This window comes from Ornithinibacillus xuwenensis, from assembly GCF_039614845.1.
Taxonomy (GTDB): Bacteria; Bacillota; Bacilli; order Bacillales; family Amphibacillaceae; genus Ornithinibacillus; species Ornithinibacillus xuwenensis.
Genome location: NZ_JBDIML010000001.1, coordinates 341,376 through 456,718, shown reverse-complemented (window position 1 = coordinate 456,718; position 115,343 = coordinate 341,376). Strand labels below are relative to the sequence as shown.

Below are 115,343 nucleotides of genomic sequence, written 5' to 3'. Positions count from 1 at the left end.
AAAACAAAGATAGAAGATAGTACGTATCTATATGATATAGCACGATGTAAGAGCTTATAACTGCCGAAAGAGTGATTAAAACTGTTCGTATTATTTTTGAATCTATCGTTATATTATGTTCTGTGTCGCATTTTCTACAGTTCACGGTGTTTCTATTCCTAAATGACTTCCATTCTGATTTATAAATTCCCATCCAATTTAATTTTGTATGGCACTTCTCGCACTTTTGCAATTTATTGCCCCCTCTTATATTACTTTTCTTCACCTTTCTTCCCATTCTTTACAATTTGTACAAGGTTATCTTAGTTTAAAGTAATTTATTACTAAGCCTTTATCCAATTTATCCTTATTTTTGAAGTAATTGATAAAATGACAGCATTAGTAATGCGAAATAACTGAAATAATTAAATCTAACATCTACATCTCCCTTTTTATACTTCATAAAAAGAAATGCCTTACGTTATTTTTCCTTCTCTGCATTCGTCGATTTATTAAGTCATATTAATATAACTAATTGTCAATAATCGCTTTATTTTTTGTATCCATTTGATACACAACATCACCATTTGTTAGAAAGATAATAAAATCCTCATCCTCCATCACCACTTCAAAAGAATAGGCTATATCTTTATCATTTATCATTTGAAACATCTTTGTTTGATTATCATATTCAAAAACATTACATTCATTATATCGAACATCGCCTATGTATATTGCTCTTATCATCTATCATACACCTCGAACATTTTCTAAAAATTCTTCTAAATTTGGAGATTGATTATACTTAATTGCAGCTTGTTTATCTTTTTTAATAATTGCTTTTGTTAGATCAATATGATTTAGACTCGCAATAGCTACTGCGTAATGTATAACATCAACTAATTCTTTTTCCAAAGAAGTATTCCCTGTATTAACCTTACGTCCTTCTAATTGGTTTAGTACCTCTGCTACTTCGCCAATCTCTTCTACTAGTTTCATAAACAAAGCAGATGAAGTGCGTCCTTCTTTGTATTTAAGAGCTAGGTAGCTCTGTAATTCATGAAATGATAATTGTTTTGTATCGTCTTTTCCTTGTATCAATTTAACGCCTTCCTTTAATTTAATGTTCTTCCATCATAAAGATCTCATAAGTTAACCTATCTGATTGTCTATGGATTTTTAGAATGTATTTTGCGTTTTAGATAAATACCTAACAATAACAGAATTATACTATAAATGGTGAAACCAACTATTATTAGTATTGCTTCACTTGTATAACTAATCGATTCATACCCACTATGGTTATTAATATGATATTCCTCCCCTTTGTAGGTGAACCATAATATCGTAGAAATAAAAACATACAAAACCATTAGGAACGCTGAATTTATATAAGCGATTATTCTGTTCTCTGAAGAGACTGATAATAATGTATATAAAAAAAGTCCACCATATACAAGCATAAAAATAATTATTTCATAAAACCTTATTCCTAGTTCCAACTCACTAACTCTCCCACTTATAAAAAAATCCTGCTTAATTACTACAATATAGTAAAGAATCAATGTTAACGAAATATCCCAACCAATCTTAATGAAAAATAAGAGCATCAATTTGACGATTTCTTGTCTAACTCTTTCACGCAATAGTTGAATTACAGTTATTAAATTCTCTTTCTCAAAATTTCGTCAACTAACCAGAATATAAGTGAGGCTATTATGGTTACTATAACAAGAAATAAACTTTCAAATAAGAAAGATATCACTAACCCAGTGACTAAACCAAATATACTATGAATAAGTAATGCCTTCGCATTTCTTTGCTTTCCGTTCAAATTTTTTGTTAGATAATCAGATAGAAAAGATACAGGTACTCCAATTAGAAGTACAAATGGAAAAGCACCTGTTAGAAAAAGTCCAATAGCTAAAAAGCTTGACTCTTTTGTTATCGCAAGAAGAGTAAGAAATATTCCAATTAACAAAGTGGTTAAAACAAACCCTAGAGTTTTCCTTAAAAATATCAAAATATCCCCCCGTAAAAAAAATCCTACTCCCGTTACTTCAATTACTGTTATCTTAATAGTAGCATAATAATTCTAAAAATAATCTGTATTTTGGAATAGAAAAAGACAACCAAATTTGAACTGCAACCCAATTGTTCCATCACGATTCTGCAATCATTTGGTTCACCACCTCTTTAACACAATATTCCCCAGCCATAAATAGAATCTTTCATTTAAAAAGAGATTATCTATAGACGACCTGCTTGTTTCACTATTGCACCCATAATTTCGATAACAACAACTATCTGATTTTTAAAATGATTTTCCCTTTAGCCCTTCCTGACTCCACATATTCCATCGCTTTTTGAGCGTCCTCAAAAGGGAAAATTCTATCAATGATCGGTTTGATTTTACCAGTCTCAATAAAGTTTGCGATTATACGCAATTGCTCCCCACTTGGCTTCATAAACAAAAATGAATATAAAACATTATGCTTTTTTTCGAGCGTAGTAAGTTTATGACTTGCTACTGAAAACAACAACCTTTTAAAAAAACTGGAACCATATTCTTTACCAAACCGAGCATTCGGTAATCCTGAAACAGAAACAATTTTCCCTCCGCTATTTAATACTTCGAATGATTTTTCAAGGATCTCTCCTCCGAGTGTATCAAATACAGCATCATAGTTTTCCAGTATTTCTTCAAATTTTTCTGTCTTGTAATTGATAATTTCATCAGCACCTAGAGACTTTACTAAATTTGTACTAGCTTCACTTCCAGTTGTTGCAACAGTGGCGCCCATTATTTTTGCAAGTTGAATAGCAAAGGTGCCGACACCACCAGCTCCAGCATGAATCAATATCTTTTGTCCTTTTTGTAATTTTAATATGTCATTTATGGCTTGATAAGAGGTTAACCCAACTAGCGGGATTGATGCTGCTTCTTCAAAGCTCAAATTTTTAGGTTTTAAGGCGATGTCATCTTCATGGATGGAGATATATTCCGCAAACGTGCCGATTTTACTCTTACGGGGACGTGCATATATTTCGTCACCAGCTTTAAAACGTGTCACATTTGCGCCAACCTTTACAACGACTCCTGAAAAGTCATTCCCCAGAATAAGAGGCATATTATAGTTAACTAACAATTTCACTTTTCCATCGCGTATTTTAAAGTCAACAGGATTGATACTAGCTGCATGAATTTCTGCGAGCACCTCATTTTCTCCAATTTCGGGTGTGGACACTTCTGCCAAGCTCATTGGTACTTTCCCGTATCTATCAATTACCATTGCTCTCATAGTCTTTTCCTCCAAGTTATTGTGTTTAAATTCCATCATTCCCATAAAAGTTCTGCATGAACGTATCAATATCCGACACAAGCGTTCTTAATAATCCTAATTCTGTACGTACATTAATATAATAAAAATTCTTTGTCCCCTCTTTACGCATTAAAATGACACCCGCATCTCGTAATACCTTTAAATGATGAGACACAGCAGGTCGAGAAAGATGTGTTTTTTCAGTAATTTCACCCACACGTAATCCTGTTTGACAATCTGTACCCATTAGGACTAAAAGAATGGATTGACGTGTTTCATCACCAATCGCCAAAAGGACTTTTTGACAATCAATAAAATCCTTTTTGAGCCTATTTAGTTGATCCTGCTTATTCATTCTGTAAATACCTCCAATGATTAGTTTAATGGTTTAAGTTGATAAACCATATGTTTGAATACAACAATATACTAAAGTTATGTTAGCTACAATATTGAGAAAGAGAATCGAGACGAATCACTTCTTAGAAATAGAATACCAATTAGCTTTAGGATTTTAGGAACTTAAGATAGATACAAAGTTTGAAGATTAACAGTACAATATAACAAAATTCTATTTACTAACCTGCCATAGTTGTTTTAAAAAAGACCGCCACAACGCTCATTTTTTTAACTTTTGCACCCGTTCGTATTATAAGGTTAACCAGAATTTACTGGTTGACCTTATTTTATATGGTTTTATCATTTACATTGTAGCCGGGTAGAACGACTGCACCCGTGGGATTAGATCCCGACAACTAAACTGTTCGCCCCCTACTTGTAGAAACATGATTGAGGCTGGTTGGGAAAAGGATCGCGTATAACAAGCGAAACTGTGATACTACAAGAAGGATTAGGAGTACCGGCAATCACTATTTAGGAGGAGATAATCAATGAATCCAGTAGTAGGTCTGGATGTAGCTAAAGGAGAAAGTCAGATTCAAGGTTTCCTAGATAAGGAAAAGCCTTAGAAAACTAGTTTTAAAGTACCACATACCTTGGAAAGTTTAGATAAATTGATTCACTTTTTAATCGAAATTGAAAATGATACTGGGGTACGACCTCCTGTGTACTAGAATCGACAGGGCATTACCACACCAGATGTTCAATATTTAGAGAAAAAAGGATATTATCTTCGTTAATCCACTTACTTCTTACAAGGCAAAGAGTTCTAGTTTACGAAAAGTTAAGACAGACGTAATTGACGCAAGACACCTCTGCTAGCTGTACTACAAGGAAGAGCTTGACCCAAAGAAGAAGCGTGGAATACTACTATTAAATTTGCGTAATCTTACAAGACAACATGAAAGTATTACTGGTTTATATGTTTCTTTAGTTACGCTGTTAAACTATCCAACATCAAAGGATGTTTTGGAGACAGATGAAGACATTCTAGATAGAAGCATCCATGAATACTGTCCAAGAGGTTCGCTGGAATGGGCAACTTCAAAAGCTGATAAGTTAACAGAAGCAGCACTTCGTGATCCTTTTCAGGAAACTCTATATCAAAGTCATATATTAAGCATTGAAATGTATATCAAAATGTTGCTTGAGTACCAAAAGCACCTATCTAAACTTGAGAATCAAATAGATTCTTTGGCACAATAAATTGAAGAATGTAAGATTATCCAATCTATCCCTAGTATCGGTGAAAAGATCGCGCCAACGATTATTTCAGAAATTGGTGAGAGTGATTTATTTGATAACCCTAAAAAACTAGTTGCGTTTGCCGGCATGGATCCCAGAGTCTATGAATCTGGTCGATTTAAAGGAACCGTGAATCGAATTACCAAAAGAGGAGCTAGCCGATTAAGACATGCGTTATATATGGCGGTTCGCTGCGCAATCCGTGATTCTCGGAAACAGAAAACAACGGATGAAATCATTCCCCGTAACAGGAAGTTACGAGCCTTTTATGGTAAAAAGCGAGATGAAGAAAAACCTTATAAAGTAGCCATAATAGCATGTGCTAACAAGTTATTACATTGGATTTACGCATTATTGAAAAGCAACAATACCTTTCAAGATATTGCTTAATGAACAAGCTAACCAAATACCCCAAAACCTCATAGTTTAAGATTACAGGAGGGTTATTTAGCATGCGCAAATTTAGTATATCATAAGCTATTTTATATTTTCAGAGTAAAATGGATAGACTTCACAAAATCTATTCTTTTTGTTTAACATCAACCACTAATTGCATATCTAGTTTGAATTTCTCAGTATTACCATTCCATTCTACTGTCACTTCGACCTCAGTATTTTCGGTCACTTTTGCATTCGTTGGATTTGCTTTATCACTATCTTTTAGAGTTCCATTTTCCTCTAATGTTGCACCACTTCTACTAAAGCTTCCAACACTAACAACACTATAAGAAATTTCTCCAACAGAGTTAACGTCATCACCCTTATATTCAAGCACAAAATCCTGAGTCTCATAGTCATCACTAGTTTGAGTGACTTTTAAATTAGCTATCCAATTTGTTGAATTTCCAGAAAAAGTAAAAGTTTTGGAGTCGTTTACACAAGCTGTTAACAACAGTAATAAAAATGCCAATAACACTATTATCTTTCGGTACAAATTATCCCCTCCATTATAAATTTATTATCAACTTCATCTACAACTTTACTGCTCGGGCATTTGAAGTACATTGGATTACAAAAGATCATTTTGCAGTATAACTTTATCAGAATCTACGCAATTTATTAAGAGAAGGGAGCTTATATATGAAAACAAAACTAATAATTGTATCTGTACTCTGCTTAGCTAACTTCTTCACAGTTCATTTAGTTAGCACAAAAGCATCTGAATTAGCATCACAAGAATTACCTGACTTTAAGAATTCCAGTAAGGAAAAAAACCAAATATATGGTTATTTTATCCTTGAGCTTTACCATAAAGAAATTATGGCCGCAATTAAAGAACATTATAATGATGATAAGATTAGTGGATATACAACCCCTAAACAGCCCCACCATGATATGATATCAATATCAATGCTTCATAATAATGACAATAAGGAGTTGCAAAAATATTCTTATGCTTTAAAAATAAAGTTATTACCTATTTATAGTAATGGAACAATCTTGGGAGAAGACACTATCTATTTTGCAGTAGAACCATTTCGGCTAACAATGAAAAATATACCTAAAGATTATCCCACAATTGAGTTAATTAGTTATGAACATAGTAATCCTTCTAGTAAGAACAAATGATTAATAAGGACACTAAATGTGTTCTTTTTTTTGTTAAAAATTTTTCTTCATCTTATGTAATATTCAGTAACTCAATACTAACATAATATTCCTACAACCATGTCCAATAATTTAATAACTTTCACCTATAAGGACATCGTTGTAATGTTCCGTAAATAAAAAAGATTGTGCTTTCTCAAGAATAGTATCTACTTTCCTAATTTCTCAAGTTATCTTTTTCATGCATTTATATTTAATAGAAAAAGACCGCCAAATTGACGATCTTCTAGTAAAAATTTTGCATCTTCAATACCATAAATTATCTTTAAGATTTAAGGAACTCTTTTTCAGGTATTTGACCTTTAGTTGACCACCTGGCCTTTAAGCAACAGTACAATATAATTATACCATTGAGATATATTTTTCTATTTCTTCATTGCCTTATTGACTTTTTCATTGACCGATTCTTGATAGAGATCCGCGTAAGTTTTTGAATCTCCAATCAGCTCGTCACAGAAAGCAGCAACGTCTGTTCCGGTGACTTCAAGCACATCTTTCCCTGCAGCTGAGGATTCTTCAAAAAAGCTGAGAACTTCCGAAAGTAGTCCGAAATCTTCGCTTAGCTCTATTGGTCCGACCTTGAAGAGATATTTTTGGATCTCTTTATAGACAATTTCATAATCCTGCGGAAGTGCTTTAACACGCGAAACATGGGCTCTCCATTCTTTTTTTCCTTCGATAATTTTTTTAATACTCATTTCAACCCTCCTAATTTTCTTTCTACGTTCTTATTGAGTTGTTCACGCCATTTGTCTCGATAATTCTTTGTGCCTTCATCACCAACAAGCGCTGCGCAAAAGCCTTTAATATCATCACCAAGTACTTCCTCGACGCTCTGACCGTCAGCTGCTGTAACCTCAAGCAGTTCCAGTGCGCTTTCTAGAATCGGCATTAGATTTCTACCGGTGAAATCTCCGTACATCCAGAGATTGCTTGTAATTTCTTTCCAAGCAGTTTGATAATCAGCTGGCAAAACTTTTGCTCGTACTTCAAAACCCTTCATTTCTTTTGTCATGTCGCTGCCAGTTATTTTTTCTAAAAAGTTCATTGTATTATCCTCCTTATTAACATATATATGTCAATTTGATTAATATTAAACAAATTTCCACTTTCTCTGGTATTCTTAACCTAACTGGCGTTTAAACGCTTTACCGGCAATCAAGTAAGCAATAACCATAATTCCCAAACACCATGCAAGCGCAGTCCAGATTCCATTAACCACAGTCCCTTCGTACAAGAGGCCACGAATCGAATTCACGATTGAAGTCACGGGCTGATTCTCAGCGAACACACGAACAACCTTAGGCATGGTTTCAGTAGGAACAAAGGCTGAGCTAATGAAAGGAAGAAAAATTAGCGGGTACGAATATGCTGTTGCTCCTTCCATAGAATTTGCTGACAATCCAGGGATGACTGCTAGCCATGTCAACGCCAGTGTAAACAATCCAAGTATCCCAACTACCGCCAGCCAATCCATGATACCTGCATTAGGTCGGAATCCCATTAAGAATGCGGCGAGGAAAACCACTGCAACTGTAAGTGCATTCGAAACCAGTGAGGTTAACACATGCGCCCACAATACTGACGAGCGTTTGATAGGCATAGTGATTAAACGAGCCATCAGTCCACTTTTTACATCCGTAAATAACCTCAAGGAAGTGTATGCAACGCCAGATGCGATCGTGATGAGTAAAATACCTGGCAACAAATAGTTGACATAATTATCCGTACCAGTTTCTATCGCACCTCCAAACACATAAACAAACAACAACATCATCATTATCGGTGTAATCGCCACTGTTATTATCGTATCCGGACTACGCATGATATTACGCATTAATCGTCCTAATAATACGCCTGTTTTACCTTTCATTTATTTCTCCTCCTTTTTCCCGACGATTTCGAGAAATATTTCTTCCAATGTCGGCTGCTTCTCGACGTATTCCACTTTTGTTGGCGGGAACATCTCCTTGAGTTCGGTAAGGCTACCGCTCGTGATAATTTTTCCACCATGTAGGATAGCAATACGATCGGCAAGCTGTTCTGCTTCTTCTAGATACTGGGTCGTCAGCAAAATAGTTGTTCCACCGCCTGCTAGCTCCTTGACAGTATCCCAAACTTCAATCCGCGCTTCAGGGTCAAGCCCAGTTGTTGGTTCGTCGAGAAAAATGACTGCTGGAGTTCCAATCAAGCTCATGGCGATGTCTAACCTACGCTTCATTCCCCCAGAATACTTGTCAGCCCGGAGGTTTGCTGCATCGTTCAGGTTAAATCTAGAGAGCAAACTGTCAGTAACTTGAGTGGGATTGGAAACTCCTCGCAGCTTAGCAATCATCATCAGATTTTCCCTACCCGTTTGCATTCCATCTAAAGCTGCAAACTGTCCAGTCAGGCTTATGCTTTGGCGAACTTTTTCCGGTTGACGTTGAACATCATAGCCGCAAATACTTACTGCTCCATTATCTGGTTTTAACAGAGTTGAAAGAATATTGACCGCTGTAGTTTTGCCTGCTCCGTTTGACCCCAGTAGTGCGAAAATTTCACCACGCTGCACATCAAAATCCACCCCTTTCAACACTTGTTTGTCTTTAAAGGATTTTATTAACCCTTTTACCGAAATCACTGTATCTCTCATATTTTTTTCCTCCTTATTAGTAGCGCAACAAGGGCGCATTGTAGAACCAAATTTTTTTGCTTTGTTTTATAACGGAGTAAATAGTGTTTTTTCAAATAAAGCTAAGAAATAAATGGTCAATCGTACTCTGCGTTTCTCATCTATAACACACTACTTGGCATTACCGATATTCAGTATTACTTACTACCGTTTTAAAATATAACTGAATAGACAAGGTGAGAATTCTCATTAGTAGCCAGCTATTCAGTCGGAATGATTATTAAATTTAAATAAATTAATGTCATTAAGGCATTTTAACTAAACTTCAATATCAGGGCAATAGGTTCTATGGGGTTTGTTCTGCAAAGAAACTATATTAACCCTGCTACTTCCATTTACTTTATGGCGTTTAAGCTTCACCAACAGCTATTATTCACGGCCAATCGTATCGTTTAACTTCTCGCGATATTTATCTTTCCAAGTCTTCGCATCCTTCACTAGTTCTTCACAAAAAGAGGCTACATCTTCACCTGTTAGTTCAGTGACTTTCTTGCCTGATGCTGCACCTTCTTCAAATAAATCAAGAATAGCACCAAAGATACGACTTATATCCTTCCAGTCGGTGAGGCCACCAGCAGTCCACATATATTTTTGAATAGCTTTATAGGCGTTATGATACTCACGTGGAAGTCCCTTCGCACGAGCCTCCATTGCCTTCCATTCTCGCTTATCATCCAGACTTCCGATGATTTTTTCAATAAAATTCATTTTAACTTCTCCTTTTGATTTCTTTAGTTTTAAGTTCGTTCATTTTGCTTGAGATGAAATTCCATTTTACCCAAAATAGTTCAAGTTGCTTTTGACCAGCTTCGTTAAGCGTGTAAAATTTTCTCGGAGGTCCCACTGTGGATCGTTTCTTCTCGATGTTCACCAGATTGTTTTTTTCAAGCCGCATGGTTATCGTATAAACTGTACCTTCAACTACATCAGTAAAACCAAGTTCTCGCAGATGCTGTGTGATTTCATAACCGTAAGTTTCTCCACGACTGATGATCTCCAGTACACACCCCTCGAGTACACCTTTAAGCATTTCTGTGATATTTTCCAAATTTATCACCCATCTGTATTTGATTATTTTTTAGTACTCTGTATCACTGGTATTAAGTAATACTGATTACTACTATATAGTAACGCTTAGTACTGTTGCTGTCAACCATTAATTATAAATTAAATTGTTTTGGTTTTGGATAGGTACATGGTTGGTAGTGTACCTTCATTTTCATCATCGTAATTATTTATTACTAACTTTTAATCGAGAAGATGCTACTGAATAAAAATTCAATGGGTAAAAAAAAGAGTAAATAAAGAGATAATTCAAATATTACATTGAAATCATTGGATCTATTACTTTGCTTTATTATTTGTATCCATCTAATACAAAACATCACCATTTCAATAGAAAAGCAATTTATTTATTATTTATCTTTTGAAACACTTTTGTATGTTTGTCAATCTAATCATCTACCTCCCTCTCAAACATTAACATCTTATCTATGTTGAGCCACTAAATAAGCACCAATAAGTTTATACAATAAGTCTATAATTCCCTCTATATACCCTGTGTGTAGTTAACAATATTTACGAACTGCTTGCCTTAAACGATGTTCTGTTATTTTCCAATGTGATGTGTTCCATACAACTTGTTGGTTATTTATGAGGAGAATTTGAGGTGATTTGTGAGGAATTTTTGTATCTCTTGCAATCTCATTGGATAATCTTCTGCTTTCAATAACTTTTACCATAAAGCAATCCATTTTATCTTCCCCACCCTGTTGAAAAGTCTGTACGTGCTTAAAGGCTCTAGCACTAATCATGCATGATGTACTATGCTTAAAGACTAATATTGGAGAATCCGTCGAATCTTCCAAAAGAACATTCCATTCTTCAAGTGTTACCATTTCATTAATAGGCTTCATGTGTAATTCCCTCCTAAAGTATAATAAGTCAGAACTTCTTTACTGGTGATTACGTTTGTCTAAAATGGAACCTATGATTAATCCTAATACAATTCCTATTGAAATACTTATGGCTACTTGATTAATAGCCACCCCTATGCTAGTACCAATCCCAACACCGAGGACAATTCCAAGTCCACGAAATCCTGAATTTCTCATATTAAAGTTCCTCCTCTAATGTTATAGTTATCCATAAAAACTAAAACAACAAACTGAGTTATATAAAATACATACGACTTTATACAAGTTAAGTTTCATAATTTCCTTCATTACGATTTAGTAATACTTATAAACATACCACTTCTGAAATACATTAAATTCTCTAATAACAGAACTAATCATTATTATGGAATTACTTATCCTAACGAAGAATTATTGATATATTTTATTCTTTTTTTAGGTGGATGTTTTTTCAAAATCAGTTGGTTTTTCATTCGGTTCTATGAATTTTCTCCAATTCTCACCATTTAGCGAAAGAAAACAGCATATGTAATAAATCCCAGTATTACGATAAGAATAATTACACCTGTAACCTTCCAACCTAATCCGCCTACTAAGTCAACTAGGTTTCCATTTCCACCTCTATTGAACGAATCAATCAAATTACCAGCTGGGTTGCCTTTCCATTGCTGTTGTCTTAACATTTCTCTTCTTTCTTCAGGTGTTTCTCTGTCTGTATCCATTTTGTTAACTAGTGCAGCCTAATGTATTAAGAGAAATAATGTACTTTTTTATAATGTGCTTTTCTCCCCAAAAGTAATTTTCATGTTAGGAGCGTAAATTAAAGAGGAATCCATGTTAAATACTTGTGAAAAAAGCAGTTCTGCCTCAAATTGCACATGTGCTTCCTTAGAAGAGATTCCACGTTGTATCATATTTTCAATAAAAAGATCTTTATCTCCTGGTATTCCACCTACTCCTTCTTCTTTTAACGAGTAATATAATTTTTGCTTATCCAGTTGGCTCTTTTCCGGATGAAGGAAATTAACCTTATCACTGACCCTACATTCTATGTTCTTTACGCCCAATTCTGATAAATATTGAGGAACTTTTACACCAATATTTCCATCTCTTCCAGTATTATTTGTACGCTCTTCGAATAATTTCTGTAGAACACCAAGTGGAACAATTTGTGATTGTTTACATGTTTCTAACTCATAAGAGGCCATACCCGAAATCCAATGTGGTTCAAAGCAAATAATTTTTCCATTGTTTACGATAGAATTTACCATTCTTTGAAGCATTTCTTTTGGTTCTGACAAATGCAGTAAGAAAGCGTGACAAACAGCTATGTCGTACTTATTCTCCAATTCTATCTGATTAGTATCTGCAACCAGAAATTCAGTTTCATATGGTAAATTAAGAAAATATTCTTTGGCCTTATTAATAAGTTTTTGCCCTTTATCTATGCCTGTATATTTCGATCCTTTTGGTAAAAGAGGTAATAATTTAAGTCCTAAATACCCAAATCCACAACCAAAATCAATAATATGTACTGGTTTAGAAACCTTCCAGACGGTATTTACTAAAAACTCTAAGTAGTCGTCATTATAGTATAAATCTCTCGTTCTTTTGAGGTATTCCAATTGATTATCCCAATAATACTCCTCCATTTAATTTCACCCTCTCTTTCTATTTAAAGAACAAATTCAAATAAACTTTTCAATCCTATTCTGTGAATCTAGCCCCAACATCTATTTCAATACTAACATAATTTTCCAAAAACATTTAAACTATTATTATAAAGAAAAAGGCGTTCAAATAATGATCGCCTTGCCAACTGTTGCACCCAATAGTTCAATATCAGGTATATGTTAATTTATTGAGATTCGATTTTATTCAAAGCCTCTGCTTGACTCATAAAAGATTCCATATTAGGACTTATTGTAATATCTAATCCTAATCCAACTTCACGAAGTGTTTCCCGTAAGTTCTCAAAGTTCTTCTTATCCACTTCCGTTAAGTCCGCAAAACTATATAATTCATCATTAGGATATCGTTCTAAATTAAAATATAAATGTTCAAGAATCTCCTTATCGCTTGTAGAAAGAGTTCCTAACTGCTTTCCTGTAGTCATTCCAAGCCAAATGCCGTTTAGTACATCGTCTAATTCTGTTGTAACCAAGTTAGGTTCAGACCAATTATTATCCATCTGATTAGCAATTAATCCTTCCAATTCTACTAAATTACTTTGGACTTCTGTAACAAGAACTTGCTCCTTTACGAAATTCATCTTTATAATTCCCCAAACAACAATTGCGAAGAGTAATATATTTAAACCGATAGAAATTCTAAAAAGTAATTTCCTTCTTTCACTCAAGTAAACTCCACCTTTATATAAATAGATTACTATGAAAATCTGCCAGAGTATTTATTTTTTATGCCTCGTTAGCACTAGATATTAATATGTTAATACTGTATGTAATTCCTTTTCTTCATCTTCATCCGATAGTATTTTAATCTTTACTACGAATAATCCTTTTTCATTTTACGAATATAGGCAATTTGCCCAATATGGTAAGCATTATGTGTAGCGGTGTTTCCTATTAATGCCCACCACTCAGCTTTAACTGGAAAACCATTAACACTTGATTCGAGTTTCCTTTCTGTAATCAAATCTTGCCAACGTAAAAGTATCTTTAGTAACTCTTCTTTAAGTTCTGCAATATTTTGATCTTCTGATGGAAGAAAACTGTCTGCATTATCTTCTATAGATTTTACGGCGTTAACGTTAGATTTTTCATACCTTAATTGCCATACTTTATTCCAATAAATAAGATGTTGAACAATTTCTGTGATACTATGACTCGCACCATCTGGTTTCCATTTAGCCTCTTTATCGGAGATCCCCTCAACTGATTCTTGAAAGGATACATACCAACTCCGGTCATTTGCATTTGCTAGTAACTGGTCTAACAACACTGTTTTTGCATGAATTATTTTAACCCCTTCTCCCTTTTTAAAAATTCTCTTGTAACTTGTGGTAATATTTCAATAAGAATCTATATGACTACATTCACATAATCTAAATACTCTTCCTTTCATTTCACTTGTTAAGGAAATGATTACCTTATTTTTACTATTGCACACACATAGATTCAATTCTTAATAATACTAAACTTGATTAATCTCTCCGACTCCCCACCCCATTATATAGTCAATATGATACCTTCAGCGCTCTTATATTTCATTGAGTGATTTTCTTGTAGGTAATACACAACGTTCATCAAGGGTAGCACAATCGTATATTGTTCTTAACCCTGTTCAATAAGGTAATTTATTTCTATTTGCATAGGGTCCTCACAAATATTTGAATATGAAAATCTCACTTCTCCAATAAATTATCTCCCAGTTATCGCCCTCTCCTTGTATACTTGACTATCAGATCAAGCTGCTATATATACTGTGAATAAATACAATACAGACTTTTTTCAAACGTAATATTTCTAAAAATTCATTTTCCTAATTGAACTTTGGGAAGAAATATAAAAAGTACTCTGAGATGTAATTTAAAATACTTTATAATTCTTCCTCCTGAATGATTACCCAATACTTATATGCTTGATCATACAACAATGTAAGGATAACCTCCTGTTCCACCTCATAAGGAACACTATTTTCATCCGTTATTATCTCATTTACAAAAGTGACTGGAACAAGTAATTTTTCCGTATAATCAGGACCTGGTTCATACAGCATTTTTTCAAAATTGATTTTTACGTCTAATGATTCTCCTCCTGTTATCTCCGTGACTGACATTTTCTTATTGTACTTATCTTTTAATTGTTTAGATACATTAGTCAATAAATCACGATCTCTATTGATAAGGGTGAAAAGTCTTTGTTTGGCAAATGTATGAATAATATCACTAATTAAAACTTTAAAACTATCTTCTAAAACAGGAATGTTAGCAGTAATGTCATATACTTCTATTCCTGCTTCTACAGTATAAACCTTACTTTTTGTTTCTCCCCAATAAAAATATCTCTCCCCTTGTATAGTTGTTCCAACTGGCAATTCACCGAAATTAAGTTGATCGGATACACTTTGGGGTTGGTCTTCTCCATTGATGGTAATCGAAGTATCGGTGATGTCGGTCACAAGTGTTACAGGTACCTTTTCAACTGATTCAGTTTTTCCCGAATCTTCAGTTCCTATCCCTTGTTCTGTTCGATCTGGCTTCACGAAAAAGTTGGATATGAAAAAATACATGGTTATTCCAAAAAAGAAAATAATAAAAAATAAGTGAATTTTTTTCATTGCAAGTCACCTCCCCAATTGTACGTTTGCAATAAATAACTATGATTTTAAAAATTCAACTTCACTTCCATCTCTTAATTCCCAAAATCCTAAAGTAATGAAATATAGACCACCTAAAATTGAAGCAATTGTAAGTATAAAGACTACATTTCTCATCTCCATATTCCCCTTTACGTTTTTTTTCCTACATATTTTATAACTATTAATAACGCAATATTAAAATAATTATTATTAGAGGAAAACTATTTAGCTGTCTTATTCCTCTTGCTGCATTAAAGTAGTTATAATTCCTGGGATGATCTTGCTTTGCCTTTATTAAAAATGTCAATTAAATTTTATACGGTTAACCATTTTTATACCGCCTAATAACATCTTTACTATTAATTCATTTTTCATAAAATTGCCCGATTAATTTCTGCTGACTTAATACTAACATAATTTTCCAATAAATATTATAAAACTACTTGTATAAGAGAAAAAGCTATTCAATTAATGAACTGCACCCAATTGTTAGACACAAAAACAATTTAAGGTGCAGTTCTATTAATGATAGCCTTGAGTATTGCACATGTTGTGGTAGGTAGTTACTTTTTCTATTCTTTTATAAATTCATAGGACATGTCTTTATGTAATTTATTGATTATATTTTTGTAATGACTTACTTTATCCGTATTACTCATTTCAAAATCATAATCGCTAATTACCGCTGAATACTCGCTGAATTCTTTATCGCTTTCTTCAACTGTAAATTCTATTGTTAAATTTTCATTTTCATTTTCAAAATGAATTGCAAGTTTATCATCATTTAACTCATATGTTCCTTCTCCATCGTTAATAGAACTAGTTTCTACTTTTCCGTCTGAAAATTCTAATGTCATTATGGAGTGATATTGATCAGGATTGCTATCAGGTCCCCCACGTGTAGAAAGATTGAAAGTTTTACCAGACAATTCATCGTTATTACAAGCTGTTAATAAAAGTACTAATACAAATAATAGAAAAATTAATCGCTTCTTCATGTTGATAACCCCTTTTCATAGTGGATATAACATTATATACGAGTGAGGGCAGTTAAAAGTTTCATTGAATGAATATTAAGTTATAAGTTTACTGTACACTACCTTCGAATAACGATCATTTTTCAATAAATGCTAGTATTGATTTTCTAAATTATTACATCACGTCAACCAACTATGATGACCTTGTTTAGCTATCGTATCTTCTCTGGGACACTTCTAAATTCACGGGAGGCGCTCATTTAAGACGATTCTCCAATGATTCTATTGCCAATTTAAGTGCTGTTATGCGATGCTCATTTAATGTTTTTTGAGAACTTCCTTCTTTTGCCTTTGCTAGCTGTTTTTCGATAGATGGAATTACACATTGCAGAACTTCTGTTGTAGTTAAAATAACATCCTGGCCATAGGAGAACTCCTCTCCATTCCATGTACCTTTGAGACTTTCTAAACCAACTTTAACAGCATTTTTTCTCTTTTCGACAAGGGTGGTATTGGAACCTTTCGCTGTCATACTATTAACAGCATTGGTAAGTTTATTGAAAGTAGATTCCAAGGATTTAATAGACATATCTTTAATTTCCTGGCTAATGCGCTCCAAATAGGTACCCCTCTTTCTTTTTAGTATTTCGTATTGGGACCACAAGATTTCAAAAACAGAAAAACGAAGTTATTTAACTTATCTACTTGGTAAGTTTGATAGCTTCTAATTCAGTATTAACACATTTTTTTGACTCAATTCTATTTAACCAGTTATAAAATAATGCGTTAAATACATCGGTTTGTTCAATTTGTAGGTTGTGACCGGCCATATCAAGTACTGCAAAAGTTGCCCTCGCGTAATCTTCATTAGCCTCCACGAATCATATGTTTCTCCCCCAAGATAGTTTATTCAACTCTTCTGCCCAGTTAGCACAACAACTCTATACATTAATATTAAAATATTCCAAACAATCACCCCAAAAATAAAGACCATCAATTTGATGATCCCTTGCTTTACTCTTCCACTCGTTAATTCAATAAGAATTGAACTTCTATTAGCTAGTTTAATTAAAAAGTAACTCGCTGTTGTTTGTAACCTTAAAGATTAATTCATTGAACTGTTTAATAGTAAGACCAGGATTTTCTTGCCCGGTTTCTTCTGAATACATTCCTTTCCGAATCAACTCAAGTTCATTTTTAAGAGTCTTTAAGTACTCCTTTTCTGATTCATCAATTTCACCATCTTCACCAAAACCAGGAATTCCCCTATGAATGAAATAATTAGTTTCTGTTCGTATCTCATTATTTAGTAAATTGTTTCCTGTTTCCAATATAAGACCAGTACGTTCAACACGCTTTTCAATCTGGTAAAGAATCTCTGTAAGACCCTCTTCTTTTTTTTTTGTTTCAGGCGTTAATGATAAAACAGTATCTACGGATGAGATTGACAGGTCTAATTCATGATAAAAATGATTTAAAAATAATTCATATTGCTTATTTGATTCTTTCTTTTCTTGGAATAAAAGTATCCCCATTATCACAACCAGTATAACTGATATTAACAAAATATAATTTTTTATTTTCACCATAGTATTTTGGCTCATTATATCCCTCTATTTTCATAATACATGTAGTGCTGCTGAAGTAACGCATCCGTTACTTATTTTATTCTATGTTCTTCCCTAAAAGCCTTTTTGACTCTTTCTATTTGGTCGAGATGTCCACGTATATGTTCGACTCGAAAGTCCAATAAATCTTTGAATGTAAATCTTGCACCATCTTGATAGACTGCAACTCGCTTAAGCTGTTCAGTTGTTAAATTATGGATAATAGGTAGCATGCTAAAACGAAGCATTTTAAAAAGTAGAAGATATTGTTCACGGTCTAATTGTTCATATATCAAAGAACTTGCCCAAGCATCTTGGTCAGGTGCAGGTAATAGTGGTTCAGGCTCTGACAAAACTTTTTTCATTCTATGATTTGCAACCAATTCTGAATCTGTTATATGAATAATGATCTGGTGTATACTCCATTTATCCTTGCCTGGTTTGAATCTAAGCTCTTCCTCAGACAAATCTCTAATAGAATTTTCTATCATCGTATATCCTCGACTGTATTCTTCAATTAACTCCTCCATTTTTGTTTCCTCCTTAGCAGGGAACTGAATAATTATTCAATATCATTTTTATCAAGGATCTAATATCGTTTTTTCATAACCTCGGTAATTCATTTTGGTTTTCTTCAATGAGGCTCACTCTCTTCTAACGAATAACCCCTTGAGGAATACTAAGTACTATTAATCTATTAATGTAATATCCTAATATATCTTAAAAACAGAAGTTTTATATTTTTTCTATATTTTTTGCTAGGAAAACGTAATAATAGCTAATTAAAAATAATACTTCTAGTAAGAATAAAGCACCCATTAAAGTAGTTACTAACATTGGAATAAAATTAAAGACAGCGCTCATACCTGCCAGAATAAATAACAACAACATAATGTTTACTAGATTGTATAACGGCTTTGTATCCGTTTGACCAGTTAGACTGTCCATCATCTGGAAAATAATAATATATACCATAAACATACCCGCAACAATAAACACAACCCCAACCAAAACTATAATTGTCTCGATCGTAGTTGACATATCCATTGTTAACGGTGAATTATCTGTAATACTCAACAAGAAAAAGATAATGCTATGAGCAATCATGGTAATGACATACGGTTTTACCTTCAATATTCTTTGATTAGTTCTCCCCAATTCGTTTACCCCAAAAAATATCGATACATATCCTATAATATTCGTTATGTAATAAATCGCTCCAATATCCCAAAAACTAAAATTTGTATTGAAGAAAACAAAGATTAAACCAACGAAAATATTTATCATAAATAACTGGCCTCCTTTATAGCTGCTATTTAAAACTAGAATTGGTAAACACTCTGTTCAACTAAACTAACTTGCCTGTTTGCACACTATCAACCTCGATACTAACAAAATATTCCATAAACTTTTTTTGGAATATGAATTGAAAAGATGGCGATTTATATGATGGCCTCGTAAAACTAAGGCATGATTCTGGAACTATGCTTTTTATTTTTTGATGCTTGTAACTACAAAAGTTATACCTTTTTCCAGACAGTCACTGTCTATATTTGAAGCATCAACTCCACCACCACCACCTTCTACAGTATCCCCTTCAAGGAGGTTTCCATGGTCTGGTATTTTAACTCCATATAGATCATTTTCTGTATATGCAGTAGTACCCTTTGGCCAAATGGGTACCTTAGTTTTATTTAAATCATCTTTGATAGTGCTCCTAATATACAAGCATTTGGTTTCATTATCGTATATAAGAACACCTTTAAGTTCTGCTTCCATACCTTCGCCTTCATTATCATGAGTCAAAACGATTGGATCTCCATCGGATATTTTAAATTTCTCATTCCTCTCAGATCCACTACACCCGTTTATTACAAGTAAACAAATAATTATAACCATACTACCAATTTGTCGATTCACTTTATGCACCCCATTTCATTGTACCGATGGCGGAACACAAGATAAACATCAGTCTTACAATACATTATACTGCCACCTTAGAACCAAAATTTCTTATTTAACAGTTGCACCCCCTAATTCTGTTAAAGAATTTAGATAGTCTCGGGGAGTGTTGGTTGAATTTATCTCATTATCTTTGACTGATTTTGACATCTTCTGAAAAGAATATTCCACTGGTTCCTGAGTAATTTTTTGAAGTGTATTTTTATTTCTCTCTACTAATTAACCTCTAAACATACTTTGTTTATAATTCGATAAAATACTTGATTCGGTTTCTATTTTATAAGCATATAACAATTTAATAATAACATAATATTCCAAATATAATTTCAGGAATTTCCCCACAAGAAAAGGCGATCTTCTTGAATCACCTTCTCAAACTTTCTCAGCAATAATTTCCATACTGTTACCTTTTTTGCTTCGACTGCTCGACTAGGAAAATCTCTTCCTAAAAAGCGTTTTATTTGTAAGAGTTTACTTAGACATAATCTCCTATTTCTATATTAGTTAAAGACAAAAGCTCTCCATCATTTTTGTTATTACAGTACAGTCAGTTAAATAAACTTTACACAGATATGCTATATCATCTCGGGCGCCAAAATCTGTAAATGGACAATCAACTAAAAGGTGTCCTTTTGAATTAATTCTGCCTACAATAGTTTAATAACGGAATCCTTTAGCTTTCCTGAAAAAACCCACCTCTTGAATAATTCAAGCGTTCTACTAGAAATAGAGAAGGATTTTCATAACTATTAATATTTATAAATATCCTTTAACGGGCTGTATCCTGGATTGAAAGTAAATGGAATGAAGGTTCCAAAAACACCTATTCCTTCAATTAGTGTCCTACGACCTTCTTCATCTTCAAGGGTAATGCCCATCTTATTTATCAGAATGTAATCGTCTGTACTTCTATGTACAACTTTTTCCTGCGAATTATTATTGACACAGTTGTCTCCAATACACTCTATATCATACTTTTCCACTAACCATTTATTAAAAGTCTCTGGAGAAGGTTTTGATAATAATAAGGTTAGAAAAAGTAAAATAATTAACGCGGAGGTAAAGATTTTAATTCTTTTTTTCATAGATGCCCTCCTTGGATTTGATGAAATAATTAATCATTGCATGTGTACAATGCTATTCAATAATTCTATTAAAAACTCTCACACCCCCCCCTAAGGTTAATAGGGTATTATCTTCCCTACTTGAAGTAATACTCCCGTTTTAGTCATTTGGAACCAACAATTATCCTAAGTGATTATGAAACCACCAAGAAATAAGAATCATACTCACTATTCCCCATGCTGTGGTACTCACTATCCACCAAATTATGGATTTAGCTTTTGTTGAACTTCCCTCTTCTTTCATATTTGCTGTTATAGAAGCGAGCTTTCTTTCCATACCTTTTTTCACAGAAGTGAGAACAACAAATCCGATTATTATAAAACCAATAGTTATCCAGAGTAATAAGTCCACCTTAGATACCTCCCTTTATTTATGAATTACTTTTCTTTCTATTATATTAATTCAATTATCCTGCCTCATCAGGACACTATCTTTTTCAATATTAACATAATATTCCAGGGAAGAATTTTAGCCAAAATAAAAGACAATCCGACTTAAAGAACTTAAGCATTCGTTTGTTGAATAATTTCTCCAAATTATCTACTTACCTAATATTGATTGAATATGATTCCAATTGCTTTATTAGTTTAGAAAAGTCATCGTATGCTATCCAGTCCTTTTTAAGTTTATATTTACGTCCGTTTTCTAAGTGAAGAAAAACTTCCTTTCCTAAAATTTCACACTTTCTGATTTCACTGTATTTAACCTTCTTTTTATGCAACATACCTAAACCTTGGAGGTGTATGGTAAGTTTATCATTTGTTAAGGTTAAATAAGTTAGATTTTTTCTTGTTAAAAATGATATTCCTAATAAGATAAAACATATTCCCGAGAAAAGATAAGTTGAAGAATAATAATTAATAGCCCCCCAAAATTGTACTGCCGCAAATATAAATGCTACTACCGCAATTATTTTCCAGACTGTTTTGTCTGCTATTTTTATTTCCATCCTTATCCTCCCTTTGTACTTAAACTAAACTGCCGTTAGCCAAAGTCCAAAATTATCAAAATATTCAACTATATTTTACCATAAGAAGTCACGATTACTACGATTACTAGTTAATCAAAAACACCAGAATACTAATCCGAGTTACTGTTAATTCCATCTTCCTCTAGTGCAAAAAAGGATACGAATCTCAATAGATCGTATCCCTAAATGCTATTTAATAACTTAAATAATATCTTAAATAAAATTGTAAGTTGCACAAAATTCTACTCTAAAATACCTACAGTTGGAATAAACGGATTTAATATTCCTTCAGGACTTGATAGTCTAAACATACCATTTATATAATCGAGCTTCATATTTTCTGCAAAGAATACTGCCTGAACTTCCGTGATCAAAGTGGGAAATTGCTCATTTTCCACATCGATATGCCTATTCTCCCTTTCACTGATAAGCGAAAAGGTTGGTAGCCCACTAACAGCACAGCCCATTCCTTTTGTATCATATCGAAGTAATATATAGGTGTGGTTAGCTTGGTTTATTTTGTTAATCTTCTCTAGTGCGGATTCCGTTATTGAAAGTTTCATGCTGTCTCTCCTCAATTGTTATTTTTTGTTAAATTGTTTTTTAAGTATTTTTTCCATCATGCTAGGAAAAAGTTGATACAGCTTACTACCAAATTCCATCCACCAAGGCATATTAATTTCACGCTTATTGGTAAACAAATGGCTGGTAATTTTGGTTGCGACCTGTATTGGATCTAACATGTAGGCTTCGACATTTTTTCGATAATTTCCCTCTGGATCAGCATGGGAAAAGAAATTGGTTCGTACTGGTCCTAGATTCACGGTCGTGACTTGAATATTATGGTTAGCTACCTCTTGGCGCAGAGCATTGGTAAATCCGATTATTGCATGCTTGGTAGAGGCATACACTGCAGACTTTGGTGTCGCAATTTTTCCAGCTTGTGAGGCGATGTTAACTATATGTCCCTCTCCCTTTTCAATCAAATGCGGGAGAATAAGCTTTGTTACCCGAATTACGGCCAGTACATTTAATTGAAACATGAGCTGAACTTCCTCAACCGAGGTTTCCTTCACAAAATTAAATACACCAGAACCCGCATTATTTACCAAACCATGAATGTGCTGGTGATCATCTAGAATTCTATGAATTACCTCATCAACCTCATGATCATTTGTAAGATCAACCTTATAATAATGGCTGTCAATCTGATAGGCTTCTTTAAGCTGCTTTTGTAATTGTCGTAACTTATCGATCGATCTAGCAAGCATTATCGGTATTCCACCATTTGCTGCAATTTGCTTTACTAGCATCTCACCGATACCACTTGATGCTCCTGTTACGATTATGTTCTTTCCAGAAAGCTTATCTTGCATGATAATACAAAACCCCATCTTCTATTGTTTTAGTAACATATCCCTTGTCTTCCAAGTAATCTAATTGACCAATTGTTTCAGACATAGTCAAATCGATTTGTGTGTTGTATTGTCTTGGAAATAATTTCTCACATAACTGGTACGATGTCTGTGCGTATTCCTTTAATAAGCCCAGAACCTTATTTGCCCTACTTTCCTGTTTTTCGATGCGTAATGAAATAATTTCATCCACATCAGAAAATATCTTTCCATGTCCAGGTAACACAACTTTAATACCTAAATTAGCGCACTTCAATAAATTCGCTCGATATTGTAAAAGTGGCTTCGGCCTTTCTGTCTCATTTAGTTGTGGTGGTTCAATAATAGGATTCGGACTAATATGATGTAATAAGTGATCCCCACCAATAAACGTACCATCTTTTCTCAAGAAAGACAGATGACTTTGTGCATGCCCTTTTGTCTCTATTACTTGAAATTCAGGATGACCAGGCAAACTATCGCCTTCCTCAATTGTTTGAGTTAATTCCCCTTCTCCTGCCCATTTTAACGGCGTCCTAATCTTTTCTAGGAATGCACGGAATCGTTCTGGGACTCCATGTAAATTAAAAAAGTCATGGAAGTACTGTTCATAATATGTAAAATATTCATTATCTCTAGTCAGCCATCGATTTACATTTTCATGAGCAATTACACGTTCTGCGCGATCAAATCGATCTACTAATCCAGTATGGTCAGGATGATGATGTGTTAAAATGATTTGTTCAATATCCTGAGGACTGTAGCCAATATTCTTTAGCTGTAGAACTAGCGCTTGCCACGCTTCATCCGTTTTGACCCCTGCATCGATTAAGGATAATGTATCCCCTTTAACAACATAAACATGTACATCTCCAACTGCAAAAGGTGTTGGCACCGTAATTTGATGGATTAATTTTTCTTCTATTTTCATGTCTTTCCCCCACTCAATAAAAATGAATCATCGTTCATTCATCTTTTTTCCATTGTAACGCTAAACTATATAGAAGTCACTTATCACTTACTCTACTACCCTACATAATTACTTGAAGTTGCACTCCTAATTTGTGTATTGGTTGACTTTCCTATGAAATTTTTACAAAATCAAATTAGAGGTGAAGGACTTGACAACGAAAATCATTGCCCATCGCGGCGCAAGTAAATTAGCACCAGAAAATACAATGTATGCTTTTGAACTTGCGTATAAGCTTGGTGCAGAAGGTATCGAAACAGATGTCCAGCTTACAAAGGATAAAGTGCCCGTACTTATTCACGATGAAACATTAAAACGAACGACCAGTGGATCTGGTTATGTTAAGAATTTTACTTACGAAGAATTAAAGAAACTGGACACAGGCACTTGGTTTTCTCGTGACTTTAAAGGAGCTAAGATGGTCTCATTAGAAGAATTCCTTGTCTGGATCAAGCCTAAAGATATGTCCATTAATATTGAGTTAAAAAATAATAAGATAGACTACAAGAATCTCGAATCAATTGTTTACCATAGGCTCAAAGAGCACCGATTGCTTGAACGGACAACAATTTCTACATTTAGTACGAATAGTGTAAGAAGGCTTAAGAAATATCGAGATGAATTGGGAATTGCTTTGTTAACCTCTAAAAGGATACCCAACCTTGTTGAATATGCGCATGACCTTGGCGCAAATGCACTTCATATTAAATATCGATTGCTCCATGAGCAGATTATCCAGCAAGCTCATTCTCTAAAAATGCCAGTGCGTGTTTATACCGTAAACAAATATAAATCAATGATGAATTGCTACGCGAGAAATTGTGATGGAATTTTTACCGATGCCCCGTATAAAGCACTTACTTTCCGAAAACTATTTCATTACAAAAAAGAACTATTATAGGAGGAATTATTCATGGCAAAATTATTTTCACCAATTACCTTTAAGGATATGACATTGCAAAATAGAATCGTGATGTCACCAATGTGTATGTATTCATCGATAAACGAAGATGGTAAACTTACCCCTTTTCATATGACCCATTATATTTCACGAGCAGCTGGTAAAGTAGGTTTAATCATTCTTGAAGCAACTGCTGTACAAACAGCTGGCCGTATTTCTGCACAGGACTTAGGAATATGGAATGATGAACATACAGATGGATTATCAGATCTTGTTACACAGCTACATGCCTATGGATCAAAAGCTGGAATTCAACTCGCACATGCGGGCCGAAAAGCACAGGATGAAGAAGTAATTTATGCCCCTTCATCCCTTGCATTTAATGATTCCTATAAGCAACCATCAGAACTCGACAAAAGTGGAATTAACGAGGTTATCGAGGCCTTTAGGAAGGCTGCTAAAAGATCCAAGGATGCGAATTTTGACATGGTCGAAATTCATGCAGCACATGGTTATTTAATCAACCAATTCTTATCCCCTCTTTCCAATAAACGAACTGATGAGTATGGTGGTAACCGTGAAAATCGATTCCGATTGTTAAAGGAAATTGTCGAAGCTACCAAAAAAGAATTTACTGGTCCTATCTTTGTTCGTATTTCAGCGGATGAGTATCATGAGGACGGTAATAAGGAAGATGATTTTATCTTCTATGCAAGACAATTAAAAGAGCTTGGTATTGATTTAATTGATTGTAGTACCGGTGGTGTTGTTCCAGCAAGAATTAATCCATATCCTGGCTATCAGATTAAACACTGTGAGACGATTAAACATCAAGCAAATATTCCAACAGGTGCAGTGGGATTAATCACATCTGGAATTCAAGCAGAGGAAATCATTCAAAATAATCGTGCAGATTTAATATTTATCGGTAGATCCTTACTCAAAAATCCTTATTGGGCAAAAGAAGCAGCTGATGAATTAGGGTATCCATTAGAAGCTCCTAAACAATATGAAAGAGGATGGAAATAGGAGGCAAGCTATGGAGTTATATTTTCTCGGTACTGGGTCAGGAGTACCATCAAAAGAACGAAATGTATCCGCAATCGCACTTATGTTACTTCAGGAAGCAAATAGTGTCTGGCTATTTGATTGTGGTGAAGCAACACAGCATCAAATCTTACACACATCGATAAAACCTAGAAAGATTACAAAAATATTCATCACGCATATGCATGGAGACCATATTTTTGGGTTACCGGGATTACTAAGTTCACGATCCTTTCAAGGTGGAACAGATGAATTAACAATATACGGTCCAACTGGAGTAAAAGAATATGTTCAGACAAGTCTGAAGCTAAGTGGTACTCACCTGACATACCCCCTCTCCTTTGTTGAATTTACGGAAGGTAAAATATATGAGGATGACAAGTTCACTGTGTTCTGTAAGCAATTAGAGCATGGAATACCGAGCTATGGCTTTCGGATTGAAGAAAAAAGTAAACCAGGTGAACTGCAGGTTGATAAGTTAATGGAGATTGGAATTAAACCTGGACCAATCTATCAACAAATTAAAGAGAATGAAGTGACAATAGTAGAAGGTGAACGAGAGATTCGCCGAAAAGACTTTATAGGTCCTGATAAGAAAGGTAGAAGCATCGCTATTCTTGGTGATACCCGGGCAACTGAAGTCAACGAAGACTTTGTTCGCTCAGTTGATTTACTAGTACATGAAGCAACCTTTGACAAGGAGAAGGAAGATTTAGCCTCTGCCTATTATCATTCTACTACGGTTCAAGCAGCATCGTTAGCCAAAAATGCGGGTGTTAAACAGTTAGTATTGACACATATTTCATCGAGATATCAGAACCAAGAGACGGATAATCTTTTGACTGAAGCACAGCAAATTTATGCCAATACTGAAATTGCTAGAGATTTCTATCAAATTAGTATTCCATCCAACTAAAGGAGTGGGCTTATGGGAGCTATACATCAATTAGTACACAAACAACGAGAATTTTTCCTAAATGGAAGTACAATGGATTATCAGTTTCGAATTGAGAAGCTAAGACAATTACGTCAGATGCTAGAGAAATATGAGAAAAATATATACCGTGCCTTAAAGCAGGATTTAAATAAATCGGCATTTGATACATTCACAACAGAACTTGGATTTCTATATAACGAAATTAAACATACCGAAAAAAATCTTAAGGAGTGGATGCTGGATGTGCCTGTTGAAGCTCCTATTACACATAAAGGCACGAAAAACTTTATCCGTAAAGAACCTTATGGCGTGACATTGGTTATATCACCTTGGAATTATCCCTTACATCTAGCAATAGCACCGGCAATTGGCGCGATTGCTGCTGGAAATACGGTTGTGATAAAGCCTTCTGAATACAGTCAATCGACCTCCTCCCTCTTAGCAAAAATGGTTTCAGAAACATTCGAACCGAATTTCCTTGCTGTTGTTGAAGGCGCGAAAGAAGTCAGTGAGGAACTTTTACAACAAAAATTTGACTATATTTTCTTTACTGGAAGTACCGCAGTGGGAAAGGTTATCATGAAGGAAGCGAGTAAACATTTAACACCCGTTACACTGGAATTAGGTGGTAAAAGTCCTGTAATTGTTGACAAGGATGCAAACATACCAATCACTGCTAAGCGAATCGTATGGGGGAAATTTACCAATGCAGGTCAAACCTGTGTGGCACCTGATTATCTATACGTCCATCACAAAATAAAAGATAAACTGCTTAAGGAAATGAAAAAGCAAATCAGGAAGCTATACCGAAAGAACGCGCTTCAAAATGATAATTACGTTCGCATCATTAATGAAGGTCACTTTAATCGTCTTTCATCCTATTTAACAACCGGTAAAATTATTCAAGGCGGAAATGTCGATTATAAGCAACTTAAAATCGAACCAACCATTGTAGACAACATCTCTTGGACCGATCCAGTCATGCAGGATGAAATATTTGGACCAATCTTACCTGTTCTAACATTTCGAAGTTTAACAGAAGTTATTTCCATTTTAAAACTTCATGAGAAACCTCTCGCACTCTATTATTTTGGAGAAAAAGAGAAGAACCAACAAAGCGTGATGACAAATTTATCGTTTGGTGGCGGATGTATCAATGATACATTGTATCACCTTGCAAATCCGAATCTACCCTTTGGCGGGGTTGGGAGTAGCGGTATGGGATCGTATCATGGTAAAAGTAGCTTTGACACTTTCTCACATCACAAAAGCATCCTGAAGCAATCAACTAAGTTTGATATTCCACTACGCTATCCAGGTGGAAAGCTAGTATTTTCTATCATTAAAAAGATCCTGAAATAATAATAGGCTCAAGTTATCGCAATCCATAACTTGAGCCTATTTTTTATAGTCATCTAGAAAATCCTTTTGAAAGCTCGTTCTTGGCTGTCCCTGATCCTCTACCTTCATCTCGACAAAAGGATTTTTTCCATACTTCTCTGTTAATTCATCTATAGCTAGATATAGCTTCTCCTTTTCCGCATCTTTTTTATAGGTAAACAAATCTAACTGCTGAACGATATTTTGTTTCTCCTCGATATCTTGTACCGTGATACCAAGTAATCGAACGGGTTCTTTATTCCAATGGACTTCAAATAACTCGAAGGCTACCTTTAAAATATCTACTTTTTTCTCAATATAGTTGGAAAGCTTCTTACTTCTAGTAATGGTTTTGCGATTATGATAACGAATGGTTAGCTGAACGGAGCCCCCAGCTACTTGCTTTCGTTTCATTCGAATCTCAACATTTTCAGCTAGAGAAGATAATAAGCTTCTAATCTCTGCTTCATCTGTTGTATCTAACGGTAATGTCTCGGAACTACCAATACTCTTAAATTCATTTACTGCATCTGGATCAACCACTCTAAGATCAATACCATTTGCCCGGTTCTTAAGTCGTTCACCATTAATACCTAATAGTTGCTTTAGTTGATATTCATCAGCTAATGCGAGCTCTCCAATCGTATTTATCGAAAGTCCTTGTAGCTTTTCAGCCGTTTTACTTCCAATACCATACATTTCTCTAACAGGTAATGGCCATAGCTTTTCAGGAATGTCTCTCTTCCTTAATATCGTAATGCCCATAGGTTTTTGCATATCGGACGCCATTTTGGCTAGAAACTTATTAGGTGCAATTCCGATACTACAAGGCAAATCCAACTCTTTTTTAATTTGTTGTTGTATCTTCTCCGCCAAGCGAACTGGATGCTGGTCATTACTTACATCCGATACATCCATATAACCCTCATCAATAGAGACTGGCTCAACAAATGGTGTTATGGAATATAGGATTTTAAATATTTCTCGGGAAGCAAATCGGTATCGTTCGAAATTAGGACGCATAACGAGTAAGTCTGGACACAGTTTTCGTGCTTGCCAAATAGGCATGGTGGTCTTTACACCTTTAGCCCGTGCTTCATAGTTACTCGTAATGATTATTCCTTTACGCTCTTCAGGATTACCAGCTACCGCTAGAGGTTTTCCTTTTAGTTCTGGGTTATAGGCAATTTCTACAGAGGCATAGAAGCTATTCATATCTAAGTGGAATATTATACGCGCTTTTTTAGCATTTATCTCTGCCATGTTAGACATCCTTTGCGAACAATTGTTTCTCTATGTATTATACCACAATTAAAAACGCGCTTTACACCCTTCAAATCTAGGTTTTATACCAATATGCTCAATAATTTCAATTTAAACGGTACCCTTTCCTCCCAGTGGTATTAAGGTATTGATTCTTTCCATACCAGTAATAATTGGCTTGGCTTGTGCTATTAGCTTTTGGGTAACTTCCAATTGTAAAGACGCTTCATGTGCTTGTTGATCACTCCATACCTCAAATACATACACAGCACTCGGCTCAGACTCTGAAGTACTTACAATGTATATTTCACAATCTTTCAGATTCTGCATCGATTCCGCAGCTTCTAACAAAATGTTAACTAGCGTATTTTGTTCGCCTTCTTTAACTGAAAACTTACCGTATAATCCGAATTTCTCCATCAAAAAAACCTCCTGAATTTAAAATTTCCATCATGAGCTTTAGTGCTCATTTTCAATACTTCTCTCTTTCGTAAAACTTGTCAATTCGTGAATCCGTTTAAATCCTACCCTTTCATATAGCCTGATTGCCTGTTCATTATTCCTATTGGTTTTATATTATCAAATGTTCTGAAATAAATATACAAATAAAAATGGCTAATATCATTATTAGCCATTTTCCTAACATATCTTATATTTATTTCGCTACTTCTTTAATAATTTCTGTAACAAACTCAGAGATCTTCACTAATTCTTCTACAGGAATTCGTTCGTTTGTTGTGTGAATTTCCTCATAGCCAACAGCAAGGTTTACAGTAGGAATTCCAAATCCAGCGATAACATTAGCATCGCTTCCACCACCACTTTGCAGTAGCTTGCTTTCCCTACCAATTGCTTGTGCTGCTCTCCTCGCTACTTCTACTACTTCATCTCCAGCCTCTTGCTTATATCCAGGATACATTACTTGAACTTTTACAATCGCTTCGCCACCAAGTTCTTTAGCAGTAGTTTCAAATGCTTCCTTCATTTTCGCTACTTGTGCTTCCATTTTTTCAGGAACTAAAGAACGTGCTTCCGCTAAAATTTCAACATGGTCAACAACAATATTCGTTTGTTTTCCACCTTCAAAACGCCCAATATTCGCTGTCGTTTCTTCATCAATTCGCCCTAAAGGCATTTTAGCAATGGCTTTAGCTGCAAGCGTAATTGCGGAAACGCCTTTTTCAGGAGCAACACCTGCATGTGCAGTCTTTCCTTTGATAATGGTATATATTTTCGCTTGAGTTGGTGCTGCAACGATAATGTCACCTACTGCACCATTACTATCAATTGCATACCCAAATTTTGCATTTATTAAGGCTGGATCTAACGCTTTTGCGCCAACTAAACCAGACTCCTCACCAACCGTAATGACAAATTGAACATCACCATGCTCTATATTACTTTCCTTCAAGGTACGAACCGCTTCGAATATCGCTGCAAGACCAGCTTTATCGTCTGCTCCAAGAATAGTCGTTCCATCAGAAACAATATAGCCATCTTTAATCGAAGGCTTAATACCTTTTCCGGGCACAACTGTATCCATATGGGAGGTAAAGTAGATTGTATCTGCACTTGATTTTGTCCCTTTCAATGTACAAATTAAGTTATTTGCTCCGTGACCAGTCTTTTCTTTTGCTTGGTCCTCTACAACCTCTAATCCAAGCTCCATAAATTTTTGTTTTAATACTTGCGCGATTTCCGCTTCATAGCCTGTCTCTGAATCGACTTGAACAAGCTCCATAAATTCATTTACTACTCTGTCTTTATTAATCTCTGTCATAGCTGTACAACCTCCTGAACGAATTAAAGTGGAATATTCCCGTGCTTTTTAGCTGGGCGTTCCTCTTTTTTATGATAAAGCATCTCCAATCCCTGGATGAGCTTTATTCGTGTATCTCTTGGATCAATCACATCATCAACCATTCCTAGTTTTGCTGCGATGTATGGGTTAGCAAACTTCTCCCGATACGTATGTATTTTCTCTTGTCGGGTTAGCTCAGGATTATCACTTGCAGCAATTTCCTTCGCATAAATGATATTTGCAGCTCCTTCAGGTCCCATAACTGCAATTTCTGCATTTGGCCAAGCAAATACTAAATCGGCACCAATTGATTTACTATTAAGTGCAACATAAGCACCACCGTATGCTTTCCGGACAATAACCGTTAATTTCGGAACCGTTGCCTCTGAATATGCATATAAAATTTTTGCTCCATGTCGTATGATACCACCATGCTCCTGTTTTATGCCAGGAAAGAACCCTGTTACGTCCTCGAATGTAATAATTGGGATATTGAAGCAATCACAGAAACGAATAAACCGTGCAGCTTTATCACTAGAATCAATATCAAGTCCACCGGCAAGATGCTTCGGCTGATTACAAACAAGACCAACTGTATTTCCATTCATTCTAGCAAATCCAACCACTACATTTTTGGCAAATTCTGCATGGATTTCATAAAAACTATCTTCATCGACTACTTGGTTGATGACATGCTTTATATCATACGGACGGGTTGCATCATACGGTACAATATCCACTAACTCTGGACGGTAGTCATTATCGTCTTGATGATAATCATATTTAGATGGTTTTTCACGATTATTATTTGGTAAATAAGAAAGTAGCTTTTTCACATGGTCTAATGCTTCTTCCTCATTCTTCGCTTTAAAATGTGCATTTCCACTTTTGGTGTTGTGAATATGTGCCCCGCCAAGATCCTCTGAAGTTATTTTTTCTCCGGTAACCGTTTCAATTACTTTGGGTCCTGTTATGAACATTTGCGATGTTTTTTCTACCATGATAACAAAATCCGTAATTGCTGGCGAATAGACAGCTCCACCGGCACTTGGTCCCATAATAACTGAAATTTGTGGAATATAACCAGAATAGATGGAATTCCGGTAGAATACTTGACCATATCCATCGAGTGAAGATACCCCTTCTTGAATTCTTGCACCGCCTGAATCATTCAGCCCAATAAATGGCACACCGTTTTTGGCTGCTAAATCCATTACAGAGGCGATTTTCTTCCCGTGCATTTCACCTAATGCACCACCATACAAGGTAAAATCCTGTGCAAACAAATAAACCGGTCTCCCGTTTATTTTTCCATATCCCGTAACGACACCATCACCTGCTCCGCTTGTTCCATTCATTTCAAAATCTGTTCCACGGTTTTCAATAAAGGTATTTAGCTCAACAAAGCTCCCCTCATCGAGCAAGTATTCAATTCTTTCTCTTGCTGTTAGCTTTCCTTTAGCATGCTGTTTTTCAATTCGTTCATCTCCACCACCTAGTTCTGCCTGTCTTCTCTTATCATATAGTTCATTTATTTTATCAAACATATCCATCATGATTTCGTTCCCCCAGATTCTTCACATAGTTCTAACAGTACGCCCTGTGTAGATTTCGGATGCATGAAAGCAATCTGTGTTTGATGTGCCCCTTCCTTTGGTTCAGAATTGATAAACTGGACACCATTTTTCATAAGATGTCTAATTCGAGTATTAATATCCTCAACATCTAAGGCAATATGGTGGATGCCTTCACCCTTATTCTCAATAAATTTATGAATTGGCGAGGATTCTTCTAGCGCTTCCAACAATTCGAACCGGCTTTCTCCTATTTTAAGAAATGCAATTCGAACCCCTTCAGATTCCACTTCTTCCATCCCCTCTAATACGAGTCCCAATGTATTTGTATAAAATGGTAACGCTTGATCAATCGAACGAACCGCAATACCAATATGGGATATTTTTTTGAATGGAACTACACGTTCAGGTTGAACAAGTTGCTTAATATAGTGAGCCATTTCCTCCATAGAAGAACCACTAGTAAAAATTTTATTAACTCCTTTTTCGATTAGAAAGGGAATATCTTCTGCTGGGATAACCCCACCACCAATAACTGGGATATCTGCGGCATTCTGCGCTTTTAACTCCTCGATTACTTTAGGAAAAAGCGTACGATGTGCTCCAGACAAGGAGGATAAGCCGACAATATCTACATCCTCTTGTATTGCTGCCTTGGCTATTTGTGCAGGTGATTGTCTTAAACCTGTATAAATAACCTCCATTCCATGATCTCTTAGACCCTGCGCAATTACTAACGCGCCTCTATCGTGTCCGTCTAACCCTGGTTTTGCTATTAATACACGTATATTACTCATGTCAACAATCTCCTTTCCCATCTCGTTTCTTAGATGCTACCGTACTCCCCAAATTCTTTTCGAAGAACATTACAAATTTCCCCAACAGAGGCATAGGCTTTCACTGCATGTAGTATGTGTGGCATAAGATTTTCATCCGCTTTTTTTGCTGCCCACTCGATCTGTTTGAGTGCGCTTTCAACTAAATCATTGTCTCGACTACTTCGTATGTCTTGTAAAGCTGTGATTTGTTCTCGTTCTAACTCCTCATTCACCTTTAACAGTTCAGGGTTGACTTCTTCATCAATTTTAAATTTATTTAATCCAACAATTATTTCTTCTTCTGATTCAATTCGCTTTTGTGTCTCATAGGCAGTTCGATGGATTTCTCGTTGCATATATCCTTCTTCAATTGCGGCAACCGCACCACCTAATTCCTTTATTTGCTCTAAATAAGTTTCGATTTCAGCCTCCACCTTATCGGTTAGTGATTCGATATAGTAAGAGCCCCCCAATGGATCAACTGTATCCGCAACACCACTCTCATGTGCAATTATTTGCTGAGTTCTTAATGCGATTCTAGCAGATTCCTCCGTAGGTAGCGCTAGCGCTTCGTCACGAGAATTCGTATGCAAGCTTTGGGTGCCACCTAATACTGCGGCTAAAGCCTGCATGGTAACACGAACGATATTGTTATCAGGCTGCTGTGCTGTAAGCGTTGAACCACCTGTCTGTGTGTGAAAACGTAGCTTCCAGCTCTTTGGATTCTTTGCTTGGTAATGCTCTTTCATAATTCTAGCCCAAACTCTTCTTGATGCTCTGAACTTAGCAATCTCTTCGAAGAAGTTATTATGAGCATTAAAAAAGAATGCTAGTCTTGGAGCAAAAGCATCCACATCAAGTCCCGATTCAATAGCAGCATCAACATATGCCATACCGTTTGCAATCATAAATGCCGCTTCTTGAACTGCAGTCGAACCAGCTTCTCGAATGTGATAGCCAGAAATACTAATCGTATTGAATTTAGGAAGATGCTCCTGACAATATTCAAAGATATTGGTGATAATACGCATGGATGGCTTCGGTGGGAATATATACGTTCCTCGCGCAATATACTCCTTTAAAATATCATTTTGGATAGTGCCGGTTAGCTTCTCCTTTGAGACACCTTGCTTCTCTCCAACCGCAATATACATGCATAGTAAAATAGATGCTGGTGCATTAATCGTCATAGACGTACTGACTTGATCAAGCGGAATGCTATCCAGTAACCTCTCCATGTCATGTAATGTATCAATGGCTACACCTACTTTACCTACCTCACCTTCAGACATAACATCATCAGAGTCGTATCCAATTTGTGTTGGAAGATCGAATGCTACAGATAAACCCGTTTGCCCTTGATCAAGTAAATAACGAAATCGTTTATTCGTTTCTGTTGCAGAGCCAAAACCAGCATATTGGCGCATTGTCCAATATTTGCTACGGTACATTGTAGGCTGGATTCCTCGAGTATATGGATATTCCCCTGGAAATCCTAATTTATCTAGATAACTGTCTTCTTTGTCTGGGTAATACAAACGATCTATATCAATTTCAGAGCTATTTTGAAATAATTCCTTCCGTTCAGGAAAGCGCTTTAAATTTTTTTCAATCGAATCTTTCCATTTCTTTTCAACATCTTTCTGATAGCTGTTCATCATTATTCCCCCATTCTATAAAAGGTGAATCCTATCATAACTTACAATAAGGTGAATATTAAGAAATTTAACCCTAAAAAAATTATCCATAATTTTATACTTGTCCTAATCCCATTTTAACGTTAAAATACAAATTAGCACATGGGATGTAAGGAGGACTGTAATAATGTCTGCAAAGCAAAATAACAAACCTGTTCCAAGACGAAAATCAAAACGTGAAAAACGAATGAAAGCAGCCATATATGTCATGATTTTTGCGATGGTTGTCTCTACCATAACATATGGATTATCTCTTTTTATTAATTTTTAATAGTTAATGTGAGAAGACTGAATTACAAATCTGTAATCTCAGTCTTTTTTATGCTTTGCTCTGGAACGTTTTAATAAGCTAACATCACTTTTTTTATATTGCTTCTTAATCAATAAGTAATTTTCAATTTCATGTAATAATCGAAATAAATTTGCTCTGGTTTCAAATTCTTCAGGTGTTTTGGGTAATTCTTCTTTATTGAATTCTTCTCGTAAATTCTTTAGTTGTTCTAAAAATACAATCGCAGTATTTCCAGGATGAACATTTTCTGCTAACCCTTCAAAATAGCTAGCAATTTTAATGGCAAGATCATCTCGATTTGGAAGCTTTGTAACAAGTGGAAGCATCTTACGGAATAGCTCCAATTGTTTATAGCGCATTTTATAATAATCATAATATGTATGCTCTGACCTTAGCATGTGGTTTTCCCGATCAAGCTCTACTAAGCTAATTGCTTCCTGTAATATCGCTTCAGACTCTCTTAATTCCTTTCCATCCCAAACCGTATTCTTATCGCGTATATATAATGCAATTTCAAGTAATATCATTCTGAAATTATTTTCTATTTTCTTTTGGCTCTGCTTCAATTTATGTTCATAGCCAGGCATATATAAATTAACAATTAATCCTGTACCAATCCCAACTAGAATCAAAATAAATTGCTGAACCAGCAAATCTGTAGTAATACTTCCAGATGTATATAAATTCAATATGATAACAGAACTTGTAGTTATACCTGGTGTAACCCTTAATAAAACTGTAATCGGAATGAAAACAACTAGCATGAGTCCTAAGACAATTGGGTTAAACCCGATTAGTTCAAAAAATGCTAGTGAAAATAAGCTTCCAATTACACATGCCAATAATCTTTGCCAAGCACTTAAGATAGATTGCTTTCGTGAAGGCTTAATAGTCAGGATAGTTAAAATTCCAGCTGATGTGAAATTGGTAAGCCCTAGCAATTGGGCAATTACGATAGCAATTGGTGTTCCGATAGCAGTCTTAATAGTTCGATACCCAATTTTCACTTGTGTTTCTCCTTCTGCTGTTCGAAAATCAGTTAATAAAGTTCTTGTTATGAAAGTGAAAATAAGGCTGACCCAATAGTAGAGACAGCCTTATTCATTTCAACTTATACTTCTTCACAATGCTTTTCGAAGATTTCTTGTAACTTGCCCATAACTTCCATAGCACTATGACCTTCAATGTCATGACGTTCTAACATCGTAACAATTTTACCATCCTTCAAAAATGCAAAAGATGGGGAAGAAGGTGCAAAGCCTTCAAAGTAAGTGCGTGCTTTTTCTGTAGCTTCACGATCTTGTCCAGCAAACACTGTTACAAGATGGTCCGGGCGCTTATCGTAGTGTATGGAATTTGCTGCAGCTGGACGTGCTACACCTCCTGCACATCCACAAGTAGAGTTAACCATAACTAACGTTGTACCCTCTCGTGTTAATGCATTATCTACATCCTCTGGAGTCTTTAGCTCCTCGTACCCTGCTTCTCTTATATCTTTACGTGCTGCATCGACAATATCATTCATAAATAGATTAAAATCCATCTAAACCACCCCTTATGCTAAGTATCTAACCTAACATCTAGGTTATCAATTTTACTCATAAAATTCAATTCAAAAAACTGTTAATAAACTTTTACCGTATTTTCATTCATTCCTTCTAATGTTTCTTTAACATAAGATAGGAATTGACCACAAATTAAACCATCAAGAATACGGTGGTCTAGTGATAAGCAAAGATTTACCATATCACGTGCCGCAAACATATTATCAATAATGACTGGTCGCTTAACAATAGACTCTACTTGTAATATAGCAGCCTGTGGATAATTGATTACGCCCATTGATTGAACCGATCCAAATGAACCAGTATTATTTACGGTAAACGTTCCACCTTGCATATCATCTGCAGTCAGTTTATTATTTCTAGCTTTTTGGGCAAGCTCATGTATTTCTCTTGCAATTCCCTTAATACTCTTCTCATCTGCATTCTTAATAACCGGAACAAATAGCTCTTGATCCTTTGCAACTGCTATTGATAAATTAATGTCCTTACGCTGAACAATCTTATCTCCAGCCCACATGCTGTTAAGCTGCGGGAATTTCTTTAATCCTTGTGCAACAGCCTTTACAAAGAATGCAAAGTATGTAAGGTTATAACCTTCATTTTGTTTAAATTCATTTTTTAGTTTATTTCGATACGAAACTAAATTAGTAACATCCACTTCAACCGTCATCCAAGCATGCGGTATTTCTGTTTTGGATCGCACCATATTTTGTGCAATAACTTTACGAACTCCTGTAACCGGAATTTCAATATCTCCAGCCTGTGAAGTCGGTGTAGGTGAAGTTTGTGCGCTCGGTTTCGAACTAGTAGGTTCTGTCGCATTCTGTTCCATTTGATTTTCAGGTTCGTTATTTGTAGTCGGAATTTGACCGCTAGCAATAATTTTTTCAATATCCTTACGTGTGATTCTTCCTCCACGTCCTGTACCGGTTACTTGTTCTAGCGATATATCGTTTTCCTGTGCTAGTCGCATAACGGCTGGCGAATAACGTTTTTTCATACTTTGGTCACCAGAATCTGAATTGCTCTTACCAGAAGTTGTTGTTGTCTCTGTTTTCTCGGGAACAGGATTTGCTCCAGTACTACTAGCTTCTGTTTCGATATAACAAATCAGCTCTCCAACTGCAACGGTATCTCCTTCTTGTACAACTAATTCTTTAATTGTACCTGTGAAGGAAGAAGGAACTTCAGCATTAACCTTATCTGTCATTACTTCTGCAATCGGGTCATATTTATTAACTTGATCGCCTTCCTTTACAAGCCAAGAACTAATTGTTCCTTCCGTCACACTTTCGCCAAGCTGTGGCATTGTAATTTTTTCTGTCGCCATTTAACTATCCCTCCTGTCCATTAAAATTCAGCTAATTCACGAATTGCTTTTTCTATTTTATCCGGATTCATCATAAAGAACTTTTCCATCGTTGGTGCGTAAGGCATTGCAGGCACGTCAGGTCCAGCCAGCCTTTGGATCGGTGCATCTAAATCAAACAGGCAATTCTCTGCTATAATTGCTGAAACCTCACCGATAATACTTCCTTCTTTATTATCTTCGGTAACTAGCAATACTTTACCTGTTTTTTTAGCAGCCTCGATTATTGCTTCTTTATCTAACGGATATACGGTACGAAGGTCTAAAATATGTGCATCAATTCCCTCTTCCGCTAATTTTTCTGCAGCTTGAAGGGCAAAGTGAACACAGAGCCCATACGTAATAACCGTAACGTCAGAGCCTTCACGCTTTACATCAGCTTTCCCGATTGGAAGTACATAATCATCTTCCGGCACATCTCCCTTTAGAAGACGGTATGCTCGCTTATGCTCAAAAAATAGTACTGGATCATTATCTCTTATCGCAGCTTTTAACAAACCTTTTGCGTCATAAGGAGTAGAAGGCATCACAATTTTAAGTCCAGGCTGATTTGCAAATACCGCTTCTACAGATTGAGAATGATATAAAGCGCCATGAACACCGCCACCATAAGGTGCTCTGATTGTTATTGGACAGTTCCAATCATTATTAGAACGATAGCGAATTTTTGCAGCCTCAGATATTATTTGGTTAACTGCTGGCATGATAAAATCAGCAAACTGCATTTCAGCAACTGGTCTCATACCATACATTGCTGCACCAATTCCAACACCGGCGATTGCAGATTCAGCAAGTGGGGTATCAAGAACACGATATTCACCGAACTCATCGTACAATCCATCTGTAGCCCTAAATACACCGCCTTTTTTACCAACATCTTCCCCTAAGACGAATACTTTTTCATCACGTTGCATTTCTTCTCGTAACGCAGATGTGATAGCTTGTATATATGACATTACTGGCATTCTAATCCCTCCCTACTCTTCGTAAACATACTTCAATGCAGACTCCGCTTCAGCGTATGGTGCATTCTCTGCATAGTCAGTTGCCTCATTTACAATTGTATTAATTTCATTATTCATTTCTGTTTCTAGTTCTTCTGTTAGGATTCCTAAATCCTTTAGATAAGTTGCGAATGTAAAGATAGAATCTAGCTTTTTCGCCTCATCGACTTCATCACGTTTACGATATGCACGATCATCATCATCACTAGAATGGGCGGTTAAACGATAGGATACAGCTTCAATTAATGTTGGTCCTTCTCCGTTTATTGCACGCTCACGAGCTTCTTTTACCGCTTTGTAAATTTCTAGTGGATCATTACCATCAATCGTGTAACCAGGCATACCATATCCAAGCGCTCTGTCTGAAACCTTTTGGTTACCTAATTGCTTTTCTACCGGTACAGAAATGGCATATTTATTGTTCTCTACCATTGTTATCACTGGTAATTTATGTACACCAGCAAAATTTAGACCCTCATGAAAATCTCCCTGGTTTGATGAACCTTCACCAAGTGTCACAAACGATACAAAATTTTTCTTTTCCATTTTAGCTGCAAGTGCTACTCCAACAGCGTGTGGAACTTGCGTCGTTACTGGTGAAGAGCCTGTTAGAATTCGGTTCTTCTTTTGACCAAAGTGACTCGGCATTTGTCTTCCACCAGAATTCGGATCCTCAGCTTTTGCAAATGCAGACAGCATTAATTCCTTTGCTGTCATTCCAAAGGCTAATACTACTCCCATATCTCGATAATAAGGTGCTACATAATCTTCTGTTCTATTTAACGCAAATGAAGCTCCTACCTGTGCCGCCTCTTGACCCTGGCAAGAAATAACAAACGGTATCTTTCCAGCACGGTTTAACAGCCACATTCTTTCATCAAGTTTTCTAGCAAGAAGCATTGTTTTATACATTTCCAGTACTTGTTCATTGGATAGTCCTAGTGCCTCATGACGATTTGTTGACATCATTAGTCCCTCCCTTTTCTTTTTCAATAACAATCTTTAACCATGTATTTGTAAGCCTTCCACTGCAAGTGCAGCTTCACCCATAATTTCAGATAATGTTGGATGCGGATGGATAGTATGAGCAATTTCCCATGGAGTAGCATCTAGTACCTTAGCTAACCCTGCCTCTGAAATCATATCCGTAACATGAGGTCCGACCATATGTACTCCCAGTAAATCTTCGTTTGCTTTATTCATAATGATTTTGACGAACCCATCACTCTCACCATATACAAGTGCTTTCCCAATTGCCTTGAATGGGAATTTTCCTACTTTTATATCGTAGCCTTGTTCCTTGGCTTGCTGTTCAGTTAAACCGACACTAGCTGCTTCTGGATCCGAATAGATACATGCAGGAATATTATCATAATTAATCGGAGCAGGGGTGTTACCTGCCATATGCTCGACAGCAATAATACCCTCATGGGAGGCAACATGAGCTAATTGCATCCCACCAATTACATCACCAATCGCATAGATGTGAGTTTCTTTTGTCTGATAATATTCAGTGGTTTTAATAACACCATTCTCAACGACAATATCTGTATTTTCTAGACCGATATTAGTCGTATTGGCTTTTCGACCTACAGAAACAAGAATCTTCTCAGTAGAAAACGACTGATTTTCTCCTTTAATTTCCGCCTCAATTGACACACCATTATCCTTTACTAGTGTGTCAGCAAGAACTTTTGCACCTTTCACAAAGGTTACCCCTTTACGCTTAAGCTGCTTTTCAACTTCTTTTGCGACTTCTTCATCTTCTGTCGGCAAAATTCTGTCTAAGTATTCCACAACCGTTACATCTACACCGAAATCTGCTAACATTGAAGCCCACTCAATACCAATTACTCCACCACCGATAATAAGTATTGATTTTGGTAATTGTTCCATTTGTAATGCTTCATCCGAGCTAATAACAAATGTACCATCAATATCCAAACCAGGTAACGATCTAGGAGCTGACCCAGTAGCAATTAAGACATATTTCGGAACGATCATCGTGTTTTCATCACCATTTGCATATTCAATTGAAATCGTTCCAGGTAGTGGAGAAAAAATACTCGGCCCTAAAATTCTTCCATAGCCATTATAAACGTCAATTTTCCCCTTTTTCATTAGTCCAGTTACACCTTTGTGTAATGTACTAACAATATCTGTCTTGCGTTGCTGTACTTTACTAAAATCTAATGTCACATCACTTGTCTGAACGCCATACTCACCAGCGCTTTTAGTTTGTCTAAATACTTCTGCACTTCGTAGTAAAGATTTAGATGGAATACATCCTCTGTGAAGACATGTACCACCTAATTCACCTTTTTCCACTACTGCTACCTTCATACCAAGTTGGGAAGCTCGAATAGCCGCAACATACCCTCCGGTTCCACCACCGAGTATTACTAAATCATATTCTTGAGCCATAACTTTCTCCCCTCTATCTTCTACTTAATGTATGCAGACCATTTTGTAAAAATTGTCCTCTTGATTTTTTCATTGATTCAATTCGCTCTTCTGCCATTCTATCAGCTGCCAAATAAGATGGTATATTATCCCGCTTCGAGATTTCAAATACTCTTACAAGACTATCATAAATACCTTCTACTTTTTTCATTGCTCTTGATTGATTATAGCCATTTAGTTCATCGGCAACATTGATTACACCACCAGCGTTAATGACGTAATCTGGTGCATAAACGATTCCTTTTTCAAATAATATATCACCATGCTCTGTTGTTTTTAATTGATTGTTTGCTGATCCCGCAACAACCTTTGCCTTAATACGAGAAACTGTATCATCGTTAATCGTTGCACCGAGTGCACATGGTGCATATATATCACACTCAACATCATATATATCATTTGGATCAACTGCTTTAGCATCAAAAGCTTCAACAGCACGATTAACTGCTGCTTTATTAATATCAGTCACAATTAACTTTGCACCTTCTTCATGGAGGTATTCACAAAGTTTATAGGCTACATTACCGATACCTTGAACTGCAATTGTTTTACCTTCTAATGAATCGTCACCATACGCTTCTAGCGCAGCTGCCTTCATTCCTTTATATACTCCGTAAGCTGTAACAGGAGATGGATTACCAGAAGAACCGAATTCAGGTGAGATACCAGTCACATAATCTGTTTCCATGTGAATTAAATCCATATCTTCAACAGTTGTTCCAACATCCTCAGCTGTTATGTATCTACCATTTAAACTTTGAATATATCTACCAAATGTACGAAACATTTCCGGGTTCTTATCTTTTCTCGGATCCCCAATAATAACTGTTTTTCCACCACCAAGATTTAATCCTGCTGCAGCGTTTTTATAGGTCATACCTTTCGCAAGTCTCATTGCATCGATAATTGCTTCTTCCTCAGAATCATACGTCCACATTCTAGTTCCTCCAAGAGCTGGCCCCAATGTGGTGTCATGAATAGCAATTACTGCTTTTAATCCAGAATTTTTATCTTGACAAAACACAAGCTGCTCGTAATCATATGCTTCCATACCTTTAAATATTTCCATGTCTTATTCCTCCTCAATAATAAAAATCCCTATTATAATAAACCCTCACTAAATCAGCATGAGCTATTAATAAATGGAAACCTCTTTGTTTATTTTTGACGCAAATTAACCTGCTAAATATAAATGATATTTTACACTACATTTTCTATTATAATACAAAATAGTGCTCAATTGAAAATGTAAGCGCTTTATTTATGATTCATAAAAAAATATTTTTTAAATATTAAAAAATATTGGGGTTAATTCTATATCTCAAATGTCGAATAAAAGAGTCTCCTTTTCTATCATACGTTAACATTTAAATTATGGCAAATCAAAAATTTTATCTATTTTTTAACTTTTGATATACTAATAAAAGTTACAAATAAAGGAGAAAGTCATGATTAGAATAGTAGCTGCACTAACACTATTTATACCAGGTATTATAGCGGCAATTGGTATAAAACTGATGAGGGATACCTTATTCGATGAATTCCACCCCATTTTCCTGCACGCTAGTGTCCAATTTATATTTGGCTTAATATTGTTTATTGGTGGTCTAGTCTTTTTGGGAGGTTTTATTATTCATCGAGATCGTAAACGTCATGTATAAAAAAAGCATCATAATAATTAATCAATCCTTTTAGGAGATTTATGGGAGTGGATCGTATGAAAGTAGCAAAATTTGGGGGTAGCTCTGTTGCAAATGCTACACAGATCAAAAAGGTCTGTGACATTATTCGAACTGATTTGGACAGAAAGTTTGTTGTCGTTTCCGCTCCAGGTAAACGATTTAAAGATGACATTAAAATGACCGACCTCCTCATTAATCTAGGTGAGGCATATTTATCAGAAACCGACTATGAATCAACACTGATACATATCGAAAAGCGTTTTGCAGAAATTATTCAGGATTTAACATTACCGATGTCACTCCTTGAAGATATTCGCCAAACAATCTTAAAGGCACTTCATAGTGATGTACCAGATAACATGAAAATGGATGCACTTAAATCTATAGGAGAAGATAGCTCTGCAAAAATAGTAAGTGCATATCTAACAGAAACTGACCTTACTTCCCATTATGTGAATCCGAAAGATGCCGGTATTATCGTGTCTGACGAACCAGGCAATGCGCAGATATTACCCGAGAGCTTTGAAAAGCTCTATTTGCTAAGGGAAAGAGAAGGGATCATTGTAATCCCCGGCTTTTTTGGTTATACAATTGATAATAAACTAGTTACATTCTCACGAGGTGGTTCGGATATAACAGGTTCTATTATTGCTGCAGGGGTAAAAGCAGCGCTATACGAAAACTTTACCGATGTTGATTCGGTATATACTGTAAACCCAACGATTGTAGACCAACCAAAAGAAATCAAAACATTGACTTATAAAGAAATGCGTGAATTATCCTATGCTGGTTTTTCAGTATTTCATGATGAAGCGTTAATACCAGCTTTCAAACAAGGCATTCCAGTAGCTATAAAGAACACAAATAACCCCCACCTCCCTGGCACCTTTGTTATAGCAAAAAAGGAAGATAAGGATAAATGCGTTGTCGGTATTGCCAGTGATTCTGGCTTTAGTACCTTATACGTTAGTAAATATTTAATGAACCGAGAATTAGGCTTTGGTCGTAAACTACTAGAGATACTTGAAGATGAATCTATTTCATTCGAACACGCTCCATCTGGTATTGATGATTTATCGGTCATCATTCGTGAAAGACAGTTCACGCCTGCAAAAGAGGCAAAGGTTATTGAACGCATAAAAAATGAATTACATCCAGATACCGTTTCACTTCAACATGGACTAGCCTTAATTATGATCGTTGGTGAGGGAATGATGAATACAATCGGTATCGCTCAAAAAGCCAGCACTGCCTTGACTTCTGCAAATGTGAATATCAAGATGATTAACCAAGGATCCTCAGATGTTTCCATGATGTTTGGAATTGATGCAGATGACTTAAAACCTGCAATCCGCTCCTTATATCAGGTATTTTTTGAAGAACAACAGAATTAAACACATAAAAAAATTACTGTACCTGCATACAGTAATTTTTTTATGTATTAGCTTGCTTTATGATCTAATCGTAATCGATCCGCTACCATCGCAATAAATTCTGAGTTTGTCGGTTTTGCTTTTGAGATACTAACGGTATAACCAAATAATGCCGAAATAGACTCAATATTACCACGGCTCCATGCTACTTCTATAGCATGTCGAATTGCTCGTTCTACACGAGAAGATGTTGTATTAAATTTCTTCGCAATATCAGGATATAATACCTTAGTGATGGAGCCTAATAGCTCTATGTCATTATATACCATTGTAATCGCTTCTCTTAGGTACATGTAGCCCTTAATATGTGCTGGTACACCAATTTCATGAATAATATTCGTAATACTTGCTTCTAAGTCCTTTTTCTTTCTTTCTTTTTTAATACCTGTATTTGTACTATTGGATAGAACCATGTGGCCATTTACTTGGCGAACCTGATCTGCCAAATGCTCTAAATCAAATGGTTTTAAAATAAAATATGATGCCCCTAAATCTACAGCTTTTTTCATTACTTCTTCTTGGCCAAAAGCAGTAAGCATAATTACATTCGGATCATTATTCGATTTTCCTTTTTCGCGTAGCATATTTAACACAGCTAATCCATCGACATGTGGCATAATTATATCCAAGATTAATACGTCTGGTTTCTTCTCTTCAACTAAGGTAAGACAGTCTTTACCATTATAAGCAGTTCCAACAACCTCGATATCAGGTTGGTCCTCAAAAAATTCTTCCATTAAATTGATTAAGTCTCTGTTGTCATCCACTAAACATACTGATATTTTATCCACTTGCATGTTCCTCCTTTAATGTTCTGCTAAATGTCCACTCTATGTATTCGACAAAAGAATAAAATATCCTTCTTCACATTTAAAAAACTTTGTATTTTTTTATAATTCCTTTAATTTGCTTTGTTTTACTTTTGATTTCGTTATGATTCGATATATTATGACAATATATTTTTCGGTTTGTCGAAAAATATTTAATGCAACCTGTCGTTATTGGTAAACTTAAGAGTTCTGTACTGTGAAAAGTATTCAATCTTGGATTTATAATGGCTACATAGTTGAAAAGGAGAACCTGTGAAATTACAGGTTCTCCCAACATATACTAGCTAGCTTTGTCTTGTTTATCCTCATAAATATCAACCCCAGCATCTTGGAGCATCCATTCAATATGGACCCCATATCCGCTTGTTGGATCATTTACAAATACATGTGTTACTGCTCCGATAACTTTGTTATCCTGTATAATTGGACTTCCGCTCATCCCCTGTACAATTCCACCTGTTGCTTCTAAAAGCTCAGGATCTGTAATCTGTATTACCATCCCTTTTGTGGCAGGAGATTTCTGTGGAACGCTACTCACAATCTCCACATCAAATTCCTCTACTTTTTCACCATCGATAACCGTTAGAATCTTAGCAGGTCCTTCTTTTACCTCATGGGATAAAGCAATCGGCATTGGCTTGTCATACTTCCCATTTTTAATCGAACCATCTAGTTCACCAAAAATCCCAAATGGACTATTCTTGGTGATCGTACCGATCTTGTTTTCTTTGATGGAAAACTTAGCTTGCTTCTCACCTGGAGTTCCATTATTTCCTTTTTGGATCGATGTTACGGTGGATTTTACGATTGTTCCATTGTGTATTTCAATAGGCTTCTTCGTATCCATATCAGAAATAACGTGTCCTAATGCTCCATATTTCTTACTATTGGGTTCATAGAAGGTCATGGTTCCAATTCCGGCTGCTGAGTCGCGGATATATAATCCGATCCGATATTCATTATCCTTTTTATCTAATACAGGTTGAAGTTGAGTTGTAAAGGTTTCCTTGCCACGTTTAACCTTTACATTCAATGCTTTAGAATCCTTTCCTGCTGCTTCTACAATTGGCTTGACGTCCTTCATTTCCTCAATTTCTTGTCCGTCGATTTCCATAATGACGTCACCAACTTTGATGTTGGCGTCCTCTCCTGGTGAAAGCGTACCAGATTCTCCATTTACAAGATGATGCCCAACTACTAATACACCTAATGTCTGTAATTGAACACCAATTGATTGACCTCCAGGTATTACTTTTACATCCTTTAATACATTGACGTCAACTTTTTTTATAGGTAATCCAGCTAAAGAATAAATAAGCTCTTGTTCACCAGGCTCGTTCACATGGAAACTCGAAGCGTCAACAGATTCTCTACTATTACTAGCTGCTGCTTCAACATGTACTGCTTTTCCAAGATTCGGAACCTCCATGGGAAATTGATTTTGAAAGGTAGTAATGTTATTGGGAATGGTAAAATAATTTTGTATTGGGGGCGTAAAAGGAACAATTAACAATGCGAGAAGAAGTACAACTCCAGTTACGATTCGAATTTTATCTTTATATTTCACGAATGTCCACTCTCCTTGTTCCTAAACCCATACCATATTTTATATCTGTATTTCTAATGTGACCTTTAATGATGTTTTTTAAACTGGGAAAAGTTAAGAAAAGATGTGTAACATTTCCTTTTAGAATAATGTATAAATAAAAAAACCAGATACAATAAGTATCTGGCACGAAGAAAGGATTAATTCATAATCGATATCTTTTTAAAGTTTTGAGCTAATTCCAGGAGCTCTTTCGCATGTTCTTTTGCTGTATCTGTAAGCTTCGTACCTGTTATCATTCTGCTTAGCTCACTTATCTGCTCATGCTCTGTTAAATCCGTTACTTGTGTTGCTGTGCGACTACCTACTTCCATTTTTTCGATAAGCATATGCGTATCTGCCATTGCAGCCACTTGAGGTAAATGTGTAATACATAGCACTTGTGATTCATTTGAAATTTGATATATCTTCTCAGCTATTGCTTGTGCAACACGTCCGCTTACGCCGGTATCCACTTCATCGAAAATGACACTCGTTACACCTTGATGCTTTGCAAATAATTTCTTAAGCACCAGCATTATTCTGGATAACTCTCCACCAGAAGCAACTTTACTAATTTCTTTAAGTGGCTCACCTTTATTCGTGGAAATTAAAAATCGAATGTGGTCAAAGCCATTTTTATAGAGCTCTACACTATTTTCCGAAGAATCCGGTTTAAATTGAATGGAAAATGACGCTTTTTCCAAGTATAAATCCTTTAATTCTACATGAACCTCTGAAATTAATGAATCTGCTGCTTTCTTTCGTAGATCATGTAATTGTTTTGCTTCGAGGAATGCATCTTGACGGACATCATCTATTTCATTTTCTAACTTTTGAAGATGAGATTCCTTGTTCTTAATTTGCTCAATTTCTTCTTCAATCGTTCCCATATAGTCGAGCATCTCTGCAACAGTTGACCCGTATTTCTTTTTTAATCGGCTAATCTCTGCAAGTCTTCCTTCGATTTCATTCAGCCTGTTAGGATCATACTCTAGAGACTCAATATAATTACTTAATTCAAATGTCAGGTCTTCTAGCATATAGTAATGATTCGATAGTTCTTCTGACTTCTTTAATATAAATTCATCTAATTGACTATTCTCCTCTAATGCACTTTGACCAATATTTAACCACTCTAAGCCTTTTTGTTCACCATACAAAGCATTATAGGCATTCATGATAGCGGTATAGATTTTTTCATAGTTCATTAATTGGTTGCGCTCTTTTTCTAATACTATATCTTCATCAGGTTCTAGATTTGCTTTCTCCAATTCAGTTAATTGAAATTCAAGCAGGTCCAGTCGCTGTGCCATTTCTTGTTCATTTTCATTTAACTCTTTGTATCGTTTTTGAAGCGTTTGTAGCTGATTATATAATATTGAATATTCTTCTTTTACTTGCATGATTTCATCACGATTATACAAATCTAAAAGCTCAATGTGATTTTCTGGGACCATTAAGGATTGTGTTTCATGTTGACTATGAATATCAATCAGTGTTTTTCCGAACTCTCTCAGAATAGCAAGAGTAACTAATTTTCCGTTTATACGACAGATACTTTTACCAGATGCCGTAATAACTCGATTTAATACTACTTCATTATCTTGAATGTCTACTCCAAATTGTTTTCCAACACTATAAATTGGGTGTGAGCTAGAATCGATTAAAAACAATCCTTCGATTTCTGCTTTTTCTTCTCCATGTCTAACAAATTCCACAGATGCTCGTCCACCCGCAAGTAATTGAATTGCATCGATAATAATTGATTTACCTGCGCCTGTTTCACCTGATAATACGGTTAGACCATCATTAAAGGTAATCGCAATTTGATCAATGATAGCAAAATTTCGAATTGATAATTCGGTTAACATTTCCTCACCCCATTTTATCTACAGCATATTTAGAAAACGATCTTTTATTGTAGTTGTGTCCGCCTCAGTTCGGCAAATAATTAAACACGTATCATCCCCACAAATAGTTCCCATAATCTCTGTCCAATCCAAATTATCAATTAAGACTCCTACTGCATGTGCATTTCCAGGTAGTGTTTTTAACACAATAAAATGACTGGTATGATCTATTTTTACAAATGCATCCATAATTAAGCGTTTTAATTTGTCATGTGGATTAAATCGTTGATCAGCAGGTAGGCTATATTTATATCTCCCTCCTGTTGAAGGCACCTTAACTAGGTGTAATTCTTTAATATCTCTTGAAACAGTTGCTTGCGTAACGTTATACCCTAGATTTTTCAAACGGTCAACGAGATCATCCTGTGTATCGATTTCATTCTCTGTTATTAATTCCCTGATTTTTATATGTCGTTGTATTTTACTCATACTACACCCCCAAATTAAATAGAAAGGACTACATTTCTGTAGCCCTGAACTCATGTATTTTGTGCAGATTTTAATTCTGAATGAGCTTTATCGACTACATCTTCGGGACATAAATCCTCAATGGATAGCCCATCCTCTTGTTTTTTCCAGCCTAAATGAGCTAAGAATTCCACATTTCCATCTCCACCCGTAATTGGAGAGAATGTTAGACCATATAGTTCATATCCCTCATCTAACGCAAAAGAGAGAATATTTTTTAATACTTCCACGTGTACCTTCTTATCTCTTACAATACCCTTTTTCCCAACCTGTTCACGTCCAGCTTCAAATTGTGGTTTTATCAGGGCGATTGTATCTCCACCAGAGACTAATAGTTTCTTTAGAACTGGCAATATTAATTTTAATGATATGAAGGATACGTCAATAGTCGCAAAGGTTGGAAGACCCTTTGTTAGCATTTCAGCTGTTACATAGCGAAAATTCGTCCGTTCCATTACCTCAACACGAGGGTCACTTCGCAATTTCCAATCTAATTGATTATAACCAACATCTATAGCATAACATTGTTTTGCCCCTGATTGTAAGGCGCAGTCCGTAAATCCTCCAGTTGAAGAACCTATATCCATCATAATTTTATCACGAACATCGACAGAAAACACTTTCAAAGCTTTTTCAAGCTTTAGGCCTCCTCGCCCAACATATGGGAGAAGTTTCCCTTTAATCATTAACGGAATATCTTCATCAACCTTCATACCAGGCTTATCCAGCCTTTCATGCTCCGAGTAAACCAAACCGGCCATTACTGCTCGTTTGGCTTTTTCTCTTGTCTCTATAAGATTTCGCTCTACAAGTAATATATCAAGACGTATTTTGCTCATGTTCTTAAATCCTTTTCTTTTGCAAGTTTTAATGATCTCGTTGGCTAAAATAATCTGTTAATTCAGCCAGTCTGGATGTATCTGCATTTGCTTGCTTTAATAAATCTTTCGCTTGATCGGTATAACGATTTCTCATTTCAATTGCACCATCAAGTCCTAATAATTTTGGATAAGTACTTTTATTATTTGTCTCATCACTTCCAACCGCTTTACCTAGTTTTTCTTGATCACCTGTGACATCTAAAATATCATCTTGGACCTGAAAGATTAAGCCTAAATAATGTGCAAATTTTTGCAGATGTTTTATTTGGTCATCGGTTGCATTCCCTAAAAACGCACCAGCTGTTACAGCAAATTTTAATAATTCTCCTGTCTTTAACAGATGGATCTTTTCCAGTTGTTCTAAATTAACAGCTTTATTCTCCGCTTCCATATCCAATATCTGCCCTGCAACCATCCCAGTAGGGCCACTTGCACGGGTAAGCAGTTGTATCATATACAATTTTTCTTTATCTGTTAAATGTTGGTCGTTAGTAATTAATTCAAAACTGTAGGTTAATAGAGCATCACCAGCCAAAATAGCTGTTGCTTCATCGAAAGCTTTATGATTGGTTAAAAGACCGCGTCGATAATCATCATCATCCATTGCTGGAAGATCATCATGAATTAATGAATACGTATGAATCATTTCTAGAGCGATTGCTGTATGGAGCGTCTTCTCAATCTGTGAAGCGTATGCTTCATAGCTTGCTAACAATAATATCGGACGAAGTCTTTTTCCTCCAGCCTCTAACGAATAAAGCATTGATTTTTTTAAACGTTCAGGAATATCGATTTGGTGAAAGTGTTTCGTTAATTCTTCTTGAATCATCTTTTGATTGGATTCGATGTAATTTCTTAATAGTACTTTCACTACTTTTCATCCTCCTGTATATCAAAAGGAACGAGTTCTCCCTGTTCATTCATAATTTGCACCATTTTATCTTGAATATGACTGAGCTTATCATTGCATAATTTAGAGAGTAGCATTCCATCCTGATAGTATGAAATTGCTTTTTCCAGTGGAACGTCGCCTTCTTCTAATTTTTCAATAATTTTCTCAAGTTGTTCCATCGCTTCTTCAAAGCTTAATTCCTTGATGTTATCCATTTTGTACCTCCTTTACACCCTTTACTTCACAATTTAAAATGCCATCGGTTAAATTAATCTGAATATAATCGTTCTTTTTCACTTGTTTGCTCGATTTAATGATATCGCCAGTCGACGTGTATGGTACAGCAAATCCCCGTTTCATGATTTCCAGCGGATTTAGAAGGGTAAGTTTTTCCATTGACCTTCGCAGCTGTATAGACTGTCGATCAACAATTTGATTGATTGCTTGATTGTTTTGTTTAACAAGCTTATTCAATAACTTAGTGGCGTGATCTAGCTGCTTTTTAGGATGTTGCGTGAGAAGTCTTGTATAATGATTGGAGAAACGTTCTGTTTTATGCTGGACTGCTACTTGAACGGAACGATCTAACCGTTCACGATGTTTATCCAGCTCTTGCTCCTTCTGCCTAATTAGTTGCTCCGGATATCGAAATGCATATGATTGCACCATCCGACTAAGTGTATTTTTCTGATGTCGTATGGATACAGATATCATACTTGTTAAAGACTGCTTCATTTTTGCAATCTTTTCTTGTAGCTCGTATTGAGAAGGAACCGCAATCTCAGCTGCACCTGTTGGCGTAGGGGCCCTAAAATCGGCAACATAATCACTGATGGTTACATCTGTTTCATGACCTACAGCAGAAATAATCGGAATGGCTGATTTAAATATTGCTTCTGCAACTTTTTCTTCATTAAAACTCCATAACTCCTCTATCGATCCGCCACCTCTACCAACAATTAAAACATCAAACAAACCTAATTCATTTGCTTTCAGAATTGCGGTTGCGATCGAATCCGTAGCATTTATCCCTTGGACTAATACAGGTAAAACAGTTGCTTTTACAACTGGATAACGTCGTTTTATCGTGGTAATAATATCTCTAACTGCAGCACCCGTTGGTGATGTGATGATTCCGATATGCTCAGGGAATCGTGGAATTTGTTTTTTATATTGCTCATCAAAATATCCTTGTTTTCTTAGCTTTTCCTTTAGTTGTTCAAACGCTAAGTATAATGAACCTACACCGTCTGGTTCCATTTGTTGTATGTATAGCTGGTACTGACCATGAGCTTCAAACACACTGATTTCCCCACGTATTAATACCTTCATTCCATCTTCTGGTCTAAACTTTAAAAAACGATTATTTCCTGCAAACATAACCGCATTAATACGTGATTGATCATCTTTTATTGTAAGGTACATATGACCTCTACTGTGAAGCTTAAAATTAGAAATTTCACCCTTTAACCAAATGTTACGCAGGTGGGGGTCGGTATCAATCTTACGCTTCATATATTTGGTAAGAGCTGTTACCGTTAAATATTTTTCACTCATTTCATCAAACCCTTAGCTGCCTTAATTGTATTATGTAATAGCATAGTAATCGTCATTGGTCCTACTCCACGAGGAACAGGTGTAATATAGGATGCTTTCTCTAGAGCACTTTCAAAATCCACATCACCAGTCAATGTTCCATCATCTAGCCGGTTAATACCAACATCAATAACCACTGTGCCTTCTTTCATATAATCTTTATCAATAATATTCGGCTTTCCAATTGCTACAATAAGAATATCTGCAAGCCTTGTGACGGACTTTAAGTCCTTTGTACGAGAATGACAGTATGTTACAGTAGCATTCTCATTTAATAACAATTGACCCACAGGTTTACCAACGATATTGCTGCGGCCAATGATAACTGCATGCTTTCCAGAAATCTCAATTCCTGTTTCTGCTAGCATCGTAATAATTCCGTATGGGGTACACGGTAGAAAGGTATCTTGACCAGTCATCATCTTACCAATATTTATAGGATGAAAACCATCAACATCTTTCGATGGATGAATCGCCTCTATGATATGTTGATCATTAATATGGTCTGGTAGTGGAAGCTGTACAAGGATACCATGTACGGCATCATTTTGATTTAATTTATGTATGACTTCCAATAGCTCATCTGTGTCAATCGTATCCGGAAGCTCTATAATTTCAGAGCTAATTCCAACCTCTTCTGAAGCTCTCTTCTTTCCATTTACATAAGATCTTGATGCTGGATTATTTCCTACAAGAATTACGGTCAAATGAGGAACAATATTGTTCCCAAGTAATTGTGTCACATCTTTTTTCATTCTTTCTTTTAGTTGCGTAGACAATTCCTTCCCATTAATAATCCCAGCTGCCATATATACCTCTTCCCCCTTATTTTCTATTTAATTATTTTTGATAACACACCATTTACAAATTTCCCTGATTTTTCATCTCCGTAACGATTTGAAAGCTCTACTGCTTCGTTAATAGAAACATTTGTCGGGATATCAGTAAGGTGTTTAATCTCAAAGACCGCAATACGTAGAATGGTTTTCTCCACAGAAGGAAGTCGATTAAATGTCCAATTTTCTAGATTTGCTGATATCTCCTCATCAATTGACTGTTTATGTTCAACAACTCCGTGGACAAGAATATGAAGAAATTCATCCTTCTCTTCTTCCTCTAACCTTTCTTGTATAACTAAATCAGTATCTTCTTCTATCATATCTAATTGAAATAGGATTTGAAATGCTTTTTCTCTTGCTGCATGTCGTTTCATATGCACTACTCCTTTAATAATCTCTTCCAAATCATAACATGATTACTGTTTGAACGCCACAAACACCATACTCTTTCTCAAATCATATGAAAGAAAGGTCAAAGGATATGCTGAACATATCCTTTGACCTTACAACAATTATTCTGTAGCTTCTTCTGTATTTTCTTTTTCCATTTGTACGCCGACCACATGAACGTTAACCTCTGCAATTTCAAGAGATGTCATATTTTTAAGCGTTTGTCGAATATTTGCTTGAATCTTTTGTGCAACTTCAGGTATTGATACACCAAATTTTAATACGACAAATAGATCTATAAGAATACCTTCATCTGTTAGTTCAACTTTTACACCTTTGCTATGCGATTTCTTACCGAATTTTTCAACTACGCCAGTAGCAAAATTCCCTCGCATAGTGGATAGTCCATCTACTTCAGACGCTGCAATTCCAGCAATTACTTCGATAACCTCAGGGGCAATTTCTACCTTCCCTAGTCCTGAGTTATCACTAACGTTCACTAACGATTGATCCGCCATTTTTTCACTCCTTTATGGTTATACCATTATCTTACCTGTTAATCATTCACTGGTTCAACAATAGGATTCTCTTCCAAGAAATTCGTATTAAAATCACCAGAAACAAATACTTCATGATCCATGATTAAACGATGGAACGGAATTGTTGTATGTACGCCTTCAACAAGAAACTCATCAAGTGCACGTTTCATCCGTAAAACTGCTTCCTCTCGTGTAGAACCATAAGTAATTAGTTTGGCAATCATGGAGTCATAATATGGAGGTATCGAATATCCTGGATAAGCAGCGGAATCCACACGAACACCTAATCCACCAGGAGGTAAATACATTTTAATCTTCCCTGGAGATGGCATGAAATTCTTAAATGGATGCTCTGCATTAATACGGCATTCAATAGCCCACCCATTAAATGTAACTTCCTCTTGCTTAACCGAGAGGACCTCACCATTTGCAACCTTAATCTGTTCTTTGATTAAGTCAATTCCCGTAACCATTTCCGTTACTGGATGTTCCACTTGAATTCGTGTATTCATTTCCATAAAATAAAAGTCTTTTGTCTTTCTGTCAAAAATAAATTCTATTGTTCCAGCACCTACATAATTAACTGCCTGTGCAGCCTTTACAGCTGCTCCTCCCATTTTAGCACGAATTTCTTCATTTAGTGCAGGAGAAGGTGTTTCTTCAATCAATTTTTGTAAACGGCGTTGAATGCTGCAATCTCTTTCCCCTAGATGAACCACATTTCCATGCGTATCAGCGATTACTTGAATCTCGACATGGCGAAAATCTTCAATAAATTTTTCGATGTATACTCCAGGGTTACCAAACGCTGTTTCTGCTTCCTTTTGCGTGATGCGAATCCCTTTTATAAGATCATCTTCTGTTCGAGCGACACGAATTCCCTTACCACCGCCACCAGCAGTAGCTTTAATGATAACTGGGTAACCAATCGTATTGGCTATTTCCATTGCCTGCTCTTCACTTTCAATAATACCGTCAGAACCAGGTACAATTGGAACATTTGCTTCTCGCATGGTTTCACGAGCAACATCCTTAATTCCCATCTTTTGAATTGCCTCTGGAGTTGGACCTACAAATGTTATATTGCATGCTTTACAAATTTCCGCGAAATCAGCATTTTCAGCTAAAAATCCGTAACCTGGATGGATAGCATCTACTTCGGTTGATGTTGCAACACTCATGATGTTCGTAAAATTCAAATAGCTATCTTTACTAGAATTTGGTCCGATACAATATGCTTCATCCGCCAACTGAACATGTAGTGACTCCTTGTCCGCTTCTGAGTATACTGCAACAGTTTCAATCCCCATTTCTTTACATGCGCGAATAATGCGGACAGCTATTTCTCCTCTGTTGGCAACTAGCAATTTCTTAATCATCTTAGCACGTCCCCTTATTTTGTTTTTACTCTAAATAACGGTTGTCCATATTCTACTAGTTCCCCGTTTTCAACTAAAATTTCAACAATCTCACCTGATACTTCCGCTTCAATTTCATTGAATAACTTCATTGCTTCTACGATACAAACAACTGAATCCTTCGAAACAGAACTACCTTTTGATACAAATGGATCACTTTCCGGATTTGGGGAACTATAAAACGTTCCTACCATTGGAGATGTGATTTCAAAATCGAACTCAACATTGCTTTCTTGTTTAGTTTCTGCCGATTTTTCTACAGCAACTTCTTCTTTTGATTCCTGAACAGGAGGTTGGACAGGTGAAGTAGTTGTTACTTCTTTCGGTATATTAACACTAGGAGTCGCTTGAACAGCTACGCTCTCCGATAATTTCTTCATGGATACTTTGGTACCATTTGTTTCGTAAGTGAACTCATTAATGGATGATTGATCTACTAATTTAATTATTTCACGTATTTCTTGTACTTTTAACATGATTAAGCACTCCCTTACCCTAGTTTTTAATATTAGGTACTAATAACTCCTCTTAGTATTTTACGATAAATACAAGCGAAACTTCAACACATAACTTCAAGAAATGAATTTCCCCATACAAATTAAAGCGTTTTCATCACCGTAATTATAACAATCTGACATAGAAATTGCGAGGAAAACAAAAAACATCAAGCCATTAGACTTGATGCTAAAACAATCATCAGCTTTCTGTTGTAGGTTGGAAGCTAACATCAACTACAATTTCGCCGAACTCATCTCGAACTAATTGCATAATGTTTAGAGTCTCTGTTTTTGATAGCTCGTCTACTATCACATTAACATGTACCGTATCACCATCATGACGAACTAACACATCCTGATATTCAGCAGAGGCTAAAATACTTTCTTCTAAAAATGTCTCTTTTGTAGAAACCTCATCTATTTTATCCATTTGCTCCATGGCATCTTTTATCTCTTCAGCTGATGCTGTACTGGAAGCCACAATAGCGTTTAGTCTATCTTTCTTCTTACTTCGTTCATCTTGTAACTCCATCCGTAAGGTAGCAAATACCTCATCACCGCCTTGTGTTACATCAACATTCCCTTCTGCTTCTCCATCCGTCGTTTCACCTGAAGTTTGCTCTGTTTCGTCATCCCCTAGATTTCCGTATGCAAAGTCATTCGGATCTGATGTCATATAATATACACTCAACACAATCATTAGGCTTAGCATTGTTAATAACCATACAGTTTGTTTTTTTAACATTATTTCATCCTCCTTAGTTTTTAGGCATTACAGAGACTCTATGTGTTGGAACATCAAGCACTCTTGACACAGCTTCCACTACCCATTGTTTGACTGTGGCTTTTTCAACACCTTGCGCCACCACGAACACACCTCTAACTTCTGGTTTCTTCGTTTGAACTAAAAGCGGTGTTTCTTGATCGCCTTGTCTTACGATGACGGTTTGTGTTTCCTCCGTATTTTCTTCGATTTGTCTTGTTCCACCGTTTTGGTCAGTTTCTTCTGTGTTTTGCTGTCCCTTGATTAGATTCTTTTCAAATACTTTTACTTTCGTAGAATCTAAATTGACCATAACCTCTACCTCTGAAACGCCATTAATCTTCTCTAACATATCTTCTAATTGCTTCTTATAGCTATCTTCTAACTCACTAACATCGGATGTCGTTGTGGATTCTTGGGAACTAACTTCCTCGGACTTAGATTCCAATTCCATTCTTGGTAATTCTTGTCCCAAATCCTCCTGGGATGAGGTAGAAAATATGTTTCCAACTAAGATTACGAGTAGACTGACTAATCCAATAATAATGATGTAAGCAGTTTTTTTGGATCCGTTTATTTTTTCTTTTAGGAATTCTTGTAATTTATTTATCAAGATGCCCCTCCCTCCCATATAACGGTTAATTTCTTATCTGATAGTTCCCAGATATCACGTAACAAGGATTGCATCCCCTCAAGATCCACATTATCATTTGAGCTTGATTGTTGATTCCTTGAATCAATTACAACATCCTCTACTGCATTCACTGTTCCCTCCCCTGCCTCTGAGTCTCTTAGATAAACAACGACTTCCTCAAGTTTTTCTAATAGCTCCTCGTCCGTGTACGATGCCCCCTCTACATAATGAAACTTGATAGCTGTTATTTCTGCTTGGTATTTGTCCAATAGAGGAGCTTTTGCTATATCTTTCAATTGGACAACCATTTGTTCTTCAATATATGCACCAGTTGTTGATTGTATTTCACTTTTTTGAATTTCGATTAAATTTTCTCCTTCCGATGCCTCTGCATTTTCACTAAAAATACCAGAGAAGGTATTATTTATCGCTTGCTCGACATCGAACTGAAACAGATGAAAGATTGGTTGAAGAAATATTAAAATGAGTACTAATCCAACAACAAATTTGATATATTTCTTCATACTTCCAGCTGGTACTAGTAGATCAATTATTGTGGCTAGTAATATAAACACAATAATCTGCGAAACCCATTGTATAAGTAAATCCATTTCCATCACCCTATCGAAGTAATAGCGTAAGATTACTTGCAGTCACAATAATGACAATTGCTAAGAAAAACATTAAAGAAACCGCTAGTAGACATGCTAAAATATAGACGATATATTTACTGATTGTATTTAAGCTTGTAATAATGGGACCATCGGCAATTGGCTGTAAAATAGCGGCAGCAACCTTATAAATAAGCGCAATAGCAAATATTTTCACTGCAGGAAATAACGCAATAAAGATAATAATCGCTACACCCACTATTCCTACCGCATTCTTTAAAAGCAATGATGCACTTAACACCGTGTCTGCTGCATCTGTGAAAGTTCTTCCAACAACAGGTATAAAATTACCCGTAACAAACTTTGCGGTTTTCATGGCAACTCCATCCTGTATAGCACTGGCTGCACCCTGGACAGATAACACACCAATAAATATGGTTAAAAACACCCCTAAAGTGCCTAAACCAACAGAGCGAAACAAATCTGCAAGGTGGGTAACCTTATGATTATCATTTAAACTACTAACAATAATTAGAATGGCAGACAAAAATAGTAACGGAAGAATAAAATTGGATACTAATATCCCGCTTGCATTAATTAGAAAATAGACGATAGGACTAAAAAAAGAAACAGAAATAACACTTCCAAAGGAGGCCATTAAGCCTAATACTAAGGGAATTAGTGCAATCATAAAGCTACTCATCATACCAATCGCGTCCTTCGCATAGGAAACGGCCAAATAAAAACTATTTAATGCAATAAATATCAGAATAATATAGACGACAAAATAAGCAATTTTACTAACGGTTGTTCGTTCAAAGGCGGTATGCATTGTTTGTAATAAAACTGAAAATAATGTGAGCAGGATCAATGATCCCAGAAGCTTCCCGTTTAATATAATTTCGTGGAGTAAATACTCTAGTCCCCCTGCCAAAGCATTTTTGATAGAGAATTCATCGTTCCCCTTAATAAAATCATAGAGACTCGTTTTCTCTAGCTCTGGTATATAGCCTCCATAATTGTCTACAAGCGTATTCCAATACCCTTGAATGCCATCAAAGGAGATATCCTCTAACAGCATCTCATCTACAGGAGCTTCTGACTGCTCTTCAGCAAAAGCAATTGCTTGTCCACTAAAGATAATGAGTAAAAATAGAAGTAAGATTCGTCTAATATGTTTCATCATGCACTACCTTTGCTCCCTTCCTTAATAAATCTTTTACAGGTTACGTAGAAGGTAAGAAATTTAATATTGCTTCAACGACAGCTGAAATAATTGGGATTGCTAGAAGTAAAATGAATATTTTTCCTGCTAGTTCAATTTTGGAAGCAACAGCACCAAGGCCAGCATCTTTCGTAATACTAGCACCGAGCTCAGTGATATAGGCAATGCCGATTATCTTTAAGATAGTCTCAATATACATTCCGCTAATTGCAGCTTTTTGCCCTAATGATTCAATTAATTTTATGACTGCACCTATTTGATTGATAATTGCTAAAAACAGTGCAATCCCGGTTATAAGTATGATGATAAATGCAAAGGGGCCGCGCATGTCTTTAAGGATGATGTATAATATACTCGCAATGATTCCGAGAGTGACAATTTGAATAATATCCATAAATCCCTACCCTTGGAAAAGAAACACTGACTTAATTTGCTGGAAAAGGTCAGACAATCCGTTGATGACTACAACAAGTACGATAATAAATCCAACCAACGTCACAAATTGCGCAATTTCTTCTTTCCCCATTTGCTTCAGAATCGTATGGATTAATGCAACAATAATTCCAATACCTGCTATTTGAAATAAAATAGATGCATCTGTAACCATAAAGCAGCCCCTTCCTTCTTATATGAGCAATAACACAATAAACAGACCAGTTAAAAAGCCTAGATTCTTTGCCATTTTCCCATACTTTTCCTGATCTTCTCTTGCATCTTGTAATTCCCTCTCCAGATGTTTAATCGTTAGCTGTATATGTTTTTGTTGTTGGTCAAAATCATGCTGGCCCAATGTTCTACCAAACTGTAGGAGGATTTCTTCTTCATTTGTACCTAGGCTAGACTGCTCAATATACAACTGCACACTTTCCTCCCAGGTGATTTCAAAATCGATATAGCTTTCTAGCATTCTTTCTTTTAAAGAATTAAAAAAAGCTGAACATGGCGCTGGTATTTGTTTTGCAATAGAGGCAAAAGCGTCTTGAAGTGGGAGCTGGCTATAAAGGATTTCTGCCTCTAAAACTTGTAGAGCATTGATTAATTGCCTAATATGCTTTGGACGCTTCGTCAGTCTGTTACTCCACTCGAATCCGAGCCATGTTGTCGCGCTGATGAACAGCAGTGCCCCGATCCACTTCATTAGGTAAGCACCTCGATTTCTGATACAGATTTTTTTCATTCTCGTTATATATCTTCTCAATGGTTCCTGGTGATGATTGTCCTTTGAGAAGTATGATTCTCTGAAATACTTTCTTCTCAAGTAAAGGTTTTATAGAAGGTCTTTTCTTTAACTCGTCTAGAGATTGACCATGCATGGTACAAATAATGGTTACACCAGCATTTATAGCATTCGTTAGAGCTTGTACATCTTTTTCTGTGCCAATCTCATCTACTACTAATATTTCAGGAGACATGGAACGTATCATCATCATCATACCTTCTGCTTTTGGACAAGCATCTAAAACATCCGTTCGTTTCCCTAGATTATGTTGTGGAATTCCATTTAGACATGCAGCAATTTCAGAGCGTTCATCTACTACTCCGACCTTCTTAGGCCCTATGTGATTCCATCCAGAAGAAATAATTCGAATGACATCACGAATAAGTGTGGTTTTACCTGATTGAGGAGATCCAACAAACAAGGTATTAACAAACCCATTTTCATAAAGATATGGAATAATTGGATTAGCAACACCAATCTTTTCTTTTGCAATACGTATGTTTAGAAAAGTTATATACTGGATTGCCTTCACCGAACCATTTGTGGTATTTACTTTTCCAGCAATACCAACGCGATGTCCACCTTCAATCGTAATATAGCCCTCTCGAAGCTCATCTTCCATCCGATATAATGAGAATTCACTCAACTGATTGATCATAAAGATGTTGTCCTTTTTATTCGGCCTAACGCTCGAAATCCATTCAATGCCATGATCAAATATAAATTCTAAAGGCTGGTTTAGTCGAACTCGAATCTCCTGAAGCATGTCCCAGCGATTTCCAATTTTTTTAATTACATCTGCTTGAATTTCTACTGGAAACAACCGTAATATCTCCTGCATAGCCTGTCCTCACTTTAGTTATTGTTAAAAATTAATACATAAATTTCTTTCCTGTTAGAGCTGATTACTTTCTATAAGTAAATGTATGTCTAATAGCAGATTTTATGACTAATAGTAGAGGAATAATAGAGCAGAATAAAAAAAGCTCAGTCATGAGTGACTAAGCCCTTATAGCGGTTATTATTAAAATAAAGCAATTTAATAGTTGCGTTTTGTTTTTTTCGTATTACGATCCATACTAGGGTTTGGATTAGTAATTTCACGATTCCTACGCAGTGTTGAAGAATCCAAATTATTATTTAATGCTGCCTCTTCATTTAGTCTTTCTTCTTTGGTCATTCATGTTCCCTCCAACTTCATCTGGTATTTCTAGTTAATTTACCCATGATGATTAGACTAATACAATTTTGGAGTCACAATTAATCGAACAAAAAAAGTGGCCACTAATTAATTCTAATTAATGTCCACTTTTATAATGTTTAAAGATTAAGCTCTGGAAACATATTTTCCATCTGCAGTGTTGATTACTAGCTTATCCCCAGGATTTATGAAGAAAGGTACTTGTACGACTAATCCAGTTTCTACTGTAGCTGGTTTAGAACCACCACTAGCTGTGTCCCCTTTTATTCCTGGTTCTGTTTCCACTACTTCAAGCTCTACGTTATTTGGTAAATCAATCCCAATCATTTCATCGTTATAGGTCATGATCGATACTTCCATATTTTCTTTAATGAACTTCAACTCGTGTTCAATTTGAGCTTCAGTTAGCTCGATTTGTTCATACGTAGCAGTATCCATAAAGGCATGAGAAGCACCTGATGCATATAAGTATTGCATTTTTTTATGTTCAACATGGGCTTTGCCTACTTTTTCACCTGCGCGAAAAGTTTTCTCTTGGATATTTCCATTTTTTAAGTTGCGTAGTTTGGATCTTACAAAAGCGGCACCTTTACCTGGTTTTACGTGTTGGAAGTCCACTACTTGCCATACATCATTATCCATTTCAATCGTTAAACCTGTTTTAAAATCATTTACTGAAATCATACTATTTCCTCCTTAAATAAAAGCGAAACCTACAGCTGTATTAATTCTTTTGGTGACTTCGTTAGACGCTCATTACCATTTTCCGTAACAATAATGTCATCTTCAATTCTACAACCACCGACATTTGGAATATAAATACCCGGTTCAACCGTTACAACCATACCAGGCTCCAGTTTCAACTCACTTCGTGAAGATAATCCTGGACCTTCATGTACCTCTAACCCAATTCCATGGCCAGTAGAATGTCCAAAATATTCACCGTAACCCTGCTCAGTAATATAGTCTCGTGTTAAGGCATCTGCTTCTTTCCCAGTCATTCCTGGCTTAATGCCATCGACGCCTCGTAGTTGAGCTTCCAGTACAGTATCATATATTTTTCTTAATTCCTCGCTTATTTCACCTACTGCAAAGGTACGTGTAATATCGGATACATAACCTTCATAAAGTGCACCATAATCAAGCGTAACTAATTCACCAGCTTGGATCTCTTTAGAAGAAGCAACACCGTGTGGCATAGCAGAGCGAAAACCAGAAGCAACAATAATATCAAAGCTAGATGATGTAGCTCCTTGTCTTCTCATAAAGAATTCAAGTTCGTTTGATATTTCGATTTCTTTTACACCTGGTTTAATATAGCCCTGAATATGTTCGAATGCAGCATCAGCAATGTTAGCAGCCTTCTGTAGTACGGTAAGTTCTTCTGGTGTTTTTATTAAGCGGATTTTTTCCACAATATCACTAGTAGGGACTAATTCAGCATCAAACAAGTTTTGATATTGATCGTATGTAGAATAAGTTACATGATTCTTTTCAAAACCAAGTCGTTTCACTTGTAGTCGTTTTAACTGTGCATGAACCTCCTGCTCAATTAATTGCTTATGTTCAATAACATTAAATTCCTTCGCCTGATCTGTAGCTTGTTCAGTATACCGAAAATCAGTTATAAATATAGCTTCATCAGCACTAATAAGCGCAATTCCAGCAGTTCCTGTAAAACCAGTAACATATCTCCGGTTAATTGGACTGGTAATCAGTAAAGCATCAAGATTTAACGCTTTAAGCGATTCTCTAATTTTACTAAGTTTCATTCTCTTCATCCCTTTCCCATTTCTACTCGATAGCATAGATAGCTAACTGCTTATGCAGGGTCAGAAATTAGTTGACCCACACTGCTTCTCTCTATTTCTTTTGGACCTTATCAGTTTATCATAAATAGACAAATTTGAATATTGATTTTGTTCCTTGACATCTGTGACTATTCTGATGAATCCTTTGCTTTTTCCTTCGAAGTCTTTAAAACAGTATCATGATAATCAAATGAAATTGAATACCCGATGAATGTACCATATAAAATATAAAGACACATTGTTGACACAATCGTCTTCATTTCCATCTCAGCTACACTAGGAATATTTGGAAACATAGGTTGTAAGATAAAGAAAACAATCCCCCAAATTACTAAACCATAAACTACTCCCATCCAAATAGAATATATCTTTTTGAGGATACCGTAGTAAATGATTGCAACGCCAATCGATAATATTCCAATCAAGCTAGTAGATACCAAGTCGGCTAACCAAGTATCTGTCCAAGCAGCTTTTGACCAGGTTCGAATAAGATATGATTTCGCGGATACTTCCGAAAAATTGAAATAATACATGAATATTCCTAATAGACTTGCGATAATTCCTCCAATAAACCCTGTCAATATTGATCTTCCTAAAAATGAGGATGATTCTTCCTGTTTGTTTTGTTCAAGTTTCTTATCTTCCAAAACATCCACCTCCATTTTTAGTATTACCCATTGCTTTAAATGCAATTACAGAAAGTTTTTCCTCAATTGTTTGCCTATTTATTACCTGAAAGTTGAATATTTTACAATGATAAGGTAAGAATTATACTATAGTATGAAAGCTATAATCTATTAATAAAGTTAATTAAGGAAACTGTATGTTGATGTAGAATGGAAGGAAAATGTGAATACATAACATAAGAAAGGAAAGTTCGTCATGAGAAAAAAATCACCAATAGCATACTTCATTTATGGACTGATTGGACTAGCAGCAATTGGGCTAATTTCAACACTATTTACGAATGCAGCCGGCTTCATCTCAAACTTGCTAATAACAGCAATTATTGGGGTAATAATAGTTGGCGTGCTTTATTATTTTGTGCTGGGGGGACGTCATTCTTCTTCCGCAGATTCCAAAAAATATAAGCAAGCGGTAAGACAATCAAAATCCAAGTATTCGCATTATCACAATAGCTCATCTACCAATAGTAGTCAAAACACGCCGAGTACTTTAAAGAAAAAAACGAAAAGGCGCCCATCTCACTTGCGAGTAATTGATGGGAATAAAGCAAAACGGAAAAAACGAGCATCCAATTAAGGTTGCTCGTTTTTTATGTGGACCAGTATTTTAAAAATTTGGCAGCCTCATCTCTTCCACTTTCCATTAGCTTGACCTTCACTTCATCTTCTATCATAAAATTAGTTGTATGAACATTTTTGACGGGAATAAATATGATATTATCTTTTTGAGATTTTGAAATATATCTGGCATCATGTGCTTGCTTCATAGTTGTAAATAAGGCATGTAGCATATCAAGTGCGTTTTTAATCTTTCTTGGGGGAGTATGTTCTGGAGAATCACTTAATTTAACACCAAGTATCGGTCTTATACGTCTACTTGTATCATTTTCAAAAACCCAGATAGGAAAATTACTTAATAATCCGCCATCAACAATGATACTTTTCTCATTTTTATTTCCAATAATCTTTTTAGGCATAAAAAAATATGGAAATCCTGCACTCATTCGGACGGCCTTGGCGATTGGGAATGCACTTGGATCTATTCCATATACTCGTTCTAAATCATCTGGCAGAATGACAAGCTTTCCTAGTGTTAAGTCACTCACAACCACTTTTAAATAGCCTCGTTTTAAATCTCCGAAAGTATAAATACCTTTCTTAGCAAGCTGATGGTAAATCCATTTCTCGAATTTATCACCTCGATAGATTCCCATTTGAAAGTATAAAAAGAACCATTTACTACCTGGAAGAAATTTACTAAGACGAGGTGTATCGAGAAACTCATGAAGATCTAGTTTATTTAATAGACTATTTATTTCAGCTGTCTTGTAGCCTGCTGCTAAAAACGCAGCTAATATTGCTCCAGCGGATGTACCAGCAACTCGTTCAAATTCATAGTTTTTCTTTTGGATACTTTCTAGCGCACCGATAAATGCAAATGCCTTTACTCCACCACCAGAGAAGACAATGTCAATCTTCATTCCTCATCTCCTTATCACTTTTATATTATGTGTAAGCGAGAGTGTATGAAAATAGAACATTGTCCTTCTTAACCTATGCTGTTATTTATTATTTTCCTTTTGAATTTCACGGAGTGCATCTACTCTTTTGGAATCCATTTTAAAATATTTCACTAAGTCTCCTAATCGGTCGATTGAGTTCCAGCTTAAATGATGCTCAATTCCTTCAACATCATTATAGATATTTTCTTGTTCAACACCAATAATCTCTAGGAAATCTTCTAATAGCTCATGACGAAAAACTAAACGTTCTCCAACTTTTTTTCCTTTATCCGTTAAGATAAACCCTCTATATTTTTCGTATAATAAATAATCGTCTTTATCGAGCTTTTGCACCATCTTTGTGACAGAAGATGGATGAACATCTAATGCTTCTGCTATATCCGAAACACGGGCATAGCCTTTTGAATCAATTAAATTATATATAATTTCAATATAATCCTCCATACTAGGTGTAGGCATAATGTCTCCTCGATTCATAGAATATTTTTTATCATAGGCAAAAGTGTTTCTATATTGAGGATACAAGAAAATACGAATATAGACAAGTGTTTACAGGAAGCCCATCGAAATAAGGCGCTTTTTCTCAATTATGAAAGAAGGTCAATCACTGCATCTTCTAGTACACCTTGTTTTACATATCGGATTAATTTTTCACTTTCTGTCTTTACTCGCCCTAAGCCAATCTCCGATAAATTCCAATTATCTTCCCTCGTATTGCGATCATTAGCTGGACAGAGTGTGTAATCAATCCAGTTCGGCATATAAGTCTTAAAGGTCAAATGTAGTCTTCTCATATGATAATGTGTGCTTACCAAGATCAATCGCTCTATTTCATGTAAATTGAATGCTCGATCAAGTACTAACAACGATGCTAGGACATTTTCTTTCGTATGCAATGAGTTATCCTCTATTAATATATCTTGTTCTTTAACACCAAGACGTATCGCTTCTTGCTTCAGCAAAATAGCCTCTGGATCAGATTCCCCTTCCCAAATTACACCACCAGAAAATAATATTTTACTAGCTCTACCTTCTTGATATAATTGTACGGCCTTGGGCAATCGATATTGAACTGCTTTACTGCTCCCAGGAACAAATATGCAGTCTCCACTATGATGGTCATCACTAATCCCACGGAATAATAGCGTCCGCATTTGATCATCAGAGAGGTTTTCTGGTTCTAAGGAAGAAATTAGCATGTGGGCACCTCTTTTCATTTGGTTATTATGACAGGAAGCAAGTTAATTATTACTCTCCAATTCTTGAAGCAGAACTAGGAGCTCTAATAAATCGTCAATCGTATAATTTGTTGCAAAATTTTCATACGCTATATGACGTTTCCAAACACCAATCATACCTATATTGTATGCAGCCTCCACATCATTTACTGGACTGTCGCCTACATAAATTGCTTCAGAAGGTAAAATCTTTAGTTCCTTTAAAGAATGATGAAAAATATCTGGATTCGGTTTTCGAAGCCCTTCCCACTCAGATATTTTAATCAAGTCAAAGTATGCTTTCATACCCAACGCTTCTATTGAATTCATTTGAAATGTTCCAATGCCATTTGTGATGATACCGAGCAGGTAGTTTTTCTGTTTGAGTACCTCTAACAGGTGAAGTAGATTTGGAAATGGAACACAATGATGTTTAAAGTAATCCATGTAGTCTTCAAGTAAAAAATCGCTTGAAAGGTTATTAATTTCTAATTCTAACGTTAATTGTTGATATACCTTGTCCTTCCAAACATAGCCATGATGCTCTAATTCTAAAAATCGTGACATATAAGTTTCTTTCGAGATATGATTAAAATTTGTATGAAATCGCTCATATTGATCCTCAATAAAACGTCTAACGGATTCATCACGATTTAATAAAGTTCCATCAAGATCAAATAAAACAGCTTTAATCATTATGTTACTCCCTTATTGCAATATAGTAATGAACCTCTATATCCCTCATAGCAACCATATAGTACTAAACGGAATCATGATAATTTCTGGTACCCATGAGCACACTTCTACGATAAAATCCCAAATACATTATTGAACATTATTTCGGTGCTGCCTTGATTCGATCTTTTTTCTCCTCATGATTCAAAGTGCCTCTTCCTATTCGATTAAGAATATGAAATAACAATTTATAATTTATTATGGAAGTAATTTTATCACATTTAACCCGACACAATATGGCATTTAAAACAAAAAAGGCTATCAAACCTTTCGTTTGATAACCTTTGTGTAAAGTTTTTTATAGACCGCACTTCAATTGAGCTCCACAGCTCGTGCAAGTATTGCAGCCACCGATATCCTCCACACTACCTTCTCGACATACCGGGCAAGTATCTCCAACCTCTGACCCAATTGTTACATCTGTTGATTTAAGTTCTTGAATGGTATCCATCAATACTACTTTTTTAGGCTCATTACTATCTTCAAACAGTTCTGTTTGTTCAAAGCTATTTTCTTCTGCTTTTAAAGTTAGGACTTGTGAATCACGGCTACCATCTACGTACACCGTACCACCTTTTGCACCACCTCGATACAGTCTTCTGTACACATTTTCCACTTGGTCTACTGTATAGCCTTTTGGTGCATTTACGGTTTTCGAGATGGAACTATCTACCCAACGTTGAATAACGCATTGCGTGTCAGCATGAGCTTCAGGTGATAATTCCATTGCTGTTACAAACCAGTCTGGCAGATTATTGGAATCTGCTTCTGGGTGACTATCTAGATATTCTTGAACAATATCTGCTTTGACTTCAATAAACTTACCCAATCTTCCACTTCTAAAGTAAGAGAATGAGAAATACGGCTCTAATCCTGTACTTACACCAACCATTGTACCAGTACTTCCAGTAGGTGCGACTGTTAGTAGGTGAGAATTACGGATACCGTATTGAAGAACGCCTTCACGGATATCGTCAGGCATCTTCTTCATATAGCCTGTATTAATAAATGCTTGACGTAGATTATTCGTTTCTTCTTTTGTCTCTCCTACCAGAAATGGGAAGCTACCTTTTTCTTTTGCAAGCTCAATAGACTCACGGTAAGCAGTAGTTGCGATTGTTTCAAAGATCTTGTCTACTAATTCATTACCACTTTCGGAACCATATTCAGTTTCACAATAAATTAGTAGATCATGAAGACCCATAACTCCAAGACCAACACGTCGTTCACCTAATGCTTGCTTTTTGTTTTCAGCTAAGAAGTACGGTGTCGCATCAATTACATTGTCCTGCATACGAACCCCAACTCTTACGGTTTCCATTAGTTTTTCAAAGTTTACGGTATTAGAATCCTTATCAGCCATCTCAGCAAGGTTTACTGCGGCTAGGTTACAAACAGAATATGGCGCAAGCGGTTGTTCTCCACATGGGTTGGTAGCAACAACTTGATCTCCATAAGCTTTCGCATTTGTCATGTCATTTGCATTGTCGATAAAGAATATTCCTGGTTCGGCTGAGTATGTTGCACAGATGTTAATTAAATTCCATAACTCACGAGCCTTAATTCGACGATAAACACGAACACCAAATCCCATTTCTTCCCATTTGCGCACGTCACCAACTTGATGCCATTCCTCGTTATATGCTTTCATTTCGGCTTCATTATAATTTTCTACATCAGGGAATCGAAGCTCGTACCACGTATCATTTTCTACAGCTTCCATAAATTCTTTGGTAATACATACCGATATATTTGCTCCCGTTAAGAATTCTGAATTGTGTACGGAGTATGTTCCACCTGTACGTAGTTTTTCTTCTGCTTCCTTTAAAACTGAATTTGGGAATCCGCCTTGGCCAGGAATGTTTTTATAATTTAAAACACCTTGATAAAGATCAGTTTCAGTTTCAGTCAATGGAGAGAATTTAAGCTTTTCCTGTGCTAACTTCTTAATTTGCTCATCTTCTGTATTTTCGATTAGATAACGTAAAATTCTTGGATTTTGCATTTTTGAGATGATGAACTCAATGATGTCCGGATGTGAATCAACCAACATAATCATTTGTGCACCACGTCTTGAACCACCTTGCTCCACTAAATGAGTTAGTTTTGCGATATCGTCCAGCCAGGATACTGAACCAGATGATTTTCCATTTACACCTCTTGCAAGAGCATTACGTGGACGTAAGGTAGAACCGTTCGTTCCAACACCACCACCGCGACTCATGATCTCCATTACTTGCTTTCTATGCTCAGAGATACCCTCACGAGAATCCTTCACATAAGGCATCACATAGCAGTTAAAATACGTCACATCGGTATCCGCACCTGCTCCATACAAAACTCTACCAGCTGGTATGAAGTTTAAGTTTGATAATTCCTTATAAAATTTTTCAAACCAATCCTTTTGAAGAGCTTCGGATGATTCCACACTTGCTAAACCGGTAGCATTTCGCTTCGCAATTTGCTCGTAATAAACCTCTAGTGGTTTATCGATGACATCTAATCCACGCTTTACAAGCCCAGTCTCTGCTTCTTCACCGTCCAAAACAGACGCATATTCTGGTTCAACTTTTACAACCGCTTCGTTGTTATCCCAATTAATCGATTGAATAAACCCAAGACCTCTAGCAGGAAATTTTGGATCAGCTTTTACCGTTAAAACGACAAAATCGCCAACCTTCAGGCTTTTCTTTTCAGTGTCTTTAAACGAATAACGGTCTAGCATGACTAGTCTTGATACACCCTTATGTAGTAGTTTCATATCTGGTGTTATTGGATGAACCTGTGGGAATAGCTTAATATCCTCATTCAGCATTTCCACATTGATGTTCGTACTTGATTCGACAACCGTAGACATTCTATCTCTCCTCATTTGACATATTTCTCATTCTATTAATCTAGAATTATTTAATATAAAGATATCACACCCCAGTTACAAATTACAACATATTGTGTTCGGGTTTTTTAATGTACACTATATATAGTTTAAAATGCATATTACTAAATTTTTGTCAATGAACAAAAAAGAATAAAAATCTAAGGTAATTAATGAATTTTAAAGATAAACTCTTTAAAAACTAATAAAATGAATAAATTTTAAAATTGCAATGACATTACTCATCGTGATAAAGAAATAACTTCTCGACTTTATTCGACATCACTTGGTAATACTTGTCCGAAGAAAAACTTTGAAAAAATACTTGTTTCAGCCTATAATATAAAAGTACAAAAGTGAAAGACGGGGGAATAATTTGATGGAATATATTATATTAGCACTTGTTGTAATTATTGTTATATCGGTATTTAGGTACCTGAGACAACGTAGCTACCTTAAAACAATAACAGAAACACAATTTCGTGAAGGATATCGAAAAGCGCAACTAATTGACGTTAGAGAGCCGCAAGAATTCAAAAACGGGCATGTGCTTGGTGCTAGAAATATTCCAGTTACACAAATGAAGCAGCGCCTAATCGAAATTCGTAAGGATAAACCAGTATATCTTTATTGTCAAAGTGGTGCACGATCTAGTAGAGCTGCACAGCTTCTTCATAAAAAAGGATATCAAGAGATCTACCAATTAAAAGGTGGATTTAAGAAATGGACTGGAAAAGTAAAAAACGGTTTATAAAAGACAGAAAACGCCTACAGGGAATACCCTTAGGCGTTTATTCATGTCTATGATTTGTAATAGCGTAAAATAGGTTTTCTAGCAGCAGTCGTTTCATCCATCCGCTTCACAATCGTATTATGTGGTGCTTCTTGTACCATCTCTGGATTTGATTCTACTTCATCTGCAATTGTTAGCATCGTTTCAATAAATCCATCTAGCGTTTCTTTTGATTCTGTTTCAGTGGGCTCTATCATTAGTGCTTCTTCCACATTTAACGGGAAGTATATGGTTGGTGGATGGTAGTCAAAATCAAGCAGACGTTTTGCGATATCCAATGTACGTACTCCAAGCTTTTTCTGCCTTCTACCAGAAAGAACGAATTCATGCTTACAGTGCTGTGTATATGGCAAATCATAGGCTTTTTCAAGCTTGCGCATCATATAGTTTGCGTTTAATACGGCATACTCACTTACTTTCTTCAAGCCTTCTCCACCCATTGTACGAATATACGTATAGGCGCGAAGGTTAATACCAAAATTACCGTAATATGGCTTCACTCTACCGATTGATTTTGGTCTATTATAGTCAAACGTGTAGAAGCTATCTTGTTTGACGATTAATGGCTTCGGCAAGTATGGCTCAAGCTCAGCAGAAACACCTACAGGACCAGAACCAGGTCCTCCACCGCCATGTGGACCAGTGAATGTTTTGTGTAAGTTAAGATGTACCACATCAAATCCCATATCTCCTGGGCGAGCATAGCCCATGATTGCATTTAAATTTGCACCGTCATAGTACAGCTTTCCACCAGCACGATGGACAATTTCTGCCATTTCAAGAATTTCGGTTTCAAAAAGCCCTAGTGTATTCGGATTTGTAAGCATAAGAGCTGCTGTATCTTCTCCTACAACTCGCTTTAGGTCATCTAAATCAACTAGACCTTTTTCATTGGACTTTACTGTTACTGCTTCGAATCCAGCTACTGTAGCAGATGCTGGGTTTGTTCCATGAGCAGAGTCAGGTACAATAACCTTTGTACGATTATAATCACCATTTGCTTCATGAAAAGCACGAATCATCATTAATCCAGTCCACTCACCATGAGCACCGGCAGCTGACTGAAGGGAAACACCTGCCATGCCAGTAATCTCCTTTAACGATACCTGTAGATCATACATCATCTCAAGAGCACCTTGTACGGTTTTAGGATCTTGATAAGGATGGATATGACTAAACCCTTCAAACCGAGCTACATCTTCATTTATTTTCGGATTATACTTCATTGTGCAGGAGCCGAGAGGATAAAATCCTGAATCTACTCCATAATTTCGATTTGAAAGACCTGTATAATGACGAACGATATCCAGTTCACTTACCTCTGGAAGATCAGGTGCAGCTTTTCTGACGTATCGATCTGTAATCTCTTCCTCCAAGTTTACTTCTGGAATATCTAGTTCTGGTAAGCTATAGCTCACTCGCCCTTCTTTGCTACGTTCAAAAATCAATGGAAAATCTTTTTTAGACATGACTATCCCCCACTTCTTTTACAAAAGCGTCAATCTCTTCTTTTGTACGGATTTCTGTTACAGCAACTAACATATGGCCATCTAGCTCTGGATAAGCAGTTGCTAGATCATAACCTCCAATAATTCCTTTTTCTAACAAGGCATCATTCACGAGTTGAACGCTCTTCGGTAGCTTTATAACGAATTCATTAAAGAAAGCTCCCTCTGTAAGAACTTTAACACCGGCATCGATTAATTTTTGCTTTGCATATCTAGCTTTTTGCATATTTAGCTCAGCCATTTTCTTAAGCCCATGTTTGCCAATCGAACTCATTGCAACAGAGCTTGCAAGTGCATTTAGTGCTTGGTTAGAGCATATATTTGAGGTTGCCTTGTCACGTCGAATGTGCTGTTCTCGAGCTTGTAACGTTAATACAAATCCACGAATACCATTTTCATCAGTTGTTTGGCCAACAAGACGACCTGGTATTTTTCGCATTAATTTCTCAGTTGTAGCAAAGTAGCCACAATGTGGTCCTCCAAATTGCGCCGGAATACCGAATACCTGTGTATCACCAACTACAATATCTGCTCCAAATTCTCCTGGAGGTGTTAAATAGCCTAAAGCAAGTGGATTGCTAGATACGATGAACATCGTTTTCGATTGTTGGTTAAGTATCTCTCTAATTTCGGCTAATGGCTCCACTTGACCGAAGAAGTTAGGGTACTGAATAACAACACTTGCTGTGTTTTCATCTAATTCCCTCTTCAACTGCTCTAAATCTGTTCTACCATTTACATGATCAATTTCAACAATTTCAAGATTTGGTCCTTTTCCATACGTTTCAATTACGGCACGTGATTCAGGATGAACTGCCTTTGATACAATAACTTTTTTCTTTCTGGTCTGTGCAGCACTTAAGTTCACAGCCTCTGCTAATGAGGTTCCACCATCATACATAGAAGAATTCGCTACAGGCATTCCAGTTAATTCTGAAATCATCGTTTGGAATTCAAAGATTGCTTGTAGCTCACCTTGAGAGATTTCAGGCTGATACGGTGTATATGCCGTATAGAATTCAGAGCGTGATATAACATGATCCACTACGGAAGGGATGAAATGGTCATATACACCTGCCCCTAGAAAAGAGGAATATTCCTTTAAATTTACGTTTTTATTCGCCATTCTTGCTAGTTCTTTTTTTAAGTCTGCCTCATTTACAGGAGCTTTTAAATTCAAGGGTTGTTTTAGTCTAACTTTCTCAGGAATATCCGAAAAAAGCTCATCTGTAGAGCTTACGCCAATAGTATCTAACATTTCCTTCTTATCTGCTTCAGTCATTGGTAAATAACGAAATTCCATTTTATTCCCTCCTCTATTTATCCCGCTTTAAAAACGGTCTAGGAATTACTTGAGCACGCAATCTACGCTTTCTCACTTGAATATCTAAATCTGTTCCTACCATTGCAAAATCTTTTTTCACCAGGGCTAGCCCTATATTTTTTTGTAAGGTAGGTGATTGTGTACCAGAAGTAACGATTCCTACTTCTTCCTCACCACTAAATACCTCATAGCCGTGCCGAGGAATTCCTTTATCAATCATTTCAATTCCTACTAATGTTCTAGTAGGGCCATTTTCTACTTGGTTTTTTAATACTTCTTTGCCGATAAAATCAGCTTCTTTATTAACCTTAACAGCAAAATTTAATCCGGCTTCAATCGGTGTAATATTCGAAGACAGCTCCTGACCATACAATGGCAGGTTTGCCTCAAATCGAAGTGTATCTCTAGCTCCAAGACCAATTGGTAATAGTCCTTTATCACTTCCAGCTTCTAATAAGCGATTCCAAAGACTCGCCCCTGCATCCTTCGTAATATAAATTTCGAAGCCATCCTCACCGGTATAACCAGTTCTGGAAACCAATGCTGGTGTTTTTAGTCCTGATAAGAGGACTTCTCTCTCAAACCTGAAAAACTTAATAGAGCTTAGATCTGTTTCGGTCAGTGTTTGTAAGATTTCTTCAGCTCTTGGTCCTTGTAAGGCTAATTGCACATAATCAGAAGATACATTCTTAAGTTCTACTTCCTCTTTTGTATAATGGTTATTCTGTTTCATCCAATCAAAGTCTTTTTCCGTATTTGCAGCATTTACTACTACTAAATATTCATCAACATCAAGCATATAAATTAGAAAATCATCAACTGTACCACCGTCTTCATAGCACATTAGTGCATACTGCGCTTTATTAGGTATCAATTTTGATACATCATTTGTGGTTAAGTATTGCAGGTAATCCAAGCTTTTGGGGCCCGTTACTAGAATTTCCCCCATATGAGAAACATCAAATAAACCGGCTTTCGTTCTTGTATTCTCATGTTCTTGTTTAATACTAGAAAACTGAACTGGTAAGTCCCAGCCACCAAAATCAATTGTCTTTGCCCCAAGCTTCTCGTATTCAGGGTAGATTGGGGTTCGTTTCAGCTCGCTCAAAATTCCCACTCCTTTTTAAATTTTCTAATTTTTAACCATAAAAATAGAGATTTCTCCTCTTTATTAGGGGAAATCTCTGTCCTTTAACCAGAAAGTTTAACATTTTCACAAATACGAAAATGCGTGCTTCGTGGGTGGTTTACATGTGTAAACGCTCTCCAGAGTTGCGTCCTACAAGAGTACTTTTGCCTGAGAGATTCACAATTTGCTTGCTCCTTCGGCGTTACTTATGTCAAAAACGATAAGTAATCTCTCCCCTTGTAATCATTCGCTTTTTATGAAATTAGAACTTTGTGGTTATACTATGTACAAAATAGTGTTTGTTACTTATATTTCGGATTCATTATACCACACAACTATCAAATTGTGTCTTGTATATTTTATGATTATGAAACTATTGATAAAGGAAGTATATGATGCATAATATAGACATTCTTCAGGAAACAAATTTTATCGATAAACTAGTTGAAAAGCTTGAACTTGATGGTCCTTTTTCTTCATGGGAATTATTTAAGATGGCATATGATGCTGAATTAACTACCATAACAAAAGATTTTAATGGTTTAAGAGCACTAGAATTTTTACCACAAATGGAGTTCTTACCTCATCAAATCGAAACCGCCAAACAAGCGATAGAAGAAATGAATGGTAGAGCGATTTTAGCAGATGAGGTTGGATTAGGTAAAACTATAGAAGCTGGATTAATTTTGAAAGAATATATGATTCGTGGTCTTGTGAAAAAAGTACTCATTATCGTACCAGCATCGTTAGTAAATCAGTGGGTAAAGGAATTGAACGAAAAATTCTTTATACCCGCTGCAGCACATCGTAAGAATTATGCTTGGGACCAATACGATATAATCGTAACATCGATTGATACAGCAAAGCGATCCCCCCATCGGGAAGCAATTTTGGATATCAATTATGATTTTATATTAATTGATGAAGCACATAAATTGAAAAATCACAAAACAAAAAATTATGCTTTTGTCCGTGCATTAAAAAAGAAGTATTGCTTGCTGTTAACAGCAACCCCTGTACAAAATCAATTAATCGAGATTTTCAACCTAGTCTCTATTCTTAAACCTGGTCATTTAGGAAGCTATGAATCATTCTTAGAACAATATGGCAGGGACCGAAAGAAAATAAATCAGGATGTATATTTAAAGCAATTAGTGCAAAAAGTAATGGTTCGTAATACAAGAAAGGATACAGACTTAAATAATGCTAAGCGACATATCGATACTGTATGGATTGACTTTACACCAGAGGAACTCCAGGCTTATAACGAGTTAGATCATATGGTCCAACCATTTTCAACTTTTTCTAAGATAACGTTTTTACGTGAGCTTTGTTCTTCGAGAGAGGCTTGTTTTCTTTCGTTACAAAAGTTTGCGAGTGAAGAAAATCAACATAATCAAGAATACCTTCAGCCTATTCTAGATAAAATCGGTCAGCTTCCACATCACGCTAAAGCAAAAAAAGTTGTAGAACTAATTCAAAATATCGGCGAAGAAAAAGTCATTATATTTACGGAGTACCGCGCTTCTCAGTTTTATCTACAATGGTATTTGCAGCAACATGGTATTAGTTCTGTCCCATTTCGTGGTGGATTTAAGCCAGGAAAAAAGGATTGGATGAAGCAACTTTTCAAAGACAAGGCTCAGGTACTCATTGCAACCGAAGCAGGTGGCGAAGGAATTAACTTGCAGTTCTGTAATCATATGATAAATTATGATTTACCATGGAATCCGATGCGACTTGAACAGCGTATTGGGAGAATACACCGTTACGGCCAGGAAAAAGATGTTCATATTCATAACTTTGCAATTCGCGGAACACTTGAAGAACATATTATGAAGCTACTTTATGAAAAAATTGCATTATTTGAACAGGTTATCGGTCACTTAGATGACATTTTAGCGGAGTTAAATATTAATAGCTTTGAGTCAGAAGTGAAATCAATTATGAATGAATCGTCTTCAACAGGTGAAGTGAAAATTAAACTAGATAACTTAGCTTCCATTATTCATAGTACGCATCAGAATACTGAACAAGAGGAGAACCAGTATGGCAATCCATAATTTAAATCGTTTCTTACAAAGTTACTTTACCGCACACCATTGCCATGTTGCTAATCAGAATGGTGTGTTAAAGATTCAGCTTACGGAAGAAATGGACCGAGCATTAATGAACCGTCCCTTCTACTGGCATTATGTTAAAAAAATGGGGAAAAACGGCGACCCAATGCAGTTAACTTTAATAACGAATCAGGATAATACAGAGGAAAAAGGAGAAAGGATTCATTTTGGTAGTCCTCGTTTACAACAAATTGTAAATCATTTAAAGGAAAATGAGCAATTCACAAAACTCTTTGAGGTTGTTCATGCTGTAAGGAATACAGCCTTACAGCCATGGTTAGTTACGAATATCAAATTAAGCTATATTGGGAAGCGAAATAAAGATGAGATATTCTCACTAGGACTAAACTTAGTGAATGGACAAATGAAAACAGACATGATGGATTTTTTAAATGCAAAAGATCTCCAAATGCAAATTTCTGATTACTGTTATACGATAACGCCTATTATAAAACCTCATAGCGGTTTCAGACGCATATTAACTGTCATTGATCAATATATACAAGACCAAGACCATCAATGGGCAGCAGAGTCAATTGAGGAACTGAAACAAGAAGTTGACTTACTAAAGCATTTTTATCAAGGTGATCGCGATGAGGATGTGGAGCAAATGGAAAAGGAATTACAGGATATTAAAGAACGATATCAGCCAAAGATTCAGTTTTCGGTAGTAAATGGTGGCATCTTTTATTTAACAGGAAATTAAAATAGCAGGTCTACATGCTAAACCTGCTATTCTGCCCGTTTAAAGATTGATTTTATAGCAACTGGCAAAACACCAAACCATCTGTTTCCAATAGGAAGATGATTTCTTTGTGCCTTTATATCCGTTCTTCTCTTTTTACGTTCTTCCTTCGGTAAATCCATGTAGGATACAACTTGCTGTGTCATAAATTTCACATAATCATTTCCTTTTATCTGTACCACCTCTTTTTACAATGAATTATGTTTATCTTTGACGTTTATGATTCTCTTTATACGAATATATTTTATGATTTCATTAACTTGCTCCTGTAGCGTGAGCTTATCGCCATCGACGATGAAATCTGCTATCTGATTATACAGCTTAATTCTTTTGTCAAACAATGCTTGCTTATTCGTATCATCCTTCCATAAAGGTCTTGAATGATCATGTGCAAGTCGGCTACTTATTTCAGAAAAGGAAGTCTTTAAATAAATGATGATTCCATTTTGTTTCATATAATTAATGTTTTCATTTTTTTCAACAACCCCTCCACCAGTCGATATTAGTGGTTTATCCGTTATTTCCTTTAACACCTTTGTTTCATATAAACGGAATACCTCTTCTCCATCCTCTTGAAAAATATCCACTATTTTTCTTTTTTGCTGGAACTCTATTTCATTGTCGATATCGATAAAAGGAATAGCTAACCTTTGGCTTATCAGCCTAGCAATGGTTGATTTGCCACTACCCATAAAACCTATGAAGTATATGTATGTCATTGTGGTACACCCTTTTTAAAATTTTTTTAAGAATTAAGAAGGATTATAGCAATTGATGTCGAATTGATATATGCAGCAAAATAATCTGACGTACTGGAGGTGTGCATCCATTGAATCCCGCGGAAACACTTTCGCAACAATTACTCTCTATCGCCATCAAATCCAACGCCACTGATATTCACTTCTATCCCTTCAAAGCAAATACCAAAGTTTATTTAAGAGTAAATGGAACAAGAATCTTATATAAATCGTTAACCATGTCACAGTACAAATTACTTCTTACCTATTATAAGTTTACATCAGGAATGGATATTGGTGAAATTAGAAAACCACAAAACGGAATAATCACACATTTCCATAAAAGTAAAACCGTTTCCCTCCGCTTATCAACCTTACCCGTTAATCACTACGAAAGTCTTGCCATTCGACTATTACCCCAAGATGATACGCTATCACTTGAACATCTTTTTCTTTTCCAGCAGCAATTCCAAAAAGTAAAACAATGGATGAAGAACAAAGCCGGATTAATATTATTCTCTGGCCCTACAGGAAGTGGGAAAACGACAACATTATATGCGTTACTCCAATCTGTATTAGAGGAAGAATCCTATCAAACGATTACTTTAGAAGACCCAATCGAAAAGAATATCCACGACATACTTCAGGTACAGGTTAATGAAAAAGCGGGAATAACATACCAATCTGGTTTAAAAGCCGCTCTTAGACATGACCCTGACATCATCATGGTTGGTGAAATACGAGACCAACAAACAGCGCGGTTTGCGCTAGAAGCCTCTCTAACTGGACATCTCGTACTCAGTACCATTCACGCAAAAGATACAGAGGGTACCATTCAACGATTATTGGAAATGGGATTAACTCCCACTAATCTTCAACAATCCCTCATCGGAATATCATCCATTCAACTGCTCCCCCTCAGCACCTATTCTAGAAAAGAACAACGGGCAGCAATTCTGGAAATTCTAGAGAACAAATTATTAGAGGATGTGATTTCAGGAAAGGAAAGAGCATTGAAGAATAGCATATATTCCTTCCAACATTTAAGAAAGAAGGCATTCCTTTATGGGTTTATTTCAAAAGATACATTTGAAGACAAATAAGCAACAAGTAAGCACACAACTTCAACTTCGTTTTTTACAACGGTTATCAAGAGTACTTTCTAATGGTTATTCTCTATTATCTGCATTGGAGACGTTAAGATGGGACAAAACATTGCATACGATAACCAATCCTATTATCGCCGATTTAAAGAGTGGTTTAAGTATTGATCAATCACTAGAAAAATTAAGATTTAATGAATTCATTACAACATACCTTTTCTTTGCAAAAGAATATGGTGACCTAGAAAGCAGTATTAAAAAGTGTGTGGATATCTACGAAGAAAGAATCCGTTATCAACAAAAACTTACCCAAGTCATCCGATATCCTATTATTTTATTAATTGTTTTTTCTTTTGTATTTTTCTTTATTCAACAATCCGTTATTCCGAATATTTTGCTATTGTTCCAAAATAGTCATCAGAAGCTTTCCGCCATAACTTTTTCTGTTTTCATTTCATCTGTCATCTACTATTCCTTCATTACTTTGATGCTGCTTATCATATTGACAAAATGGTTGTGGAAACGATTTAAATCCAAATTTCCGATATCGTCTCAGATTAAGATTTATACGACCATTCCAATATACAGAAGCTTCTTAAAGCTAAATACCTCATACCAATTTTCTACACATATGAGCTCTCTATTAAGGACTGGCTTATCATTAAAAGATGTTCTTATCATTATATCCAAACAAACCAAGCTCCCCATTCTATCTCATTATGCAACTATCATTGCAGATGGATTAAACCAAGGAATCCATGCTGCTGACATCGTTCTTGAGCTACCCTTGATGAAGGCTCAACTCGCTGAAATATTTCAGAAAAACATAAACACGAATACCCTTCAAAAAGATTTAGAAATCTATGCAATATTTCTAACTGATGAACTAAATAAGCGGATCCTCAAAAGTATTACGTATATTCAGCCAATATTTTTCATGGCATTAGGTTTGGTTATTATTTGCATCTATCTATCATTGATATTACCAATGTATCACTATATGGAAACCATTTAAAGGAGTGAGAATATGAGTAAAAATCAAGCGGGATTTACCTTAATTGAAATGTTGATTGTACTACTCATCGTATCGATTTTAATGTTATTAATTATTCCAAATTTAGGTAACAAGAGTAACGATGTTCAAGTGAAAGGATGTGAAGCATTAGTAACTGTCGTTCAAACGCAAGTGGATTCATTTTACTTAGAGAATCATTCTTATCCTAATAACCTTGATGAATTGGTTCAAGAAAACTACATCTATGAGAATCAAGTATATTGCAACAATCCTAATTTTCCACTGAGCTATTCCTCTACCACTGGAAAGGTCTCCCCTCCCCCTCATGAGAACGACTAACCAAAAGGGATTCACCCTTATTGAGTCATTAGTCGTACTTACCATATGGTTGATGATACTTTCTTTAAGTGTTCCATTGATAAACAGCCTTTATCATAAAAAAACAGAAGAATTCTTTTTTAATACACTTCAGTACGATATTTTATATGTTCAAAGCCAAGCAATCGGTTCCAATGACTATGTTCGTATCATTCTTGAAAAACAAAGCTACATCCTAGTTGATTCAGCAAATCAGGAAACAATACGAAAATTGCCAAAAGGATGGAGCTTAGATCGTCGAACATTAGATACAATATCATTTAATTCTAACGGGGCAATCAGAAAGGCAGGTACAATACAGATTCAAACAAATCGAACGAAATATAAAATTGTATTTCCGCTCGGAAAAGGACGTGGATATATTGTTAAACAGTAATGGATTTACGGTAACGGAATCCCTTATTTCACTTTCAATCCTAATCATCATTACCACAGCATGGATCCCCTTATATTCACTCATTTCACAAGAAAAACAAATTCACAGTGATAAGCGCATCATTACTGATCAATTACATGACGAATTACAGTTAGTGCTATGGGATAATAATACGCTTCTTCCAAAGGTTTCTGAAAAAACAATAGGAGCAACACCTGTTAAGCTTTCCTTTAAGCTAACCAAGGAGAGTCTTATAAAAGGCTGTGCTCAGTGGAATAACATTGCACAACGCTCAGAAGAGGTATGTCTTTATGGTTATCAAAACTAATGAAAATGGTTTTACCCTTTACACAACGTTAATAGCAATCACGATTATCGCCATTTGTATAACACTCCAATTAGCCATATTACGAGCTCTCCATCAAAATACTTATTACGATCAAATATCGATTCAGCAGTTTTTCAACCTGATTCAACGGGAAGTAATAGAAGCAAATGGATACTCCGTTGGGAAGGATATAATAAATCTTGAATTAGATAATGGTGAGATTGCAACCATTGAGCAATATGGTACGTTAATCCGCCGCCAGGTGAATCATGTAGGACATGAAATCTATTTAAGAGACATTAAGAGCTTTGCTGTATATTCGTTATTGAACGGTTTTAAAATTCACATTCAAACAAAAAAAGGAGATTCGTATGAAAAAATCATTGTCTATTATCCGTAATCAGAAAGGAATTACCTTTCCCTCTGTATTATTACTGACTTCACTAGTTTTATTACATCTCTCCTTCAGTATTATTTCATTTAGCCATGATATCCGGATTACAGCAAATCATATGGAACAGATAAAAGCACAAACACTATTTCAAATAGGATATGAACGCTATGAGGAAGAATTTCTTCAGAAAAAAGATTTTCGAAGTACGACGTATGAATCCCCTGATGGAGTTAATCATATTAATATTAGTCAAATGGCTGATAATACGCTACTGCTACACTTTAACATCGTTACAAATGAAGATTATCATTACACTGTCACAAAAAAGTTAAATTTAGCAACTAAGTCACATAACTAGTTAAAACTTGTTCACACTAGTATGTAGAATGAACAAAATGCCAAATTGTTTTGATATTCATACAGGTTCTATATAAGTTTCATTTACAATCTTTACATCCTCGTATATAATAACATTGATGAAGTCAGCGAAAAGGAGGGGAAATCATGGATCGAATGTTTCGAGTCCTTGCCTTCTGGACAGGTATATTTACAGTAATGTTTTATGTTGGTGGTATGACAAACACTGCATTACTTTTCTTAGTTCAGACGGTATTTTTCCTTACAGTAAGTTACTTAAAATTATCTGAGCGTATGTATATGTACTTGTTCGGAGCTTATTGTACTGTTTTCTTTATAGGTTTTACATGGTATTCAGAATTTATTTTAGTGCCTGGTTTTGGGCATTAATAAAAAACAAAAACCCTGCTTACATATCGTTTCAATCGCAGGGTTTTTGTTTTGCCTATTTTTGTGAAATAAATGGATTATTCCTTTTCTCTTCCTCTATAGTTGTATGAGGACCATGACCAGAATAGACAACAGTTTCATCAGGTAGTCGATAGAATATATTCCTAATTGTCTCCTCTATCCGACCATAATCTCCCCCGGGTAAATCGGTTCTTCCAATTCCTTGATAAAATAAGACATCTCCACTAACAATGAACTTGCTATTTTCAAAGTAAAAACTAATACTTCCTGGCGAATGACCAGGTGTATGGAAAACATCAAAGTCAAATTGAGAGATTTTCGTCTTCCCCGGTTTTAGTAAAAAGTCTGGTTCTTTAGTTGTAATTTCATTACCGATAAATAGCTTAGAGCCATTTAATTCTGGATTATCTAACCAAGTCTTCTCTTCTTCATGCATATAAACAGGAAATTGATAATATTGGCGTAATTCCTCGACTGCACCGATGTGGTCGAAGTGACCATGCGTCAATAAAATAGCTTCTGGATTAAGTTGATTCTTGGTAAAATAATCAACTAGAACATGACTATCTCCACCCGGATCGATAATAATTGCATGACGTTCCTGGTAAATAAGATAGCAGTTCGTTCCTAAAGGTCCTAATGAAAATTGTTTTATGTTCATCCTATCAACACCCTCACATCTGTTAACAATAATAGAAAATAAAATATGTACTTGATTTTCTCGACAAATTCAACATTTTATACTAGAATAAATGTGTTAGTATGATACATATTATTATAAATGGTTTTATAACACAAACAAAGAATATTTGCATGAAACATAAGGAGGTTTTCTGAAACTATGTCACCACATATCGTATTGGGTATCCTATTTTTAATTGTAGCAATCGTATCGGTTGTATCCGTTATTCGTCAATTAAAATATAGAAACTTTTTCGCCCTAGGTTTTTCTGCAGTATCTGTTCTTGTATTTGGATTCTTCTCCATCAGCACCATTATTTCATCTATAAAAGGCGTACTATAATTTAATCTTACAAAAAGAAAAAGCTGCTAATGCAGCTTTTTTATTTTAATTCGCTTCTTTAAAATCAACAAATCGGAATAAATCACCGTATATAATATCATCTGAATAACCAAGTTCTGTTTCTACTTTTTCGGTTAACTGTGAACAAGCATCTGTTTGACTTTCCTCTACCGGGGCTCCAGTTTCAAAGTTATAACAAGTATCATGAGTGTATATATAGTCTTTCGTAATAAAATCTCCATTTCGAAGAATGATATATTCTTTACGGTCCTCGTTAAATAAGTCATTTCCAAAATAGATGTCATCTTCAACTTCAATACCTAACAAACTAAGGATGGTTGGCTTCATATCGATTTGACCAGCGATAGTTGATTTAACTTCTCCTTCTCCATGCCCTGGAATATGGACAAACAATGGAACTCGTTGTAATTGCACGTGATCATAAGGTGTAATTTCTTCCTTATCTAAGTATTGGCTCATTGCTTTGTTGTGATTGGAACTAATACCATAATGATCTCCCATAATTATGATAATGGAATTTTCATATAAACCAGCATCCTTTAACTGTGTAAAGAATTGTTCAATGGACTCATCCATATATCTTACAGTAGGGAAAAAATTGTTTAACGTATTTGAATTAGAATCGTATCTGTCGATTGATTGATCTTGTTCATCCAGTTCAAATGGAAAATGATTCGTTAATGTTATGAACTTTGTATAGAACGGCTCTTCGAGTGTTTGTAAATATTTCATTGATTGTTCAAAAAACGACTTATCTTTTAATCCCCATCCGATACTATTAGTGGATGTTACTTCATATGCATCCTCATCATAGAAATAATCAAAACCTAAATTTGGATACATTTGATCACGGTTATAGAAGCTCTTATTATTAGCGTGAAAGACAGCAGAGTAATAGCCTTCATTACCTAATAGTTCAGGAAGTGCATGATATTCGTTTTGACCATGTGTAAAGAATACAGCACCTCTTGACAATGGGTAGAGCGAATTTTCAACTAGAAATTCAGAATCAGATGTTTTCCCTTGCTCTGTTTGATGATAGAAATTTTCAAAGTAATAGGTGTCTCCATCCTCTGTTAAACCATTTAAAAATGGCGTGATTTCCTGACCATTAACCGTATTATTAATAACAAAGCTTTGTAATGATTCTGCAGAAATGAAGATAACATTTCTATCCTCTGCAATTCCAAATAATTCTGATTTACCAGACTGTTCAATGTCGGTTTCGACATACTCCTTAATTGATGGTAATTCACTTCCATCTGCAAATACATGCTGCGTTTTAACCTTTGAATGCAATGCTAAATCGTAAATATGATAATTGAATAAACCAACGTATTTTACTAAATATTCACGGTCGAATGCACGAGTAAAAAGCTGTGGTCTTTCCATTTCAGCAAGGAAAAAGTTTCCTACTATTAATGCTAATGATAGCGCCAATGTACATACTTTTCCACTTCTAGGATACTTCGTAGTCACCTTATCCTGTTTCGCTTTACTTAAATACCAAATTACAATTACATCTACAAATAACAAGATGTCATACAGCTTTATAAGCGATAAGATACTCTCACCTAAATCGCCTGCATTACCGCCTTGGAACAATTGCGGAACGGTAATAAAGTCTGAAAAAGATCGATAGAATACTAGATTAGCAAAAATAATTAGGGTTCCAATTAATGTCATATACCGCAAGTATTTCATCTGTCTCGATGGCTTTCTTATCCATACACTGATAGCGAAAATAATAAAAGCAGACACAAACGGGTTGATTACTAAAATAAACTCTTGCATCGCATTCTCAATTTCTAAATGAAAGAGAAAACGATATACAATATACGTTTTGATTCCAAATAATATCGTTGCTACTACATATAAAGGAATCTTAACTCCTTTAATAAACATACTATATCCTCCTATGAAACTACTGCATTATATATATGCTTCAAGTTACTTCTTGTAACGGCAAACGGATAAAACAGGAAAAACATCCTATACAATAAGACGATTGACAACACTAAAAAGTTTCAAAAAATTTACAAATAATTTTAAATGCTACCTACGCATTAATTAATTGCTGCTTCACCAAATAGGCTGCACCAATAATCCCGGCATCATTTCCTAATTCCGCCAAGCTTAATTCACATGCTTCACTTGCTCTAGGTAAGGCATATTTATTAAAAGCATTTCGTATTGGTGAAAGTAACTGGTCTCCTGCTTTCGATACGCCTCCGCCAATTAATATCTTGGAAGGGTTTAAGGTTGCGGTCATATTGGCGATTACTAAGCCAATCACATCTGCTATATGTTCAATAATTTTCATCGAATCTTGATCACCCAACTCAGCCAATGCAAAAATATCCTTTGCTGATAGGGTGCCATTTTCATGATATACTTCAGCTAATTTGCTTGCTGAATCGTTTTCAATGATTTTCATTGCTTGACGTACAATACCAGTTGCAGATGCAATTGTCTCTAAACATCCCCTTCTACCACAATTGCAAGGGTAACCGTTCGGATCTACCGTTATATGCCCAATCTCACCAGCGGTGCCATTTACCCCATTTAATATATTCCCTCCTGCAATTACGCCACCACCAACACCTGTGCCTAAAGTAATCGCAATCACATCATTCGAATTATGTCCAGCACCTAACCAGTTTTCTCCTAATACTGCAATATTGGCATCATTTTCTGCAAACACTGGTAATCCTGATTTACGAGATAAATAGTCTGATAGCTCAAAATCTCTCCAGCCAATGTTTACTGCTTCATAAACATACCCGTTCTTACTATCTATAAAACCAGGAGCTCCTACTCCAATTCCAAGGAATTCACCTTGATGAATTGAAAGTTCTTTCGCTCTATGTGAAATCGCGTTCCATATATCATCTACAATTGACGTACCTGCACTATCTGTGTTCGTATGAATTTCCCACTTCGTTATGATTTCCCCATTAGATTTAATAAAACCAATTTTTACAGTAGTACCTCCAATGTCTACTCCCACAATCACATTTTTATTCATATTTTCTCACCTTTTTCAGTATGAAGTCTGTTTACCTCTTTACGTAATAATAAGATTGCTAGTTGATATTCTTCTATATCAATACATCCCGCTTTGTATAGTTCATTAATTTCAATTTGCATTAGCTCCATATCAACAAGCCGGTCTCCTGTATAAATAAAGGTTCCGAACCGTTTTAAAATTTGCTGAACATCATAAATCGTTTTCATCAAATCACCATACATATTATACCAATTAGTTGTCATGAATTATAGTCTTTTTGCATAAATAAAGACCCAGATAATTATCGGTCTGGGTCTTTCGGATGTAAAATAGTTGGTCTGCGATTTTTCAACGGAATAGGAGTTCGAATTAACACATCTCGAAACGCTCGAAACGAAAAAGGAAGTAATGGCCAAAAATATGGCACCTCAAAGGATTTCATACGCGATGTATAGATAATCCACATCAATGTACCTGCCATATATCCACTTACTCCAAACGATGCTGTAATCAATAATAGAAAGATTCTAACAATCCGATTGGCCAAGCTTAATTCATAGCTAGGTGTTGCATACGTACCAATAGCAGCAACAGCAAGATAGAGGATGACTTCATATGAGAACAAGCCCACTTCAATTGCCACTTGGCCAATTAATATAGCCGCTACAAGTCCAATTGCAGTAGCCAATGCTGTTGGAGTATGAATGGCGGCCATTCTTAGCATATCTATCCCAATTTCCGCAATAAGGAACTGTGCTAAAATAGGAACGGCTCCTAATTCATTTGGTCCAATGAAAGACAAGGATTCTGGCAATAAATCTGGATTCACAGAAAATAAGTAGTATAAAGGCAGTATAAAAATAGATGCCCATACAGCAAAAAATCTTACCATTCTGAGGTACGCACCAATTAAAGGCTTTTGACGATATTCCTCTGCGTGCTGTAAATGATGCCAGTAAGTTGTCGGTGTCATCATCACACTTGGAGAGCCATCAATAATGATTAAAACATGTCCTTCGTATAAATGCGTTGCCGCGGTATCAGGTCTTTCTGTATACCTTACTGTTGGAAATGGATTCCAATGTCGCCCACTAATGTATTCTTCAATCGTTTTCTCAGCCATTGGAAGTCCATCCGTATCAATTTCCTTCATTTTGTTTTTTAAATCTTCTACTCTATTCTCATCCGCAATGTCGGCGATATAACAAATACAAATATCAGTGAGTGATCTTCTACCAATTTGCATATATTCCATACGGAGAGAACGATCTCGAACACGTCTTCTTGTTAGTGCGGTATTGAAGACAATTGTTTCCACATATCCGTCTCGAGACCCTCGAACGACACGTTCAAGGTCAGGTTCACCAGGTGAACGTACCGGATAGGTTCTGGCATCAATAATGATGACTTTATCTAATCCTTCGACTAATAGAGCAGTTGGACCACCAAGCACTAAGTCTGATGCTTGATTTAAGTCATCTACCTGGTCAAGCTCCACATATGGTAAGTAAGTCTTTATCAGCTTCGTTAATGGATTAGGTTCGAGATCTTCAGGATTGAGCTTTGCGAGTAATTTCATTAGTAGATGTAATATATCATCCTTTACAAAGCCATCAATAAAAAACATGGACATATTTCTACCTGCATATTCCAAATCCAAGTGAACGATATCGAAACTCTTATCCACTTGTAAACGATCATGAATATACGTATTATTCTCTTCAAAAGTTGTGAAAAGTGATTGTTTTTCTTTTTCCATACTGCCTCCGGTAATGCAAAAATTTAATACTACTAGTTTTAGCACACCACCAATTTCTATGCACCTGTTTCCGTATTCATAAAGACTCGTATAGTCACATATAGTGGAATAAATGTATCATGCACCATTGTTAAAAAATTTTAAGAGGATGCGATGCGATGCAAAAGAAAATAGTACTGGCTCTCTTTGTTATGGTGACAACTTTCGGAATTTATTTCGCTGTAAAAATAAATAGCGTTCCAACGATAACCTACTTTCCTCTTGAATATGGGACAAGCTTTGTAGATGCGAAAACTACACTAGAACGTACTAATGAAGATGGAAGCAAGGCTAGCTATTCAATTAACTGGGATGTTACTTCTAAGACAGAAGAAGTATTGTACCTCCGGCAAGATGTTTCCTTACTATTTGGAAATGGACAGGTGCTCGGAATGCGAAGTCAGTGGAAAGAGGATGCTGATACGATACACTTTTCCGAAAATATTAAGGAAGAAAATGAGTTAAAGTGGGAATCCATTACATTTCATTATGGTGAGATCCATAAAAATGAGGATTCTATTAGAAGTATACAAAAGCTATCTCAGGATACAATGTTTGTCATAAAGGAGAACAATGCATTTAACTCATTTCACAAGCCTGAAACAACCAATCAAGCAAATTCTATAGCGAAACTAGATACACTTACCCAAAAGAAGTTATTAGCACATTGGCAAGATTTACTATTCCACTTCCATCTTGATATTAATGATTATTACAGTATTCCACTTACTGATCTTTATGAATATCAAGCTAAGGCATTCCCCTCGTTTGATAAGAGAAGTTCGGATCGAATTATGGGGCAGCTTTGGGAGGGAATATATAAAAATTACATTATTCCATATATTGGTTCAAAGGAAAAACTTGAAGGCTATATTCCCTTAATATTAATAGAAAAAGAAGGAAATCATTTATTGGTTCTATTTGAAATGAATGGTCAGAAGGAAAAACTAATTCAAAAAATAAGATGATACATTACTAAAAGGAGAATAAGTACTTTGTATACTTATTCTCCCGTAATATTCTTGTACAACTCTTCAATTCGTAGATCGGATGGAATTAATTCGTATGCTTTTCGAATCAGTTCTTCTGCCCTGTCATCTCCGACCTCTTGATAAAGTAGTGCTAAATTATAATAAGCCTCAGGTAATTCTTTCGGATTTTCGAGAACGTTAATACATTGTTCTAAGTCCTCAATTGCAGGCTCTATTTGTTCTAATTGACTATAGGCATAGGAACGCTGAAATAATAGTAATGCCTCAAATCCTTTAGGGTTCGCTAATCCTTTTGTAGCACCCTCGACAATTTCTTCATATCGTTCTTCTTGTAGCAGCATATTAATATTTAATGTCTGGTAGGATGCCTTATTCGGGTTCTGTTCCATACCGAATAAAAAGATTCCAATTACTAAAACAACATAGATGATAAATGCGATAGCTTGCGTTCGTAATTTTCTTTTTTTTGGTAGATGGACAATACCCGCTGCAATAAATCCAGCAACTAATCCACCCATGTGGGCTATCACATCTAGTTGCGGGAGAAAAAAACCTAACCCGATATTTAAAGCAAGTACCATTAAAATATTCTTACCAATCGTTTGATAAAAGACCCGCTTGTAAAACAAACCAAAATAAATGAAGGCACCAAACAAGCCATATAGTGCACCCGAAGCCCCTGCTGAAATATTGGTAACAAAGGCAAAACTAGCGATGCTTGCGGCAACTCCCGCTAAGATATACATACTAATAAACCGGATAGATCCATACATTTTCTCTGCAAGTGATCCAAAATAATATAAAAAGAGCATATTCGATGCAAAATGTAAGAATCCGATATGGAGGAACATAGAGGTAAATAATCGCCACCATTCCCCATCTACTATAGCGGGATTAAATTTCGCACCAAAATCAATGAGTGTTTGATTTGTTAAGCTACCGCCATTAATTTCTAATAGAAGGTAGAGGATAGCATTTATACCAATCAGCAAGTAGGTGAAGATTGGCTTTCCAAAGGTGAATAAAGCTTCTTCTTCCTTTTGCTTATGTTGAATCTTTTTCACAAGTTCTAGTTTTGCATTTTGAATAGCTTTCTCTACTTGCTCCTCAGGTAATATTTCTTTCGCTTCTTGTTGAAAAGAAACTTGTAGGTTTTCGCTTAATCGGTTTTTCTCCTTGTAAAAATCTTCACCTGATAAATAATACGTCATCATTTTAATTGGATTCTTCTCTTGTATGATCATAGGCTTCTTCAACATTTCCCAGCTATCAACTGGTGTATGTGGAGAAATATACACATTATGTACCTCAATATTTTTTCCCTGAAGCATTTTTCGCATGGCATTTGTCTTTTGGAATACTTGGGCGATGTCTTTCTTTAAGTGGTTTTTCCAATCAAATCCAATAGTTGAAATACGAACTATTAATGATTTCTTCTGCTCTAATTTTTCTAACCATACTTCTTCTACTTTATCGTTTATATATAAAACATCATAACCATTTTCCTGGCTCAACTGATGTGCAAGTGAGTACATTACATATGCTTCTTCTCTTTCCATTTGTTCCCCTCCCTTATACCATCATATCAAACTATCGCATTTATTACTTATAGGAAAGTATGATGATAGTTGAAGCTACTACCGATAGTTTTTTATGATACCAGTATAATAAAAAAATTGCTATTAATCACGACTTAATCTTTCGTTTAATCGCAATAAAAAAAGCTGTGCAAGACAGCTTTCGATTCATTGGGTAGGTGAATTTGTCGATTGATTAAATAAACTTGGCAAAATGTTTTTACGAATGGATGGCATTCTCATAGAAGCTGACACAGCAATCCTTCTAAGAAAGCTGACCGCTAATACAGCATTCATCAGTTTATATCGCCACTTATATAAGACTGAGATTGCAGCTATAACACCAGATAAAATGAAAATTATCCTCATCATGTCGAACCCCTCTTCCTGTAGTTTGGCATGATTAGTTTTTTCAATCTAGGTGAAAATATTCGTGGGATTACTGGATAAATCCATTTTCTGTTAGTAAGTGCTGAACTGGAATGTCATGAGGTTCTACTGGTACGTTATCTGATAACTGCATCGTACTTAAAAGAGAAACCGTCTGACTATTATAGTCGAAAAGAAATCGGTCATAATAACCTCCTCCAAATCCGATTCGATAACCGCGTTCATCATATACAATTCCTGGTACGAGTAATAAATCAATTTGTTCTTTTGTTGTTTTATTCTGATCATTAGGTTTTGGTTCTAATAGATTATAATACACACTTTCAAGCTCATTAAAGCTATGTAGTCTGTAAAATACAAGCTCTTTATCATTCGGAAAGCACTTTGGAACAACAATACTCTTCCCTTGCCTCCAACCTTCTTCAATAATTAACTGTGTATCCCATTCAAATCCTTTGGAAATAGTAATCCCAATAGTATTAGAATTCTTCCAAAGGCTGGAGTTAAGGAGATTAGAGCGTAATTGTTCTTCAATTGCTTTTCTTTCATTTATAGGTAAAGCCTTCAGCTTGGTTATCATATTTTCACGCAACGTCCTTTTTTTCATTTAGTACCCTCCCCTAGTGCCTTAATCGAAAAAAAGCCTGCTCTAACCTAATGGTAAAAGCAAGCTCTTAATCTGTGAATAATTATTTTGTTTCACGATGTAAAGTATGTTTTTTAAGACGTGGGCAATATTTCATAAGCTCGATACGCTCAGGATTTGTACGCTTATTTTTTGTCGTAATGTAATTACGATCTCCTGTTTCAGTACAAGCTAAAGTGATGTTTACGCGCATGTTTTTCCCTCCAAACTATATAAACTAGCGATAAACGCATCTAATAGTTCTTTTCAGACTTATATATAATATCAAATGTTTGGAAATCAATCAAGATGGTTTGGAAAAAATTTATGGTTTTCTAGTTATGATTTGTATGATATAACTAGTAATGTATATTGAAATGGAGGTAGAATTATGATTTTTGCAGGTTTAACCATACTTATTATTGCTATTGCTTTATTTGTTCTATCATTTTTCCTCAATGATAGATTCGAAAAGATTGAAAGTGAAATAGAGCAATTGTCAATATCAACTATGCAAGACACGTATCAATTGAAGAAAAAAGTAAAAATTCTAGAAGAAGAATTACTAACCGAAGATTTTTCAGCAAATGAATAATCTTAAGAAATAAAATTTGTTAAAGTAAGGTGGAAAACCATGAAGCAACCAATACGTGCATTTGCCGTAGGTCTATTTACTGCTGCTGTCGTCATGCTAATCGTAAATTACTTTACGGAAAGCTCTGACATTGATCTTTCTGAGATGCCAGTGGAAGACGTCGTTAATGAAATGAAAGAAAAGGGCTATCGTGTACTTACTGAATCCGAATACATTTCCATGTCTATGAATGGAACGGAAGAAGGTACAGAAAAACCTGCAGAGGATACAGAAAATCAAGAAGCTGATAATACAGAAGAAGATTCAACAGCTACTGAGAAAGAAACAGAAAAAACTGAAACTGAACAAACAGAAACTGAAGAGAATACTTCAGAAAATGCAACTAAGGAAGAAAGTCAAACCGAGGAAACAGCGAAATCGTATACATTAACGATTGAATCTGGAATGCCATCTTCTGCTATAAGTGATGAGCTTGAAGCAAATGGCATTATTGATGATGCCGCAGCATTTATTGCTTATTTAGAGGACGAAGGCTATGCGTTAAGAATACAGCTTGGAGATTTTACCGTATCAAGTGATATGAGTTATTACGAGATTGCGGAGGCATTAACGAAATAATATTATTAATTATTTTTTGCGTGAGTAGTTATTTCTACTCACTTTTTTATCATACAAAGAGGAAGCATCGGTGCTAACCTTTGCTTCCTCTTTGTATGGTTTAATCGTTTAAATCAACTATCTCGCCTTTAACTAAGAATAAAATACTTTCCCCTATATTCGTAATATGATCGGCAAATCTTTCAATATAGCGTGCGCTAAAGGCTATTTGCATGACATATTGAATCTGATCTGGATTTGTTGCCGTTTCACTTAAGAGTTCTGTTACTACTTGTTTATACAGCTTATCCACCTTATCATCCATTTTCGCGAGCTTATGCGCAACTGATATATCTTCGTGTTGAAAAGCACTAATGGCTGTTTCCAACATGACTAATGCCATATCACGCATTAACTTTAGATCTTGCGGAACTTCTGTTAAGTAATTATCCCCTAATCGTGTAGCTGATTTCGCAATATTCTTTGCATTATCCCCCATACGCTCAATATCGGTAACTACTCTTAGCGCTATAATTAATCTTCGCAAGTCTGTTGCGACTGGTTGTTGCTTTGCGATTAATAATATGGTTTTATCATTAATGGAAGCTTCTTCTTTATCAATTAATTTATCATCGTTGACAACCTGTCTTGCTAAATCCATATCCTGATTAAAAAGCGCATCAATCGACCTTCTTAATGCTTGATCCGTACGCTTCGCTAATTCAATAATATCATTATTAAGCTCTTCCATTTCGGTATGAAACTGTTCACGACTCGGCATTTAATCGCTCCCCTATTAAAATAAGTAACTATACCTATATCGTAATGCTTCTATATGAAGCTTGTATTAACTTAATGTAAAGTTACTGTAAATCATCCAAGAAAAAACACCTAGTACCGGGGAATTCCGATAACTAGGTGTTTCATTAGTCTTCATCCTATTCATCTGCCTGTTCTTGTTCTTTCTCAGATTCTTCTTCAGCATTATTTTCCGCTTTTGCTCGTTCTTCTTTTAATGTATAGTATGCATCCATAATTCGCTTTGTAATATTATGGTTAATGGATGAATTTGTTTCTGAATCTAAATATGGCACAATTACAGACATTGCAATTTCAGGATTGTCATATGGAGCATAAGCAATCATTGTTAAATTAACTGTTTCTATCTTTTTACCATCAATATACACTTCACTCTCTGCAGTACCTGTTTTACCAGCTGCATTAAAATCAGTGTCTCTAAAATAATTATAAGCCGTTCCACCAGGCTCTTGATATACTTGACGAAATCCTTCCTGTACGCGCTCAATATACTCTTCATCCATAATTATTTTATTCAGTACAGTTGTGTTAACGGTACGATAAATAGATCCTAGCTTCCCCTCTTCAGGAGTTGGGTTTCGAGCTTCCTTCAAAAAATGTGGTTGAACCCGGTAACCTCCATTGGCAATAGTAGATGCATATTGCACTAATTGCATAGCAGTAAAGGTATCATACTGACCAATTGCATAGTCCATTAGTAAACCAGGTCCAGTATCATTACCAGGGTAACCTATAGATTCGTATGGATAATCAACTCCGGTATTCACACCAAGGCCGAATTGATTGAAATAAAATCGCATTTCCTGAAACGCAGCTGGGTCAAAAGAAACACTCTTTTCCCGCTGATAATTATATTCTCCACCCATTTTCATCGCAATGTAAAACATATAAACGTTGGATGATTGGCGTAATGCATCTAAGTCATTAACCCATCCCAAATTCTTCCAAGAGGATTTTTCGGGTGTGCCTGCAATTTTAATTGGTGTATCATATTCTCGATGTCCAGGACTAATGATACCAGCATCATAAGCAGCTAATACCGTTGCTCCCTTCACCGTAGAACCTGGGCGATGGGCGTCATAAAGTGTTTTGTACGACGTATCAGTTATCTCAGTTTGGTCCTCATTAAAGCTTTGACCACCTACAGCAAGTAATTCCCCTGTATTTGGATCCATAACGACTGCCATCGCATCACGCAGATGATTATTTTGACCACCCTTTGTGGCTGCTTCAAGCTCACTTTTAAGAATTTCATCTACCTTCTGTTGAAATTCCATATCAATGGTTAAAACGATGTCCTTCCCACTCTCGCCAGGAACGACTACTTCTGAATCTTGAATTACACCACTTTTATCCATTGTATATTGAACCTGCTCTTTACGACCTCGAAGTAAATCCTCATACTGCTGTTCTAAACCGGTCTTCCCAACACGGTCATTTCTGCTGTAACCTTTCGCTAAATAAAAATCAATATTTTCAGCTGGAACGCCTTCCTTCTCAGTAGTCACATTCCCAATTATATTTTGAAAGGTCCCGTCATAAGGATATTCCCGAACCCAATCTGTGGTAGCATTTATTCCTGGTAAGTCAGCAAGATGCTCCGCCACTCTAGCATATTCTTCAGGAGTCACATTTTCATTTTTGACAACCTGAGGTGCTAAAGCATAAGCACGGTCAAGTTCCTTTTTAATCAAGATGATTTCAAAGTCTTGCTCGGTAAAGTTACTAATTTCTTCTTCTGTAATTCGATCAAGGATTGTCTTATATTGTTCAGCAGTTTCCATGTCAGCTGCTTCTTCTGTTGACAATCTTTCTTTCGCTTCCTCCTCATGAAGAATATACCAATACTCTTTTTTATCACGTGTTGTTATAGAATTCAACTGTTTTTCACGATCAGACTCATCAGGCTTAAACATATCTATATATTCAGCCAGTTTTACCGCAACATCTAGGCGTTCATCTGCTTGTACACCCTTTTGTGGTGTATAGGTGATCGCATACATCGCTTTATTTTGTGCAATAATATTGTAGTTTCGATCATAAATTTCCCCACGCGGAACCGGAATCTTTGTTGTATCCTGTGTTGTTTGGTCAATTTGTTCTTGAAATTCTTCACCTCTTAATATCTGAACAACTCCAAGCTGCAGAATTAACACAGCAAATAATAAAAAGACAACAAAGAATAATATATTTAAACGGAAGGGAAGCTGAGCCTTTTTCTTTTGATTCTTCTTTTTCATTTCTCTCCCCCAAAACATTCTATTTTATACGTACATTATAGCATTTATTTTCGAGGTAGACTAAATCTTTTAACGATTATTTTCATCTGTCACTTGATCTTTTACCATAACTTCCTTTTTATTGGATGTGGTCAAGAAAATATTTCGTACAAAAAAATAGATAAACAAATGCATAGCCCCAAAGATCACTAATAACACTGGGATAATTTGATCAGGATTAAAGTAAGTAATACCCATAATAAATACAATAATGGATGTGACTCGTCCAATGTTTAAATATACCTCGCGTACAACAATGTATTCAATTCTGAGCTCACCAGCTTTCCATGCACGTCCAATAACATCATATGTCATGGAAATATAAGGCACATTTATTATAGGATATGCCATTCCGATAATAATACCGTAGATGATTAACGTCGTATAGCTTGCATGGGATAAAATAATGAATAAGGAGAGGTACAGCATTAAGCTTCCTATTAGGATTGCTTTCTTACGCTTTGATGGCTTAATTAGTCTTGTTGCCAGAAAATAAAAAACAAAAGAAAACCCTGAAAAATATAGATTAAAGGTTCCTAACGATAGTTCACTTTTCGTAACGATATAAACCCATATCGTAATGACAAACAAGAAAATCCCTTCTCGAAGTCCTTGAAAAATATGTGCATTTAGTATTCGATTCCAGTTCTTGTTGTTTTTCCTCTCTTGCACCACACGTTTGAAATAGTAAACACCTTCGGCTGGGCGTCGTTTCAAAAAGAAGCTACTACCTACTGCACAAATAAATAAGATAAAAGAAACAGTAAAGATTGTGCTGTAACCAATATTCTCAGGCAGCTTTGAAATAATGAAGCCTGCAGAGAAGGGTCCAATCATTCCACCAAACGATTGTAAAACGCCTAGAAAACCATTAAAAAAGTCTCTTGTATCGGGCTCTGTTATTTCAAAGGTTAATACATTGAATGCTAGCCAATAAAAGCCGTATCCGATTCCAAGCAGGCTTCCAAGAATAAAATTATATGTTGCAGCATTTTCTCCGATTAATAATACCGTTAAAAAAAATAGCGACAAAAAAATGACTCCTAACCGTAATACAATGACACGGTCCACTTTTTTCGCTATCTTCCCAGCAAATATAAAGGTAATCGGTTGAAATACAAAGACAGCTAAGTTGTAAATCGCTATGGTGTAATAATTTCCATCTGCTTGCTTCCATAAGTATATATTTACAAATGTATTGGATAAATAGATTCCTAATGAATATAAACCACCTATTACTAATAATAGGATTAAATCTCGATTAATTTCAGTTTTTCCAATTACGTATTGCAATGTTTTACGCATATTGAATTGCCCCTTTTCTCTCTTTCCTTAGTGTAAGCAATTCAAATTTAGATATACAAAAAGAAAAAACACGAGTATATCAACTCGTGTTTTTCATACGATATTATTTAGCTGCATTATAGTTCTTTGCAACTTCATCCCAGTTTACAACATTCCAGAATGCAGAAACGTAATCAGGACGCTTGTTTTGATAATTTAAGTAGTATGCATGCTCCCATACATCAAGACCAAGTAATGGTGTTTTACCTTCCATTAAAGGTGAATCTTGGTTTGGAGTGCTTGTTACTTCAAGCTCACCGTTATTTAGCACTAACCATGCCCAACCTGAGCCAAAACGAGTTTTAGCTGCAGTTTCAAACTGTTCTTTAAATTTATCAAAGCTACCAAATTTAGCGTTAAGTTTGTCTGCTAATTCTCCAGTCGGCTCTCCGCCACCATTAGGTGAAAGAACATTCCAGAATAAGCTGTGGTTTACATGTCCACCACCATTATTTCTTACCGCTGTGCGGATATTTTCAGGAACTGCATCAAGATTGCTCACTAGATCCTCTAGTGATTTCCCTTGAAGGTCTGCATGTCCTTCTAGAGCAGCATTTAAGTTTGTAACATACGTGTTATGATGCTTTGTATGATGGATGTTCATTGTTTCTTTGTCGATAGTCGGCTCTATTGCATCATATGCATATGGTAATTCAGGTAATTCAAATTTTGCCATAACGAACTCCTCCTTCAAAAATCTAAATAGTATAAGGATATAATACCCTTCACATGAAAGATTATCAGAGGTTACCAGTTCTTGCAAATTTTTTGCCTTAACATGAAATAGATACATATAAACGCATAAAAAAAACAAGCTATCGCTTGTACATAGATGGTGGCTCGGGACGGAATCGAACCGCCGACACATGGATTTTCAGTCCATTGCTCTACCGACTGAGCTACCGAGCCAAATATTAAAATGTGACGACAATGCATCATGTAACATACTATGTTATGTATAAATGGAGGAGGTAGAGGGATTCGAACCCCCGCGCGGTTTGACCCGCCTGTCGGTTTTCAAGACCGATCCCTTCAGCCAGACTTGGGTATACCTCCGAGTTTTAAAATGGTGGACCCTGCAGGACTCGAACCTGCGACCGATCGGTTATGAGCCGATAGCTCTAACCAACTGAGCTAAGGGTCCTTATTCATATGGGGCGACCGGTGGGAATCGAACCCACGAGTGCCGGAGCCACAATCCGGTGCGTTAACCACTTCGCCACGGCCGCCATGATGTTTAAATTATAATGTAAATGGTAGCGGCGGAGGGAGTCGAACCCACGACCTCACGGGTATGAACCGTACGCTCTCGCCAGCTGAGCTACGCCGCCATTTTAAAGTTGGCTCCACAGGTAGGATTCGAACCTACGACCGATCGGTTAACAGCCGATTGCTCTACCACTGAGCTACTGTGGAATAATGGTATTTTACCACCAATTATGATTTATTTAACCCCTGCATCTTCTTGCAAATTCAATGATGCGTATGCTTCGGGGTTACTCGTAGTAAACTCGGTAGATGTTTTGCTCGTTGCTCTACCACTGAGCTACTGTGGAATCATGATTGTTGATTCGTTAATAGTTGCTATTCAACTTCTCTATCAGCATCTATTTTTTTAGTGGCACGAGATATAATTTAACATATCCGTAAACTCATGTCAACATTTATTTTTACATAATATGATGTTATGTATCAAAAACGACAATATTTACTATAGCATCTTTACATACATATTTCAACAAAAAAATTACTTCCTCAAAAAAAAAAGAGGGGAAATCCCCCCTTCTCATTATTGATCACCTAACACAGCTTCCGCAATATTCACAGCATGGTCACCAATTCGCTCTAAATTCGAAATAATATCAACAAACACAATACCAGCTGACACGCTGCATTGGCCTTCATTCATGCGAATAATATGCTTTTTACGATAGCTACGTTCCATTTTATCAATTTGATCCTCTTTTTGCATCACAGCAAGGGCTTCTTCACGATCGCCCTTATCTAAAGCACCAATAGCCTGCTTAACGGTCGACATCGTTAAATCAAACATATTATTTAGATCTTCTTGGGCTTGCTCTGTAATAACAACCTTATTCGAAATTTTATAATCGATTAATTCGATAATATTCTCAAAGTGGTCACCAATTCGCTCAATATCACGAACGGTATCCATCAGAACGGTGTGTTTTGCACTTTCAAATTCGGATAAGGATCCACCAGATATATCAATTAAATAATCCGTAATACTTCTGTCTAGACTATTAAGTGCTCCTTCTATCTGCATAGCCAGATCCGAATGCTTAGTTTGGTTTGTTGTTAAATAAAGGTTTGTTTCTTCCATCCCCTGATAAGCGTATTCGCCCATACGAATAATTTCAGCTTTTGCTTGATCTAGTGCAAGTGCTGAAGACTGTTGAATAAAGATTGGGTCTAAATGCTTTGGCTTATATTCAATGGTTGTATCCTTACCAGGAATAAGTCTTGTAACAATCCAAGCCAATGCACCAATAAATGGAAATTGGATAATCGTGTTCAAAATATTAAAGCTACCATGTGCAAATGCAATGGTCATCTCTTCATTTAACATAAACTGCTCTTGCAAGAACATGACATATCTGGTAAATAAGTTTAATAATAGCAAGAATATCGTTGTTCCTACTAGGTTAAAGATAACATGAACTGCTGCAGCACGACGAGCCGCTACTGTTGCACCTAAAGATGCTAGAACAGCCGTAATCGTTGTTCCTATATTATCACCAAATAATACTGGTAGTGCTGCCTTTATATCGATTGCACCTTCCGAGAATAACCCTTGTAGTATTCCTATCGTAGCACTTGAGCTCTGTACAATTACAGTAAACAATGTACCAATAACAACACCAAGAATTGGACTTTCACTCATATTTAGCGTTAATTCATGAAACGCCTCTAATGATCGTAATGGTTTCATTCCACTACTCATTAATTCTAATCCGAAGAATAGAGAACCAAAGCCAAAAACTGTTTGACCAATGGCTGTAACTTTTTGATTTTTAAAGAAGAAAATTAGAAAAGCACCAACTGCTAGAATTGGTAATGCATACTCCCCGACGTCAATACCGATGATGAAAGCAGTAACTGTTGTACCAATATTTGCTCCCATAATAACACCGATAGCTTGTCTTAATGTCATAAATCCAGCATTCACTAGACCCACGGTTAGTACCGTTGTTCCTGAGCTACTTTGAATTAGAATGGTAACAATCATACCAGCTAATACACCTAGGAATGGGTTACTTGTAAAGCGATCTAAAATATCTCTTAGTCGATCACCAGCAGATTTTTGCAATCCTTCTCCCATATACTTAATACCTAGAAGGAATATACCTAATCCCCCGATAAACTCAAAAATCAGTGCTTGAACATCTATTTCCAATGAAAAGTCCGCCCCTTCTCGTATTGTTTATGTATTTTTTCCACACCTATACCATTATTGTAGAATTATGTCCTTTTGTAAAGGATTTATAAAAATATTTACATTAAATTTACAAACTAAACTGTGTCACATCTCTTTCTATTAGTAAATTCCCAAATACATACTTGTCATTCATTCTTTTTATTGTCCTTATATTTTTTCTACAAAAAAATAATTTCTAGAAAGAGATTCTAGAAATTATTTCCTTGTTTATTTAATTGTATCCACTAAAATTCTTGTTCCATCCACTTGAACAATTGTAACCTTCGTTCCCTTTTCGATCCATTGTCCATTTGAAACTGCACTATAATCCTTCGCCCCGACACGTATCGTGCCAACTGGCCGCATATCATTTAGGGTAACAGCTTCCATATTTAATAGCGCACGGTACTCTTCGTTTAACGAATTATAACCAGCTTCACTTGTTAACTGATCCTTTAGGGTAATTTTATTCCACATCTCTCGTCGTTTAAACACTTTTAAAAATAACAGCGAGCTTCCAGTTCCAAGTAATACCCCTAGAACCGCATACATTCCAGAAGCAAAGCTAGGTGCAGGCAAAGCAACCGCCGCTAACATACTTGCAGTACCAATAGTTGCGAGCGTACCATCATTTAAAACCTTTCCATCAATAATGATGAGAACAATACCAATAAAATATATAGCGAGCATAAGAATAAGGGAGTCCGTCTCTAAATATACTGAAAAGTAAATAGTAATAAATCCTATTCCTAATAATGCAAATATACCTCGCATATTCACGAGTACTTCACCGATTAAAAATAATGTACCTAACCCTGTAATAACTAAGGCAATCCATTCTTGAGAAAAAATTTCCATTCTCTTTCTCCCTTTCCATGTGTTCTATTTACTTATACGAATGACAATAACAAATGGTTTCATTAAGAAGGTGTTATGATGAGAAAATTTCTTATTACTATTCTAAGTATACTATTTATTATTAGTGTCTATAAAGACTTAAACTCAGGCACACCAACTGAGGGAGGTGACCAAACTCATACTGACCAGCAACTAGAAAGGGTTCCATTTGACGTGATAAAGGTAAAAATCACAACAGGTGATACAGTATTGTCTGTAGTAGAAAAAATTAATCCGAGCATGGAACAATTTCAAATGGAACAAATTGAAAAAGATTTTTCCTCTCTTAATCCTCATATTGATCCTACTCATATCAAAGCGAATCATTTTTATTTTTTTCCAAAATATAACCAAAAGTAAAGAGGCTGGTCAATACCAGCCTCTTTATCTATACAAATGGTAATATAAACAGTGTAATCAAAATGGAGATAGCACCAGCAGCGATGGCAATATTACCAAGTGTATTAGCATCACGATTTCTAGCAATGAAACCTACAATAATCCCCGCTCCACCTAACAGAATTGGCGCCCAGAAGAATGAGGCAATTGATAGTGCAAGCGCTATCCAGCCCATAGCCGTATTGGCTTGCTCCGTATCCCCTTCAAATGCTGCACTTCTTCTGTAATCGTCAGCAGTTAACTCTGCAGCCGTTTCTTCATCACGATTACTATAGATCCCTTCAATTCCATCTGTATGCTGAAAGGTTGATGCCGTATAATCCTCTTCACCGTGCTTTGGAGCATCTTCAACGTTATTCGTTCGATTTCTATCGTCCACAAATGTACCTCCTTCTTTTATGATGAGGTGCATCTTTAGTTTATGACGTATTAGCTTTTCTATAATGTTACTATTTACCATTTGAGTTAAACCACTATCTGTATGGTTATTAACAAAAATTTCTTGTAAACAAGTTGAATAAAACGAACGGGGTGCATATAGTGATTTTAAGAGGAGTTGTTAGAATGTCATTCTTTATTAAACAATTAATTCTAAATAAAATGAGGCAATTATCGCCTGAGGAAGTGCTCGAATACGGAAAGAAATATGGTTTTTCAATCTCTAGGCAACAAGCACAGGATATCGCAAGCTATGTTAGGAGAAATAATATTAATCCTTTTGATAAGAGAGAAAGGAAAAAAATGTTTAATGATTTAAGTCAAATTACTAATCCAGAAACTGCTAATAAAGCCAATCAGCTTTTTCATGAATTGATAAAATCATATGGGTTAGAGCACTTATTTGAATAAAGGAACCTGTTTTATGAACAGATTCCTTTTTATTATCCCATATAATATTATTGATTTACAATTTTATCTTTTAATTCCATATCAAAGGATCCATTTTGTATCATATCAATTTCAAATTTATACGGTGCCTTTTTATTCTTCTTATCCTCACCAACATATGGTGTTTCTAATATTTTTGGAAGCTGAGCGAGCTGTGGATGATTAATGATATAGTGTAGTGCTTCAAACCCAATGTGGCCAAATCCAATATTTTCATGTCTGTCTTTATGCGCACCACATTCATTCTTACTATCGTTTACGTGGACGACTTTAATACGATCAACACCTACAATTTTATCAAATTCTTCAAGAACTCCGTCAAAGTTATTGACAATATCATAACCCGCATCATGTATATGACAAGTGTCCATACAAACAGATAACTTATCATTTAGCGTGACACCATCAATTATTTTTGCAATTTCGTCAAAGGTTCTTCCAATTTCAGAGCCTTTTCCTGCCATTGTTTCTAACGCAATTTGGACATCCATATCTTTTTCTAATACTTCATTTAAACCTTCTATAATTTTCTTAATTCCATCCTCTGGACCTGCTCCAACGTGAGCCCCAGGATGCAACACAATTTGTTTTGCACCGATTGCTGATGTACGTTCTATCTCATTCCGCAAGAAATTGACTCCTAATTCAAAGGTTTCTGGCTTGGTTGTGTTTCCAATATTAATAATATATGGAGCATGCACAACGATATCAGCAATGCCGTTATCTGCCATATGCTTTAACCCTTCAGCAATATTAAGTTCATCGATCGGTTTTCTTCTCGTGTTTTGAGGGGCACCTGTATAAATCATAAACGTATTTGCACCATAAGATACGGCTTCTTCACTTGATGCCAATAGCATTTTCTTCCCACTCATTGATACATGTGATCCTATTTTTAACATAGTTATACCTCTCCCGAATTGTATTATTTCTTTCTATAATTTGTTTTCTTTTTCAGTTTCCTTTTATTCGATTCTTGCTGCTGCTTCATTTTTTTCTTATATCCCGGTTTTACTTTCTTTGGTTTTCGCACCTGTTTCCATGCTTCTTTTTCAATATCAGTCGATGTTTTGGTACGAAGGCTTCGTTCATTCCATGACTTTGCATCCTTCCACTGGCCATTTCGAACATCATAGAATACAAATTGCAAACCCTTTTGCTCCAGCTTCTGAATTAATTTTAAGTCTTCTTCCCTATATAAACTAACAGCAGTGCCCTCCATACCAGCCCTAGCAGTTCTTCCTACACGGTGAACATAAAATTCTTCCTCTTTCGGTAGCTGGGCATTGATCACATGGCTGACACCTTTAATATCAATTCCTCTTGAAGCTAAGTCCGTTGCAACAATATATTGATATCTTAGATTTTGTATTTCCTTTAATACACGTTTTCGTTCACGAGGTGTTAAGCCACCATGAATGATTCCGACGTTCAATCCTTTTTCAATCAAGCTTGCATGAAGCTTGTTTGCATTCTCTTTTCCATTAGTAAAAATGATTGCTAAATAAGGATTAATGGCCTTTGAAATGTCAAAGATAACTTCATCTTCTTCTCGATGCTTGACTGCAATAAGTCGATGCTCCATTGTTTCGGGTGATAATTCATTCGCAATTTTTACATGCAAAGGATTCTCTAAATATTTCTTAAAGAAGTGTTCCAAACGTTGAGGAATTGTAGCAGAAAACACCATTAATTGAATATCTTTTTTACAGCGAATTAAGAGCTGATCAACTTCATCAATAAAACCTAAATCAAGCATCAAATCCGCCTCATCAATGACAAATGATTCCGCAGAATAGATTGTAATAGCTTCTTCTTTTACTAAATCTAATATCCGACCAGGCGTACCAATAATAAAATGTGGAGGCTCTTTCAATTTTTCCATCATTTTTTGTTTATCCGTCCCGCCAACTAACAGCTTTGCTTTCCAAACCTGTTCTTTATCTGCAAGCTTAATGATTTTCTTAGCTTCATTATATATCTGTGTAGCAAGTTCTCGGGTTGGTGCTGTAATGATATACTGTACTTCTTTTCGTTCTTCTTTCAATTGACTAAATAAAGGCAGCAGAAATGCATGTGTTTTTCCTGAACCAGTATGGGATTGACCGATTACACTTTTCCCCTTTTGAATAGCAGGAATTACCTCTTGCTGAATTTCAGTTGGTTGTGTGAACCCTAACTTATCAATTACTTCATTCATGATCGTTGTAAACGAAAATGAGTTAAATGTATTCTTCATGAAACTTCTCCTTACTAGTGAAACCCAATAAATTTTGGGCTTACACTATCTGTATTGGAATGGATCTGTATTAGATTGTGAAACAATAACTTCAATTGTAGAATCCGAAACAAATCCATCACGAATTTTTTCTTCTAGGTATTTCTTTGTTCCTTCTTTCATTGTCTTTTCTATATAATGCCCGGCATCAATGATGGAAATCCCCATCTCCATTGCTTCTTGCGCCTGATGGAATGTCAAATCGCCAGTCACGTAAACATCTGCTTTTTTTAATAGTGCTGGATAAATGTACTTTTCTCCACTTCCACCTAATATTGCTACACGATTCACTTTCTTAGATAAATTCCCAATTACACGCACGTGTTGCACATCGAGTGATTTCTTTGCTTTTAACACAAACTCATCTAAGGTCACAGGTTCAGACAACTTACCAATTCGCCCAAGCCCATATTTTTTCCCTTCGTTTTGTAATGGGATTACATCGTAAGCTACTTCTTCATAGGGATGTGCAGCCTTCATTACTTGGACTACCTCGGAAACCAGGCTAGCTTGTACAATCGTTTCCACTTTAAATTCAGCAACTTTCTCTAATTTATGTTTCTCTCCAATAAATGGAGTTGTTCCATCTAGAGGTTTAAATGTACCCGTTCCCTCTGACTGAAATGTACAATGACTATAGTTTCCAATGTGTCCCGCCCCTTGCGATGACAGCGCATCAAGCACAGGATCTAATTGTGTTTCTGGGACATATACTACAATTTTAAATAATGAATCTTGATTGGTTTCGACAAGAATTTCGCGTTCTTTTATTTCTAGTAAATCAGCTAACATATCGTTAACACCACCCTCTGCAACATCCAGGTTGGTGTGAGCTGCATATACTGTAATATCATGTTGAATCAGCTTCCGTATTACCTTACCACGCCAATCATCAAGATTCAATTGCTTCACTGGTTTAAATAACATTGGATGGTGAGCAACTATTAGATCAACTTCCTTCTCAATTGCTTCATCCACTACGGATTCCAATACATCTAATGTAATCATAATTTTTTTAACTGGTTTATTATAGGAACCCACTTGTAGACCTACATTATCCCAATCATAGGCAAAGGACTTTGGTGCCCATTTTTCAATTATTTTGAAGATATCTGAATTAATCGTGGTTTTTACCATCACCTAAAACCTCCTCTATCCAAGCAAGCTGTTTTTCAAAATGACTAATTTTCAGCTCGTCTTGAATTTTAGCGTTTTTCATTTGGTTTATGACCCGGATTAACTTTTCCTTTTCAGAGGTCCACTTTTCACAAAAAAGCTCATTTTTTTCTTTTCCTAGAATAGGACCAAATAATAAATCTTTTTCGGTAAGATGATTAATTTTATCTGTTCCTTTCTTCCCAACAATAATTTCATATGTATGTCCATTCTCTTCTAGTATAACTTCATCCTGTATCTCATAGTCATGAAGTGTCAGCCAATGTCGGACATTTTTTTCATCAACATTCGGCTGGGCAATGATTAGTTCCACCTTACTTAGCTTGTCCTTTCCTTCTTCTAGAATTGAACGAATTAAGGAACCACCCATCCCCGCAATAACAACCTGCTCTACCTCATCGTGTTTTAACACAGACAATCCATTTCCTAGTCTTACATCAATAAGATGGTTAAGCTGATATTTTTCAACTGTATCTTGTGCACTAGAAAACGGCCCTTCATTCACTTCACCCGCAATTGCTCTTGCTGTCTGGTCATTTTGACAAACATAGCACGGTAAATAGGCATGATCGGACCCTATATCTGCAAAATTGGAGCCTTGTGGTAAAAAAGAAGCAACGTTCAACAACCGCTCAGATAGCTTTATTTGCTCAGACATTAGAAACCTCCATCAAAAACATTGAATATATAAAAGAAAAGCTTTCTGAAAAATAGCAGAAAGCTTACGTTAAAACAATTTATTTTTTCTCACTTAACCATTCAGAAATAATGGTAACTTCACTATCAGAAAGATGCGATTGCGCTGGCATTTGTCCTTGACCAGTTTTTAACACATTTGCGATTTCATCTGCTGATAATTCTGCACCAATGGTTTGAAGATTTGGACCAAAATCACCTGATAAGTCAGCACCATGACAGCTTACACAGCTAGACTCGTAAATTTCTTCAGGATCTTCCATTGTTTCGCCTTCTTCAGCTTGACCATGATCTTCGCCTTCTGTAAGTTCAGTGCGTTGCCCTATCCCAACAAATGAGATTACAATAACGGCTAATATCCCAATAATAGCAATTAGAGCGTAAGGGATTAGTGGGTTTCGTTTCATTGTATTTCCTCCTTATGTATCCCCGGAATTTAATATATTCCACATAGCTATCTATATTTTATATTAAAATGTAGCTAGTTAAAAGAAAAAAGATGTGAAAAGTTTACGAACAATACGATAATCAGTGCTAATACGCTTGCAATCTTAAGGTATTTCAAATGTAGACTACGTCCTAATAGGTACCAACCTACGAAATTTAGTAGTATTACTAGCACGGTAAATAACTGGTTTAGATCAACCGTAGTTGATAAAAAATCTGATGTAATTAATATCATAGCTAGAAAAATAATAATAGCGAGATGCCTATAAACGTTTTTACGTTTATTATATAGTAGAAATATCCATGTTGCATATCCAATAAATGCTAACAAGATACCGAGTTGCAAAATGGAATTAAATTGAGTAAAATAAACTACAAGAAATGAAAACGGTACCATCATTACTAAAAGAAACAATTGTATATATAAGATTGAATTCTTTGGAGCTTTTCTTTTCGTTACTTCTCCATTACCTTGTGTATAAAGAGCTAATAGAAAGTCACACTGTACTTCAGGAAGTAATTTATGCTCCTTCCAATATTGTATTTCTTTAATAATGGTAGCTATTCGATCATCTGCCAACTTTATCACCCCAATGCAGATAAAAGCTATAAGCTAATAAAAAAGATAAGGAAAGTCATTGCTCTTGTATCGTGACCAATGACTCACCTAAATTAATCTAAAAAGTCTTTTAAACGTTTACTACGACTAGGGTGTCTAAGTTTACGAAGTGCTTTTGCCTCAATTTGTCGAATTCTTTCTCGAGTTACGCCAAACACTTTTCCAACCTCTTCTAAGGTGCGTGTACGGCCATCATCGAGACCAAATCGTAATCGTAGTACATTTTCTTCTCGATCAGTTAACGTATCTAATACATCCTCTAATTGCTCTTTAAGTAATTCATAAGCAGCATGATCAGAAGGAGAGATTGCTTCCTGATCCTCAATGAAATCACCTAAATGAGAATCATCCTCTTCACCAATAGGTGTTTCTAAAGATACAGGCTCTTGAGCAATTTTTAATATTTCACGTACTTTATCAGGCGTTAAATCCATTTCTTCACCAATTTCTTCTGGTGTAGGTTCACGACCTAAATCCTGAAGTAACTGTCTCTGTACACGTATTAGCTTATTGATCGTTTCCACCATATGAACCGGGATACGAATAGTTCTAGCTTGGTCTGCAATCGCACGTGTTATCGCTTGTCGAATCCACCACGTTGCATACGTACTAAATTTAAATCCTTTTCGATAGTCAAATTTCTCTACTGCTTTTATTAGACCCATATTCCCTTCTTGAATGAGGTCTAAAAATAACATTCCCCTACCTACATAACGCTTCGCAATGCTTACCACCAATCGTAAGTTCGCTTCTGCAAGTCGTTTCTTTGCTTCTTCATCCCCTTGCTCGATGCGCGTAGCAAGGTCAATTTCTTCTGTTGCAGATAGTAAATCGACTCGACCTATTTCTTTTAAGTACATTCTTACAGGGTCATTAATCTTAATCCCTAGTGGGACACTTAAATCGTTTAAATCAAATTCTTCTTCTTTTTCAATCTCTTTCATTTTAGGGTCATCATCTGATTCACCAATAACATCTATCCCCTGGTCACCAAGATGTTCATAAAATTCATCCATTTGGTCAGGTTCAATTACAAAGTTTGATAATCGATCGGCAATTTCCTCGTAAGCAAGTACACCACGTTTCTTTCCAATCTCAATAAGCTGTTCCTTAGCTTGTGCAAGTGTTAACTCCGGCTCATTCTCTTTTGTTTGTGAAGGTTTATTATCAGCCATGAGTCCCCCTCCTTCCATACTACTTAAAATCAATTTAAATGCTTTAATTGTTTTTGTAATTCAATAATTTTTAATGCAATCTGAGCTGCTTTGATAGGATCTTGTTGTTGCTCTGCTATTTTTTGTTCAGCTTTTAACTGTTTTAAATCGAGTCCAGTACTATTCTCGCTACGAATAATTCGTAAATAATCACGAACCTCTTTATCACTAATATCACTATGAGTAGCAGTCATCGCAAGTTGTATGACGATTTTTCGCAAATTCTCATCAGTTATTCGATCAATAAATAAGCTTACATCCTCCTGATGTCCTTCTTCATAATAAGCATATAAATGTGTTGCTATAATCTTATGCTCATCAATATTAAAAGAAGCACCAATTTCTTCCTGGACTTTATCAGCAATTGTTCGGTTCTGAATCATATATGCTAATAGATTTCGTTCTGCATTATGAAAAGCTGGTAATAATTTACCACTTGACTTTTGTACCTTATTAGTATATCTGTCTTTTGGCCTCTTATCCTTATCAACACCTGTTTTTTGCCGATAATGCTGAATTTCACTTGACAAGGTATCAATTGAAATATCAAATTCTGTGCTTAATTCTTTCACATAGAATTCTCTTTCAATAGAACTTTCTATATTCGCAAGCTCCATCAGTACCTGTTCAAGGTATCGTATACGGTCACCTTCAAGACTTAAATTATAGTCTTTTTTAAGGTAGCGCATATAGAAGCTTATAAACGTATCGCTTGCATCAATTACTTCTTTCTTAAATGCTTCACCACCATATTTCTTAATATAGCTGTCTGGATCTAATCCATCTTTTATATGAGCGATTTTCACCTGACAACCTACTTGTTGGAGAATTTTAGATGCTTTGTACGTTGCTTCTACACCTGCATTATCACCGTCATAACAAATGATAACCGTATCTACATATCGTTTTAATAATTTCGCTTGTAACTCTGTCAATGCAGTTCCCATTGTAGCAACTACATTTTGCACCCCAGATTGATAAGCAGATATGACATCCATGTACCCTTCAAATAATATCGCTTCACTGGTTTTACGAATATGCTTTTTTGCTAAATCAAAGTTATAAAGTAATTTCCCTTTCTGAAATAGCTCCGTTTCAGGACTGTTTAAATATTTTGGTTCTTGGTCCTGTATTGCCCTCGCCCCAAACGCAATGGTTTTCCCTAGATGATTTCGAATAGGATAGATAACTCTCCCTCTAAACCGATCTGTTACAGAGCCATCTTCTTGGTTACGAGACAACAGTCCAAATTTCACTAACAACTGTTGATGAAAGCCTTTCTTTTCTAAGAAAGTTGCCGTGAAATCTTTTGTGTTGGGAGCAAATCCAAGCTGAAACGTATCAATGGCTTCATCTGTTATTCCTCTTTCCTTCAGATATTGATAGCCTGCCTTACCATCCTTTGTAAAACGTATCAAATGATGGTATAGTTTCGTTAACCATTCATGTGCAGATAGAACTTGTTGATTTTCTTGTGACAAAGAAGTTTCTCTTTGGATGGTATTCGTTGGCAATTCAATATCAGATCGGTCTGCTAGGAATTTAATTGCTTCATAAAACGAAAAACTTTCCATTTCCATTAAAAAGGTCACAACATTTCCACCTTTACCACAACCAAAGCAGTGGAAAATCTGCTTCTCTTGTGTAACTGAAAATGAAGGTGTGTTTTCTCCATGAAACGGACAAAGCCCAAAATAGTTTCTTCCTTGTTTTTTTAGTTGAACGTATTCGCCAATAACGTCAACAATATCATTGGAACTACGAATTTGTTCAATTAATTCCTCAGGTATTTGGTTTGACATGAAAACCACCATGCTTATAAATTTTTAAGGACCATTCCATAATATAGTATAGATTCGATATCCACTTAATAAAATCCTTCATATTTCGACAAGTTTTTTGATAAAGTCGAAAAAAATTCCTTCTATTAAGTAAAAGTATCTTAGAAGGATATAGAAGTAAACATAATGAAGAATAATCTTTTTTTGTAAAATCGTTCTTACAATTTATGAATAGACTATTTATGTATAAAATAAACATTTTTATTTAGTCTAATAATACTATTCTACAAAAAGTTTCGGATTCCTTCTTAATTATGAATGTTTTATTTTTCAGAATATCCATTAAATGTGTCTATACTAGTCTATACAATATCTTCTATTTTTACACAAAAATTTATTATAATACATTTCATGAAAAATTACTATTATAATATTAAAAAAAAGCTTGTTTTATTATAAAAAAATTTTTCTATGTGAAAGTAACCGTATGAAAGGAGCATTTCTTCCTATTCAGAAGAGGAATGCTCCTTTCGATTAAGGGTTATCCTTTTATTAATCGTAGTATCTGATTAGCAGTTTCTTCCACCGCTTTATTGGATACATTAACAACTCTACAACCAATTCTTTCCACAATTTTATCAAAGTAATCCAGTTCTTGATGGATTCGTTTAATATTTGCATAGGTTGCTTGGTCGCCTAAACCTAACGCTTTTAGTCTTTCTTTGCGAATGTCGTTTAGTTTTTCAGGTTGAATCCGCAACCCTATACATTTTGATCTGTCGACTTCGAACAACTCTTCAGGTGGCTCTACTTCTGGTACAATTGGAATATTTGCGACCTTTAAACGTTTATGAGCTAAAAATTGTGATAGTGGAGTTTTGGATGTTCTAGAGACACCTATAAGAATAATATCTGCTCTCGCAATACCTCTAGGGTCCCGCCCATCATCATACTTTACTGCAAATTCAATTGCTTCTACCTTTTTGAAATAGTCTTCATCCAATTTATGAACGAGACCAGGCTCTAATCGTGGCTGTCTGTCAAATACTCGCTCCATTGCTTGTAGCATTGGACCCATTATGTCAATTGCTTCAATGTCTAACGCAGATGCTTTTTCATTTAAGTAATTTCTGAGCTTTGGGTCCACAAGTGTAAAACCAATAATGCCATCCTCATCCTTAGAACGATTTAGCGCGTCATCAATAGTTTTCGTATCTTCTACATATGGTATGCGTTGAATTTCATAATCTTGATAAAATTGACTTAATCCTGCTTTAATTACTAACTCAGCCGTTTCTCCGACAGAATCTGATAAAATGAAAACCGTTTTTTTTGAATCCATTGGTATCATCCCCCTAAGGTTTAGATATGATTATCTGAAATTAATTCAACAAACACCTTTGTAATGGTAGTTTTGGTTACTCGCCCAACTACTTCTAAACCTTTTGACGTCTCCTTTACAACAGGGAGTCCATCAATCTGTTTATTGATTAGATGTTTTGCGACATCAAATAATAAATCGTCCTTCATACACACCGTAATATTTGGCATTCTAGTCATAATAATATGAACTGGCAATGCGCTTAAGTCCTGCTTACCAATTGCTGCCCGCAGAAGGTCCTTTCGCGATACAACGCCTGTCAAACAGGAATTATCGTCCACGATAAATAAGGTTCCAAC

132 protein-coding genes, 6 tRNA genes, 2 pseudogenes and 2 riboswitches (2 of these 142 cut by a window edge) are annotated in these 115,343 nt (G+C 35.8%); of the genes and pseudogenes, 27 read left to right on the top strand and 113 right to left on the bottom strand.

Going from position 1 to position 115,343, the window contains the following annotated elements; translation table 11 throughout:
• The 6 genes from ABC228_RS19075 to ABC228_RS02720 form a co-directional block, all read right to left on the bottom strand.
• A protein-coding gene (locus ABC228_RS19075) for a TIGR04104 family putative zinc finger protein (RefSeq protein ID WP_427902205.1) crosses the window boundary here: on the bottom strand, positions 1 to 277 show its 5' portion. It extends 110 nt beyond the left edge of the window; 277 of the gene's 387 nt are visible here — the first part of the coding sequence; its start codon is at positions 275 to 277; the stop codon falls past the left edge of the window.
• Positions 278 to 510: 233 nt separating this feature from the next.
• Positions 511 to 726, bottom strand: a complete 216-nt coding sequence (locus ABC228_RS02740) for a hypothetical protein (protein ID WP_345823547.1) — start codon at positions 724 to 726, stop codon at positions 511 to 513.
• Between the two features lie 3 nt (positions 727 to 729).
• On the bottom strand, positions 730 to 1,080 hold the full coding sequence (locus ABC228_RS02735; protein WP_345823546.1) for a MazG nucleotide pyrophosphohydrolase domain-containing protein: 351 nt from the start codon (positions 1,078 to 1,080) through the stop codon (positions 730 to 732).
• Between the two features lie 562 nt (positions 1,081 to 1,642).
• Positions 1,643 to 2,002 carry a hypothetical protein gene (locus tag ABC228_RS02730; RefSeq protein ID WP_345823545.1) on the bottom strand — a complete coding sequence of 120 codons (360 nt, stop codon included), beginning with the start codon at positions 2,000 to 2,002 and terminating at the stop codon, positions 1,643 to 1,645.
• A 280-nt stretch (positions 2,003 to 2,282) separates the two neighbouring features.
• Positions 2,283 to 3,281 (bottom strand): NADP-dependent oxidoreductase, encoded by a 999-nt coding sequence (locus ABC228_RS02725; protein ID WP_345823544.1) that lies wholly within the window; start codon positions 3,279 to 3,281, stop codon positions 2,283 to 2,285.
• 25 nt (positions 3,282 to 3,306) lie between these two features.
• Positions 3,307 to 3,666, bottom strand: a complete 360-nt coding sequence (locus ABC228_RS02720) for an ArsR/SmtB family transcription factor (RefSeq protein WP_345824154.1) — start codon at positions 3,664 to 3,666, stop codon at positions 3,307 to 3,309.
• A 523-nt stretch (positions 3,667 to 4,189) separates the two neighbouring features.
• Between ABC228_RS02720 and ABC228_RS02715 the strand changes: the two are divergent.
• Positions 4,190 to 5,333: pseudogene (locus ABC228_RS02715) on the top strand (IS110 family RNA-guided transposase).
• A gap of 130 nt (positions 5,334 to 5,463) precedes the next feature.
• Here ABC228_RS02715 and ABC228_RS02710 read toward each other — a convergent pair.
• Complete coding sequence (locus ABC228_RS02710) at positions 5,464 to 5,877, bottom strand: hypothetical protein (RefSeq protein ID WP_345823543.1); 414 nt, start codon at positions 5,875 to 5,877, stop codon at positions 5,464 to 5,466.
• A 146-nt stretch (positions 5,878 to 6,023) separates the two neighbouring features.
• Between ABC228_RS02710 and ABC228_RS02705 the strand changes: the two genes are divergently transcribed.
• Positions 6,024 to 6,512, top strand: a complete 489-nt coding sequence (locus ABC228_RS02705; protein ID WP_345823542.1) for a hypothetical protein — start codon at positions 6,024 to 6,026, stop codon at positions 6,510 to 6,512.
• 404 nt (positions 6,513 to 6,916) lie between these two features.
• Here the strand turns inward: ABC228_RS02705 and ABC228_RS02700 are convergent, their stop codons facing one another.
• The 26 genes and pseudogenes from ABC228_RS02700 to ABC228_RS02575 all read right to left on the bottom strand — a co-directional run bounded on the left by ABC228_RS02700 (position 6,917) and on the right by ABC228_RS02575 (position 24,427).
• Positions 6,917 to 7,249 (bottom strand): DUF1048 domain-containing protein, encoded by a 333-nt coding sequence (locus ABC228_RS02700; RefSeq protein ID WP_345823541.1) that lies wholly within the window; start codon positions 7,247 to 7,249, stop codon positions 6,917 to 6,919.
• A complete protein-coding gene (locus ABC228_RS02695) occupies positions 7,246 to 7,599 on the bottom strand; it encodes a DUF1048 domain-containing protein (protein ID WP_345823540.1) in 354 nt (117 codons plus the stop codon). Before ABC228_RS02695 ends, ABC228_RS02700 begins: the two co-directional genes overlap by 4 nt.
• 75 nt (positions 7,600 to 7,674) lie before the next feature.
• Positions 7,675 to 8,424, bottom strand: coding sequence for an ABC transporter permease (locus ABC228_RS02690; RefSeq protein WP_345823539.1), 750 nt, complete (start codon positions 8,422 to 8,424; stop codon positions 7,675 to 7,677).
• Complete coding sequence (locus ABC228_RS02685) at positions 8,425 to 9,186, bottom strand: ABC transporter ATP-binding protein (RefSeq protein ID WP_345823538.1); 762 nt, start codon at positions 9,184 to 9,186, stop codon at positions 8,425 to 8,427. It lies immediately after the preceding gene.
• A gap of 408 nt (positions 9,187 to 9,594) precedes the next feature.
• Positions 9,595 to 9,933 carry a DUF1048 domain-containing protein gene (locus ABC228_RS02680; RefSeq protein WP_345823537.1) on the bottom strand — a complete coding sequence of 113 codons (339 nt, stop codon included), beginning with the start codon at positions 9,931 to 9,933 and terminating at the stop codon, positions 9,595 to 9,597.
• Position 9,934: 1 nt separating this feature from the next.
• Positions 9,935 to 10,273 carry a PadR family transcriptional regulator gene (locus ABC228_RS02675; RefSeq protein WP_345823536.1) on the bottom strand — a complete coding sequence of 113 codons (339 nt, stop codon included), beginning with the start codon at positions 10,271 to 10,273 and terminating at the stop codon, positions 9,935 to 9,937.
• 520 nt (positions 10,274 to 10,793) lie between these two features.
• On the bottom strand, positions 10,794 to 11,141 hold the full coding sequence (gene ytxJ, locus ABC228_RS02670; protein WP_345823535.1) for a bacillithiol system redox-active protein YtxJ: 348 nt from the start codon (positions 11,139 to 11,141) through the stop codon (positions 10,794 to 10,796).
• A gap of 39 nt (positions 11,142 to 11,180) precedes the next feature.
• Positions 11,181 to 11,339 (bottom strand): glycine zipper domain-containing protein, encoded by a 159-nt coding sequence (locus ABC228_RS02665; RefSeq protein WP_345823534.1) that lies wholly within the window; start codon positions 11,337 to 11,339, stop codon positions 11,181 to 11,183.
• A gap of 308 nt (positions 11,340 to 11,647) precedes the next feature.
• Positions 11,648 to 11,863 carry a DUF6366 family protein gene (locus ABC228_RS02660; protein ID WP_345823533.1) on the bottom strand — a complete coding sequence of 72 codons (216 nt, stop codon included), beginning with the start codon at positions 11,861 to 11,863 and terminating at the stop codon, positions 11,648 to 11,650.
• A 48-nt stretch (positions 11,864 to 11,911) separates the two neighbouring features.
• Positions 11,912 to 12,793, bottom strand: a complete 882-nt coding sequence (locus tag ABC228_RS02655) for a methyltransferase (protein ID WP_345823532.1) — start codon at positions 12,791 to 12,793, stop codon at positions 11,912 to 11,914.
• Between the two features lie 206 nt (positions 12,794 to 12,999).
• Entirely contained in the window at positions 13,000 to 13,413 is a 414-nt protein-coding gene (locus tag ABC228_RS02650) for a hypothetical protein (RefSeq protein WP_345823531.1), read from the bottom strand.
• Positions 13,414 to 13,646: 233 nt separating this feature from the next.
• Positions 13,647 to 14,120: a DinB family protein gene (locus ABC228_RS02645; protein WP_345824153.1), complete on the bottom strand. Its 474-nt coding sequence runs from the start codon at positions 14,118 to 14,120 to the stop codon at positions 13,647 to 13,649.
• Positions 14,121 to 14,699: 579 nt separating this feature from the next.
• On the bottom strand, positions 14,700 to 15,440 hold the full coding sequence (locus ABC228_RS02640; RefSeq protein ID WP_345823530.1) for a TcaA 3rd/4th domain-containing protein: 741 nt from the start codon (positions 15,438 to 15,440) through the stop codon (positions 14,700 to 14,702).
• 593 nt (positions 15,441 to 16,033) lie between these two features.
• Complete coding sequence (locus ABC228_RS02635) at positions 16,034 to 16,459, bottom strand: hypothetical protein (RefSeq protein ID WP_345823529.1); 426 nt, start codon at positions 16,457 to 16,459, stop codon at positions 16,034 to 16,036.
• Between the two features lie 235 nt (positions 16,460 to 16,694).
• Positions 16,695 to 17,057: a hypothetical protein gene (locus tag ABC228_RS02630; RefSeq protein WP_345823528.1), complete on the bottom strand. Its 363-nt coding sequence runs from the start codon at positions 17,055 to 17,057 to the stop codon at positions 16,695 to 16,697.
• A gap of 82 nt (positions 17,058 to 17,139) precedes the next feature.
• Positions 17,140 to 17,324, bottom strand: a pseudogene (locus tag ABC228_RS02625) (alpha/beta fold hydrolase); the annotation flags it as partial.
• Positions 17,325 to 17,502: 178 nt separating this feature from the next.
• Entirely contained in the window at positions 17,503 to 18,042 is a 540-nt protein-coding gene (locus ABC228_RS02620) for a hypothetical protein (RefSeq protein ID WP_345823527.1), read from the bottom strand.
• Between the two features lie 56 nt (positions 18,043 to 18,098).
• The gene (locus tag ABC228_RS02615) at positions 18,099 to 18,575 is read right to left on the bottom strand and encodes a DinB family protein (protein WP_345823526.1); all 477 of its coding nucleotides are present in this window, start codon (positions 18,573 to 18,575) and stop codon (positions 18,099 to 18,101) included.
• Positions 18,576 to 18,780: 205 nt separating this feature from the next.
• Positions 18,781 to 19,332 (bottom strand): hypothetical protein, encoded by a 552-nt coding sequence (locus ABC228_RS02610; RefSeq protein WP_345823525.1) that lies wholly within the window; start codon positions 19,330 to 19,332, stop codon positions 18,781 to 18,783.
• Between the two features lie 204 nt (positions 19,333 to 19,536).
• The gene (locus tag ABC228_RS02605) at positions 19,537 to 19,965 is read right to left on the bottom strand and encodes a hypothetical protein (RefSeq protein WP_345823524.1); all 429 of its coding nucleotides are present in this window, start codon (positions 19,963 to 19,965) and stop codon (positions 19,537 to 19,539) included.
• Positions 19,966 to 20,756: 791 nt separating this feature from the next.
• Complete coding sequence (locus ABC228_RS02600) at positions 20,757 to 21,092, bottom strand: hypothetical protein (protein ID WP_345823523.1); 336 nt, start codon at positions 21,090 to 21,092, stop codon at positions 20,757 to 20,759.
• Positions 21,093 to 21,252: 160 nt separating this feature from the next.
• Positions 21,253 to 21,483: a hypothetical protein gene (locus tag ABC228_RS02595; RefSeq protein ID WP_345823522.1), complete on the bottom strand. Its 231-nt coding sequence runs from the start codon at positions 21,481 to 21,483 to the stop codon at positions 21,253 to 21,255.
• Between the two features lie 193 nt (positions 21,484 to 21,676).
• Positions 21,677 to 22,081: a hypothetical protein gene (locus tag ABC228_RS02590; RefSeq protein WP_345823521.1), complete on the bottom strand. Its 405-nt coding sequence runs from the start codon at positions 22,079 to 22,081 to the stop codon at positions 21,677 to 21,679.
• 263 nt (positions 22,082 to 22,344) lie between these two features.
• Entirely contained in the window at positions 22,345 to 22,665 is a 321-nt protein-coding gene (locus tag ABC228_RS02585) for an iron-sulfur cluster biosynthesis family protein (RefSeq protein ID WP_345823520.1), read from the bottom strand.
• A gap of 18 nt (positions 22,666 to 22,683) precedes the next feature.
• A complete protein-coding gene (locus ABC228_RS02580; protein WP_345823519.1) occupies positions 22,684 to 23,478 on the bottom strand; it encodes an SDR family NAD(P)-dependent oxidoreductase in 795 nt (264 codons plus the stop codon).
• Entirely contained in the window at positions 23,468 to 24,427 is a 960-nt protein-coding gene (locus ABC228_RS02575; RefSeq protein WP_345823518.1) for an MBL fold metallo-hydrolase, read from the bottom strand. Before ABC228_RS02575 ends, ABC228_RS02580 begins: the two co-directional genes overlap by 11 nt.
• A gap of 190 nt (positions 24,428 to 24,617) precedes the next feature.
• On the opposite strand from ABC228_RS02575, the gene ABC228_RS02570 reads away from it, so the two are divergent.
• Genes ABC228_RS02570 through ABC228_RS02555 form a run of 4 tightly spaced genes read left to right on the top strand, consistent with a single transcriptional unit; the run spans position 24,618 to position 28,713 of the window.
• The gene (locus tag ABC228_RS02570; protein ID WP_345823517.1) at positions 24,618 to 25,367 is read left to right on the top strand and encodes a glycerophosphodiester phosphodiesterase; all 750 of its coding nucleotides are present in this window, start codon (positions 24,618 to 24,620) and stop codon (positions 25,365 to 25,367) included.
• 12 nt (positions 25,368 to 25,379) lie between these two features.
• Positions 25,380 to 26,396, top strand: coding sequence for an NADPH dehydrogenase NamA (namA, locus tag ABC228_RS02565; protein ID WP_345823516.1), 1,017 nt, complete (start codon positions 25,380 to 25,382; stop codon positions 26,394 to 26,396).
• Between the two features lie 10 nt (positions 26,397 to 26,406).
• Positions 26,407 to 27,330, top strand: a complete 924-nt coding sequence (gene rnz, locus ABC228_RS02560; RefSeq protein ID WP_345823515.1) for a ribonuclease Z — start codon at positions 26,407 to 26,409, stop codon at positions 27,328 to 27,330.
• Between the two features lie 12 nt (positions 27,331 to 27,342).
• Positions 27,343 to 28,713 carry an aldehyde dehydrogenase gene (locus tag ABC228_RS02555; RefSeq protein WP_345823514.1) on the top strand — a complete coding sequence of 457 codons (1,371 nt, stop codon included), beginning with the start codon at positions 27,343 to 27,345 and terminating at the stop codon, positions 28,711 to 28,713.
• Between the two features lie 36 nt (positions 28,714 to 28,749).
• Here ABC228_RS02555 and ABC228_RS02550 read toward each other — a convergent pair whose 3' ends face one another.
• The 6 genes from ABC228_RS02550 to ABC228_RS02525 form a co-directional block, all read right to left on the bottom strand.
• Positions 28,750 to 29,994, bottom strand: coding sequence for a DNA polymerase IV (locus tag ABC228_RS02550; protein ID WP_345823513.1), 1,245 nt, complete (start codon positions 29,992 to 29,994; stop codon positions 28,750 to 28,752).
• Between the two features lie 111 nt (positions 29,995 to 30,105).
• Positions 30,106 to 30,414 carry a putative quinol monooxygenase gene (locus ABC228_RS02545; protein WP_345823512.1) on the bottom strand — a complete coding sequence of 103 codons (309 nt, stop codon included), beginning with the start codon at positions 30,412 to 30,414 and terminating at the stop codon, positions 30,106 to 30,108.
• A 235-nt stretch (positions 30,415 to 30,649) separates the two neighbouring features.
• Positions 30,650 to 31,774, bottom strand: a complete 1,125-nt coding sequence (locus tag ABC228_RS02540) for a M20/M25/M40 family metallo-hydrolase (protein ID WP_345823511.1) — start codon at positions 31,772 to 31,774, stop codon at positions 30,650 to 30,652.
• A gap of 23 nt (positions 31,775 to 31,797) precedes the next feature.
• On the bottom strand, positions 31,798 to 33,351 hold the full coding sequence (locus tag ABC228_RS02535) for an acyl-CoA carboxylase subunit beta (RefSeq protein ID WP_345823510.1): 1,554 nt from the start codon (positions 33,349 to 33,351) through the stop codon (positions 31,798 to 31,800).
• The gene (gene mce / locus ABC228_RS02530; RefSeq protein WP_345823509.1) at positions 33,348 to 34,166 is read right to left on the bottom strand and encodes a methylmalonyl-CoA epimerase; all 819 of its coding nucleotides are present in this window, start codon (positions 34,164 to 34,166) and stop codon (positions 33,348 to 33,350) included. The genes ABC228_RS02535 and mce overlap by 4 nt, the downstream gene beginning before the upstream one ends.
• 29 nt (positions 34,167 to 34,195) lie before the next feature.
• Complete coding sequence (locus ABC228_RS02525) at positions 34,196 to 35,845, bottom strand: acyl-CoA mutase large subunit family protein (protein ID WP_345824152.1); 1,650 nt, start codon at positions 35,843 to 35,845, stop codon at positions 34,196 to 34,198.
• A 166-nt stretch (positions 35,846 to 36,011) separates the two neighbouring features.
• Between ABC228_RS02525 and prli42 the strand changes: the two genes are divergently transcribed.
• Positions 36,012 to 36,155, top strand: a complete 144-nt coding sequence (prli42, locus tag ABC228_RS02520) for a stressosome-associated protein Prli42 (protein ID WP_345823508.1) — start codon at positions 36,012 to 36,014, stop codon at positions 36,153 to 36,155.
• Between the two features lie 38 nt (positions 36,156 to 36,193).
• On the opposite strand, the gene ABC228_RS02515 is transcribed toward prli42, so the two are convergent.
• The 7 genes from ABC228_RS02515 to bcd form a co-directional block, all read right to left on the bottom strand.
• A complete protein-coding gene (locus tag ABC228_RS02515) occupies positions 36,194 to 37,183 on the bottom strand; it encodes an aromatic acid exporter family protein (RefSeq protein ID WP_345823507.1) in 990 nt (329 codons plus the stop codon).
• 104 nt (positions 37,184 to 37,287) lie between these two features.
• Positions 37,288 to 37,719: a BrxA/BrxB family bacilliredoxin gene (locus ABC228_RS02510; RefSeq protein ID WP_345823506.1), complete on the bottom strand. Its 432-nt coding sequence runs from the start codon at positions 37,717 to 37,719 to the stop codon at positions 37,288 to 37,290.
• A gap of 80 nt (positions 37,720 to 37,799) precedes the next feature.
• Entirely contained in the window at positions 37,800 to 39,071 is a 1,272-nt protein-coding gene (locus ABC228_RS02505; protein ID WP_345823505.1) for a dihydrolipoamide acetyltransferase family protein, read from the bottom strand.
• A 20-nt stretch (positions 39,072 to 39,091) separates the two neighbouring features.
• The gene (locus ABC228_RS02500) at positions 39,092 to 40,075 is read right to left on the bottom strand and encodes an alpha-ketoacid dehydrogenase subunit beta (RefSeq protein WP_345823504.1); all 984 of its coding nucleotides are present in this window, start codon (positions 40,073 to 40,075) and stop codon (positions 39,092 to 39,094) included.
• A gap of 12 nt (positions 40,076 to 40,087) precedes the next feature.
• Positions 40,088 to 41,080: a thiamine pyrophosphate-dependent dehydrogenase E1 component subunit alpha gene (locus ABC228_RS02495; protein ID WP_345824151.1), complete on the bottom strand. Its 993-nt coding sequence runs from the start codon at positions 41,078 to 41,080 to the stop codon at positions 40,088 to 40,090.
• 36 nt (positions 41,081 to 41,116) lie between these two features.
• Positions 41,117 to 42,538: a dihydrolipoyl dehydrogenase gene (lpdA, locus tag ABC228_RS02490; protein WP_345823503.1), complete on the bottom strand. Its 1,422-nt coding sequence runs from the start codon at positions 42,536 to 42,538 to the stop codon at positions 41,117 to 41,119.
• Positions 42,539 to 42,551: 13 nt separating this feature from the next.
• Positions 42,552 to 43,646 carry a branched-chain amino acid dehydrogenase gene (gene bcd, locus ABC228_RS02485; protein ID WP_345823502.1) on the bottom strand — a complete coding sequence of 365 codons (1,095 nt, stop codon included), beginning with the start codon at positions 43,644 to 43,646 and terminating at the stop codon, positions 42,552 to 42,554.
• 379 nt (positions 43,647 to 44,025) lie between these two features.
• Here bcd and ABC228_RS02480 point away from each other — a divergent pair, with 379 nt between their 5' ends.
• Together ABC228_RS02480 and ABC228_RS02475 are read left to right on the top strand one after the other, a co-directional pair.
• Complete coding sequence (locus ABC228_RS02480; RefSeq protein WP_345823501.1) at positions 44,026 to 44,238, top strand: DUF2627 family protein; 213 nt, start codon at positions 44,026 to 44,028, stop codon at positions 44,236 to 44,238.
• A 56-nt stretch (positions 44,239 to 44,294) separates the two neighbouring features.
• Positions 44,295 to 45,653: an aspartate kinase gene (locus tag ABC228_RS02475; protein ID WP_345823500.1), complete on the top strand. Its 1,359-nt coding sequence runs from the start codon at positions 44,295 to 44,297 to the stop codon at positions 45,651 to 45,653.
• A 47-nt stretch (positions 45,654 to 45,700) separates the two neighbouring features.
• Here ABC228_RS02475 and spo0A read toward each other — a convergent pair whose 3' ends face one another.
• The 25 genes from spo0A to ABC228_RS02350 form a co-directional block, all read right to left on the bottom strand.
• On the bottom strand, positions 45,701 to 46,483 hold the full coding sequence (spo0A, locus tag ABC228_RS02470) for a sporulation transcription factor Spo0A (protein ID WP_345823499.1): 783 nt from the start codon (positions 46,481 to 46,483) through the stop codon (positions 45,701 to 45,703).
• A gap of 319 nt (positions 46,484 to 46,802) precedes the next feature.
• Complete coding sequence (gene spoIVB, locus ABC228_RS02465) at positions 46,803 to 48,089, bottom strand: SpoIVB peptidase (protein WP_345823498.1); 1,287 nt, start codon at positions 48,087 to 48,089, stop codon at positions 46,803 to 46,805.
• A 179-nt stretch (positions 48,090 to 48,268) separates the two neighbouring features.
• Entirely contained in the window at positions 48,269 to 49,981 is a 1,713-nt protein-coding gene (recN, locus tag ABC228_RS02460; RefSeq protein WP_345823497.1) for a DNA repair protein RecN, read from the bottom strand.
• A gap of 18 nt (positions 49,982 to 49,999) precedes the next feature.
• Positions 50,000 to 50,449 carry a transcriptional regulator AhrC/ArgR gene (gene ahrC, locus ABC228_RS02455; RefSeq protein WP_345823496.1) on the bottom strand — a complete coding sequence of 150 codons (450 nt, stop codon included), beginning with the start codon at positions 50,447 to 50,449 and terminating at the stop codon, positions 50,000 to 50,002.
• A 50-nt stretch (positions 50,450 to 50,499) separates the two neighbouring features.
• Positions 50,500 to 51,327: a TlyA family RNA methyltransferase gene (locus ABC228_RS02450; RefSeq protein WP_345823495.1), complete on the bottom strand. Its 828-nt coding sequence runs from the start codon at positions 51,325 to 51,327 to the stop codon at positions 50,500 to 50,502.
• A gap of 28 nt (positions 51,328 to 51,355) precedes the next feature.
• Positions 51,356 to 52,240 (bottom strand): polyprenyl synthetase family protein, encoded by an 885-nt coding sequence (locus tag ABC228_RS02445; RefSeq protein ID WP_345823494.1) that lies wholly within the window; start codon positions 52,238 to 52,240, stop codon positions 51,356 to 51,358.
• Positions 52,240 to 52,476 carry an exodeoxyribonuclease VII small subunit gene (locus tag ABC228_RS02440; RefSeq protein ID WP_345823493.1) on the bottom strand — a complete coding sequence of 79 codons (237 nt, stop codon included), beginning with the start codon at positions 52,474 to 52,476 and terminating at the stop codon, positions 52,240 to 52,242. The genes ABC228_RS02445 and ABC228_RS02440 overlap by 1 nt, the downstream gene beginning before the upstream one ends.
• On the bottom strand, positions 52,469 to 53,818 hold the full coding sequence (xseA, locus tag ABC228_RS02435; protein WP_345823492.1) for an exodeoxyribonuclease VII large subunit: 1,350 nt from the start codon (positions 53,816 to 53,818) through the stop codon (positions 52,469 to 52,471). Before xseA ends, ABC228_RS02440 begins: the two co-directional genes overlap by 8 nt.
• On the bottom strand, positions 53,815 to 54,666 hold the full coding sequence (folD, locus tag ABC228_RS02430) for a bifunctional methylenetetrahydrofolate dehydrogenase/methenyltetrahydrofolate cyclohydrolase FolD (protein ID WP_345823491.1): 852 nt from the start codon (positions 54,664 to 54,666) through the stop codon (positions 53,815 to 53,817). Before folD ends, xseA begins: the two co-directional genes overlap by 4 nt.
• Before the next feature lie 23 nt (positions 54,667 to 54,689).
• The gene (gene nusB, locus ABC228_RS02425) at positions 54,690 to 55,070 is read right to left on the bottom strand and encodes a transcription antitermination factor NusB (RefSeq protein WP_345823490.1); all 381 of its coding nucleotides are present in this window, start codon (positions 55,068 to 55,070) and stop codon (positions 54,690 to 54,692) included.
• 138 nt (positions 55,071 to 55,208) lie between these two features.
• Positions 55,209 to 55,604, bottom strand: coding sequence for an Asp23/Gls24 family envelope stress response protein (locus ABC228_RS02420; RefSeq protein ID WP_345823489.1), 396 nt, complete (start codon positions 55,602 to 55,604; stop codon positions 55,209 to 55,211).
• Between the two features lie 38 nt (positions 55,605 to 55,642).
• Positions 55,643 to 57,004: an acetyl-CoA carboxylase biotin carboxylase subunit gene (accC, locus tag ABC228_RS02415; protein ID WP_345823488.1), complete on the bottom strand. Its 1,362-nt coding sequence runs from the start codon at positions 57,002 to 57,004 to the stop codon at positions 55,643 to 55,645.
• Between the two features lie 14 nt (positions 57,005 to 57,018).
• Positions 57,019 to 57,519: an acetyl-CoA carboxylase biotin carboxyl carrier protein gene (accB, locus tag ABC228_RS02410; protein WP_345823487.1), complete on the bottom strand. Its 501-nt coding sequence runs from the start codon at positions 57,517 to 57,519 to the stop codon at positions 57,019 to 57,021.
• A gap of 220 nt (positions 57,520 to 57,739) precedes the next feature.
• A complete protein-coding gene (locus ABC228_RS02405; RefSeq protein WP_345823486.1) occupies positions 57,740 to 58,285 on the bottom strand; it encodes a SpoIIIAH-like family protein in 546 nt (181 codons plus the stop codon).
• Between the two features lie 13 nt (positions 58,286 to 58,298).
• Entirely contained in the window at positions 58,299 to 58,916 is a 618-nt protein-coding gene (spoIIIAG, locus tag ABC228_RS02400; RefSeq protein ID WP_345823485.1) for a stage III sporulation protein AG, read from the bottom strand.
• Entirely contained in the window at positions 58,913 to 59,548 is a 636-nt protein-coding gene (gene spoIIIAF, locus ABC228_RS02395; protein ID WP_345823484.1) for a stage III sporulation protein AF, read from the bottom strand. The genes spoIIIAG and spoIIIAF overlap by 4 nt, the downstream gene beginning before the upstream one ends.
• 10 nt (positions 59,549 to 59,558) lie before the next feature.
• Positions 59,559 to 60,731: a stage III sporulation protein AE gene (gene spoIIIAE, locus ABC228_RS02390; RefSeq protein ID WP_427902209.1), complete on the bottom strand. Its 1,173-nt coding sequence runs from the start codon at positions 60,729 to 60,731 to the stop codon at positions 59,559 to 59,561.
• A gap of 43 nt (positions 60,732 to 60,774) precedes the next feature.
• Positions 60,775 to 61,167, bottom strand: coding sequence for a stage III sporulation protein AD (gene spoIIIAD / locus ABC228_RS02385; RefSeq protein WP_345823482.1), 393 nt, complete (start codon positions 61,165 to 61,167; stop codon positions 60,775 to 60,777).
• 6 nt (positions 61,168 to 61,173) lie between these two features.
• Complete coding sequence (spoIIIAC, locus tag ABC228_RS02380) at positions 61,174 to 61,380, bottom strand: stage III sporulation protein AC (protein ID WP_345823481.1); 207 nt, start codon at positions 61,378 to 61,380, stop codon at positions 61,174 to 61,176.
• An 18-nt stretch (positions 61,381 to 61,398) separates the two neighbouring features.
• A complete protein-coding gene (gene spoIIIAB, locus ABC228_RS02375) occupies positions 61,399 to 61,911 on the bottom strand; it encodes a stage III sporulation protein SpoIIIAB (RefSeq protein ID WP_345823480.1) in 513 nt (170 codons plus the stop codon).
• Entirely contained in the window at positions 61,847 to 62,833 is a 987-nt protein-coding gene (gene spoIIIAA / locus ABC228_RS02370) for a stage III sporulation protein AA (protein WP_345823479.1), read from the bottom strand. The genes spoIIIAB and spoIIIAA overlap by 65 nt, the downstream gene beginning before the upstream one ends.
• A gap of 198 nt (positions 62,834 to 63,031) precedes the next feature.
• Positions 63,032 to 63,172, bottom strand: coding sequence for a hypothetical protein (locus ABC228_RS02365; protein WP_345823478.1), 141 nt, complete (start codon positions 63,170 to 63,172; stop codon positions 63,032 to 63,034).
• 147 nt (positions 63,173 to 63,319) lie between these two features.
• Complete coding sequence (gene efp / locus ABC228_RS02360; RefSeq protein ID WP_345823477.1) at positions 63,320 to 63,877, bottom strand: elongation factor P; 558 nt, start codon at positions 63,875 to 63,877, stop codon at positions 63,320 to 63,322.
• Positions 63,878 to 63,906: 29 nt separating this feature from the next.
• On the bottom strand, positions 63,907 to 64,965 hold the full coding sequence (locus ABC228_RS02355; RefSeq protein WP_427902204.1) for a M24 family metallopeptidase: 1,059 nt from the start codon (positions 64,963 to 64,965) through the stop codon (positions 63,907 to 63,909).
• Between the two features lie 167 nt (positions 64,966 to 65,132).
• On the bottom strand, positions 65,133 to 65,651 hold the full coding sequence (locus tag ABC228_RS02350) for a YqhR family membrane protein (protein ID WP_427902203.1): 519 nt from the start codon (positions 65,649 to 65,651) through the stop codon (positions 65,133 to 65,135).
• 235 nt (positions 65,652 to 65,886) lie between these two features.
• Between ABC228_RS02350 and ABC228_RS02345 the strand changes: the two genes are divergently transcribed.
• A complete protein-coding gene (locus tag ABC228_RS02345; protein ID WP_345823475.1) occupies positions 65,887 to 66,267 on the top strand; it encodes an SA1362 family protein in 381 nt (126 codons plus the stop codon).
• A 13-nt stretch (positions 66,268 to 66,280) separates the two neighbouring features.
• Here ABC228_RS02345 and ABC228_RS02340 read toward each other — a convergent pair whose 3' ends face one another.
• The 5 genes from ABC228_RS02340 to ABC228_RS02320 all read right to left on the bottom strand — a co-directional run bounded on the left by ABC228_RS02340 (position 66,281) and on the right by ABC228_RS02320 (position 72,022).
• A complete protein-coding gene (locus tag ABC228_RS02340; protein ID WP_345823474.1) occupies positions 66,281 to 67,171 on the bottom strand; it encodes a patatin-like phospholipase family protein in 891 nt (296 codons plus the stop codon).
• Between the two features lie 81 nt (positions 67,172 to 67,252).
• Positions 67,253 to 67,672, bottom strand: a complete 420-nt coding sequence (gene mntR / locus ABC228_RS02335) for a transcriptional regulator MntR (RefSeq protein WP_345823473.1) — start codon at positions 67,670 to 67,672, stop codon at positions 67,253 to 67,255.
• A gap of 128 nt (positions 67,673 to 67,800) precedes the next feature.
• On the bottom strand, positions 67,801 to 68,412 hold the full coding sequence (locus tag ABC228_RS02330) for a YdcF family protein (protein WP_345823472.1): 612 nt from the start codon (positions 68,410 to 68,412) through the stop codon (positions 67,801 to 67,803).
• A 42-nt stretch (positions 68,413 to 68,454) separates the two neighbouring features.
• Positions 68,455 to 69,126 (bottom strand): HAD family hydrolase, encoded by a 672-nt coding sequence (locus ABC228_RS02325; protein ID WP_345823471.1) that lies wholly within the window; start codon positions 69,124 to 69,126, stop codon positions 68,455 to 68,457.
• A gap of 337 nt (positions 69,127 to 69,463) precedes the next feature.
• Positions 69,464 to 72,022: a vitamin B12-dependent ribonucleotide reductase gene (locus ABC228_RS02320; RefSeq protein ID WP_345823470.1), complete on the bottom strand. Its 2,559-nt coding sequence runs from the start codon at positions 72,020 to 72,022 to the stop codon at positions 69,464 to 69,466.
• 397 nt (positions 72,023 to 72,419) lie between these two features.
• Here ABC228_RS02320 and ABC228_RS02315 point away from each other — a divergent pair, with 397 nt between their 5' ends.
• On the top strand, positions 72,420 to 72,794 hold the full coding sequence (locus tag ABC228_RS02315; RefSeq protein WP_345823469.1) for a rhodanese-like domain-containing protein: 375 nt from the start codon (positions 72,420 to 72,422) through the stop codon (positions 72,792 to 72,794).
• Between the two features lie 47 nt (positions 72,795 to 72,841).
• Here ABC228_RS02315 and gcvPB read toward each other — a convergent pair whose 3' ends face one another.
• From gcvPB to gcvT, 3 genes are read right to left on the bottom strand one after another with little or no spacing between them, the layout of a single operon-like run.
• Positions 72,842 to 74,302 (bottom strand): aminomethyl-transferring glycine dehydrogenase subunit GcvPB, encoded by a 1,461-nt coding sequence (gene gcvPB, locus ABC228_RS02310; RefSeq protein ID WP_345823468.1) that lies wholly within the window; start codon positions 74,300 to 74,302, stop codon positions 72,842 to 72,844.
• Positions 74,295 to 75,644 carry an aminomethyl-transferring glycine dehydrogenase subunit GcvPA gene (gene gcvPA / locus ABC228_RS02305; RefSeq protein ID WP_345823467.1) on the bottom strand — a complete coding sequence of 450 codons (1,350 nt, stop codon included), beginning with the start codon at positions 75,642 to 75,644 and terminating at the stop codon, positions 74,295 to 74,297. The genes gcvPB and gcvPA overlap by 8 nt, the downstream gene beginning before the upstream one ends.
• A 13-nt stretch (positions 75,645 to 75,657) precedes the next feature.
• Positions 75,658 to 76,773 (bottom strand): glycine cleavage system aminomethyltransferase GcvT, encoded by a 1,116-nt coding sequence (gene gcvT / locus ABC228_RS02300; RefSeq protein ID WP_345823466.1) that lies wholly within the window; start codon positions 76,771 to 76,773, stop codon positions 75,658 to 75,660.
• Between the two features lie 74 nt (positions 76,774 to 76,847).
• A riboswitch (glycine riboswitch) is annotated at positions 76,848 to 76,937 on the bottom strand.
• A 3-nt stretch (positions 76,938 to 76,940) separates the two neighbouring features.
• Positions 76,941 to 77,041, bottom strand: a riboswitch (glycine riboswitch).
• 148 nt (positions 77,042 to 77,189) lie between these two features.
• Here gcvT and ABC228_RS02295 point away from each other — a divergent pair.
• Positions 77,190 to 78,857 carry a DEAD/DEAH box helicase gene (locus ABC228_RS02295; RefSeq protein ID WP_345823465.1) on the top strand — a complete coding sequence of 556 codons (1,668 nt, stop codon included), beginning with the start codon at positions 77,190 to 77,192 and terminating at the stop codon, positions 78,855 to 78,857.
• Entirely contained in the window at positions 78,844 to 79,620 is a 777-nt protein-coding gene (locus ABC228_RS02290) for a YqhG family protein (protein ID WP_345823464.1), read from the top strand. The genes ABC228_RS02295 and ABC228_RS02290 overlap by 14 nt, the downstream gene beginning before the upstream one ends.
• A 26-nt stretch (positions 79,621 to 79,646) precedes the next feature.
• On the opposite strand, the gene ABC228_RS02285 is transcribed toward ABC228_RS02290, so the two are convergent.
• Positions 79,647 to 79,832 carry a YqzE family protein gene (locus ABC228_RS02285; RefSeq protein WP_345824149.1) on the bottom strand — a complete coding sequence of 62 codons (186 nt, stop codon included), beginning with the start codon at positions 79,830 to 79,832 and terminating at the stop codon, positions 79,647 to 79,649.
• A gap of 15 nt (positions 79,833 to 79,847) precedes the next feature.
• On the bottom strand, positions 79,848 to 80,378 hold the full coding sequence (locus ABC228_RS02280) for a shikimate kinase (protein WP_345823463.1): 531 nt from the start codon (positions 80,376 to 80,378) through the stop codon (positions 79,848 to 79,850).
• Between the two features lie 110 nt (positions 80,379 to 80,488).
• On the opposite strand from ABC228_RS02280, the gene comGA reads away from it, so the two are divergent.
• From comGA to ABC228_RS02240, 8 genes are all read left to right on the top strand, one after another.
• Positions 80,489 to 81,499 carry a competence type IV pilus ATPase ComGA gene (gene comGA / locus ABC228_RS02275; RefSeq protein WP_427902202.1) on the top strand — a complete coding sequence of 337 codons (1,011 nt, stop codon included), beginning with the start codon at positions 80,489 to 80,491 and terminating at the stop codon, positions 81,497 to 81,499.
• Positions 81,462 to 82,514 carry a competence type IV pilus assembly protein ComGB gene (gene comGB, locus ABC228_RS02270; RefSeq protein ID WP_345823461.1) on the top strand — a complete coding sequence of 351 codons (1,053 nt, stop codon included), beginning with the start codon at positions 81,462 to 81,464 and terminating at the stop codon, positions 82,512 to 82,514. The genes comGA and comGB overlap by 38 nt, the downstream gene beginning before the upstream one ends.
• A 12-nt stretch (positions 82,515 to 82,526) precedes the next feature.
• A complete protein-coding gene (gene comGC / locus ABC228_RS02265) occupies positions 82,527 to 82,853 on the top strand; it encodes a competence type IV pilus major pilin ComGC (RefSeq protein WP_345823460.1) in 327 nt (108 codons plus the stop codon).
• Entirely contained in the window at positions 82,840 to 83,268 is a 429-nt protein-coding gene (gene comGD / locus ABC228_RS02260; protein ID WP_345823459.1) for a competence type IV pilus minor pilin ComGD, read from the top strand. The genes comGC and comGD overlap by 14 nt, the downstream gene beginning before the upstream one ends.
• Positions 83,255 to 83,596: a hypothetical protein gene (locus ABC228_RS02255; RefSeq protein ID WP_345823458.1), complete on the top strand. Its 342-nt coding sequence runs from the start codon at positions 83,255 to 83,257 to the stop codon at positions 83,594 to 83,596. The genes comGD and ABC228_RS02255 overlap by 14 nt, the downstream gene beginning before the upstream one ends.
• A complete protein-coding gene (locus tag ABC228_RS02250) occupies positions 83,580 to 83,996 on the top strand; it encodes a competence type IV pilus minor pilin ComGF (protein ID WP_345823457.1) in 417 nt (138 codons plus the stop codon). The genes ABC228_RS02255 and ABC228_RS02250 overlap by 17 nt, the downstream gene beginning before the upstream one ends.
• Positions 83,968 to 84,348: a hypothetical protein gene (locus ABC228_RS02245; protein ID WP_345823456.1), complete on the top strand. Its 381-nt coding sequence runs from the start codon at positions 83,968 to 83,970 to the stop codon at positions 84,346 to 84,348. Before ABC228_RS02250 ends, ABC228_RS02245 begins: the two co-directional genes overlap by 29 nt.
• A 146-nt stretch (positions 84,349 to 84,494) precedes the next feature.
• Positions 84,495 to 84,737, top strand: a complete 243-nt coding sequence (locus tag ABC228_RS02240) for a DUF2626 domain-containing protein (RefSeq protein WP_047979920.1) — start codon at positions 84,495 to 84,497, stop codon at positions 84,735 to 84,737.
• A 55-nt stretch (positions 84,738 to 84,792) separates the two neighbouring features.
• Here the strand turns inward: ABC228_RS02240 and ABC228_RS02235 are convergent, their stop codons facing one another.
• A complete protein-coding gene (locus tag ABC228_RS02235; protein ID WP_345823455.1) occupies positions 84,793 to 85,419 on the bottom strand; it encodes an MBL fold metallo-hydrolase in 627 nt (208 codons plus the stop codon).
• Between the two features lie 180 nt (positions 85,420 to 85,599).
• On the opposite strand from ABC228_RS02235, the gene ABC228_RS02230 reads away from it, so the two are divergent.
• Positions 85,600 to 85,782: a DUF2759 family protein gene (locus ABC228_RS02230; RefSeq protein WP_345823454.1), complete on the top strand. Its 183-nt coding sequence runs from the start codon at positions 85,600 to 85,602 to the stop codon at positions 85,780 to 85,782.
• A 45-nt stretch (positions 85,783 to 85,827) separates the two neighbouring features.
• Here ABC228_RS02230 and ABC228_RS02225 read toward each other — a convergent pair whose 3' ends face one another.
• The 4 genes from ABC228_RS02225 to ABC228_RS02210 all read right to left on the bottom strand — a co-directional run bounded on the left by ABC228_RS02225 (position 85,828) and on the right by ABC228_RS02210 (position 90,572).
• Complete coding sequence (locus ABC228_RS02225; RefSeq protein WP_345823453.1) at positions 85,828 to 87,708, bottom strand: LTA synthase family protein; 1,881 nt, start codon at positions 87,706 to 87,708, stop codon at positions 85,828 to 85,830.
• Positions 87,709 to 87,862: 154 nt separating this feature from the next.
• On the bottom strand, positions 87,863 to 88,831 hold the full coding sequence (locus ABC228_RS02220; RefSeq protein ID WP_345823452.1) for an ROK family glucokinase: 969 nt from the start codon (positions 88,829 to 88,831) through the stop codon (positions 87,863 to 87,865).
• A complete protein-coding gene (locus ABC228_RS02215; protein ID WP_345824148.1) occupies positions 88,828 to 89,040 on the bottom strand; it encodes a YqgQ family protein in 213 nt (70 codons plus the stop codon). The genes ABC228_RS02220 and ABC228_RS02215 overlap by 4 nt, the downstream gene beginning before the upstream one ends.
• A 74-nt stretch (positions 89,041 to 89,114) precedes the next feature.
• A complete protein-coding gene (locus tag ABC228_RS02210) occupies positions 89,115 to 90,572 on the bottom strand; it encodes a spore germination protein (protein WP_345823451.1) in 1,458 nt (485 codons plus the stop codon).
• 158 nt (positions 90,573 to 90,730) lie between these two features.
• On the opposite strand from ABC228_RS02210, the gene ABC228_RS02205 reads away from it, so the two are divergent.
• Positions 90,731 to 91,579, top strand: a complete 849-nt coding sequence (locus tag ABC228_RS02205; RefSeq protein WP_345823450.1) for a hypothetical protein — start codon at positions 90,731 to 90,733, stop codon at positions 91,577 to 91,579.
• A gap of 35 nt (positions 91,580 to 91,614) precedes the next feature.
• Here the strand turns inward: ABC228_RS02205 and ABC228_RS02200 are convergent, their stop codons facing one another.
• The 4 genes from ABC228_RS02200 to rpmG all read right to left on the bottom strand — a co-directional run bounded on the left by ABC228_RS02200 (position 91,615) and on the right by rpmG (position 94,409).
• The gene (locus ABC228_RS02200; protein WP_345823449.1) at positions 91,615 to 93,162 is read right to left on the bottom strand and encodes a rhomboid family intramembrane serine protease; all 1,548 of its coding nucleotides are present in this window, start codon (positions 93,160 to 93,162) and stop codon (positions 91,615 to 91,617) included.
• A 186-nt stretch (positions 93,163 to 93,348) separates the two neighbouring features.
• Positions 93,349 to 93,552 carry a hypothetical protein gene (locus ABC228_RS02195; protein WP_345823448.1) on the bottom strand — a complete coding sequence of 68 codons (204 nt, stop codon included), beginning with the start codon at positions 93,550 to 93,552 and terminating at the stop codon, positions 93,349 to 93,351.
• A gap of 67 nt (positions 93,553 to 93,619) precedes the next feature.
• The gene (locus tag ABC228_RS02190) at positions 93,620 to 94,177 is read right to left on the bottom strand and encodes a 5-formyltetrahydrofolate cyclo-ligase (protein WP_345823447.1); all 558 of its coding nucleotides are present in this window, start codon (positions 94,175 to 94,177) and stop codon (positions 93,620 to 93,622) included.
• Between the two features lie 82 nt (positions 94,178 to 94,259).
• Entirely contained in the window at positions 94,260 to 94,409 is a 150-nt protein-coding gene (gene rpmG / locus ABC228_RS02185) for a 50S ribosomal protein L33 (protein WP_026681152.1), read from the bottom strand.
• 177 nt (positions 94,410 to 94,586) lie between these two features.
• Between rpmG and ABC228_RS02180 the strand changes: the two genes are divergently transcribed.
• Both ABC228_RS02180 and ABC228_RS02175 read left to right on the top strand, forming a co-directional pair.
• On the top strand, positions 94,587 to 94,790 hold the full coding sequence (locus ABC228_RS02180) for a hypothetical protein (RefSeq protein ID WP_345823446.1): 204 nt from the start codon (positions 94,587 to 94,589) through the stop codon (positions 94,788 to 94,790).
• A gap of 39 nt (positions 94,791 to 94,829) precedes the next feature.
• Positions 94,830 to 95,408, top strand: coding sequence for a hypothetical protein (locus tag ABC228_RS02175; protein WP_345823445.1), 579 nt, complete (start codon positions 94,830 to 94,832; stop codon positions 95,406 to 95,408).
• 100 nt (positions 95,409 to 95,508) lie between these two features.
• Here ABC228_RS02175 and phoU read toward each other — a convergent pair whose 3' ends face one another.
• The 12 genes from phoU to ABC228_RS02115 form a co-directional block, all read right to left on the bottom strand.
• Positions 95,509 to 96,168 carry a phosphate signaling complex protein PhoU gene (gene phoU / locus ABC228_RS02170; RefSeq protein ID WP_345823444.1) on the bottom strand — a complete coding sequence of 220 codons (660 nt, stop codon included), beginning with the start codon at positions 96,166 to 96,168 and terminating at the stop codon, positions 95,509 to 95,511.
• 157 nt (positions 96,169 to 96,325) lie between these two features.
• Entirely contained in the window at positions 96,326 to 98,446 is a 2,121-nt protein-coding gene (locus ABC228_RS02165; RefSeq protein ID WP_345823443.1) for a peptidoglycan D,D-transpeptidase FtsI family protein, read from the bottom strand.
• Positions 98,447 to 98,515: 69 nt separating this feature from the next.
• Entirely contained in the window at positions 98,516 to 99,790 is a 1,275-nt protein-coding gene (locus tag ABC228_RS02160; protein ID WP_345823442.1) for an MFS transporter, read from the bottom strand.
• Between the two features lie 103 nt (positions 99,791 to 99,893).
• A complete protein-coding gene (locus ABC228_RS02155) occupies positions 99,894 to 100,505 on the bottom strand; it encodes a superoxide dismutase (protein ID WP_345823441.1) in 612 nt (203 codons plus the stop codon).
• Between the two features lie 157 nt (positions 100,506 to 100,662).
• A tRNA-Phe gene (locus tag ABC228_RS02150) sits at positions 100,663 to 100,738 on the bottom strand.
• Positions 100,739 to 100,792: 54 nt separating this feature from the next.
• Positions 100,793 to 100,885 (bottom strand) — tRNA-Ser (locus ABC228_RS02145).
• Between the two features lie 11 nt (positions 100,886 to 100,896).
• Positions 100,897 to 100,973 (bottom strand) — tRNA-Ile (locus ABC228_RS02140).
• 9 nt (positions 100,974 to 100,982) lie between these two features.
• Positions 100,983 to 101,058: transfer RNA gene (locus ABC228_RS02135), tRNA-His, on the bottom strand.
• A gap of 25 nt (positions 101,059 to 101,083) precedes the next feature.
• A tRNA-Met gene (locus ABC228_RS02130) sits at positions 101,084 to 101,160 on the bottom strand.
• Positions 101,161 to 101,170: 10 nt separating this feature from the next.
• Positions 101,171 to 101,245, bottom strand: a tRNA-Asn gene (locus tag ABC228_RS02125).
• A gap of 373 nt (positions 101,246 to 101,618) precedes the next feature.
• Positions 101,619 to 103,247 carry a Na/Pi cotransporter family protein gene (locus ABC228_RS02120; RefSeq protein WP_345823440.1) on the bottom strand — a complete coding sequence of 543 codons (1,629 nt, stop codon included), beginning with the start codon at positions 103,245 to 103,247 and terminating at the stop codon, positions 101,619 to 101,621.
• A gap of 249 nt (positions 103,248 to 103,496) precedes the next feature.
• On the bottom strand, positions 103,497 to 104,126 hold the full coding sequence (locus ABC228_RS02115; RefSeq protein WP_345823439.1) for an NfeD family protein: 630 nt from the start codon (positions 104,124 to 104,126) through the stop codon (positions 103,497 to 103,499).
• 75 nt (positions 104,127 to 104,201) lie between these two features.
• Here ABC228_RS02115 and ABC228_RS02110 point away from each other — a divergent pair, with 75 nt between their 5' ends.
• Positions 104,202 to 104,525, top strand: coding sequence for a hypothetical protein (locus ABC228_RS02110; protein ID WP_345823438.1), 324 nt, complete (start codon positions 104,202 to 104,204; stop codon positions 104,523 to 104,525).
• Positions 104,526 to 104,553: 28 nt separating this feature from the next.
• Here the strand turns inward: ABC228_RS02110 and ABC228_RS02105 are convergent, their stop codons facing one another.
• The gene (locus ABC228_RS02105; RefSeq protein ID WP_345823437.1) at positions 104,554 to 104,943 is read right to left on the bottom strand and encodes a hypothetical protein; all 390 of its coding nucleotides are present in this window, start codon (positions 104,941 to 104,943) and stop codon (positions 104,554 to 104,556) included.
• Between the two features lie 185 nt (positions 104,944 to 105,128).
• Here ABC228_RS02105 and ABC228_RS02100 point away from each other — a divergent pair, with 185 nt between their 5' ends.
• Positions 105,129 to 105,413, top strand: a complete 285-nt coding sequence (locus ABC228_RS02100; protein WP_345823436.1) for a DUF2624 domain-containing protein — start codon at positions 105,129 to 105,131, stop codon at positions 105,411 to 105,413.
• A 47-nt stretch (positions 105,414 to 105,460) separates the two neighbouring features.
• Here ABC228_RS02100 and ABC228_RS02095 read toward each other — a convergent pair whose 3' ends face one another.
• The 10 genes from ABC228_RS02095 to ccpN form a co-directional block, all read right to left on the bottom strand.
• Positions 105,461 to 106,354, bottom strand: coding sequence for a deoxyribonuclease IV (locus ABC228_RS02095; RefSeq protein ID WP_345823435.1), 894 nt, complete (start codon positions 106,352 to 106,354; stop codon positions 105,461 to 105,463).
• Positions 106,355 to 106,377: 23 nt separating this feature from the next.
• Complete coding sequence (locus ABC228_RS02090; RefSeq protein ID WP_345823434.1) at positions 106,378 to 107,691, bottom strand: DEAD/DEAH box helicase; 1,314 nt, start codon at positions 107,689 to 107,691, stop codon at positions 106,378 to 106,380.
• Between the two features lie 45 nt (positions 107,692 to 107,736).
• Positions 107,737 to 108,867, bottom strand: coding sequence for a Nif3-like dinuclear metal center hexameric protein (locus ABC228_RS02085; protein ID WP_345824147.1), 1,131 nt, complete (start codon positions 108,865 to 108,867; stop codon positions 107,737 to 107,739).
• Positions 108,848 to 109,564 (bottom strand): tRNA (adenine(22)-N(1))-methyltransferase, encoded by a 717-nt coding sequence (locus ABC228_RS02080; RefSeq protein WP_345823433.1) that lies wholly within the window; start codon positions 109,562 to 109,564, stop codon positions 108,848 to 108,850. Before ABC228_RS02080 ends, ABC228_RS02085 begins: the two co-directional genes overlap by 20 nt.
• Before the next feature lie 79 nt (positions 109,565 to 109,643).
• On the bottom strand, positions 109,644 to 110,009 hold the full coding sequence (gene cccA, locus ABC228_RS02075; protein ID WP_345823432.1) for a cytochrome c550: 366 nt from the start codon (positions 110,007 to 110,009) through the stop codon (positions 109,644 to 109,646).
• Between the two features lie 74 nt (positions 110,010 to 110,083).
• Positions 110,084 to 110,629 carry a hypothetical protein gene (locus ABC228_RS02070; RefSeq protein ID WP_345823431.1) on the bottom strand — a complete coding sequence of 182 codons (546 nt, stop codon included), beginning with the start codon at positions 110,627 to 110,629 and terminating at the stop codon, positions 110,084 to 110,086.
• Between the two features lie 92 nt (positions 110,630 to 110,721).
• Complete coding sequence (gene rpoD, locus ABC228_RS02065) at positions 110,722 to 111,843, bottom strand: RNA polymerase sigma factor RpoD (RefSeq protein WP_345823430.1); 1,122 nt, start codon at positions 111,841 to 111,843, stop codon at positions 110,722 to 110,724.
• Positions 111,844 to 111,872: 29 nt separating this feature from the next.
• Positions 111,873 to 113,684, bottom strand: a complete 1,812-nt coding sequence (dnaG, locus tag ABC228_RS02060; RefSeq protein WP_345823429.1) for a DNA primase — start codon at positions 113,682 to 113,684, stop codon at positions 111,873 to 111,875.
• A 520-nt stretch (positions 113,685 to 114,204) separates the two neighbouring features.
• On the bottom strand, positions 114,205 to 115,005 hold the full coding sequence (locus ABC228_RS02055) for a pyruvate, water dikinase regulatory protein (RefSeq protein ID WP_345823428.1): 801 nt from the start codon (positions 115,003 to 115,005) through the stop codon (positions 114,205 to 114,207).
• Between the two features lie 20 nt (positions 115,006 to 115,025).
• A protein-coding gene (gene ccpN, locus ABC228_RS02050; protein WP_345823427.1) for a transcriptional regulator CcpN crosses the window boundary here: on the bottom strand, positions 115,026 to 115,343 show its 3' portion. The gene runs 312 nt beyond the window's last position; the window shows 318 of its 630 coding nt (coding positions 313-630); its start codon lies off the right edge, out of view; the stop codon is at positions 115,026 to 115,028.

Bases quoted from the DNA above. Each gene is read 5' to 3' on its own strand.
- ABC228_RS02740 (WP_345823547.1), bottom strand. From the start codon at position 726: ATGATAAGAGCAATATACATAGGCGATGTTCGATATAATGAATGTAAT.
- ABC228_RS02725 (WP_345823544.1), bottom strand. From the start codon at position 3,281: ATGAGAGCAATGGTAATTGATAGATACGGGAAAGTACCAATGAGCTTG.
- ABC228_RS02705 (WP_345823542.1), top strand. From the start codon at position 6,024: ATGAAAACAAAACTAATAATTGTATCTGTACTCTGCTTAGCTAACTTC.
- ABC228_RS02700 (WP_345823541.1), bottom strand. From the start codon at position 7,249: ATGAGTATTAAAAAAATTATCGAAGGAAAAAAAGAATGGAGAGCCCAT.
- ABC228_RS02695 (WP_345823540.1), bottom strand. From the start codon at position 7,599: ATGAACTTTTTAGAAAAAATAACTGGCAGCGACATGACAAAAGAAATG.
- ABC228_RS02690 (WP_345823539.1), bottom strand. From the start codon at position 8,424: ATGAAAGGTAAAACAGGCGTATTATTAGGACGATTAATGCGTAATATC.
- ABC228_RS02685 (WP_345823538.1), bottom strand. From the start codon at position 9,186: ATGAGAGATACAGTGATTTCGGTAAAAGGGTTAATAAAATCCTTTAAA.
- ABC228_RS02680 (WP_345823537.1), bottom strand. From the start codon at position 9,933: ATGAATTTTATTGAAAAAATCATCGGAAGTCTGGATGATAAGCGAGAA.
- ytxJ (WP_345823535.1), bottom strand. From the start codon at position 11,141: ATGAAGCCTATTAATGAAATGGTAACACTTGAAGAATGGAATGTTCTT.
- ABC228_RS02665 (WP_345823534.1), bottom strand. From the start codon at position 11,339: ATGAGAAATTCAGGATTTCGTGGACTTGGAATTGTCCTCGGTGTTGGG.
- ABC228_RS02660 (WP_345823533.1), bottom strand. From the start codon at position 11,863: ATGGATACAGACAGAGAAACACCTGAAGAAAGAAGAGAAATGTTAAGA.
- ABC228_RS02655 (WP_345823532.1), bottom strand. From the start codon at position 12,793: ATGGAGGAGTATTATTGGGATAATCAATTGGAATACCTCAAAAGAACG.
- ABC228_RS02650 (WP_345823531.1), bottom strand. From the start codon at position 13,413: ATGAATTTCGTAAAGGAGCAAGTTCTTGTTACAGAAGTCCAAAGTAAT.
- ABC228_RS02640 (WP_345823530.1), bottom strand. From the start codon at position 15,440: ATGAAAAAAATTCACTTATTTTTTATTATTTTCTTTTTTGGAATAACC.
- ABC228_RS02635 (WP_345823529.1), bottom strand. From the start codon at position 16,459: ATGAAGAAGCGATTAATTTTTCTATTATTTGTATTAGTACTTTTATTA.
- ABC228_RS02620 (WP_345823527.1), bottom strand. From the start codon at position 18,042: ATGAGCCAAAATACTATGGTGAAAATAAAAAATTATATTTTGTTAATA.
- ABC228_RS02615 (WP_345823526.1), bottom strand. From the start codon at position 18,575: ATGGAGGAGTTAATTGAAGAATACAGTCGAGGATATACGATGATAGAA.
- ABC228_RS02610 (WP_345823525.1), bottom strand. From the start codon at position 19,332: ATGATAAATATTTTCGTTGGTTTAATCTTTGTTTTCTTCAATACAAAT.
- ABC228_RS02600 (WP_345823523.1), bottom strand. From the start codon at position 21,092: ATGAAAAAAAGAATTAAAATCTTTACCTCCGCGTTAATTATTTTACTT.
- ABC228_RS02590 (WP_345823521.1), bottom strand. From the start codon at position 22,081: ATGGAAATAAAAATAGCAGACAAAACAGTCTGGAAAATAATTGCGGTA.
- ABC228_RS02585 (WP_345823520.1), bottom strand. From the start codon at position 22,665: ATGAAACTTTCAATAACGGAATCCGCACTAGAGAAGATTAACAAAATA.
- ABC228_RS02580 (WP_345823519.1), bottom strand. From the start codon at position 23,478: ATGCAAGATAAGCTTTCTGGAAAGAACATAATCGTAACAGGAGCATCA.
- ABC228_RS02575 (WP_345823518.1), bottom strand. From the start codon at position 24,427: ATGAAAATAGAAGAAAAATTAATCCATCAAATTACGGTGCCAACACCT.
- namA (WP_345823516.1), top strand. From the start codon at position 25,380: ATGGCAAAATTATTTTCACCAATTACCTTTAAGGATATGACATTGCAA.
- rnz (WP_345823515.1), top strand. From the start codon at position 26,407: ATGGAGTTATATTTTCTCGGTACTGGGTCAGGAGTACCATCAAAAGAA.
- ABC228_RS02555 (WP_345823514.1), top strand. From the start codon at position 27,343: ATGGGAGCTATACATCAATTAGTACACAAACAACGAGAATTTTTCCTA.
- ABC228_RS02550 (WP_345823513.1), bottom strand. From the start codon at position 29,994: ATGGCAGAGATAAATGCTAAAAAAGCGCGTATAATATTCCACTTAGAT.
- ABC228_RS02545 (WP_345823512.1), bottom strand. From the start codon at position 30,414: ATGGAGAAATTCGGATTATACGGTAAGTTTTCAGTTAAAGAAGGCGAA.
- ABC228_RS02540 (WP_345823511.1), bottom strand. From the start codon at position 31,774: ATGACAGAGATTAATAAAGACAGAGTAGTAAATGAATTTATGGAGCTT.
- ABC228_RS02535 (WP_345823510.1), bottom strand. From the start codon at position 33,351: ATGATGGATATGTTTGATAAAATAAATGAACTATATGATAAGAGAAGA.
- mce (WP_345823509.1), bottom strand. From the start codon at position 34,166: ATGAGTAATATACGTGTATTAATAGCAAAACCAGGGTTAGACGGACAC.
- ABC228_RS02525 (WP_345824152.1), bottom strand. From the start codon at position 35,845: ATGAACAGCTATCAGAAAGATGTTGAAAAGAAATGGAAAGATTCGATT.
- prli42 (WP_345823508.1), top strand. From the start codon at position 36,012: ATGTCTGCAAAGCAAAATAACAAACCTGTTCCAAGACGAAAATCAAAA.
- ABC228_RS02510 (WP_345823506.1), bottom strand. From the start codon at position 37,719: ATGGATTTTAATCTATTTATGAATGATATTGTCGATGCAGCACGTAAA.
- ABC228_RS02505 (WP_345823505.1), bottom strand. From the start codon at position 39,071: ATGGCGACAGAAAAAATTACAATGCCACAGCTTGGCGAAAGTGTGACG.
- ABC228_RS02500 (WP_345823504.1), bottom strand. From the start codon at position 40,075: ATGCCAGTAATGTCATATATACAAGCTATCACATCTGCGTTACGAGAA.
- ABC228_RS02495 (WP_345824151.1), bottom strand. From the start codon at position 41,080: ATGTCAACAAATCGTCATGAGGCACTAGGACTATCCAATGAACAAGTA.
- lpdA (WP_345823503.1), bottom strand. From the start codon at position 42,538: ATGGCTCAAGAATATGATTTAGTAATACTCGGTGGTGGAACCGGAGGG.
- bcd (WP_345823502.1), bottom strand. From the start codon at position 43,646: ATGGAAATATTTAAAGGTATGGAAGCATATGATTACGAGCAGCTTGTG.
- ABC228_RS02480 (WP_345823501.1), top strand. From the start codon at position 44,026: ATGATTAGAATAGTAGCTGCACTAACACTATTTATACCAGGTATTATA.
- ABC228_RS02475 (WP_345823500.1), top strand. From the start codon at position 44,295: ATGAAAGTAGCAAAATTTGGGGGTAGCTCTGTTGCAAATGCTACACAG.
- recN (WP_345823497.1), bottom strand. From the start codon at position 49,981: ATGTTAACCGAATTATCAATTCGAAATTTTGCTATCATTGATCAAATT.
- ahrC (WP_345823496.1), bottom strand. From the start codon at position 50,449: ATGAGTAAAATACAACGACATATAAAAATCAGGGAATTAATAACAGAG.
- ABC228_RS02450 (WP_345823495.1), bottom strand. From the start codon at position 51,327: ATGAGCAAAATACGTCTTGATATATTACTTGTAGAGCGAAATCTTATA.
- ABC228_RS02440 (WP_345823493.1), bottom strand. From the start codon at position 52,476: ATGGATAACATCAAGGAATTAAGCTTTGAAGAAGCGATGGAACAACTT.
- xseA (WP_345823492.1), bottom strand. From the start codon at position 53,818: ATGAGTGAAAAATATTTAACGGTAACAGCTCTTACCAAATATATGAAG.
- folD (WP_345823491.1), bottom strand. From the start codon at position 54,666: ATGGCAGCTGGGATTATTAATGGGAAGGAATTGTCTACGCAACTAAAA.
- nusB (WP_345823490.1), bottom strand. From the start codon at position 55,070: ATGAAACGACATGCAGCAAGAGAAAAAGCATTTCAAATCCTATTTCAA.
- ABC228_RS02420 (WP_345823489.1), bottom strand. From the start codon at position 55,604: ATGGCGGATCAATCGTTAGTGAACGTTAGTGATAACTCAGGACTAGGG.
- accC (WP_345823488.1), bottom strand. From the start codon at position 57,004: ATGATTAAGAAATTGCTAGTTGCCAACAGAGGAGAAATAGCTGTCCGC.
- accB (WP_345823487.1), bottom strand. From the start codon at position 57,519: ATGTTAAAAGTACAAGAAATACGTGAAATAATTAAATTAGTAGATCAA.
- ABC228_RS02405 (WP_345823486.1), bottom strand. From the start codon at position 58,285: ATGTTAAAAAAACAAACTGTATGGTTATTAACAATGCTAAGCCTAATG.
- spoIIIAF (WP_345823484.1), bottom strand. From the start codon at position 59,548: ATGGATTTACTTATACAATGGGTTTCGCAGATTATTGTGTTTATATTA.
- spoIIIAE (WP_427902209.1), bottom strand. From the start codon at position 60,731: ATGAAACATATTAGACGAATCTTACTTCTATTTTTACTCATTATCTTT.
- spoIIIAD (WP_345823482.1), bottom strand. From the start codon at position 61,167: ATGGATATTATTCAAATTGTCACTCTCGGAATCATTGCGAGTATATTA.
- spoIIIAC (WP_345823481.1), bottom strand. From the start codon at position 61,380: ATGGTTACAGATGCATCTATTTTATTTCAAATAGCAGGTATTGGAATT.
- spoIIIAB (WP_345823480.1), bottom strand. From the start codon at position 61,911: ATGAAGTGGATCGGGGCACTGCTGTTCATCAGCGCGACAACATGGCTC.
- spoIIIAA (WP_345823479.1), bottom strand. From the start codon at position 62,833: ATGCAGGAGATATTACGGTTGTTTCCAGTAGAAATTCAAGCAGATGTA.
- ABC228_RS02365 (WP_345823478.1), bottom strand. From the start codon at position 63,172: ATGACCAAAGAAGAAAGACTAAATGAAGAGGCAGCATTAAATAATAAT.
- efp (WP_345823477.1), bottom strand. From the start codon at position 63,877: ATGATTTCAGTAAATGATTTTAAAACAGGTTTAACGATTGAAATGGAT.
- ABC228_RS02355 (WP_427902204.1), bottom strand. From the start codon at position 64,965: ATGAAACTTAGTAAAATTAGAGAATCGCTTAAAGCGTTAAATCTTGAT.
- ABC228_RS02345 (WP_345823475.1), top strand. From the start codon at position 65,887: ATGAGAAAAAAATCACCAATAGCATACTTCATTTATGGACTGATTGGA.
- ABC228_RS02340 (WP_345823474.1), bottom strand. From the start codon at position 67,171: ATGAAGATTGACATTGTCTTCTCTGGTGGTGGAGTAAAGGCATTTGCA.
- mntR (WP_345823473.1), bottom strand. From the start codon at position 67,672: ATGCCTACACCTAGTATGGAGGATTATATTGAAATTATATATAATTTA.
- ABC228_RS02330 (WP_345823472.1), bottom strand. From the start codon at position 68,412: ATGCTAATTTCTTCCTTAGAACCAGAAAACCTCTCTGATGATCAAATG.
- ABC228_RS02325 (WP_345823471.1), bottom strand. From the start codon at position 69,126: ATGATTAAAGCTGTTTTATTTGATCTTGATGGAACTTTATTAAATCGT.
- ABC228_RS02320 (WP_345823470.1), bottom strand. From the start codon at position 72,022: ATGTCTACGGTTGTCGAATCAAGTACGAACATCAATGTGGAAATGCTG.
- ABC228_RS02315 (WP_345823469.1), top strand. From the start codon at position 72,420: ATGGAATATATTATATTAGCACTTGTTGTAATTATTGTTATATCGGTA.
- gcvPB (WP_345823468.1), bottom strand. From the start codon at position 74,302: ATGTCTAAAAAAGATTTTCCATTGATTTTTGAACGTAGCAAAGAAGGG.
- gcvPA (WP_345823467.1), bottom strand. From the start codon at position 75,644: ATGGAATTTCGTTATTTACCAATGACTGAAGCAGATAAGAAGGAAATG.
- ABC228_RS02295 (WP_345823465.1), top strand. From the start codon at position 77,190: ATGCATAATATAGACATTCTTCAGGAAACAAATTTTATCGATAAACTA.
- ABC228_RS02290 (WP_345823464.1), top strand. From the start codon at position 78,844: ATGGCAATCCATAATTTAAATCGTTTCTTACAAAGTTACTTTACCGCA.
- ABC228_RS02280 (WP_345823463.1), bottom strand. From the start codon at position 80,378: ATGACATACATATACTTCATAGGTTTTATGGGTAGTGGCAAATCAACC.
- comGB (WP_345823461.1), top strand. From the start codon at position 81,462: ATGGGTTTATTTCAAAAGATACATTTGAAGACAAATAAGCAACAAGTA.
- comGC (WP_345823460.1), top strand. From the start codon at position 82,527: ATGAGTAAAAATCAAGCGGGATTTACCTTAATTGAAATGTTGATTGTA.
- comGD (WP_345823459.1), top strand. From the start codon at position 82,840: ATGAGAACGACTAACCAAAAGGGATTCACCCTTATTGAGTCATTAGTC.
- ABC228_RS02250 (WP_345823457.1), top strand. From the start codon at position 83,580: ATGGTTATCAAAACTAATGAAAATGGTTTTACCCTTTACACAACGTTA.
- ABC228_RS02245 (WP_345823456.1), top strand. From the start codon at position 83,968: ATGAAAAAATCATTGTCTATTATCCGTAATCAGAAAGGAATTACCTTT.
- ABC228_RS02240 (WP_047979920.1), top strand. From the start codon at position 84,495: ATGGATCGAATGTTTCGAGTCCTTGCCTTCTGGACAGGTATATTTACA.
- ABC228_RS02235 (WP_345823455.1), bottom strand. From the start codon at position 85,419: ATGAACATAAAACAATTTTCATTAGGACCTTTAGGAACGAACTGCTAT.
- ABC228_RS02230 (WP_345823454.1), top strand. From the start codon at position 85,600: ATGTCACCACATATCGTATTGGGTATCCTATTTTTAATTGTAGCAATC.
- ABC228_RS02225 (WP_345823453.1), bottom strand. From the start codon at position 87,708: ATGTTTATTAAAGGAGTTAAGATTCCTTTATATGTAGTAGCAACGATA.
- ABC228_RS02220 (WP_345823452.1), bottom strand. From the start codon at position 88,831: ATGAATAAAAATGTGATTGTGGGAGTAGACATTGGAGGTACTACTGTA.
- ABC228_RS02215 (WP_345824148.1), bottom strand. From the start codon at position 89,040: ATGAAAACGATTTATGATGTTCAGCAAATTTTAAAACGGTTCGGAACC.
- ABC228_RS02210 (WP_345823451.1), bottom strand. From the start codon at position 90,572: ATGGAAAAAGAAAAACAATCACTTTTCACAACTTTTGAAGAGAATAAT.
- ABC228_RS02205 (WP_345823450.1), top strand. From the start codon at position 90,731: ATGCAAAAGAAAATAGTACTGGCTCTCTTTGTTATGGTGACAACTTTC.
- ABC228_RS02200 (WP_345823449.1), bottom strand. From the start codon at position 93,162: ATGGAAAGAGAAGAAGCATATGTAATGTACTCACTTGCACATCAGTTG.
- ABC228_RS02195 (WP_345823448.1), bottom strand. From the start codon at position 93,552: ATGATGAGGATAATTTTCATTTTATCTGGTGTTATAGCTGCAATCTCA.
- ABC228_RS02190 (WP_345823447.1), bottom strand. From the start codon at position 94,177: ATGAAAAAAAGGACGTTGCGTGAAAATATGATAACCAAGCTGAAGGCT.
- rpmG (WP_026681152.1), bottom strand. From the start codon at position 94,409: ATGCGCGTAAACATCACTTTAGCTTGTACTGAAACAGGAGATCGTAAT.
- ABC228_RS02180 (WP_345823446.1), top strand. From the start codon at position 94,587: ATGATTTTTGCAGGTTTAACCATACTTATTATTGCTATTGCTTTATTT.
- ABC228_RS02175 (WP_345823445.1), top strand. From the start codon at position 94,830: ATGAAGCAACCAATACGTGCATTTGCCGTAGGTCTATTTACTGCTGCT.
- phoU (WP_345823444.1), bottom strand. From the start codon at position 96,168: ATGCCGAGTCGTGAACAGTTTCATACCGAAATGGAAGAGCTTAATAAT.
- ABC228_RS02165 (WP_345823443.1), bottom strand. From the start codon at position 98,446: ATGAAAAAGAAGAATCAAAAGAAAAAGGCTCAGCTTCCCTTCCGTTTA.
- ABC228_RS02160 (WP_345823442.1), bottom strand. From the start codon at position 99,790: ATGCGTAAAACATTGCAATACGTAATTGGAAAAACTGAAATTAATCGA.
- ABC228_RS02155 (WP_345823441.1), bottom strand. From the start codon at position 100,505: ATGGCAAAATTTGAATTACCTGAATTACCATATGCATATGATGCAATA.
- ABC228_RS02115 (WP_345823439.1), bottom strand. From the start codon at position 104,126: ATGGAAATTTTTTCTCAAGAATGGATTGCCTTAGTTATTACAGGGTTA.
- ABC228_RS02110 (WP_345823438.1), top strand. From the start codon at position 104,202: ATGATGAGAAAATTTCTTATTACTATTCTAAGTATACTATTTATTATT.
- ABC228_RS02100 (WP_345823436.1), top strand. From the start codon at position 105,129: ATGTCATTCTTTATTAAACAATTAATTCTAAATAAAATGAGGCAATTA.
- ABC228_RS02095 (WP_345823435.1), bottom strand. From the start codon at position 106,354: ATGTTAAAAATAGGATCACATGTATCAATGAGTGGGAAGAAAATGCTA.
- ABC228_RS02090 (WP_345823434.1), bottom strand. From the start codon at position 107,691: ATGAAGAATACATTTAACTCATTTTCGTTTACAACGATCATGAATGAA.
- ABC228_RS02085 (WP_345824147.1), bottom strand. From the start codon at position 108,867: ATGGTAAAAACCACGATTAATTCAGATATCTTCAAAATAATTGAAAAA.
- ABC228_RS02080 (WP_345823433.1), bottom strand. From the start codon at position 109,564: ATGTCTGAGCAAATAAAGCTATCTGAGCGGTTGTTGAACGTTGCTTCT.
- cccA (WP_345823432.1), bottom strand. From the start codon at position 110,009: ATGAAACGAAACCCACTAATCCCTTACGCTCTAATTGCTATTATTGGG.
- rpoD (WP_345823430.1), bottom strand. From the start codon at position 111,843: ATGGCTGATAATAAACCTTCACAAACAAAAGAGAATGAGCCGGAGTTA.
- dnaG (WP_345823429.1), bottom strand. From the start codon at position 113,684: ATGTCAAACCAAATACCTGAGGAATTAATTGAACAAATTCGTAGTTCC.
- ABC228_RS02055 (WP_345823428.1), bottom strand. From the start codon at position 115,005: ATGGATTCAAAAAAAACGGTTTTCATTTTATCAGATTCTGTCGGAGAA.